The sequence below is a fragment of the Paenibacillus sp. FSL R7-0189 genome (genome assembly GCF_037969925.1).
GTDB classification, from domain to species: domain Bacteria; phylum Bacillota; class Bacilli; order Paenibacillales; family Paenibacillaceae; genus Paenibacillus_AQ; species Paenibacillus_AQ odorifer.
In genome coordinates this window covers 6630929-6746271 of record NZ_CP150223.1, presented here as the reverse complement: position 1 = coordinate 6746271, position 115343 = coordinate 6630929, and the positions used below count along the sequence as shown (strand labels likewise).

The following is a 115343-nucleotide window of genomic DNA, read 5'->3' as shown; positions in this document are numbered from 1 at the left end:
AATTTTCCTTGTTTAGAATTTTTGACTTGCTCTTCATGCAATGATATCCAATCTTTTAAGAGAGTATCATCCCCTTGTACAAAGAGCAAAAGGGGAAGATCCTTTGGAAAAGTTGAATTTAGAGCCCCTTTATAATTAGAAGACATATGTTCCACTTCATTTAAGTGAGTGTAATTATAAGTGTTTCTAAGTGTAAATAATCTCAATTGTTCTTTAGTTTCATCATCAAACGGCAATCCAACATAGGGGTTTCCACTTGTTTTAAATAACAATCTGCCCAAGCCTGAGTTTCTAAGTAGTTTTAATTTTCCTGTTGGTATTTTAACATTTGTTCTGTCTTCTGTTGCAATACTGTTATCAATCCCGACAAATGCACTCACTTCGTTTGGATATTTGTTCACATAATTCAAACTGTACATACCGGAAATAGAGTGTGCCATTAGAATATAACGGTCAATATTAAGCTGCTTTACAGCTTCATGAATTTCACTTACAATATTTTCCGTGGTTCGTTCTTTTTCAGTTCTATCACTTAATCCATAACCGAAAGGCTCAATCGCGACAACTTTGTAAAATGGAGATAGTTCATCTATCAGCAGTTTAAAATCAAGTCCCGGTGCCACCGTTCCATAACCAGGTAAGAGTACGACCGTCTCTTCGCCATTTCCTTGAATCAAAACATTCATATTTTTACCGTCGACGCTTACAGACTGACCATAGGGTTTTATTTTAGCTTGGTCCGATTTATTAAGGAAAATATTAGCGACAAAAACAGTCACTAGAAAAACTACTATTGCAGTAGCTAAAGCCCCTAAGGAAATAAGTATAATTTTCAGCGGTTTATTCATCCTTTTTTTTATAACCTCTTCTTCTGGTTTCACTCGCATCTTCTCCTGTTCTAATCGCTTTATTCTAGCTACCTTAACGAGTCGCTAAAGGAAGCTTACCCGATGAAGATGAACTATACATGACGACAATATGAACTGAATATGAACCAGCTGAAAAAGTTTGACTCATTAAAATGAATGCGAGGTGAGCAATAATGTTGAAATTTATGAAGCAATGGTTGCCGAGTATTATGATCGCAGTGGTTATTTCTTTGTTTGTTAGAACCTATGTTGCTGAAGCCATGCGAGTTCCAACGGGCTCTATGATCCCAACGATTCAAATCAATGATCGCTTAATTGTTGAGAAAATGTTATGGATGACCACACTGGAGCATGGAGATATTGTTGTATTTACGCCACCTGTAGCTGGTGATGAGAATAAAAGATATGTAAAAAGGCTAATGGGGCTGCCTGGAGATACCTTGGAAATTAAAGATGGCGAACTTTACCGAAACGGAGCGATGGTTAACGAACCTTACCTCAATGAACAGATGGATTACACTTTTGGACCGGTTACGGTACCCGCCGATCATTATTTTTTTCTTGGAGATAACCGGAATATAAGCTATGATGCTCATCTGTGGGATACTCCATTTGTGTCGAAGGATAAGCTGATTGGGAAAGTGATCGCTGAATTTAGCAATCCCTTTTAGGTAGTGTGTAAGACGGATAAATGTAAGGCTTAATCTCTAAAAATAGATTTAGGGGTGCTGAAGTCGCGGGGGTCTTTTGAACTAACCGAGTGGTTTAATGAGACTTTAACCATATTGTTACTTTGGAAGAATTTAGCTATCCTTAAGGTAAAATATACCTACATATAGTAAGGGGTGCTGAATTTTGAAAGCTCATGTCACAGATCTCAAACATGGCGATTGTCTAATAGCAGATACATTCAATAGTGTTGGCCTACACGTGCTTCCGAAGGGGACAGTGGTCTACGGAGAAGAAATCACCATCCTGATGAGGCATCAGATTGATTATGTCGATATTGAACCACGCATGATGGCGCTGGATAATGAAGAAATGAATGTGGCACAAGGGATAGATGGTAATTTCGATCAAGCCATCCAAAACTATGAATCTATATTTCTGGAAGCACTCAGCAAGGGTAGCTTTACGCAGTCGGATGTTGATAATACGCTGCAGCCATTGCTGGAGAAATTGGATGAACAAAAGGATGTCGTTTCTTTATTATTGCTGCTTGAACGTGATGATATCAGTACATACAATCATTCATTGCAGGTCGGACTGTTATCTTTTTACATAGCGACTTGGTTAGGTCATACAAAAGCCGAAAGATTTGAGATTAGTAGAGCCGGTTATTTGCACGATATCGGAAAAAGCCAGATTGCTCCACATATCTTAAATAAGACGGATAACTTAACTCCTGAAGAATCAGAAGAACTAAAACGTCATACTACGTATGGATACGACATTATCCTTAAATCGATGAATGACGAAAAGACCGCACTAGTGGCGCTTCAGCATCATGAATTCGAGGATGGTACAGGTTATCCTAACAATCTCCGTAAACAGGACTTGCACCCGTATACGCAGATTGTTGCTGTCGCAAATACTTATGTAGGCATGACCTTAGGAAGAGCGAATCAACCGAAACAAGGCCTGATTAACGTTCTTCGCAAGGTACATGAACTTGGATTTGGCAAGCTGAATGGAAATGCGGTACAAGCTCTGATCGGACATTTATTGCCGAATTTTGTGGGTAAGAGCGTTCAGCTTAGCAATGGTGAGCAAGGTACGATTATTATGAATAATCCGTTGGATATTTTCAAACCTCTGGTAAAAATAAATGAGACTACGTTCAGAGACTTATCTAAAGAGCGTAATTTGACTGTTGAAGAAGTATTTATTTAACGAATATTTTTGTGGCGAAAAATAGTAAGGCTATCTCCTTGATCCGTAAAATCAGGGGATAGCTTTTTTGTGTTATAATCGGAATTGGGTTAAAAACCCTTCAATATGGAATAGGAGAGTGCTTATCGTGATTATCAAATTCATTCGTTTACGTTAATTTGAGGTGCAATTCAATGATGACATCATCCATTTTTTTGAAAATGTATTGAGTCTTATTTAACTGTGCATTCATTGATAAAATTCGAATGAAATGAGGAATGAACAATGAGCGAAAAAATAGTAAAAGTAAACGGAATTGATATATGCTCGGAAAGTTTTGGAGATCCTAGCAATCCTGCGATATTGCTGATTATGGGTGCCACATGTTCTATGGTTTATTGGGATGAAGAGTTCTGTCAGCGATTAGCAGATACCGGACGTTACGTTATTCGTTATGATAACCGGGATGTCGGACGTTCCGTTGTTTATGAGTCTGGGAGTTCCAATTATACCGTGATAGATATGGCTAATGATGCCGCTGGGTTACTAGACGCCTATAATATTGAACAGGCAAATATCGTTGGGATGTCCTTAGGCGGAATGATTGCACAAGTCCTTGCTACACGTCATCCGCAAAAAGTTCTAACCTTAACCTTGATCGCATCAAGTTTTTTCGAATCTGATGATAATGATCGGAACTTGCCTCCTATGGATGAGCGGATCCTCGCATTCCATGCAGATGGAGCAACACTGGATTGGTCTAATGAGGAAGCGGTAGCCAATTATTTGGTTTCAGGTTCCGGCATACTCTGTGGTTCAAAACATAAATTCGATGAGAAAAGAGCGTATAAACAAGTAAGGATGGAAATAAAACGTGCCAACAACTTGCTTAGCATGTTTAATCATTCTCTCCTTACAGGGGATGACGACTACGAGGGCAAGGCAAAAAATATCATGGTTCCTACCTTGGTTATCCACGGCACAGAAGACACGGTGCTTCCTATAGAGCATGGCTTGGCACTTGCTGCGGAAATTCCTAATGCGTCGCTTCTAACCCTGGAAGGAACGGGCCACGAAGTCCACCCGGATGATTGGGAAACCATAATCAAAGCGATTTCGAATCATACATTAGGCGGTAAAGCTTAACAGGGCTTAAAGAGTAAATTAAAGAAGGGCTACAATTCGGTGTTGCCGATTGTAGTCCTATTTTTTTCAGGATTACTTTGTCCCTAGGAATTAAACCGCTTCACTAATTTGTCTTTATGTGCAGTAAAAGCCTCTTCTAAAGTGATGCCATATAAGTCGGCTAACAATGCGATATTTCCGAGAACATCCCCGATTTCCTCAATCAAGTCGTTTTTCAGTTGCTCTGGAGTGCGAGTCGATTCATCCGGTCGATCTCTGCCGATTTCATAGGAGCGTACAGCTCGTGCTACTTCACCTGTCTCTTCCATTAAGAATCCCACTCTTATAAAAGGACCATAAGTAGTCCAGCCTCGTTCTCCATAAAAATGATTAATCCATTTCTGCACATCATTAATTTCCATATTATGTAGCACTCCTTAATCTTTCACATGATTTATACTCCAACATATAGTATATTAGATAGCGGACATTATCAATATATAGTTTGGAGATGGAATTTTGAAATCAATATGTGTTTTCGCAGGATCGAATTTAGGGGGACATGAGGATTATAAAGCTAAAGCTGTTGAACTTGGTAACTACATGGCTATGAATAATTATCGTTTAATTTACGGTGGCTCAAAAATCGGATTAATGGGTGAAGTCGCTAATGCTGTTTTGAATGGTGGAGGCGAGGTAATCGGAGTAATGCCTAGAGGATTATTTAATGGGGAAATGGTACATAGAGAATTAACGGAGTTGATAGAAGTAGAAGATATGCATGGCCGTAAAGCAAAAATGGGAGAATTGGCAGATGGCTTCATTGCTTTACCTGGAGGGTTTGGAACGTATGAGGAGCTTTTTGAGGTTTTGTGCTGGTCACAAATTGGCATACACAAGAAGCCGGTAGGGGTTCTAAATATCAGGAATTATTTTGATCCTCTGCTGAATCTGATTCATAACAGTATCCAAGAAGGCTTCTCTAATTCTTCGCATCTCAGTCTGCTAAACGTATCCAACGAGCCGTTGGAACTCTTAACTCTATTGAAGGAGTATGTTCCGCAAACGCTAGAGCAAAAGTGGAAACAGCTCAACTAGAAGAAGGAGAACTTACATGAATTCAGAATTTGCATTTACTGATTTCCCTGTGTTACAAACTGAACGATGCACACTACGTAAAGCAACAGAAAATGATCGCTATGATATATTTGAACTTTATTCCCAAGAAGCCGTTGTAAAATATATGCCATTTACACCCTTCATTTCGGTCGAGGATGCGATAGATGAAATGAAATGGTATGACAAAATTTTTAAGGAACAATCCGGTTTACGGTGGATGATTGAAGATCGTGAGACTCAAAAAGTGATTGGAACCTGCGGATTTCTGAATTATGAGCAAGATCATCATCGTGTGGAAATTGGGTATGACTTAATGCCTGCTTTTTGGGGAAAGGGGATTATGACAGAGGTAGTGAACCGTGTTATGCAGTTTGGCTTTTTGAACATGAGACTAAATAAAATTGAAGCGAGAGTGGAACCGAAAAATGAGGCGTCACTTATATTGATGAATAAGCTCGGCTTCTACAAAGAAGGGGTCTTAAGGCAACATGAGTTCGAAAAAGGTCGGTATGTGGATCTTGCTGTCTTCTCTAAATTGAAAAGTGAATACCGCTGAATTTGAATTTCACTAGTGGATTGGCTATGATAAATATAGAGAAACGCTACAAGAGGAGAAATGAGATAATGACCCCCGAGAATCAAATTGAACAATTTAAGAAGCTTAAGCACGATATCACTCGTTTCATGTTGATTTATAAATTTGCATTGGATGAGATGGAAACAAAGATTGAGATCCTAAAACAGGAGTTTCAGTCTCTGCATGATTACAGCCCAATTGAACATACCAAATCGCGTATTAAGTCACCAGAGAGTATCATGAACAAAATGCTGCGCAAAAATGGTGAATTATCGCTGAATTCAGTGAAAAATTGTATTAAAGACATCGCTGGTCTGCGGATCACCTGTTCTTTTATCTCTGATATCTATCATGTTAGTGAGATGCTTCAGAAGCAGGATGATCTAACGGTTCTTGAGGTGAAGGATTATATTAAGAATCCTAAACCTAACGGATATCAGAGTCTTCATTTGCTGATTCAAGTCCCTGTTTTTATGTCCGATCGCCAGGAGCTTGTCTGTGTAGAAGTTCAAATTCGTACCATTGCTATGGATTTCTGGGCAAGCCTCGAACATAAAATCTTTTATAAATATAATAAATCAGTACCTGAGAGCATGACTCGTGAGCTGAAAAATGCGGCGGATGCCGCCCATGCTCTTGATCTGCAAATGGAGCGTCTGCACCGAGATATAAAAGAAATTAAAGACGATGATGAAGATGATCTTAGCTCTTTCGAGGAGGAGCTTCGCCGTATAGTGGTTCATAATAAGCAGTTCACACTTCCAGCTAACTTTATTAAACTGCTTGACGATAAATAAGCTGTTTTGTCCGCCTAGAGTTATCCGTTTCGTTTCGGGTGACTCTAGGTTTTTTCTTGTATACATCATTGCCATAGATAATTAGAATAGAGTATTCTCAACTAGAAGAGAAAGGTCACTTCAGCTTCATCATTTTTACATAAAAGGAGAATGAAGATGAGCGAGCGTACACTTCGCGCCATTACTGTGAATCAAATCGGATATCCGCTGGATGGAGAAAAAATCGCAGTATTTACAGGTGCTGAGCATGATTTTCAGGTAGTTGATGTTGATAGCGGGACTATTGTGTTCAAAGGTAGTTCAGATGCTGGAAGATTTGATAAAGCCAGTGGAGTAACTTTGCACACAGGTGATTTCTCGGAGGTCAAGGCTGAGGGAAGATATCGGATTGAGCAGGGCGAGGGTGTAGCTTCGGCATCCTTTACAATCTCAGATCAGCCTTATCATGAGCTTCAACAGGGCTTGCTGAAAGCTTTCTATTATTATCGCTGTGGCGTTGAATTGACTGAAGAATATGCTGAAGATTGGAAGCACAAGGCGTGTCATACCGCAAAAGGGATTGTATATGGGCAACCGGATCTTCAACTAGACTGTTCGGGTGGCTGGCATGATGCAGGTGATTATGGAAAATATAGCGGTCCCGGAGCGAAAGCTATCGCGGAGATGCTGCTTGCATATGAATTATATCCCTCGGCTTTTGTAAGCGCTATCCCATTGCCTGAAAGTGATGGATCTACGCCAGATGTGCTGCTGGAATGCAAGGTGGAGCTCGATTGGTTGTTTAAAATGCAAGACTCCGCAACAGGTGGTGTATACCATAAACTGACTACGCTAAGCTTTCCTGGACTGGATGTTATGCCTGAGGACGATACAGCGGATCTGTACTTCTCACCAATATCTGCTACTGCTACTGGAGATTTTGCTGGGGTTATGGCTATGGCTGCAAGAGTGTACGAGTCTTTTGATGCTGCTTATGCGCGGAAATGTCTGGATGCTGCAGGGGCAGCATGGGAATGGCTTGTTCAGCATCCAGATGTACCCGGTTTTACGAATCCGCCTGAGATTAGCACTGGAGAATACGGGGATGGAGTCGATAAGGACGAGCGGTATTGGGCAGCGGCGGAGCTGTATCGTACGACAGGGAAAGAGGAGTATCATCAAGCTGTTCTCCAGCTAGTGCAGCTGGCTTTTCCAAAATACAGTTTAGGCTGGGGTGATATGGGGGGCTATGGCACTATTGCTTATCTGTTAAATGGTGAGGAGCAAGCAGACCGTGCTTTATATGTCTCGTTAAAAGAAGGGCTTGTTGCTGAAGCGCAACGATTAGTGGAACAGAGTCGTGAGGAGGGCTATAGGATCTCTTTAAAAGAGGAGGACTATATCTGGGGCAGTAATATGCTTGTAATGAACAATGCAATGCTGCTGCTGGCGGCTGAATATTTTAGTGGAGACTCCGGTTTTGCGGACTGTGCCTTAGATCATCTACATTATCTGATGGGGCGTAACGTATTGGATATCAGCTATGTTACCGGATTTGGGGATCATGCCGTGATGAATCCGCATCATCGCCCTTCTGTAGGTGACCAAGTGGCTGATCCGGTGCCAGGATTGGTGTCAGGGGGGCCAGATCGTGGGCTGCATGATGAATATGTAGTTGAGCATTTACAGGGAAAACCAGCTGCGCAGTGCTTTGTCGATCATGAGCTTAGCTATTCTACGAATGAAGTGACGATCTATTGGAATTCACCTGCGGTGTTTGTTGTGGCCCGGTTTAATCAATAAAAAGCAATAGTTCGAATAGGGAAAGGCGTCCTGGTTCTGGATGTCTTTCTCTTTTTTATAGTTGAAATGCGATATTCACGCGGGATCTAAGGCTCAAGCAAATGATTGAGCAAGGTTAAGCCTATTTCTCACAAGCGATTCCGTCTTTGTCACGGTCGCTTTTTTTATTGGCATTATAGAGTTCTTTCGATACATAGGGTTTATTTTTCGTTTTGCCGCCTTTGTTCTTGGTTGAGCTGGAAATAGCAACTCCACCTTTGTAATCTTTGTTTAGCTCCGAGCAGTTTTTGTAGGTTTTGACCTTGGATTCTGCGCTTGCTGTATTTAAGGTACCGACGGATAGAGTGAGTAGCAGGCCTGATGCTAGACAAATGTTTAAGATTTTTTTCATGAGAACATCTCCTATAAAAATCTAATGGAATTGATGATTGCGTAGTATCGTATGTATTTTATATTACCAGTTTAATTCATTGAGGTATACATTATTGGTGGATTTGGAAACAGTGTACATATTTATGAGTGAAGTGGGGGAATAATTAGATTCAATTCACATGTAGTGAACAGGCTACGAATGAGGTGATTCTAATTAGCAAAAAGAAAATGGCGACTGCTCTAATTGCAGGGTTGTTGCTTCTGCCGGGAATGGCCTTGGGTGCATCAGCCCCCGTTACTATGACTCGCGTTAATGGAGAACTGCTATCGGCTATGCCCAAGCCAGCTCCGGAGTCCAAGCGCATTATATTACCTTCTGCAATTCAAGCATCAGAGCTATACGGGTTCGGATTACAGCATCGGAATGCCTCGATTCAATATTCGATCTTCTCCAAAGAATTCAAAAAGATTATGTATCCGCGGTTTGTTGAACTAAACTGGGTAACGGGTGTCTCCAGCCCCTGGATCACGAACTACGAGGTCACTAAAGAAACGATAATTAACAAGAACTCAGAGGTCATAGAAATGCGTTTGGATACTGCGACTTCAAGTGGACCAGCACCTTCTATATTTTTGACAATCTCACTTGTGCAAGAGAAGAATAGCTGGGTGATTACCGGAGTGACATCGGACCCTGAGCTGCCGCGTGGCGGATTGCCTAGGAAGTAGGTATGTTATGGATAAAAAGAGCAAGCGTATTAGGGGATTCCCATACGCTTGCTCTTTTTTTGATTCGAAAGCACAATCGTTCAGTCCACGCGGTCTGTTTCTCCACAAATCATCAGTGACAATGTTCAGCCCAGAGTGGCAATGCCAGCTCGAGTCACAAATCATCAGCCTACGTTGGTGATTAATTAAGAGACCTCGCGTCAGACATCGTTACGGACCGTATTGCAGCTATTTTGGCATTATGATCGTTCTGGCGAGAGTTTCGGACTGTATGGCTCTTATTCCCCTGAAATCACGCATTATAGGAGTACTTTTGGGTGAATAGCTGCATCTGAGTCCGATAGCATGGCTAAATCGCCGAAATTGTGAAAATAAGAGCTCCTCGGTCCGATCACCACCAAGCTCCAGTGGATTTGGAGTCGCAATGTTCAGCCCAGAGTGACAATACCTGCTCAGCGTCACAAATCATCAGCCTACGTTGGTGATTAATTAAGAAACCTCGCTTCACACATCGATACGGACCGTATTGCAGCTATTTTGGCATTATGATCGTTCTGGCGAGAGTTTCGGACTGTATGGCTCTTATTCCCCTGAAATCACGCATTATAGGAGTACTTTTGGGTGAATAGCTGCATCTGAGTCCGATAGCATGGCTAAATCGCCGAAATTGTGAAAATAAGAGCTCCTCGGTCCGATCCCCGCCAAGCTCTAGTGGATTTGGAGTCGCAATGTTCAGCCCAGAGTGGCAATGCCAGCTCGAGTCACAAATCATCAGCCTACGTTGGTGATTAATTAAGAAACCTCGCGTCAGACATCGTTACGGACCGTATTGCAGCTATTTTGGCATTATGATCGTTCTGGCGAGAGTTTCGGACTGTATGGCTCTTATTCCCCTGAAATCACGCATTATAGGAGTACTTTTGGGTGAATAGCTGCATCTGAGTCCGATAGCATGGCTAAATCGCCGAAATTGTGAAAATAAGAGCTCCTCGGTCCGATCCCCGCTAAGCTCTAGTGTATTTAGAGTCGCAATGTTCAGCCCAGAGTGGAAGGCCAACTCAGCATCACAAAGCCCAGCTTGCATTATAGAGTATAGCATACGTCACCAGCCCAGCTCATATCATACAGCGCAACTGACGTCGCATAGCCCAGCTCGCATTACACAGCGCAACTGACGTCGCATATCCCAGCTTGCATTATAGAGTGTAGCATACGTCACCAGCCCAGCTCATATCATACAGCGCAACTGACGTCACATAGCCCAGCTCGCATTACACAGCCCAACTCACATCGCATAGCTCAGCTCACATCACAAAGCGCAGCTCGAGCCACCAGCCCAACTCACATCGCATAGCTCAGCTCATATCAAACAGCCCAGCTCACGTCACCAGCCCAGCTCGCGAACCCCAGCTCAAGCCACAACAGCTACTAGACTATCCAGCTGTTAGGCGACTAATCTCTTCCCGCCTTCACCATCAATTCCGCCAGCATTTTGGGTTCGGTTCGAACGGTGGTCATGTGATCTCCTTTGCCCTCGATGAAGCGGAAGACGCCTAAATGACTGGATTGTGTAGGATGGAATCCGTATGGACCTTGCGGTATCGCGGTGTCCTCCGTTAGATAAAGATAACTTTTGGGGATCTGGAGACTGTAGAATTTCTTGAGATCAAGCTTTTCGAAAAGTGGACTTGCTGGCTCAGGAGGAGCTTGTTTATAAAAAGCTTGCGCTTCCGCAAGACTGGCGGCGTTGACGAATGTATCCCGGAAGAGAGGAAAGGGGAGCGTTATGGTGTTATTGCCGGAAGTATCTCTTAGCTGTTCAAAGTACTTAAGCGAATCAGCTGGAAATTGGTCCGCCACACTTTGCCCATCCAGCGGTACGAAGGCATCGAAGAATACCAGACGTTTGATCCGATCCGGTACTTGCTGAGAGACGGTTTGGATCACCGATCCACCAAAGCTATGTCCGAGCAGAATGATATCCTTTAAGTCTTTTTGCTTGATAAAGTCGACAACAGACTGTGTAATTTGCGCATGCGTTACATTATTGTTTTTGTCCCCGCCATGACCGGCATATTCCGGAGTATAGACGGTGTGTCCTAAGCTGCGAAGTGCGGCGGCCGTTTGATCCCAAAAACAAGCAGTAGCCCAAGACCCATGAACTAGAACAAATGTAAGAGGCGCCTGTTTCGATGATGTTTTGTTATTGGCGGCCTCAACCGTGGAGCTGAGATTCATAGGCTGGAAACCCATAATTGTAAAGAGAGTGATACATAACGCTAACACTATTTTTGTGTGAATGGATTTCATACTATGCCTCCTATGTGGGGTGAGAGTGTAATACTTAGAGGATGCCCCGTTTAGAAAAGAAAGATGAATTTTTATCAGGAGTAGTGAATCTCCGCACCTAGGCATAGGCAAACGCATATCTTGTGTTTAGGGAAAGCAAAAATTTATAGCAACAGAAAGGCAGGAAAAAAAGTGACTTCATACATGGACTATACGTCCCCCAATACAGAGTTTACTTTTGATGTGAACACCAATACACTTTTTAAAAAAGATGCCAACAACTTCATTAACTTGCTGTCGATTAAACAATTGAACACGCTTGAGAACATATCGCTGCTGGATATTTTTCTTAGCAAATCAAATGTTGTGGAACCTCATTATCATCAAAATGCTGCAGAGCTTGTATATTGTATCTGCGGTTCAGCGGTAGTGTCTTTAATCAATCCGTTCACAAATGAACTTCTGCATTTTCCGATTTGTCCGGGTCAAGTGGCAAACGTGCCGCAAGGCTGGTGGCATTATGAGGTAGCTACTGTGGATAATACACATCTGCTCGCGATTTTTGACGCACCTATTCCTGAGGTCATTTTAGGTTCGGATATTCTTAGCAAAACCCCAGCAAATGTATTAGCCCATACTTACTGCTTAAATGAAGCTAAGGTAAAAGAAGCTCTTGCTCCAATCAAGCCGGGAACCTTCATCGGCCCTCCTGCTGACTGCTGCGAAGAAGATAAAGTAATGGGCAGCAGCAATATGGCTCCTAATATGGCCCCTAACATGGCCCCAAATATGCAAGCCAATGTTAAACCAAATATGCATCCTAATATGCAGCCAAATATGAATCCATACGCTCATATGCAGGCACAACCCATCCCGATATCTTCACAAATGCCTCCAGCTACACAAGCCTTTAATTATCAGCCTTACCCGATGCAAGGGTACTATACGCAGGGTTATGATCAGCATTATCGCCAACAACCCTATGTACAGCAGCAGCCGCATTACCAGTATCCAAATAACCAAGAGTAAACTAAAAAAACCTCCCGGAACTCTAGATTCCGGGAGGTTTCGTTGTTAAACCTAGGATAAACGGACAAGTACTCTTCCTCTAAGGTTTCCTTGTAGAATATCTTCCAATGCTTGCGGTAGCTCGTTTAACGTGACTTCACGATCCACGAGGTTCTCCAGCTGACTTGGCTTCAGATCGCTCGCCATCCGTTTCCAAGCCTTCTGGCGAAGGTCTGCAGGACATTCAACGGAATCTATGCCGAGAAGGTTAACACCCCGAAGAATAAACGGAAGTACTGTAGTTGGAACTGAAGTGCCTCCGGTTAAGCCACTTGCAGCTACAGAACCTCTGTAGGTGATTTTACTCAAAACTGCGGCAAGGGTGTCACCACCCACCGAATCTACTGCGCCTTGCCATAATTGTTTGTCCAAGGGTTTGCTGGCGCCGCCAATGACCTCTTCACGTGAGATCACGTCCTCGGCTCCTATACCTCTAAGGTAATCGGTAGCTTTGGCGTTACCTGTGCTTGCCACTACGCTATACCCTTTTGCGCCAAGCATGGCAATAGCAGATCCACCTACACCGCCGGTAGCGCCTGTTACAAGTACTTTGCCTTTGTCCGGGGAAACGTCATGATCTTCCAGGGCTAGTATGGACAAGGCAGCTGTCAGTCCTGCAGTACCGTAGATCATAGCTTCTTTAAGCGTCAGGCCTTCGGGAAGGGGAGTGATCCAACCTGCGGGAATCCGAGCGTATTCGCTAAAGCCGCCAAAGTGTGATACGCCAACACCATATCCTGTCGCAATGACTTGCTGCCCTTTATGAAACCGCTCATCTGTGGAAGATACCACAACACCGGATAAATCTATCCCTGGAATAAAGGGATATGTTCTTAGAATTTTACCGTTTGGAATACTGGCTAAACCGTCTTTATAGTTTACACTGGAGTAAGCAACCTTAATTACAACCTCTCCAGCTGGCAGATCCTCTAGGGTAACCGGCTTAACAGCTACGGAGAAGGATGATTCTGTTTTGTCGACAACTAACGCCTGAAATGATTCTGTCATAAGTGTGAGCTCCTTCAACTACGTTATAGGTAAGACATGTATATAATATTTATTCTGCCCGGTCAATTTGTGATTGTCTATGATATAGCGCAATTGTTTATTAAGGTTCCGTTAAATCTTGTGATAGAGGGTGAAGCTTATGAAATGGAAAAATTTAATGGGTACAGTCTTAGCGGGTATCACATTAGTCTCACTTGGCTTTAATGGATATTCTTTTTATAATAAGCCACCAAAAGAGACTAACCAAACTACCAAGGAGCTTGTTCAAACTATAGGCGAGATTTCAATCCAATCTAACTCTGAGAGTGGAGTGCAGGGTGAAAGCGTGGAGGAACTGAAAAAAATTATTTATAACTTACCTCAAGTGGAGAAAAAATTAGCTTTTATAAAGGGAGTAATCACAGAAGGGAATACGGTTTATCTGGATCTGGATGAGGTGGAATGGTTCGGTGGAGAGGCGGCAGAAATTGCGGCTAAAGAAGATGGTATACAAGAACCCGAATCATTGCCTAATGGATTCTATATCCGAAATGCAAGCGATGAAATCGAACGACTTAAGCTTGAGACTGATGTAACTATAGCTGAACTAAATGGGGCGAGACCTCAGCAAGTTGACTATACGAATTTTATTAGCGAAGAGCTTGTGGATAGATTATTCCATCTGACATTTGTAGAAGGTAAGGCTGTTTTGCTAGAAGAGCAGTACAGACCTTAGTGAGGAGAGCAACTGAAAGTGCCAGCGGAGAAAAGAATCGGCGGGATGCTCTACAGCATGCAGAGAAGGTAATGAAGAGTATAAGAGCTTACGGTTTGTTTATGCTTACATACACTTAAGATTATGATGAAATTTATTTTCACGGGAAAAATGGCTCTGTGTCCGTAGCTGCCATACCTGATGTATTTGGACCGGGTGCGGATGGGAATACTGTATGAAGAAAAATTTTTCGTTGATCTAGTTAATAGGCGGAAGATATGTTTAAATGGGAAAGTATAGTATTTTTTAAATAATAGGATTGAAGAAAGAGAGGCTAATTCATGTCGATTGCGACTACAATGATTATCAGGCTCGAAATTCGGAAATCGGTTGCATCTTTTGGCGATGTTGCTTCAGGAATTGCCGCAGCTGGCGGAGATATTGTTGCTATTGACGTGATACGTGCAGGGAAGGATGTCACTACCCGAGATATAACAGTGAATGTGCAAGACGCAGCTAATGGAGAAATTATCTCAATATTATCGAAGATGCCGGGAATTAAAATAATCAACGTGTCGGATCGGACGTTTCTGGCTCATCTTGGCGGAAAAATCGAAATCACACCTAAAATGCCGATTAAAAATCGGGAGGATTTATCCTTAGTGTATACGCCGGGGGTAGCCCGAGTGTGTACGGCGATTGCCGAAGATCCCAGAAAAGCTTATTCTCTGACGATGAAAAGAAATACAGTTGCAGTCGTTTCGGACGGCACTGCTGTGCTTGGACTAGGGGATATCGGCCCGGAAGCAGCGATGCCTGTCATGGAAGGTAAGGCGATGCTGTTTAAGCAATTGGCGAACATTGATGCTTTTCCGCTATGCTTAAATACCAAAGATCCGGAAGAAATTATCAATATCGTAAAAGCAGTTTCTCCTGGCTTTGGAGGGATAAACTTAGAGGATATAAGTTCACCACGCTGCTTTGAAATCGAACGCCGGCTTGCGGAAGAGCTGGACATTCCGGTATTCCATGATGATCAGCACGGAACTTCCGTGGTGGCTTTTGCAGGACTTTTGAATGCGCTTAAAGTTGTTAATAAATCTATTGAAAATGCGCGGATTGTTGTTGTGGGTATAGGGGCGGCTGGGGTGTCCATATGTAATCTGCTGCTGGCAGCGGGCGCGCGTTATATTTATGCGGTTGATCGTGAAGGCGTTCTCAGAAAAGATCTCCAGTATGATAATCCGGAATGGCAGAAGCTTGCTGCCGCAACCAATCCTGAGGGAATTGAGGGTGGAATAACGGAGGTTATACAAGGGGCAGATGTCTTTATTGGGGTGTCCCGTGGGGGGATTCTGACCGTGGAGCATCTTAAAAGCATGGCCAGTGATAACATCGTTTTTGCGATGGCTAATCCTACACCGGAGATTGAACCGGATTTGGCAGAACCTTTTGTTCGCGTTCTAGCGACAGGCAGAAGTGATTATCCGAACCAGATCAATAATGTGTTATGTTTTCCGGGTATTTTCCGTGGCGCACTTGATTGCCGGGCTAGAACTGTGAATCTGGAAATGAAGCTGGCTGCGGCAAAAGCCATTGCATCGGTCGTTCATCCGGATGAACTCAATGAGCAATATATCATCCCAAGTATTTTTAACGAAAAAGTAGTTGAACAGGTCCGCCTGGCAGTAATCCAAGCGGCTATATCCACGGATGCAGCACGCCGGATTCCTAAAGACGTAGCAGCTATAACGGAATAAGAGCTATACGATAAATGGACTGCTTTGCTTACTTAGAGAGCAGTCTATTTGTTTTTATATTTGGAGGGAAATTGCCCGAATTGCAACTTTAAATCCACTTAAAGGTGAGGGAATGTATGAGAAAAATTCATATTATGGGAGCCTCAGGCGTAGGAACGAGTACATTAGGTTACGAATTAGCTAAAGTGTTGCCACATGTCCAGTTAGACAGTGACGACTATTTTTGGGAGCATAAATTCACTAAGCAACGTGAGGTCAATGAGCGATTAGCAAGACTTACAAGAGATTTGACTCATAAGGAACCTTGGATTCTGAGCGGTGCGGTATGTGGCTGGGGAGACGGCCTTCGACCATTATTCGATTTGGTTATTTTTCTAGGACTTCCACCGGAAATTCGTTTAGATAGATTAAGAGCCAGAGAGTACGAGAGATATGGTGATCATATTTTGCCTGGAGGAAGTAAATATGAAGCGTATCAGACCTTTATGGAGTGGGCGGCATTATATGATGTTGCTGGAGTTGAAGTCAGGAGCAAAGTGCTGCATGAGGAATGGATGTCCGCACTGGAATGTCCTATTTTACGAATAGAGGAAGATTTATCGGTTGGAGAGCGTGTTGAGATCGTGCTCAGATATTTACAAATGGCATAGGAGGAACTTTTGGTCGGCGGAATATATTCAACAGGCTACAGAAGAATTCAGCAATAATGTTGAGGGAGTCAAAGGTGAGTTAAAGTCCGTACATTCTGGGATTGGTGCGTAGAGTGGGATGGACAGAAGGATGAATTCGAGTTGATAGTTCGTAAATAATGGGGCTATGAAGAAGATTAAGCTGCATCCATTTTATGTGGCTAGTGCTGGGGCGGATGGCTTGGTATTATGGGCATTCTTCTTTTATGAAGATGTTGGCACAGCAGTTGGTCCAAAGAGGTTATAATTGAAAGTGTATATCTCATCCACGGAATGGTGGACTGTATGTGTATGAGCAGGGCTGTTAATTTAAAAGAAAGCAGGATGAACAATCATGGTTGATATTAAAGAAATAGAAATGGAATCTCTTCCTGAACTGGGGAATTTATATCAAGAGCTGATGAATAAACCGTCTGACCTTAATAAGCTTGAAAAAGTGTTTAAAGTGGTTAAGGCGGATAACCGCTACATTCTATTGGGTGCTTTTGTAGAGGGGGAGTTACTAGGGTCTTTGATGGGCATCGTGTGTCAGGACTTAGTGGGGGACTGCAAACCGTTTATGGTGATTGAGAATGTGGTCGTTTCAGCGCGGGCACGCCGTCAAGGCGTCGGCAAAAAACTTATGAACGCCATTGAACAAGCGGCCCGGGAAAGAGACTGCTATTATATTATTTTAGTCTCCGGTGAGCAGCGGAAGGAAGCGCATGTGTTCTATGAATCGTTAGGTTATAGAGATGAAAAGGTAGAAGGATACCGAAAACATTTAAGTTCCCATTAAAAAGTACAACAACTTTCTAGGAGGTTTTTATTTGCAGACATTTTTTCAATATAACTGGATGGTCCGCGAACAATGGTATGAGTGGTGTGCAAATATTTCTGAGGAGGAGCTGCTTGCAATACGTATAGGTGGTGTAGGCAGTATACTCAAGACGCTTTTTCACATTGTGGATGTGGAGTGGAGCTGGATTCAAGTATTGCAAGGAAAATCGGATTTCCAAGAGGATTTTGAGCAGTACAAGACTTTGCAGCAAGTACGAGAATTGGATGCAAAATTCCATACAGAGGTGGAACCCTTTGTAACGGCTTGGCATGAGGGGCTGGAGCAGAGGATTTTTGAGGATCACCTTCCGGATGGCAGGATCGTGACCGATGCCTGGGGTGAGGTAATGCGCCATGTGATTGCTCATGAGATTCATCATGTCGGGCAATTATCGGTCTGGGCCAGAGAGATCGGAAAACCGCCGGTTTCAGCTAATCTGATTGGCAAAGGGCTGATAAACAGCCTGCCTGGCAAAGCTTAGACAAGCTATTCAGCGTATATTCAGATTCATATTTTACAATCTCCTTGAACTTCGAAAACATAAATCTGTACTTCAAGGAGGATTACACATGGTGAAGAAGAAAAATTTGCTGAGAAAGTTCATGGCAGTTACACTAAGTCTTGCTATCGTCTCAACGGCGTTTGGAGTTGCTGGAAACACGCCCGTAGTTAGTGCGGCGGATGCAGGTGTAACGAAAGCGTATGAATCCCTGTTCGCGGGTGACAGAATCATTGATGTTAAAGTAACGATTGATGATGCGGATTGGAAAAGTATATTAGCAAGTCCCCTCGAAAAAGAATACAAAAAAGTTAAGGTTGAAGTTGACGGGAATGTTGTTGAAAATGTTGGATTTTCTACTAAAGGGAATCTGACGTTAAAATCGGTAGCCAGTATGACAGACTCGGACAGATACAGCTTCCGGCTGAAATTTGATAAATATGATAAGAAGCAAACGTTACTTGGTCTTGATAAAATGGTACTGAACAACAATTTTTCGGACCCTTCGTATATTCGTGAATATTTACATTACGAAGCGCTCCGTTCTGTTGGTGTGGATGCACCTTTGACTGTGTTCACCAACCTGTATATCAACGGAGAATTATATGGGTTTTATGTAGGTGTGGAAGCGATAGATGACAGCTACCTGGAACGTACCTATGGAGAAACTTATGACGAAGGTGTTCTGTATGATACAGAAGAAAAAAGTTATCTGCAGTACAAAGAAGACAGTGACTACGAAACGATAACTTATGATACAGGTAAAGAAGATGATAAAGCTTCGTTAAAGAACTTCATCAAGGTACTGAATGAGATGCCTGCCGGTGAGAAGGGTTCTATTGAAAGTGTGCTAGATGTGGATTCGGCCCTGAAGTATATCGCCACTAATGCTGTATTGGGTAACTATGACAGCTATAACGGGGATAAAGGTCATAATTATATGTTGTACGGGGATGCATCCGGTAAATTTAGTGTACTTCCATGGGATATGAACATGTCCTTTAACGGGTATTCTGGTGGCGGAGGCGGCAGAGCAGGTACAACAGCTGCTGCGGGCACAACATCTACATCGGCAACAACCATCGCAGCCAATACCAACGCAGTAACTGCATCGATTGATAATCCTACACTTGGGATAAGTTTAGATCAGGTCCCAATGATTGCTAATCTGTTGGAAGTGCCTGAATATAAGACTATATACTTGAAATATGTATCTGAGCTGGTAGATTATTTGGAAGGAATTCAGAGCAGAATCACTGAATTGGCTACCTTGATTAAACCTTACGTTCAAGCAGATCCAACCAAATTTTATACCATGGAACAATTTGAAAGTAATGTTACTTATTCAACAACAGGCGAGACGGGTGGTAGTGGAGGAATGACTCCACCAGCTGGGATGGAAGGCATGACACCTCCTGAAGGGATGGAGGGCATGACACCTCCGGATGGAACGACACCGCCAGCACGTCCTGATAATACAGGGACTGCGACTGATGGTAATCCTACACCTCCAACAGGTAACGCTGGAGGCGGGGGACAAGGTATGGGCACAATGGCTGCAGGTTCGATTATGACCTTTGCGCTGAACAGACTTGCTAATCTGCAAGGCCAGCTAGGACTTAACGTCACACCTCTACCCTCTGTAACTACTACACCATCAACAACGAATCCGAACACGACGGGCACTAAGGGAATATCCGTACTTTTAAACGGAACAGCGGTCAGCTTTGCAGATCAGCTTCCTGTGAATAAGGATGGCCGTGTGCTGGTGCCAGTGAATGCAATCTTTAATGCTCTGGGTGCTACAGTAACCATGGATCAAACGACTAAGAAAATTACCGCAATAAAAGACAATACAACGATCGTAATGGCCATTGGCAGCAAGACTGCTTACATCAATGGCAAAGTACTCACACTCGACGTTCCTCCGCAAATTATCGGAAATCGGACACTGGTTCCGGTAAGATTTATTTCCGAGGGATTGAATATGGATGTGAAGTGGGATGCAGGGACTTCTACAGTTACAGCTACGACTAAAACAGCAGCTTAATAATTAGCTTTATCGCGTATGCGGAAATCCGGGGCAAGCTCTGGATTTCCGCATTTTTTAATTCAAGCAGATCAACTCGTGCTGCTGCTAGAGAGCAGTGGCGGAAACCAGACATGACGAAGATCGACCCAACCCTGGCTATTGAAGCTAACCCCGCGGACAGAGGGGAGATAAGCTGTCTGAGTCGGCTTTTCATACAAAATATGTAGGTGGTGCTCTTTAATCAGACGGTTCTCGATGATACTGAAACTTTCCGCTCGGGCCACCGGATTAGGTTCGCGCGCGATGGTATATAGCCAGCCTTCTATATCCGCCCGGGTATGCGGTTCAATATGCTGGGAGAGCGTGAGGTATAGATCAAATAAACGAAGTTGTTCATCCTCGTCACGGAATAATGAGAAAACAATCAGGTCAGATTCCAGCCGAATCGGACCTTTAAATTCCTCTGGAGACACGGAAATGACATTGCATTTATAACCTTGTTGCTCTAGTCTAGTGGCAATAAAATCAGCATCGCCAGCATATTGTGGAATCGTAGAGATTTGCAACGTGATTTCTTGATCTATTATCGCTTCTTGCTCGATGGACGCTGAATCGTCTTTTAAACAGGAGACTATTTTTGCCCGAAGCAGGGGATCGCTTAGCGGTCCCTTTTTTTGCGTATTGCAGGTGACGAATTTCCGAATGGAAGACTCCGAATGAATTCGGCTCCAGGTCGAAGAACTGGCGGATGAGGGATTCTGAATCACGTGAAAAGCAGAACCCGTATCAGAGGATGACGTTTCGGTATCCCACGGGACATAAAGGATTTCAACCCGATCTAAATGAGCCCGTCCTTGAAAATAATAAGGAAAAACCTCCAGCACACAAGTGTCCTCGGTCATATCCACAACCTTAAAGGGGCCAGTCCCCACGGGTCTACGGCCAAAGCTCTGCTCATCCATTCCTTCTAAATCACGCGGTACAATTGCGGCTCTGCTCGTACACAAAAATGGTAGAAATAGTTCATTAGGCTGCTTAAGCGTAATTTGAACGGTAGATGGATTTAATGCGGTGACCCGCTGGATTTCTTTGAAAATATAGCTATAGAGTGTCCGTTTAGAGGTTTGCATCAACCGTCCCAGGGAATAGACTACATCCTTGGCTGTCAGCACTTTTCCATGATGGAATAACACCTCTTTGCGTAGAAAAAAAGTCCAGAGCGTCCGGCTCTCATCGACTTCCCAGGCGTGAGCCAGACAGGGAACGATTTTGTCCTGTTCACCACTTCGTTTCACTAACCCGTCGAAAACATGGCTGGAAACAAATGACTCTGCCAGCAGATTCATATACAACGGATCGAAGGTATGGAGTTGCTGGGTAATAGGCAGCCGGAGAGTATCAATTTGCTTGTCACTACGAATTTCAGAATGATGCCCAAAATAGGTCAGCAGCCAACCCTGCAGTGTATCCTGCAGTGAGGTGGAGCTGGCATGGGTTTTGATACCTTCTATAGCGTTGTGGACATCTTTGCGGCTAATCGCCTGCATCATGGATTGAAGGGCAATTTCTTCGGAGGGAACAAGAAATTGCAGCAAAGAGCGGCTTCCCCGCCCACGCTTAGGCGTCCATTTGATCCATTCCTGCAACATCATTTTATTCACAATATGCAGGGCATTGCGGTGTGTACAGCCGAAAATCAATGCCAACTCATCCATCGTCACTGAGATTTCTGTGGCTCCCCCAAAATGAGATTGCAGCTTTAAAAATTGGCTATGCAGCTTCATTGTTTTGGTTCCTTTCGGAAAATAGGAAATTATAAATAAATTCTTTCTCTTTTTTTTCTTATTTTATCACGTAAAATAAGGATGAGAAAGTAAGAAAATGGGGGTAATTACCATGACCGAGGAAATGGAAACGGGAACGGGACTTAGGCTTAATCGATCGCTTGCTGCTTTGCTTGCCGCGTTCTTACTGGCAATAGTTCATCAGTATTTATTTTATGGGAAGCTGGCGGGCCTATCGTATCCAATCTTTGTATGTCTGTTCTATGCGTTCATGCTTTATTATGCCAAGGCTAAAATCCGCAAGCTTAACAAATTCAGTTACTTCTGGTTTGGAGCGATTTTTCTACTTTCATTAACCTATTTATTCTTTCATAATTTTTTCTTCTTTGGGCTGAACCTGCTGGTGATCCCGGTGTTGATTTTATTACATATGACTTATTTGCTTAGTGATAAACGGCCGGCTTGGAGCCGGCTTGGATTAGTGGGGAACACGCTGGAGCATGTGCTTCCACAGAATTTCCGCCATTGGAGCACTGTGTTTACGATCATTAAAAGGTCTGGCGGCAGTAAAATGAAGGACGAGCGTAAGCAGGTTATGGGGAAAGTGCTGATAGGACTTGCGATCTCTTTTCCAATATTGCTGGTTGTGGTGACTCTGCTGTCCTCAGCGGACGGAGTGTTTCATCATGTACTGCTGGCGCTGCCGAATGTGCTGGATCAGATTTCATTTGGGGAAGGTTTTGTGCGGGTGCTGTGGATTATCCTGCTGGGCATGGGCTTGTTCGGCTTAGTGTGGGGGTATGTGGATTCGAAAATCTATGACTGGAATATGCAGCCTAAGGAATATGGTCCAGTGCTGGCGCCTGTAAGCTTTAAAATGGATCCGATAATTATGACGACGATTCTTATAGCCATTAACACGGTATATGTATTGTTTGTTTTCGTACAGTTTTCTTACTTGTTTGGAGCATGGGAAGGGATTTTACCAGAGGGCAGCTCATATGCTGATTACGCACGTAGTGGATTTTTTGAGCTGATTATGGTGGCTGCGATTAATTTCGTGATTTTGCTGCTGGCTTTGGTGTCGGAAGGAAAAAGAAGTGGAGGGCTGCAAAAATTTATTAATGTTCTGCTCTACATTCTGGTTGGTTGCTCGACAGTTATGCTATATTCCGCCTATACCCGTCTGACTCTTTATGAAGAGGTGTATGGCTATACCACGACTCGGTTTTTAGTGCATGCATTTATGATATTTATGGGCTTATTGTTGGTGGTTGCAGCCTTACGGATAGCTGTTCAGCGTGTGCCATTGGCGAAATGTTATATTGTGCTGGGCTTGATCTCCTACGTCGTCATGAACTATATCGGGATGGATGTTATTATCGCTAATAAAAATATGGATCGTTATGCAGCGAGTGGTAAATTGGACGCCAATTATTTGGTCCGTTTATCTCCGGAGGTCATCCCTTCTCTGATAAAGTTTAGTGAACAGGAAGATGGGATGCTGGATGATTTTTTGAAGAATGAATGGAGAGAACTCAATAAGCGTGAGTGGGCATGGCAGTCGTTTAATTTCCCGCAATATCTGGCGCAGCGTGAGCTGGCTGAATATTTTGCACAGTAAAGGTAAGAAGAAGGTGTGAGGTCAGTGAGGAAGAAGCCATTTAAAAGAGGCTGGTCATTTATCATTATTTTTATTACGGTAGGTTTAAGTTACGGGATCTATCATATCTATTTATACAATGCGCCCAAACAAAATCATTACTCGCGTGTTTCCAGCACCCATCTTGAACAGGAAAGTCTGGGCGGCATTCAGCTGCTTCAAAGCCTTGATTCAATCGCTAGGGAACCTAAGCCAAATAATGATATAGAGCGGTATCAGTATTATGATCTGGGTCATGAGACAACAATAGCCACAGCACGTGGTGATGATAAGATCATTCTAATCAGCGTCTATTCCGATCATACGATGAGTACGGCAAGAGATATTCATATTGGAGCTTCAGCGGACGAAGTGATCAAGGCTTATGGCACTTCTTATTATAAAAGAGGGGAGCAAGGGGCTGAGATTATCGGATACGTGGATAAAATCAACCATCGGAGTATTGAATTTTGGCTGCAGGATCAGAAGGTAGATATGATTCGTTATTGTGTGGATTCTGTTGTAATGTAAAGTGTCATAGGAAAACCTTATTAAAAAGGACATATGTCCTTTTTTTGTGGGGTATTCTAAATTACACTGGAGCAAACAATAGAGGGGGCACTACATGCAGACGATAAATGACCGTGAGGCTGTCCGTGCCTTGGCAGTGAAGAACGGTCTGGACGGAATATTTAGCCCGCTGGTAACGCATAAAATGGAGTTGAGACGTTACGCGGATGAAGAAAAGCTGTGTTTGGTTGGCGATCAATTGGATGGGATGTTCATATTGGTTGAGGGCAAGCTCAAAATTCAGACCTTGCTGCCAAATGGCAAATCTATGCTGGTGCGGTTTACAAATCCGATATCTGTGATTGGGGATGTAGAGCTCCTTCACCGGTTCCCTGTTAAGAATCAAGTGGAGTCTGTGGGTGAGAGCTTGATTCTTTTTGCAGGGAGAAGACTACTCCTGAGAGAGCTTGAGGAAAATACAGCGTTGTTACGTTTTCTCGTCGGAGAACTTAGTCACAAATTGCATACGCTCGGTCAAGCCTCCGCACTTAACCTGTTGTATCCTGTGGAGAATCGATTTGCCAGTTATTTAATGTCTTTGTTCGCGGATAAAAATGGTGACCGGCGGGTGGAGGAGATTCGGACCTCAAGTCTTATTGAGACAGCAGAATTGCTTGGCACAAGCTATCGGCATCTTAATCGAATTGTACGGCGTTTTATTGATGAAGGAATCATTACACGAAATCGTGGACGCTTAAGTGTACTGGATGAATCGAAGCTGGCAGAGCTGGCTAACGGAAATTTATACGAATAAAAAGATCTCAAGAGACCATTAGTTCCTGCCTCGGCCGGAAATAGGGGTCTTTTTGTTTTTTTAAGCAAACATTCAGTTCAAATTCAGAGAGGCTTAAGGGAGAGCTAGTAGGATAAAAGTACCAAATAGATCTACATACATATAGAGATGAGGAAAACCGATGGTGAAAAGTATCCGTGGGAAAATAGTCTTAGGATTTACTGCTGTGATTATAGTCTTTCTAGTGGCGATAGCCGGAAACACATTGTTTCAGGGGAAGGTTACCCAATTGACAGATCAGGTTAATCGTAACTGGGACAAGCTGTCACTTGTTCAGGGCTTAACGGATAAGATTCGTACCGCAGATGAGCTGGGTGCTCGTTATGTGATGAGTAACACAGATGATGAGCGGAATTCATATCTGGCGCAGTATGAAGAAATGCTCCCATTGATTGAAAATGCTATTACAGAGCTGGAGAATGCCCGATTAAGTGAAGCTGAGTTAAAGGGTGTAGCTGAGCTGAAGAGCAAATGGAATGATTATTTAATCGTTCTGAAGGAAGCTTTTGCCTTAGCTAAGGAAGGCAACTTCCCGGAAGCGCAGAAGAAATTCACGAACCTGTCATTAGACGCTATGATTGAATCTCAGATTGTGTTTCAGAACATGCTCATAGAGGAAATAGAGAATGGACAAAGCCTGGCAAATTCGCATCGTAACAACGCTTTGATTACTAGCTTTGGTGTGACTGGATTGTCGGTAGTGCTCGCGGTGATCCTTGCGCTGCTAATTTCTGGACGGATTATTAAACCGCTTCGTGATGTGAACACTCAGTTGAAGGAAACTGCAGATGGGGATGCCGATCTTACGCGCAAATTAAGTGTTCGTTCTAAAGATGAGATTGGTGAACTGGCGTTTAACTTTAATAAAATGACAGATAATCTGGGCACGATGATTGAACAGGTGAAGTTATCGGCGAATAGTCTCGCGAATTCCTCTACAAAGCTTAGGTCAGATAGTGGAGTGACGGCAGGCGCCACAGAACGAATATCGCATATTATGGGTGAAGTCGCTTCCGGAACAGCCAGACAGATGAATGATTTGCAGACCAATACAATTACAATCTCAGAAATATCTCTAGGAATCGGTCAAATTGCTGCCAGTGTCCAGGACATCTCGGAAGCCTCCCATCGCTCTGCGGCATTTGCCATTACAGGAGATGAATCCCTTCACGCCGCTGGACAGCAAATGGAATCGATTAATCGCTCCATACAATCTTTATCACAGCAAGTCCAAGGTTTTGTGAATCGATCCCAGGAGATTGGCAGTATTGTAGGAGTCATAAAAGGAATCGCTTCGCAGACGAATATGCTGGCCCTAAATGCGACGATTGAGGCAGCTCGTGCTGGTGAACAAGGTAGAGGTTTCGCTGTGGTTGCCGATCAGGTCCGTAAGCTGGCAGAGCAGTCCGCGGAATCCGCCAATCAAATTGCAGAAATGGCGACTGGGATCCAAAGTGAAGCAGATGACGCGATGAAGGTGATGATGAGCAGCATGCGTGAAGTAAAGGGAGGTACGGAGATTATCGAAGAAGCGGGACGTTCCTTCGGTGAGATTCGATTATCTATAGATTCACTCGCCGAACAGGTTCAGGAAGTATCTGGAGCCGTAGAGGAGATTACGGCGGCTGCGGATGAGATTGTAGAGTCAATTCGTAACGTTACGCAAATCTCGGAAACAACCGCTGCGAGTACTCAGCATGTGTCAGCAGCCTCACAAGAGCAAATGGCTTCGGTCGAACAAATTGCATCCTCTGCAAGTGAATTAAGTACAATGGCGCATGGACTGCAAGGGTTGGTAGCTAGATTTAATGTATAACACGAAGCGTCGGAGAGTTAAGGGGCAATATAGTCCCCTTGTCCTCTCCGGGGCTTTTTTTGTTGAACGTAATATCCCACATACAAAGCATAGAAATCGCCATCGACGGCCATCTACCTATAACTTATATTATTAGCGTTATTAGTTAGCTTGTATCCGTAATCCATCATTTCAAATGTAGGAGGCGAATGTCTATAAAACTACTGTTTTGAAAGCGCATCCTTTCTGCTGTATAGCTCCACAAAATTTTGGAAGGTGGTTATTCAATGATAGCAGCTTCTAAAAGATTTACCGGGAAGACGGCAGTACTTTATTGTTTGATTGTTATATTATTTGTAGGTCAGTTAGGATTATATCCCTCGGTGAGTTTAGCTGCGGGGAATTTAGCCCAAGGGAAGACTATTACTTCAAGCTCGTTCGGTGATGTATACGTAGCAGCCAATGCTAATGACGGCAGCCAAGGAACGTATTGGGAGAGCGCAAGCGGTGTTTTTCCACAATGGATTAAAGTGGATTTAGGGGCAGCAAGCAGCGTGAATCAGGTTGTGTTAAAGCTGCCTACGAATTGGGAAACAAGAACTCAAACGTTAGCGGTGCAAGGGAGTACAGATGATGCAGCTTACAATAACTTAGTAGATTCCGCCAATTATACATTTAATCCAACGAGTGATTCCAATACAGTGACCATCAGCTTTACAGCTGCGAATGTCAGATATGTTAAACTGAATTTCACATCCAATACGGTCTGGCCAGCAGCACAGTTAGCGGAATTTGAGGTTCATGGTAATACAACTACAACTCCATCCTCAGGATATGAAGCGGAGAATGCCGCATTATCCGGTGGTGCCAAGGTTAACACGGATCATACAGGTTATACAGGTACAGGATTTGTTGATGGTTACCTAAATCAAGGTGCTGCAACTGCATTTAGTGTTAATGTAGCTTCTGCTGGTAACTATGATGCTACATTAAGATTTTCAAATGCATCAGGCAGTACAAAAACCATTAGTGTTTATGTGAATGGAACTAAAATTAAGCAAACCTCACTTGCGAATCTGGCCAATTGGAATACGTGGTCAACAAAGATTGAGACGCTGGCTCTGAATGCTGGCGCTAACACGATTACTTATAAGTACGATACAGGAGACACTGGAAATGTGAATCTAGATAATTTGAACGTCACTCCAGCTTCTGCGACAACACCAACGCCGACGGCAACTCCAACACCAACGGCAACACCTACCTCAACTCCAACGGTAACACCAACACCGACACCGACGGTAACTCCTACGCCAACACCGACAGTAACACCTACACCAACTCCAACGGTAACACCGACCCCGACACCAACAGTTACACCAACGCCTGGGGCGGGTTCCAATCTGGCTTTGAACAAAAGCATCAACGCTTCCTCTTCCGTCTTTACCTTTGTTCCTGCAAATGCGAATGACGGTGATGTAACTACTTACTGGGAAGGAGCAGGAGGAAGTTATCCCAATACATTATCTGTAAACCTGGGTAGTAATGCCGATATTACATCCATTGTCCTCAAACTGAATCCATCATCGGCCTGGTCCACACGTACTCAGACTATTCAAGTGCTTGGGCATAATCAGAATACAACAGCCTTTACTAGTCTTGTGCCAGCAACCGTGTATACTTTTAATCCGGCAACCGGCAATACGGTCACTATTCCGGTAACGGCCACGGCTAGTGAAGTACAGTTGAAGATTACCACCAATACTGGTTCAACCGCTGGACAAATCGCTGAATTCCAAGTGATGGGTGCACCAGCTGCTAATCCGGATTTGGCGATAACCGGTCTTACATGGTCACCTTCAGCTCCAGTAGAGACCAATGCCATTACTTTAAATGCAACGGTAAAAAATATTGGAACATTAGCTTCCACAGCGACTAATGTAAATTTCTACTTGGGCAGCACACTTGTAGGTACTAGCCCAGTGGGGGCATTAGCGGCTGGCGCATCTACGAACGTCACTTTAAATATGGGCGTAAAGGATGCAGCTACCTATACTTTAACTGCAAAGGTTGACGAGAATAATACGGTTATTGAATTGAACGAAGGCAATAACAGCTTCACTAGTCCAAATTCTCTTATTATTGCTCCCGTATCCAGTTCTGATCTAGTAGCTTCCCCAGTTAGCTGGACACCAAGCAATCCAGCAGGCGGCAATGTGGTCAGCTTCTCGGTGGCAATCAAGAATCAAGGGACGGCAGCATCCGCAGGGGGTGCTCATAACATAACCTTGAAGGTTCTGGATGCTACTACGAATGCTGTACTCCAAACCTTAACTGGAACCTATAACGGCGTGATTGGCAGTGGAGTAACAGCGCCTCCTGTTAGCCTTGGCACTTGGACAGCAGCTAATGGCAAATATACTGTGAAGACCGAAATTGCAGTAGACACTAATGAGCTGCCAGTTAAACAAGCCAACAATATTCAAACACAGTCTCTTTTTGTAGGTCGTGGAGCCAATATGCCTTACGACATTTATGAGGCTGAGGAGGGTGTGATTGGTGGCGGGGCTGTGAAGCTTACTGCTAATCGGACCATTGGAGATCTTGCGGGTGAGGCTTCAGGCAGAAGAGCAGTTACACTGAATACTACAGGTAGTTATGTAGAATTCACTACTAAGGCTGACACTAATACACTGGTCACCCGCTTCTCGATTCCAGATTCGGCGAGTGGAGACGGTACGAATGCTACACTGAACATCTATGTGAACGGAGTTTATACCAAGGCGATTAATCTGACCTCTAAATATGCATGGCTGTACGGTTCAGAGATAAGTCCCGGCAATTCACCAAGCGCGGGCTCTCCGCGGCATATTTATGATGAAGCCAACATTATGTTCGACAGCACGATTCCGAAAGGTAGTACGATTCGACTGCAAAAAGATGTTGCAAATACCTCGCAGTATGCCATTGATTTCATCAGTCTGGAGCAGGTTTCACCGATTGCCAATCCAGATCCGGCTAAATATACGGTCCCAGCCGGTTTTACACATCAGGATGTGCAAAATGCGCTAGATAAAGTACGCATGGATACGACCGGAAATCTTGTAGGTGTGTATTTGCCAGCAGGTAACTATCAGACCTCCAGTAAATTTCAAGTCTATGGAAAAGCAGTGAAGATCATTGGTGCAGGCCCATGGTATACGAGATTCTACGCTCCAACGAATCAGGAGAATACGGATATCGGTTTCCGGGCAAGCGATACCGCTAATGGCTCTACTTTTGCGAATTTTGCTTACTTTGGGAACTACACATCACGTATTGATGGTCCGGGTAAAGTATTTGATTTCTCCAATGTGGCAAATATTACGATCGATAACATTTGGACCGAACATCAGGTGTGTATGTACTGGGGAGCTAATACGGATTACATGGTGATCAAAAACTCCCGTATCCGCAACACCTTCGCTGACGGCATCAATATGACGAATGGCAGCACGAATAATCTCGTATCCAATATTGAGGCACGGGCAACAGGGGATGATAGCTTTGCATTGTTTTCGGCTATTGATTCCGGTGGTGCAGATATGAAGGATAATATTTATGAAAATCTCACTTCAATCTTGACCTGGCGGGCAGCAGGTGTAGCCGTCTATGGCGGATATGCCAATACCTTCCGCAACATTTATATTGCCGACACGCTTTGCTATTCTGGAATTACGATCAGCTCACTTGACTTCGGGTATCCAATGAACGGCTTTGGCGCTTCACCGACAACGAATTTTGAGAATATTTCCATTGTTCGTGCAGGTGGACATTTCTGGGGGGCACAGACCTTCCCGGCAATCTGGGTATTCTCAGCCTCTAAGGTATTCCAAGGCATTCGTGTCAGTGATGTGGATATCATTGATCCAACCTATCATGGTATCATGTTCCAAACCAACTATGTCGGCTCCACGCCACAATTCCCAGTGACAGATACCATCTTCACGAATGTCACAATTTCCGGTGCGCAAAAGAGTGGAGATGCTTTTGACAGCAAATCCGGAGTGGGCATCTGGGTAAATGAAGCGGCTGAGGCTGGGCAAGGTCCTGCCAGAGGGTCAGCCACCTTTAACAATCTGAAGATTACCAACACGGTAACGAATATTAAAAACAATACGTCTACTTTTACGATTAACGTTAATCCTTAAAAATAAATGCTGCAAGTACTGAACAGCCGTCTCCCGCTTTCGTGGGGGGCGGTTGTTTTCAGGTTGCAGAAACCAAGGGTTCTGAATCGACAGGAGGTGCTGCTCACGTTACAATAATGGAAGGTACAGAAATGAAGGAGGCTCTAAAATGACATCCTTAGTGGTTAACAATATAACAGAGCTGATTGGGAATACACCGGTTGTAAGATTAAATCGGCTGACTAGCCCCCAAGATGCAGAACTATATGTGAAGCTGGAGCTTTTTAATCCAAGTGGCAGTGTAAAAGACCGGGCAGCTTATAATCTAATCCTGCAAGCCGAGCTAGCAGGTTTGTTGAAGCCGGGCGGGACGATCATTGAGCCGACTAGTGGAAATACAGGGATAGGATTAGCGATGAATGCCGCGGCAAAAGGGTATAAAGCGATTCTTGTCATGCCTGATAATATGACCAAGGAACGAATCAATATTCTAAAGGCTTATGGTGCGGATGTTGTGCTGACGCCGGCAGCAGAACGGATGCCGGGAGCTATAGCAAAAGCGATTGAGCTGGGAAAAGAAGTGGAGAACAGTTTTATTCCACAGCAATTCGAGAACAAAGCCAACCCTGATATTCACCGGACAACGACCGCTCTGGAAATCCTGGAGCAAATGGAAGGTAAGCTGGACGTGTTTGTTGCTTCATCAGGAACTGGGGGCACGATAACTGGAACCGGTGAGGTTTTGCGTGAGCATCTACCTGATATCCGGGTTCTTGTGGTTGAGCCGCAAGGCTCGCCCGTATTATCTGGAGGAAAGCCAGGACCACATAAGCTGGTAGGAACGAGTCCGGGCTTTGTGCCCGCAATTTTGAATACACAGGTCTACGATGACATCGTTCAGGTCGCGGATGAAGCTGCCTTGGAGACGGTAAGAACGCTGGCTGCAAAAGAAGGAATTCTGCTGGGTCCATCCGGTGGTGCCACTGTATGGGCGGCGTTGCAGGAAGCGCGTCGTCTTGGGGCTGGCAAACGCGTGCTTTGCATTGCACCTGACACAGGGGAACGATATCTTAGTATGGGAATATTTTAGTTTCGTCTGGAGGAATGGGAGTGAATAAGCTCAGTGTGAGTTTCCTTATTGTTCTACTGCTGGCGGGCTGCTCAGGCTCTAACAAGCCAACCCCTTCTCCAAGTGCAGAGCCAACACCAACGGCAAGCATGCAGCAGCCAGCAGCTTATCTGGAAGCTGGAAAGCTGAAGGCGAATTTTGGTTTTGCAGATGAGTCTGGCAAGAGCATCTTAGTCACCGGGCAGAAAAAAGGGCTGGATGCGCAAATGCAACAATTGAATGAGGCGATCGGCGATCATGGGCAAGTGCTAAAAGTGAAATTGAATAAATGGCAGGAGGGTACGGAGAACAGTAATGGCCGGGAGATGGCTCACAATTTTGTGAATCTGCCAGGGTATCTTTATACGGTTGAAGAGGGGAATGCGACTCCTGATGAGACCTATTACCTGACGGATCAGGCAGAGTTTAATACGAATGCGCTAATCTCTGTTAAGCCTACGGAGGTTAAGCAAGCCTCGCTAAATGTTGCAGAAAATGTGCGGCAGAATATTGTTTCTGCAAAAAATCGTGAAGTAGAGCACATTTGGAAACTTGCTGACCTGTCTGGTGAACGGCAGCTGTATCTCGTTCAATTCATTAGGCAGGATCAGGATATGTTATTCAGTCTCGTACTGGAAGACAAGGTCGGGCTTACCTTTATGGATTATCCGGCTGTCATTCAAGGCGATGAATATTCCGTCTGGAGGGTGGATGATGGAGGGGAAGTGATACCTGAGATGTTCTCTATTCTTTTTGCGGCGGAAACCGCTGAAGGTCCATTACTCGGTATGGAGTGGTGGGGAGCGGAAGGCGTAAATACATTTTTCCTGAAAAAAGAGGGAGATGTTTTTAAAGAAATGGACATTCAATACGGACGCTACACATCACCACTATAACTGGGATGTAGATACATCGAAGGATGTATCTTTTTTTTGCTACAATATAAGAAAGTATAAATTTTCACTATATATTGCTTATAATATTACAAAGGATAGCATTATTTTTTTAAAATACTTAAATTTGTAACAATAAGAACTTTAAATAGCCCGATCGAGTCATGTAGCAGAATTGTGACGGTGATATTGTTAATCATAAGATGTACGGGAGGGGACAGCAACGTATAACCGAATCAAGTACATGATCCTGTTACTGCCAACGCTAATGGTAGGGATCTGGGAGGTCGTGCGCCATCAGTTTCTAATGCCTTATATTTCGATGGATCTGGGGAATTATTTGACACCTGTTCTCGTATTTTTGTTCACTCTTGTATTGCTCGTCCCTATGTTTTCGCTTATGGAGCGGAATCAGCGGGAGCTGGAGCAGGAACGTGCGCTCAAAGAGGCAATGAAAGCCCGGGAAGGGCTAGCTAAGGAACTGCATGATGGGATGGCGCAATCTTTATTTCTTTTATCTGTCAAAATAGATCGTTTGGAAGCAAGCCGCAGAAATGGGGAAGTCAGCGAAGAAAATGTGGATCAGATCAAAAAGACCGTCCACGAGGTGAACCGTTATGTTCGGCAGGCGATCGCTAATCTGAAGGTACCAGTGTCTGAGCAGCACTCTTTTTCATTGGAACAGTCGGTTAAAGATCAGCTTGCTCAAATGGCTAACGAGATTATGATTGAAGTTTCCTTGGATTGGAGTCTACAGGATGAAGCCCTCTCTCCTTCGGAAAAAGCAGAGCTGCTATCTTGTATCCGAGAGGCTATTATTAATGTGCGTAAGCATACAAGAGCGGCGAAGGTTTCTATCACGGGTGCAGGCACTGAGAAAAACTGGAGCGTGGCGATTGTCGACAATGGCGAAGGATTTCAGCATGACCCTTTTGAGGTAAACGGAAGTTACGGCCTTCAGATCATGAAGGAACGTGTCGAAGGAATGGGTTGGAAGCTTCAGGTGATCTCCGGCAATACGGGGACAAATGTAGAAATTACGAAAGGAGGGGGAAGTTTATGAGCCGGTACCGGGTTTTGGTTGTGGATGATCATGCGCATGCGCGTGAGGCGATGTGTGAGATTTTGTCCATGGATGATAGTTTTGAGGTCATTGGTGTAGTGCAGAGTGGTCCTGAGGCGATCGCGTTCACGGCCCAGTGGATGCCTGATCTCATTCTTATCGACATTCAGATGCCGGAGATGGACGGGCTGGAGACTACTCGCCGGATCAAGCAGGAATATCCCTATGTCAAAATCGTTATCGTTACGGTATCGGACGAAATTTCCCACCTCCTCGAAGCATTGAAGCAAGGTGCACAAGGGTACTTACTGAAGAATCTGGCACCTTCCACCTGGATTGAATATTTGCAAGCCATTGTGAATGAAGAAGCACCGCTAAGCCGGGAGCTGGCTTTTCAAATCCTGAAAGAATTTACCGTTCCTTCAGTAACGGACGAAGGAGAGTCATTGACGGCAAGGGAGAAGGAGATTTTAAGCTGTGTGTCTTCCGGATCGACGAATAAAGAGATTGCCATAAGCCTGTCGATTTCGGAGCATACCGTAAAAAACCATCTGAAAAACATCCTTCAAAAGCTTCAACTCCAAAATCGTACGCAGCTGACGCGTTATGCTCTGGAGCAGGGGCTTGCTTCACGTAAACGTGATTTTCCGCGGTAAATATGAGGATAGAGATGAAAGAAAAAATGATAAAATTACTTAAGGAAAGAGGCACTCTAACTATGAACAGATTATCTCGCAAAATAATGACACTATTCGCACCAGCCGCTGCAACACTTCTGTTGTTCGCAGCCGTGGCAAGCGCACACGTAACCGTGGCACCAGCACAATCCAGTACCGGAGCATGGGAGACTTACACACTTAAAGTCCCTTCAGAAAAAGATGTAGCGACTGTACAAGTTGATCTACGTATCCCGGCAGGTGCCGAGTTCAAGCAATATGAGGCTACACCGGGCTGGGATGTTACCATTGAGGGGAACAAAGTTAGCTGGATAGCTAATGGAGAAGGAATTAAAGCAGGACAATTCCAACGTTTCTATTTCACAGCGAAGAACCCTGATACTGCAGGTGACATTGCTTGGGATGCTTATCAGCATTATGCCGATGGCAGCTTGGTGCAGTGGTCTGGTGAGGCAGGAACAGAAAGTCCGCATTCTATTACTTCGATTGTGCAAGCCTCCGGTGGGAATGAACATTCTCACGGTTCCAGTGACAATGGCATGAGTATGGAAGAACATAATGCCATCATGGAAAGCGAGAACAACTCAACCAGTGTCAACCCAATGGTCTATATCGCATTAGGGATCTCTTTACTAGCCTTTTTAATAGCAACCATAAGTATATTGCGCGGGCGGAAAGAGTAAGCGGGAACTAGTTGTGATACAAGAATATAGTGTTCATGCAAGAAGCCTCCGTCAATAAACGACGGAGGCTTCTTGCATGAATTATTTGTTGATGAGGATACTTTTTACTGCTCTACAGCCGTTTGCGTTTGTAGTAGGTTACGAAAGCAGCGGTTAGTATTAGGAGAAGGATGGCGACGCCAGTTGTGATGGCTTCACTCGTGCTGCCTTTTTGCTGCATAGTACCAGCACCACCAAAGTCGCCACCGCCCATACCACCAGGCATACCGCCACCAAATCCACCGCCGCCCATGCCGCCACCGCCAGGGCCATTTCCGCCGCCTTCAGGGAAAGCGGGTCCGCCCATAGCACCAGGCTCACCACCCGCGCCGCCGTCAAATCCACCTTGAGCAGCTTGCCCATTAGTGTTGGTTTGTCCACCTTGAGCAGCTTGCCCGTTGGTGTTGGTTTGTCCGTCTTGAGCAGTTTGCCCTGTTTGTGTAGTCTGCCCACCCGCAGCTGCTTGTGAGTTACTGCCAGGACCATCGCCGGCATTAGGGATAGCCGGTCCGCCCATGGCACCAGGCTCACCACCTGCACCACCCTGAGCAGTCTGTCCACCCGTAGCCGCCTGCCCTCCGGTATTTGGTGCAGCTGCGTTTGCGCCAGTATTACCAGTAGCGCCATCCGCACCTGTGGCCTGCCCAGCACCCGCAGCGCCTTGAGCTGCACCATTTTTAGCGCCGCCACCAAAGCCACCGCCGCCCATGCCACCACCCATGCCGCCACCACTTCCTGATCCGTCACCGGATGAAGAAATGGTGCCGTCGAGCTGCTGCTGGATACTTTTGGCCATGTTCGACATGAAGGTCTCAACAGCCTTTATCCCATTTTCATACTGTTCGAAAGTGTAGAAGGCGGATGGATCCGCTTTGACATAGCTGGAAATCATCGTGTTCAGCTCATCAATCCGAGCCTGGAACGTATCGTCCGCTAGATAGCCAGTAATCATCTCACTAACAATTTCGTGATATTTCGTTTTGTATTCCTCATTAGCGAGCAGTTTCGCAATCAGCGGGCGTTCTGCCAACGCACCTTGGGTAGGCTCGTCAATTAACACATCTGCGCTTCCCATGCCGCCAAAAGCCATATTATAATCCCACGGCAGAATCGAGAAGACTCCATCGTCTTCATATAAGTAATAATTCTGCTTATTCCCACCTAAATAACTGTCCATATTACCCGTGACCGCATTTAGAGCGATATACTTCAGCGATTCCTCTACGTCGATGTATTTTTCATAATCGGTGCCGTTATTTAGCTCATTCAGCATGTCGACAAGAATATCATCGTTGGACTTATCGGATTTCATTTCTAGTCCAGTATAGAGGGCTGGATCATCGCCAAGCCAAGTCAAATCACTGCCCTGACCGGTCATTATGCCTTTATAAAGTGCACCATAAGTGTTGCCGAAATTGCGTTCCAGATAAGCATCACCGATCTGTTCTACTGCAAGATAGAAACCCTTCAGTTCATCGTTTACATACACATTGACGAAGGAATATTTCGGCGTCGGGAGACCGACACTTTCAGCGAGCTCATAGGTCAGAAATTCACGCATATAAGAAGCATCGCTGTAATTATTATTAAGATTGATTTTAGTAATGCCGAATAAATTCTGGTTAACATACTCATCAAAAGAAATTTTGAAGCTGTAGCGGTCAGAGTCTGTCATCTGTACTACGCTTCTGAGACTGAGATTTCCTTTGGTCCGTACAGCTACATTATCGTATTTCATACCGTTGTACTCTACGGAAGCCATTTTATATTCTTCTGCACTGGCATTATCCAGCATATCCTGAAAATCGTCCGGGTCCAAAGTGATTTTGACATCCACGACCTTATCTTTTGGAAAGACCTGCTCGTCTAGCTTTTTCTCATCGCTCGAAATGACCTTGTCTTGAGCATCAGACGTTGGATTATTTGTTGCAGACGGACTTGCGTTCTGACACCCGGCTACGGCGATGACCAGCAGCAGGCAGCAAAAACTCAGCAGGATTGACTTACCTCTGGTTTTCATCTGGGGCACCGCCTTTCATCTCGTTATAATTAAGATACATAGTCACCGCTATAGCTGATCAAGAGTGCATTTTTGACACCTTTTAGGTCAGAGACTGTGTTGACAAAGCCGCCTACTTTATCATCCAGACGAAGCTCCAGCGTCAATTCAATATTGTTTGCGGAGACTGTTTTTTGCTTCACATTGTAGCGTTTTACGGATTTGGTGATATGGCTGTGTACTTCACGTTCACTTTCATCACTGTCGCAGTTAATGACCAGTAAGTATGGCGTTTCGATAGAAGAGTGTTTGATGAACAGGAACAAAATGAGGCCGATAATGATCGAACCGATAATAGCTAAGGTGAAAAATCCTGCGCCTGTTACAATCCCTGCTACAGCTGCCCAGAACAAGAAGATCAGATCAGTTGGATCTTTGATTGGTGTTCTGAAACGAACGATGGACAATGCGCCGACCATACCGAGGGACAGCACAAGGTTAGAGTTAATCGCAATAATGACAGTAGCTGTAATCATGGTCATGCCCATAAGTGAGACGTTAAAGCTTTTGGAATATAAAACACCGCTAAAGACACGTTTGTAGAGCAGGTAAATGAAGTATCCGATCAGAAAAGCTACGCCCAAGGTAATCAGCATCTTGGAGATACTAATATCAGATACAAAATTGTCGATCACCGAGTTTTTAATAATGTCCGAAAAATTATTTGTAGTATCTGTAGTCGTTGTTGTAGCTGCTAGCGGTGCTAGTGATGCATTCATAATCAATAATCCTCCCAAGTGTTAGTTTTTAAGAATTTGCGGCAGATCACGTATTTCGAAGCGGACTGCCTATTCAGTCCCTCCAGCTGCAATGCGATTTTAATGTACTCCGGAATATACTCATCAAATTTCACTTCAAAAATTATGAAGTTCTCATCAATCGCCCGAATCGGATGCAAATCCTTATCGAAAATATCCGTAGAATGCAGGCCCGTACGTAATTCTTTATCGAACGTTATTCGCACATTGCCGTTGTGGCAAACATAAGGCTCGCGAACATAATCCACGATGACCTTGGGTCGCAGCAGGTTATGGCGCATCTGATCGTATAACTCCATGAACAGCGGACTGTCCGGGACGTTCAGCACTTCGTAGTTGCCCGCCATAATCTCGTCGTACATTTGCCGTGTTAGCGGTTCTTTGATTTTGGCGATATAATCGTCCATTTTAATTTTTTTCTCAAAGTGAATGATGTTGTCTTGGATGTTGTAAATGCGAATCCGGTATTTGGCCCGCTCTCTGAGACCGCCGAGCTTGTCTGCAAGTGCCGTGTTGTTGATATCGTCAAAATACAAACTCCGAATGTGGTATTCTCCACTCTCATTAGCGTGTTGATCTTTATCAATCAAGCTTTGCAATCGCTGGCGTAATATAAGGTATTGATGATAGTTAATGAAAAATTTAAGTTCATGCCGGAATTGAAGTTTCTTATTCATTTTCACACCTCGTTTCTCTCTCTATCTCTGGCTAACCTTCCTGCTTGACTAATTCTAGGAGACAGACCTTATGCTTAACTTAAAATAGACTGAATGTTTGCTGAATGTTTTACACTGCGTTAACAAAAGTCTGTATAAAGAATCGTGTGCAGATTTGACTTCTGACTTTGTAGGGGGCTATCTTATTTAGAAGGCTAGAGAGAAATTTTCATAAGGAGGTACCGTGATGAGAGACTATAAATTTGCCATAATCCTAGGAGTGCTTGTGATTGTGGTTATTTTAGTGGCTTATGGGTTGGAACGATCGAAAAGCGGAAGTGATGCTACTTCACCAGCACCGTATGATCTCGTGACTACCTTTAAGGGAGCCGCGAGCACAAGCCGCGCGTTTACTTGGTATACAAGTGATTCTAGTGCAGCAGGCATTCTGGAGATTGTAAAGGGACAGGTGTCCTCTTTTGCAAATACGGATGTACAAAGGGTAGAAGCGAAAAGTAGTTCCATCAAAACAGACAATGGCACCAAAGGTGTTCATAAAGTGGTAGCTACGGGTCTTGAACCCGGGACGTTATATACTTATAGAGTGGGTAGTGGCGTTGAAGGGGAATGGAGTCCGGCAGCGGAATTTACAACGGAAGAAGATGGACTGGACAGTGTGTCTTTTATCAACGTAACGGATTCTCAAGGGGAAACGGCAGAGGATTTTAAGCTGTGGGGGAATACACTGAACAAGGCTTTTCAGACATTTCCTGAAGCCAAATTTATTGTGCATAACGGCGATTTGACGGAGGATCCGGAGGATTCGGCAGGCTGGGATGATTTTTTTGGCAATGTGCAGGGCTGGATTTCAGGGATTCCGTTAATGCCGGTAACAGGCAATCATGATGAGGTGGATGAGGATGCAACGTATTATACTTCACACTTCAACCTGCCGGATAATGGGGCAAAAGGTTCAATTGCAGGTACCTCGTATTCCTTCGATTATGGACCTGTGCATGTAACGGTACTGAATACAGAGAGCAATCTAAAAAAGCAAACGGAATGGCTGAAGGAAGATCTGAAGAACACAGACAAGAAATGGAAAATCGTTGCGATGCACCGTCCGGCTTACGGGGGGAACTCCTATAAGAAAGTTGAAGATTGGACGGATATTTTTGATACGTATCAGGTTGACTTAGTGCTGCAGGGTCATAATCATGAATATTCCAGATCCTACCCGTTACGTGGCGGAAAAAAAGTTCCAGAAGGTGAGATTTCCAAAGATGCTAAACGAGGTACAGTCTATGTTGTGACCAACGCTTCTGGAGGGAAATTTAACGAGAAAAAAGAAGATCAGTTCTATCACGCGGTGCATTTTCAGAACAATAAGCAAATGTTTGCCGGCATTAACGTTACCGGGTATACATTAACCTATCAGGCCTATGATGTGGATGGAAAGCTGCTGGATGAGTTTGTGCTGACACATTGAGCTAAGGGAATTGGTAATATTACTAAAATACCTTCTCAGCTGTAAAGGCGGGGGAGGTATTTTTTTGATTTGCATCAAAGCACCAAACCCGGCGCAACTGTACATCTTAAGACGCTTTTTCACATGTCTACCTTTTCCGTCATATAAGCTGTTAGCTTTATAATGATAAAATAGATTTAGTTATATTTGGATTTCATTTGAAGTGAAGGGGAAGTAATATGTTTATCAGAAAAGCGGTTTTTATCGGTATCATTTGTATGTTAGGTTTGACAGGTTGTGCAACGAACACTAAATCGGGTGCTGAAGGAGGGGGAGATAAGCGTGCAGAGGAGCTGCTCAGCATGTCTCGGAGTGAACTGGCTAAGCAGGAGAGCTACACTATAGAAATGGAGAAACAAGAAGAAACATCAAGCAAATCGGAAAAAAGTGAAGATAAACATTGGTCGAGCGCTGTCTCATTTCATGTCGACTATGTTAGAAATCCTTATACCGTATATCTAAAATCGGAGACTGCGGAAGGGAAGGAACGAGAAGAGTACATATCGGATACTGAATATCATACAAAGGTAATGGATGATTTATTTATCAAGCAAGACGATTATATTCCAGTGAAAGAAAAACAAATGGTACAAAGATTTATTGATCCGTACGATTATATAGACACGTACCAGATAGATTCTCAGGAGATCGTTGTTACTGAAGAGGAACAAGAATACATACTTTCGATGGAGATATCGTCTAATGATGCGAGTAAGGAAACACTCAAATTGATGAAACAGAATTTAACAGACAAAATTAAACTAAGATATACGCTGGATAAAACTACACATTTGCCGCAAAAAGTGGAAGCGGAAATATTCACTTCATTGAAATCAGAAAACTTAGATTCAGAATCAGTGCTCACTTTGCAAACAAATATCAGCCATTTTAATGGTATAAAAGAGATTGTTATGCCTGCAGATACTAGTGAAGAATAGTTATATTAGAAAGCCTCTGGGATTTATTCCGGAGGTTTTCTTTATCAACAGAATTATTTTTGATCAAAATTTAGTGAAATTGTATCCTGAAGTGTGAAAATGGTACGATTTTTAGAGACAATCTTCTGCAAAATGTAACCATTTTCTCTCGATAATGAAAAACCTTACCATTATAATGAAAGCGTTATCAGAAAATGGATTCTAAGTTCTAAAGGTATGGATTAAGGGGGAGGGAGGAGCAGGGATATAGAGTAAGAAGAAGGCATAAACAAACCAATTATATCGTAGGAGGCGTAAAACGTGATTCGTAACCGTATCCGGAAAACAGGACTTTTGGTCCTGCTTGGCGCGATGGTAGGCTCTTTATTCTCTGCATTCCCAGCTACTACCCATGCAGCCTCAAGTGAACCTTACACCTGGAAAAGCGTTGTAACGGGAGCTGGCGGGGGCTTTGTACCCGGAATTATTTTTAATCAAACTGAACCGGATCTGATTTATGCCAGAACAGATATTGGCGGTGCCTATCGCTGGAATCAAGCTACATCCAGTTGGGTCTCAATTAGTGACTCGGTAGGCTGGGTAGATTGGAACAAGAATGGCGTAGATGCTCTGGCTACAGACCCAATTGATCCTAATAAAGTCTACATGGCAACGGGTACGTATACTAATCATTGGGATAATAATGGCCAGATTATGCGCTCTAATGACCGGGGGAACACCTGGCAAACTACTCCACTGCCTTTTAAAGTAGGTGGCAATATGCCGGGCCGTTCCGCTGGTGAACGCCTAGTCATCGACCCCAATAAGAACAACATTCTCTACTTTGGAGCTAGAAGTGGTAATGGCCTCTGGAAAAGTATTGACTCAGGTGTAACTTGGTCAAAGGTAACCTCTTTTCCAAACGTTGGAACTTATATTCAGAATCCGACACTTGATTATGGGAATGATCTTGTCGGATTGTCTTGGATCACTTTCGATAAGAGTACAGGTACACTTGGCAATGCAACTCAAACGATCTATGTTGGTGTAGCCGACACGGCTAGCAGCGTATATCGGAGTACAGATGGTGGAGTAACCTGGACAGCTCTGGCTGGACAACCTACGGGTTTCTTGCCACATCACGGCGAGCTGTCATCCACAGGCGATCTCTATATTACTTATAGTAATGGTGTAGGACCGTATGATGGTAGTAAGGGTGAAGTATGGAAATACAACAAAACTAGTGGGGCTTGGACCAATATCAGTCCTACGACTGGTACAGATAATTGGTACGGCTTTGGTGGATTGGCGCTGGATGCTCAGCACCCTAACACATTGATGGTATCCAGCTTAAACGCCTGGTGGCCTGATGAAGTCATTTTCCGCAGTACCAACGGTGGCGCTACTTGGAGTCGCATTTGGGATTGGGGCAATTATCCAGAACGGACTTATAAGTTCAGTATGGATATCACCGCCGCTCCATGGCTCGATCATGGAACCACTTCTACATCCCTGGATCCTTCACCGAAGTTAGGCTGGATGATGGGTGATTTGGAAATTGATCCATTTAACTCGAATCGAATGATGTACGGCACTGGAGCAACAATTTATGGCTCGAACAATTTGACCTCATGGGATACCGGTGGCAAGGTAAATATCTCTGTCATGGCAAAAGGTGTGGAGGAAACTGCAGTGCTGGGGCTAATTAGCCCGCCAACGGGAACTTCCCATTTGATCACTGCACTTGGTGACGTTTCTGGTTTCCGTCATGAGGATTTGTCGGTAGCACCAACCAAATTCCAGACCAGTCCTTCATGGGCAACAACGATGAGTATTGACTACGCTGAATTGAGTCCGTCCTATATGGTGCGGGTAGGCAGTGCAGATAAAGAAAAAACGCCAAGCATGAAGTCCATTGGTATCTCTAACGATGGTGGAGTGAACTGGTATATGCCAAACTCCGAGCCTTCAAATGGAACCAAAACAACGGTGGGCCATGGACAAGTGGCAGTCTCTGCAAGTGGTAATTCCATTCTGTGGAGCACCTCAGATATTGGGGTCTATTACTCCAAAACCTCAGGCAATTCTTGGACAGCAAGTGCAGGATTACCGTCAGGGGCGAAGATAGCGTCTGATCGCGTGAATCCTAACAAATATTATGGATTCTATGCAGGAACTTTCTATGTAAGTGTGGATGGTGGAGCTACATTTACTGCCACCGCAGCTTCGGGCTTCCCGACCAATAATGTGGCTGGATTACAGCCGAATGAAGCCCAAATCAGTATGAAGGCAGTTCCAGGTATTGAAGGCGACATTTGGTTCGCCGGAGGGAATACGGTTGAGAATAAATATGGTCTATGGCACTCCACTAATTCAGGTGCGAGCTTCACGAAGTTAACGAATGTAGAAGAAGCTGATCTTATTGGTTATGGTAAGGCTGCTCCGGGCCAAACTTATATGGCATTGTACACCGTAGCGAAGATTGATGGTGTAAGGGGCGTTTTCCGTTCCGATGATGTTGGCGCAACTTGGGTACGTATTAATGACGATGCTCACCAATACGCTAAGATCAATATGGCGATTACTGGGGATCCAAGAATCTATGGACGTGTATATCTCGGTACGAATGGCCGAGGCACCTTGTATGCTGATCCTGTAAATCCACCAGCTACAGGCTCGACCATTACGCCAATAACTGCAAGCTTTGATAAGAAAACAGCGAATCAAGCAGACGTTGCAGTAACTATGACGTTGAACGGAAATACACTGAGCACGATCAAGAACGGAACGGCAACCCTCGTGGCCGGAACGGATTATACGGTAAGTGGATCAACAGTGACGATTAAAAAAGCGTATTTAGCGACACAAGCGGTAGGAACGACTACGCTGACGTTTAGCTTTAGCGCTGGAGCTACACAATCTTTGGCGGTAGCGGTAACGGATACTACAACACCAGTATCCAACTCGACCATCACCCCAAGCAGCGCAGGTTTTGATAAGAAAACAGCAAATCAAGCAGACGTTGCAGTAACTATGACGTTGAACGGAAATACACTGAGCACGATCAAGAACGGAACGGCAACCCTCGTAGCCGGAACGGATTATACGGTAAGTGGATCAACAGTCACTCTCAAGAAGGAGTATCTGGCAACTCAAGGCGTAGGAACGACAACGCTGACCTTTGAGTTTAGTGCAGGAGCCGCACAATCCTTGGCGGTAGCGGTAACGGATACTACAACACCAGTATCCAACTCCACGATAACGCCAACAAGCGCCGGATTTGATAAGAAGACAGCGAATCAGACAGACGTCGCCGTAACTATGACGTTGAACGGAAATACGCTGAGTGCGATCAAAAATGGAACGGCAACCCTCGTAGCTGGAACGGATTATACGGTAAGTGGATCAACAGTCACTCTCAAGAAGGAGTATCTGGCAACTCAAGCCGTAGGAACGACAACGCTGACCTTTGAGTTTAGTGCCGGAGCCGCACAATCCTTGGTTGTCACTATCTCAGATACGTCAGTAGCTCCTACAGTAGCACTGAAAGTGCAGATGTATAACGGTACAGTGACTGCTTCCGGAAATACGCTAAATCCAAAGTTCAAGCTGGTGAACACAAGTACAAGTGCTGTTGCACTTTCTGATGTGAAATTAAGATATTATTACACAATTGACGGAGAGAAGGCACAAAGCTTCTTCTGCGATTGGTCACAGGCTGGAAGCGCGAATGTAACGGGCACGTTTGTGAAGCTGCCAACGGCTAAAGCTGATGCGGATTATTATCTGGAGCTTGGATTCTCGAGTGCAGCAGGTTCACTTGCTGCGGGTGCGAGCATCGATATCCAAGTGCGAGTAGCTAAAGAGGATTGGTCAAATTACACTCAAACCGGAGATTACTCCTTTAATGCGGTTGATACCAATTTTGTAGATTGGACAAAAGCGCCAGCCTACATCTCGGGTAATCTGATCTGGGGTAGTGAACCTAACTAAGAATCTCCATTAATAGTTATGCTGAAAAGGCTGTCCTAAAAGTAGAAAATTCTACTTTTGGGGCAGCTTCTTACTTTAACCCTCAGGCTATAGGAGGTATGTTATATGTGCTATACGCTATGTGCTATGTACTACGTTCTATGAGGCATGTGGTATATGCTATGTGCTACGTTCTATGAGTCATGCGATATGTGATATATCGGATGGCTTCGTTCTATGAATCATGTGGTATGTGGTACGTGCTATGAGGAGGTGTGTGGTATACGTTATGTGGTATGTCGGATGCATTTATGGTTCCTACAGTGTTGGCTATATAGTATTTAGGGAAAACCTCCCTGAAAATAGCCGATATTTGCTTTAAATGAACGAAATCAGGGAATACCTCCCTAAAAATCAGGCGAATTCGTTATTTGCCAGTAAATTAGCTAATAATTAGGGAGGTTTTCCCTAATTATTGGTTGGATGACCAGAAAACTCAGAATTTTAGGGAGAAATTCCCCAATTATTCTATCAACGCTTCACTTCGTCCTGTACGATACGTAAGAACCAGCTAATGATACTTAAAAGTAGTTCTGACATACCATTAGCTGTTTTGGCTGTTACAATGTTTGTCCGCTATCTATGGTAATGATCTGTCCAGTCATTGCTTCCTGTTCTAGCGCAGCGCAGACGAACTGGGCGATATCTTCGGGGGTTGAAATATGCTGAAGCAGCAGATTAGGGGCTAGTTTATACATCTGTTCTTCTCGTCCAGCCCACCATCTAGTAGCAACGGCGCCCGGTGCTACACAGTTAACTCTAATATTTGGAGCCAGCGCGTGTGCCAGCGATTTCGTAAGACCGTGGACAGCCGCTTTGGAGACGGCATAAGGAAGGGAGGAGCCTAAGCCTGTCTGTCCAGCGATGCTGCCGAGATTGATGATGGCTCCTGAATTTTTATGATTCATATATGGTGCAACCGCTCTGGCGCAGAAAAACATTCCTTTCACATTTACATCATATAGCTCATCCCATACTTCCTCGGTTGCCTTTTCCAGATCTCCGAGAGCAATATGTTTAGTTATACTGGCATTATTCACTAGCAGATCTATTGTCCCGAAATGCTGAATAATCGAATCCACCATACTCTGCACTTCTTGATCTTTAGAAACGTTGGCTTGTATTGCTATAGCCTACCCCCCTTGATTCAGAATTGTCTTTACGGTTTCAATGGCTTCATCCTCAGATCTAGAATAGTTCACTACGACGTGAGCCCCGCGTTTGGATAGTTCCAAGCTTACAGCTTTGCCAATTCCAGTCCCTCCACCAGTTACTAATGCGACTTTATTGTTGAGATCCATCCTCATGCACTCCTTAAGTTGGCGTATGTTGTTGATATAAAGTATTCTATAGAGAAAAGTGGATTTCGTATAATTGAATATAATGAAGGTTTGGTTCAATTTATTTGAATTGAACACTGGAGGACACTAGGATGGATCTAAAAACATTAAAAACCTTTCAAACAATCGTAACTTCCGGAAGCTTTAATCGTGCCGCAGAAGAATTGAACTATGCCCAATCTACAGTTACGATGCAGATGCAAAGGCTTGAATCTGATCTGGGATGTCAATTGCTTGAGCGGGGTAAGCAAATCAGCTTAACAGAAGCAGGCAGATTGTTTTATGAAGAGAGCTTACATATCGTTAAAGATATGGAACGACTAGAGAGCCGTTTGGCTGATTTAAAAATAGGGAAAGCTGGCAACGTGCGATTAGGGGTAACGGACCCGACGGCGAGCTATCGTTTGCCGCAGCTTTTAAGTGAGTTTATGGCACAGTTTCCTAAAGTGAAAGTCTCCGTGGATATTGCGGGAACCGCCGCACTTAGTGAACTACTCCTGAGTGGTGAAATTGATTTGGCAGTGTGTTCGGCACCAGAGCTCGGTAAGGAGCTTTATTTTGAACCGTTATTTGCGGAGGAATTCTTGTTACTTTTGCCAGAAGAGCATCCGCTAGCATCCAAGGAACATATCACCCCAGAGGATCTACAGAGTCATCGCTTACTGATTACGGCAGCGAATTGTCCTTATCGCAAAAAATTAGAAAGTGTGCTGCAGGAATCAGGCGGGCCGCCACTAGATACAATGGAGATTGGGAGTATGACAGCGCTGAAATATTTTGTGGGAAGTGGTTTAGGCGTGGCACTTGTTCCTGAGATTGTGCTGAATCCAGCCCCAGCAGGAACTATAGTACGGAAGCTGGAGGGGAAGGTTATTGATATGACCTGTGGGATCCTATGTAAACTTTCAGATTATCCGCTCAAGCTAGCGAGCTCCAGATTGTATCATTTTTTAAAACAAGAACTAACCGTGACAAGGATATTTTGAATTTTAAACGAATTGTTAAGAAATAGAAAAAATAGAAAGGGCGGTGTTTGATGTTTTTTAGGAGGAAATTCAGTTTCTGGCTTTCGATTATAAGTATCATCATCTGTCTGAGTGACTATCTGGGGGTGGGGATCGCGAATATTATTCTTGTCCGTTTGAACCCTATTATAGATACACTGATCTTTACAGAACCTTTTGAAAGCTTCATGGTTGATGTAAATAATCCGAGATGGGAAACCAATAGTGCGTTAATCAGCGTCAGATTCCCAACTTATATTATTCATTTTGGAACGTTTTTGATTTTGGGTATTCTAATGGATTACCTGATTCGTATAATAAAACAGAAGTAGAAGTGTAGATGAGCATAGAAGAGGAAAGGTGAGCTGAGATGAGCGGAGCAAAGGGAAAACTTGATTTGGAGAGAATTGTTTTTATTGGCAGGACCTATGAGGAATATATACGTATGTTTGATTTGCTGGAATCAGATCTTATCGGCCAGAGAATTCTGGATTGTCCTGCGGGTGCTTGCTCTTTTACAGCAATAGCGAATCAGTTGGGTGGTGAAGTAACGGCTGCTGATATTGCTTACTATTACTCTGAAGATGAGCTGGCAGTCAAAGGGGTTCTAGATATTGCACATGCGATGTCCGGAATGGAAAAAGTACAGGATAATTTCGTTTGGAACTACTTTAAATCAATCGAGGGACTGACCGAAGCGAGAAACGCAGCTTTAACCGCCAGCACTAAGGATCGAAAACAAACCCCGGAGCATTATGTTCCTGTGGTACTTCCGGATCTGCCTTTTGCGGATGAAGCATTTGATCTGACATTATCTGCTCACTTTCTATTTATGTACAGCGATCGGCTGGACTATGAATTCCATCTAGAGACTGTTAAGGAACTCATGCGGGTGACGAGAGGCGAGCTTCGAATCTTTCCACTAGTCGATCTTTCTTGCAAAAGGTATGAGCATTTAGACCGCCTTATTGATGATTTGGTAAGACAAGGATTTACTGCAGAGGAACTAGAGGTTCCTTATGAATTTCAAAAAGGTGCAAAGCAGATGTTGAAGATTAGAAGAGCAGAATTGTTCCTCTGAAATATAAAACGAGGGTGCCTCAAGCCATGATGACTTTGGGAGCGCCCTCGTTTTTTGTATAAATATCTATAAAGCTTACGCTACACTTTCTTTCCGTTCTGCTACAAAACAAGCTATGCCTAATACCAGACCAAGGCCCACTAGAACCGCACCGACCCAAGGAAGCGAAGTGATCGCTAGATGAGAAATAACCCAACCACCAATAAAGGCACCCGCTGCGTTACCGAGATTCCCGGCGGAGTGGCTGGTCGTTGAAGCAAGTGCAGGGGCTGCCTGAGCCAGACTCATAATCCGTATTTGCAGACCTGGCATGACCGCAAAGGACACCATACCCCAGAAAAATATTGTGATTACCGCAGCTATTGGGCTATGCATCGTGAAGGAAAAGATCGTTAGAATCATACTGACTGCAAAATAAAGTCCCACGATAGAAGGCATCAGCTTCCAATCCGCAAGCTTTCCGCCAACGATGTTCCCGATGGTCACCCCACAGCCGAATAAGACTAGAATCCAAGTCACACTATGTTCAGCAAAACCAGTCACTTCTTCAAGCAGTGGAGTAATATATGTGAACACGGTGAACAAGCTGGCGTTCCCTAACGCCCCGATCAATAAGAATAGCAGCAGCTTTGGATTAGCCAGAGCAGCAATCTGCTGGATAACACTCGCTGGTTTCTCTTGTTTAAGCTTTGGAATAAAAATGAGGATGCCGATCAGCGCGGCGACTCCCATGACAGCAATCGCTGCAAATGAGGCCCGCCAGCCCATACTTTGTCCAATAAATGTTCCTAGAGGAACTCCGACAATATTGGCTATCGTTAAACCTGCCATCATAATAGATACGGCTCCGGCCCGCTTATTGGGTTGTACAAGATTGGATGCAATGACTGCGCCAACCCCAAAAAAAGTACCATGAGTTAAAGCTGTAATTATACGAGCTACCATGAGAACGGTATAGTTGGGTGCAAACACAGAGATTCCGTTGCCCAGTATAAAAAGAATCATGAGAAGGCATAACAGTTTCTTTTGCGGAATGCGCTGCGTGAGAATGGTCAGGATGGGTGCGCCAACGGCCACTCCAAGTGCGTACATTGTAATGAGTTGGCCAGCAGTCGAAATACTAACCTGTAAATCGTTGGCGACATTTGGTAAAATACCCATAATAACAAACTCAGTCATACCAATCGCAAAAGCGCCTACCGTAAGAGAAAGTATAGAGATGGGAAAGGGCTCTTTCCCTGCTCGTTCTTTGCGTGTTTGTGCCTTGTTGAGGTTTGGAATTGCATTCATGATGCCGATGTTCAACCTTTCTTCTGCCTGTAATGAAGCTCCACCTTGGTTAAGATGATAGATCCGACATGTAAGTATTGCTTTTCTATTATTTAGTTTTCTGAAAATATTTTCAAGATAAATATTTTTTCAGATAGTTTTCATTTTTATAGATCATTGAAGGGATGGTTATTTATGAATGTTGAAGGCCAAGTCCAAGTACTTGAATTGCCGGAAATGAAGCAAGAATTTAATAACAGTTTGCAGAGTAATGATCTTGGATTGGATATAGAAATCTATCAAATTGCGAACCCTTCCTGGCCCGATGAGGCTGAAGTGTTCCTTCCTTTGCGATGAGAAAAAATTATAAGCAGGCAGCTTTAATGGCGCTTCAGAACTTTGACCTGGATTGGACGCAGATTCGTTTTAACCAGCTATCGGATACCTGTACCTTTGTAATCGAAACTAATAAAGAGGGAACTTTTTTACTGCGCCTTCATTCGGGGAGATCTAAAGAGGAAATCAACTCCGAAATCGCGTGGCTGGAGCTTTTGAAGAGCAAAATTGATGTCCCCCTGCCAAAAGGTGTTCACGATCGCACAGGTGCTGTAACGTTCAGAGTGGAACAGGGAAATGGAGAAGGTGTGTATGCCTCTTTAATGCGTTGGGTTGAAGGGGAACATGCGAATGAAAGACTTACCGAAGAACAAATTTACAAAGAAGGCGTTCTATTAGCCAAGCTACATAAGGCGGCACAGGAGCTGGAGTTACCCTCTGGCTTTAATCGTCCTGTTTGGGATGAGCATAGCTTTCGAAAAGCAATGCTTCGTTTAAAGCTGCATTATCATTGTTTTCTTACGGATGATGAGTTTGTGCTGTATCAGTCGGCAGCTGAAAAATTATACAACTGGTTAAGCAAGCAGCATAAAAATAAGAACAGAAGGTCTTATGGCGTTATCCATGGAGATTTACATCAAGGCAACATCATATTTAAAGAGGGCGAACCTCGGCCGATTGATTTTGGAAGATGTGGTTGGGGTTATTATCTTTATGACGTGGCACATACCCTTCTTGGACTGTATCCATTGCAAAGAGAAGGGGTCATTAAGGGGTACGAAAGTATCGCCAAGCTCGATGGGGAGTGGGTTCAGACTTTAGAGAATTTTACGGTCATGGTTATGATCGAAAAATATTGCCATCACGTATCCGATCCTAGGGAAACTGAGGGTCTAAAAGCAGAACAGCCCTATGCGCTAGCGATCCTGAAAAATTATCTTAAGGGAGAACCCTTTCTTTTTGACAGGATTGAGATTTAACGTATAAAAATAGGGTCTCTTTGGGGAATTTATATAAAGTTCCCTAAGGAGGCTATTGTGATGAAAAAAAGCTGGATTGCTCCCCTTCTTGTCGCAGTGATGCTTGTTCTGACGCCACAACCTTGCTCCGCTAATAGGTTAATTCAACCTCAATCTATAACGCCCTCCAGGTCTGATTCGGGACTTCAACTGCCAGATCAAGATTCTCGCGAACTTAAGTTTCAAGACATTCTGATGTTATTTCTTTTACCCCATATTGAGAAAAAAATTGCAGATATTTATTCACCGCTTCTGCGAGAATCGCCAATGGTTTATCCTTACTTTGTGGATGTGACTGAGGTGAAGCGGCTCAATGGTTTCCGTGGGTTTGATTTCTTGATTACACTTAACGTATATCCTACAGTAGGTCCACATATTTCAGTTGGAGAAGATACCATGACTTTTAGGATCTCTCCTGGTCCTAAGGTGAAGCTTGAATCGTTCAAGCATCTAAAAGACCCCAAAAAGTCAGACTTCCCACCAAATTATCAGAACATCCTGAGATAGTGTAGTTTCGGTAAGGCGGGCGGAAGAGTAGATGTTAATATGTGCCGCGCGTTGAGTTATGAGGCGAGCTATTTTTACATGAGTAGGGAGTTCTGCGGTAAAGGTAATGGGTTGAGTAGGGAAGGGAGTCTTAGGAGATGGTGAGTGAGAGGGGAGGAAGGTTGGGCTAGTGGCGTGATGAGGGTGTGCGTGAGGGGATAGAGGTTGGGTTAGTGGCGTGATGAGGGTGTGTGAGAGGGAATGAAGGTTGGGCTAGTGGCGTGATGAGGGTGAGTGCGTGTGTCCGGGAGTGGGTAAACGGGATAGTTGCAGTTTATACACTTATTTGCAGGAGATAAGAAGCTTAGTCACTTTTAGTTGCATTTGGTGCAGTTAAAAGAAGTCTTTTCACACTAATTTGTTAATATCGATGAATTTAGTTGCAGAGAATACACTTATTTCGCTCGGGCAGCACTATGTATTGTTTATAGTTGTATAAAGTGCAATTAACTCATACATTCACAAACGATTTTAAGCAAAATAAAAAAGACATGGGTCAATGTGGCAATACCAAACTCATACCCAACTCATACCCAACGCATACCAAACTCATGCCTAGCCCACCACACACACTCCGATCTTTGGGGTGTTTTTTTTGTGGTTAGACTTGTGGTGGATTAATGGCGATTATGGTATTATGAAATTAGTGAATGTATTGATTTAAGTTACTAAATTCAAATACGGAGGTGCGAGGGATTGGGTGATCATAAATTCGAAGGCGTACACAAGAGGAGCAATTTTAACGAAATTAAAGATAAAGTCACTAGCGATAGCGCAAGTAACAACGAGGATAAAGTTAAAGTAGGTGTAGCTACTAAAGATGGGCAGTTGGGGTTTCTTTTTACAAGGGGAGGTCTTCGGGAGGGTGCGGGTAGAAAAAGCACTGGTGTAACTAAAAAGGTATCTTTGACGTTATCTGAGGACGTTTGGCAGGAGATAGAGCAGGCTTGTGCGGATCAGAACGCATCTCGCTCTCAAGTATTTCGGAACATTATTGAGGCGCATTTTGTAAAGGAATCTAAGGAGAGTTAGGTGAAGTCTTTGCTAATCCATGTATCAAAAGATTCTCTGAGTACCGCTTTACAGGCAGCATTAAAAGCCATATCCGCGAATAGTTCCTCACGTGTTCTATCTGGAATACTTATTCAAGCGCAAACTCAGGGTCTGATATTAACAGCCAGCAATATAAGAATGACCATTGAATATAAGCTCCCTGTAAAAATGGATTCGGTGGTTGTGCACAACACAGGTGAGGTCGTAGTTCCCGCACGTTATTTTTATGAGATCATTCGTAAGCTTGATCCTGGACTAATTAGGCTGGAAATCGTAGAGTCATTGATATTAAATATTCAATCAGGGAACACTCAATTTCGTTTATGTGGAATGGATGCAGCAGAGTTTCCGAGAATCCAATACATAGATCATCCAAATATTCAAAGGATAAGCATGAAGAACATTCTCTTGAAGCAAATATTTAAAAGAGTGGTTTTTGCGGTCTCTTCATCGGAAACCAGACCTGTGCTCACAGGAGTTTTGCTTCAAATAGATAAGCGAAATATTCGTGTAGTCGCCACTGATGGCATCCGCTTCGCCCAGCATATTGTTGAAAGCATAGAAGATTACGGTGCAATTCCTTTAGATGTTGTAATCCCGGGCAGCAGCCTGGAGGATCTTTTAAAAATATTAAGCGATGATGCAGACAGCAGCACCGATTTAGAAATAGGCCCCAAGCAGATCAGATTTATTTCTAATGGATTGAGGGTTCAGTCTGCCCTTCTAGAAGGAACTTATCCCTCTGTCAATAATTTAATCCCAAAAGCGTATCTCTCCGAAGTGATTGTTAAGACAGACCGTTTGTTACATGTGGTTGAACGTATTTCTATATTGGCTGGTGAGAGTGTTATGCTCAGCGTACTTCCTTCTAACACGCTAAGTTTAGTGTCCAAGACTGCAGAAATTGGGGATGTAAAAGAAGAGATTCCTTTGGAACATCTAGAGGGTGATCATTTTCGAGTAGCCTTTAACGGAAAATATTTCAGGGACATCCTTCGGGCGATTGATAGTGAGACGCTTAGAATCAGGTTCGCGGGAAAAGAAAGACCGCTGGTGATCCTGCCTGTAGACGCATCTTCGTCCACACTTTTTTTAATTACTCCTGTGAGGACGCATGATTGAGGATATGTTAATTGCAGTATTTGAGTAGATTTGGGTGAATAGCTGCAACTGAGTCCGAGCAATTGCTGAAAAGAACGCCACCTGCCAAATCTGCTCCTAAACGTGCTAACCAGTGCTTAAACTAACTGTCTATGGCTCAACTTATCTACTCCGTGCGCGGAATTAGCTGCCTATTGCTCAACCTATCTACACCGTGCGGAATTAGCTACCTATAGCTCAACCTATCTACTCCGTGCACGAAATTAGTTACCTATAGCACAATCTATCCGCCTACGTCTCGAAACCAGTTACCTTTTGCTCGATCTAGATCGTAGCGGACCGTACTGCAGCTATTTCAGCATATGGGTTTATTTTGCGAAGGTTTCGGACTGTATAGCACCTATTGCCCTTGATTTACTCAGAAAAGGAGTACATTTGAGCGAATAGCTGCAACTGAGTCCGATAGTGTGGCAAAACGAGCGAAATTATGGAAATAAGAGCAACTGAGTCCGAAATAGCCCAAACCCACTTCAGCATCACAGCTTTCCCAGACGGGAATGAGGTATATTTGATCTGGGAGGGGATGGAATGCATAATGCAAAGACGGCCATATTTTATTTCTCAGGTACTGGCAATACGGAGATTATTGCTAAGCAATTTGCTGAAAGGCTAAGAAGTAAAGGGCAAGACGTAGATTTGTTTAGAGTGGAAGATATTATTAAAGGCACTCGTTCTGTAGAATATGAAGCCTATGATCTTATAGGTATTGGTCATCCGGTTCTAGGCTTTGGCGCTTCCGGTTTTGTTGAACATTTTGCAGATCAGCTGCCTGAATGTAATGGAACCCCGGCATTTGTATTCAAAACGGCATCCTCTCCACACTATATCAATAACGGTGCTTCGAATACGGTTCTTCGTTCTTTGCGTGGGAAGGGATATATCCCTTTTCACAATTCCATTTTGGCGATGCCATGTAATTTTTATATCAAATATGATGACAGGTTGAATAAGCAGTTGTACCAAGCCGCACAGCGTAAGGTGGAATTGTTTGCAGAGGAAATCGTAAACCGAACACCACGAAATCTGCCGATTCACCCTGTGTTGGAGCGGGTTCTGAGAACAGTATATTATTGTGAGGAACACCAAGGGGGAAAATACTTCGCAAAAGGATTGCGTACAACGGACGCTTGCACACTATGTTTAAAATGTGTCAGCAACTGTCCAACATCCAATATTAGTAGCGGCGTAGAAGGAATTGTTTTCAGTCAAAATTGTTTATTATGTATGCGTTGTGTTTATTCTTGTCCTCAGAAGGCAATCCAAGCGACAAGACTGAAGGCTAGCGTAGTAGATCCCTATACTGGAGGTCCGAATCTTCATAAACTAATGAAGGATTCTGCGAATGATGGACGGTTTGTTACTCCCAAATCCAAGGGCTACTATAAGCATTTTATTAAGTATTTGGAGGAATGACATATGAATCTGTTTCGGATGGGATCTAAGCCACTGGGGATTGAGCGGATCAGCACATTTTTGGAGGATAATTATGTGAGTATCGGCTACCCCGGAATAGGGGATCTGGAGAATCTAAGCATAGAGGAACTTCGTGATCGATTAATCGGTACTTACCAATATAGTGAGCCGGAGCTTATGCAACATCTGCAAGCCCTTCAGCTATTTGTACATACGATGCAAGATGGAGATTATGTGCTGGTGGCCGATGGAGATTGGGTACATCTCGGAGACCTCGGAGATTATTTTTACAACGAGTTAAATGATAATGTTGACGAGGGTACTTGCCATCGGCGTGGTGTGACGTGGTTGAAAAGTCTGCCGATTTCTGAACTAAACGCAGGCGTGCGGGAGTTATTTAACCAAAGTGCACCGGTTGTACAATTTAAGGGTCCAAAACCAAGTGCTCGCTTGGATCTGTGGATTACAGGTGTTTCTACTAATGAACAAGAAGTGAATAGTCCGCTGGAATTGGATGAGGAGACGCTCTCTAAGGCGCTTAATATTTTGAAAGAAGCTTTGATTTGTGATGACTCCGAACGACGGGAACGAGCAGCGATTGCGATTTTACAATATGCGAAGTAGAGCACCTCTTCTATATCGGGCACACGGTTCATTATCTTCATGATGAGTTCCAATTAAAAAAAATGTTCCACCCGCTACTTGCCTCGGATGGAACGTTTTGCTGTATCTATAATCAGATGAACTCAACGAATTCGTTGACTGGCTTACGGTAGCCGCGGGGTCTGATTTTATGTTTTTTGTCTTTGCCGATCGTGATCAGCATAACAGGTACCATATGATCCGGCAGATTCAAGGTGGATTGGATAACATCAGCATCGAAGCCGATCATCGGGCAGGTATCCCAGCCTTTATCTTTGGCGATCAGCATAAAGTGCATGGCCGAGAGAGAGGCATTACGTATTGCTTCATCTCTTTGAAAAGCATCCTTATCAATGTAAGCATTGTTAATCATCTCTATTTGCTCATCATATTCCTCTTGTGACATCGCTCCTAAAGCTTTAAGCCCGCCATAGATTTCTGGAGCCTGCTGATAAGCATGCTTATCTCCTAGCACTACAATAACTGCTGAAGCAGTATGGATTTTATATTGGCCGTAAGCCGCTTCGCGAATTTCTTCTTTTAAGCTCTCGTTAGATATCACTTTGTAATTTGTATGCTGTAGATTATAGGCCGATGGTGCCAATCTGGCGTAAGAGAACATTTCCTCTAATTCATTCTGAGGGATGGTGACCCCTTCCACAAAATTCATAGCGGATCTGCGGGACTGAATCAAGTCTGTAAAAGCGCTCATAAGTATTCCTCCGTTGTGTATGTGTTCGGTTGTAAAATATAAACACCTGATATTTGTAAATGTACTAACTAAATGTTACTAACTCAAAATAACACAGCCTATAAAATTCGTCAATGATAAAATTTATTGAAGTTAATCTTGAATACCCTGTTGTCAAAAAATAGGACATAAATTAGGATATTAGGATATGTAAAAACACGGTGAATGAAAGGGTGGATAAATTGATTAATAGTAGAGAACGATTGATGATAGATTTACAAAGAATCGAAGAGAATGACTACGAGCTTAGAAGTGGACAGGACATAAAGGATTATGTGAAGTTGATGCTTGAGCATTTAGGAGATCCCGAGCCTGTGCTGCGTGATGAATTGATTTATTCCACATTCTACAAATGGATTAATGAGAAACATTGGTTTAATGATGCGGAGCTTCGTGAACTGCTGTGGATACTCCTTGACGAGCAGCATCTATTTTATCACATTGGGAACAAAGAAGATCAGACGGTGTATACAAGAACATTTTCTGTATTGGTTGTTGCTCTTATTCTCCAGCGGCATAGGGAAAAGGCTATATTGGATAGCTCTGAATTTACAAAGGTGAAGCAGGGTTTAATTCGTTATTATAAGGAAGAACGGGATTTAAGAGGTTATATGGAAAAAGAAGGCTGGGCACACGCAGCAGCACATGGCGCAGACGCCTTGGATGAGCTGGTTTTTATGCTCGGAGAGTGATGCCGAGGTGCGGGAAGAGGTTCTGACAGTTGTTCAAAAGATGCTTTATAACGATCAATACATATTCAGGGAGGAAGAAGATGAACGGATTGCTACTATTATAGTTACAATCATCGATCATCATTTACTTCCACAGCAGTCTATAACCGATTGGATTCTCAACTTGGCGCAATGTGGCAGTTGGCCTAGAAGCCACAGCCAGTACGTTACTCGAATAAATACAAAGAACTTCCTGCGTTCTCTTTATTTCAGGTTACTTCTAACAGAGAAGAATATGGACATTGTGGATGTTTTATTGAAAACTGAGAAGAATTTGAATGAATTTGTACATTAATTCACTCAAACGGTTTTAATTAACACTGGTAATTTAAATAATTTATTATAATGTAATAAAAATCACAAAATTTTATGGAAATTCAAAAACTTTGTGACATTTATAACTTGATAAGTGCTATAATAGAAATATGGCGTTAAAAGTTCTTATGTTTTTCATTACTATTAAGCAGCAAAGCTTATTGCAGAGGAGATTTGGATATGTCAGAATCAATCACTCAAACACAACCTGAACAAGAATCACCAAAAGTAGCTGTTAGCAAGGAACAAATGGATGTTCTAGAGCAGCTCTTGAAACCAGAAGTTCAGGAATCATTAACAGTCTTGGTGGAACAGCTGCCAAAATTAACTGAGCTTGTTGGCGTGCTTACAAAGTCCTATGACTTTGTGCAAACTGTCGCAGCGGATGATGTCTTGAAAAGTGATACGGTAAGTGCAATTAAAGAACTTGCTGAACCTGTAGTGCATTCCGCGAAGAATATGGCAGCTACAGTGATCGAAGCAAAAGATCGTGCGAATGAAAGTAACGAAGTTATTGGTCTTTTTGGTCTTATGAAGTTGTTGAAAGATCCGCAAGCGCAAAAGCTTTTCCGTTTCGTAAATGCATACCTTCAAGTTGCTGGAGAACGCAGTAAGCAGAAATAATCATTTTCATATCTTATTCGTAAGGGACGGAGGAAACATCATGTCTAAACATATTGTCATTCTAGGAGCAGGTTATGGTGGTCTACTAAGCGCCTTAACCGTACGCAAGTATCTCAAAAAAGATGAAGCTAAAATTACTGTAGTTAATCAGTATCCTACCCACCAAATCATCACAGAATTGCATCGTCTTGCAGCAGGTAGTGTTGCAGAGGGTGCTGTTGCTATGCCTCTAACTAAGCTTTTCGCAGGTAAAGATATTGACCTGAAAATCGCGAAGGTTAATTCATTTTCTGTGGAGAACAAACAAATTGTTCTTTCTGATGGTGTGACACTAACTTATGACGCGCTTGTTGTAGGTCTTGGCAGCACTACAGCTTATTTTGGCATTCCAGGGCTTGAACAATACAGTATGGTATTGAAATCAGCTGCAGATGCTAACAAAATTCATCAACATATTGAGGATCGTATTCGTGAATATGCGAAATCGAAAAATGAAGCAGATGCAAACATCCTGATCGGTGGCGGCGGCTTAACCGGCGTTGAGCTTGTTGGTGAAATCGCGGATGTATTGCCTACACTTACTAAAAAATATGGCGTTGATCCTAAAGAAATTAAGCTTATGCTCGTTGAAGCAGGTCCTAAAATCCTTCCAGTATTGCCAGATGCATTGATCGAACGTGCTGTAGCAAGCTTGGAAAAACGTGGTGTTCAATTCTTGACAGGTCTTCCTGTTACGAATGTAGAAGGCAATGCGATTGACTTGAAAGACGGTCAAAAAATTATTGCTAACACGTTTGTATGGACTGGTGGCGTACAAGGAAATCCACTCATCGGCGAATCCGGTCTTGAAGTTAACCGCGGTCGTGCAACGGTGAATGAGTTCTTGCAATCCACTTCCCACAAAGATGTATTCGTTGCTGGTGACAGCGCTGTGGTCTTTGCAGAAGATGGACGTCCATACCCTCCAACTGCTCAAATCGCTTGGCAAATGGGTGAATTGATCGGATACAATCTGTATGCCTTCTTGAAAAATAAATCGTTTGAAAGCTTTAGCCCAATCAACTCTGGTACGCTTGCTAGCTTAGGCCGTAAAGACGGTGTAGCCATCGTTGGTGCAAGTTCTACTCCGTTAAAAGGCTTGCCTGCAACTCTGATGAAGGAAGCAAGTAATATTCGTTACTTGTCCCACATTAAAGGATTGTTCAGCCTAGCTTACTAATATAGTTTAACCCTAAACCCTGCTCGAATCTGAGCGGGGTTTTTGTTATTGTTTTTTTAGTGAAATGTTTGCATTATTGATGTTTCGTAGTAGGCTGTATTCATTGTATTTGATATAATAGATTGGGTTATATTAACAGAGGTAGTTAGAGGAGGATTTCATTTATGATATTCCAACAAAACGATGTCATTCTGTTTCAAGGTGACAGCATAACAGACTGGGGACGTAATCATGAAGACGCTTCATCGCTTGGAGTGGGTTATGCAATGATGGTCGCCGCTCGTCTGGGGTATTTATATCCAGAGAAGAATCTTACTTTTATTAACCGTGGCATTGGTGGCAACCGTATTGTTGATTTACAGGGGCGTTGGGATAAGGATTGCCTGGATTTGAAGCCGACTTGGGTGTCCATTTATATTGGAATTAACGACACTTGGCGCCGTTTTGATTCTGGTGAAGAAACCACTCCCGAGCAGTTTGAAGCTTCATATCGGGACCTGATTAAACGCACTCAGAAATCTTTGGATGCTAAATTAGTTCTTATAGAGCCTTTTGTTTTGCCTGTACCGGAAGATCGTAGAACTTGGCGTCAGGATCTTGATCCTAAAATTCATATTGTCCGCGAGCTGGCACGTGAATATGGGGCGCCGCTGGTTCCGCTAGATGGACTTTTTGCAGCGGCCTCCGTAAAAGCAGAACCGGCTTACTGGGCATATGATGGAGTACATCCTACTCCTGCAGGTCATGCACTTATTGCGGATGCTTGGCTCAAAACGATGGGAGCAATCTAATCAATTGTCATTTTAAGACTAGAACCACGCTTTAATAAGCAGGTTGTAGTCTTTTTTTAATCGCGTGTTAGTAAAGTCGTTTTTATATATTTATAGACACTGTTATAATTGGAATATGCTTATGTATTGGAGGCGATTCGCATTAGGCGGTTAATATGGATAGCACCTTTGTTATTGGTCGTAGTGTTAAGCGGATGTAAAAGTGATTTGGGCTTCATCAATGCCAGATGGATCGAAGGCGTGTCGTTGACACCCGTGGCAACTAGTGATCAGAAACAAGCGGATCGTCCTTTGCACTCAGAGAGCTTAACGCTAAAGGATTCTGTTTTGATCAAGACGCTTGCGGAGGCTATGAACAAGAGTAAAAAATTTTCTGATGATCTGGATTGGGGTCCGGAATTTGAAATGAAGCTTGTTTATGGGGACGGCTATTCGGAAGACTATTACATAGCGCTTGGAGATCAACTTGGACATGAAGGGATGTTTACTACAGCGGAGAACAGCAGTCAGGGCTACACGATTCCTGTGAAAAACTCTGACCAGTTAAGAAAGCTCATTTATGGAACAATCGATACGGAGAACATTGAACAGGCAGACCCTGTGGAGACTTCTGTCGAGGTAACAGGTCCAGTAACCCTATCACATAATGAACTGTCTCCGGTCACAGGCAGAGCGGGATTTTTAAATCTGCAACTGCTAGAGGGGACATATAGCGAAGATTGGACTACACCCAGTCCGTTAACGGGAAGAAACTGGAGTGGCCGATTTAGACTAGTTGTGACTGATGAACAAGGGAAAACGCTGAGTAGCTATCCGTTAAATGATCAATTTGCCCAGACCTTTAATGATTTTTTCCAGCTTCAGTTTGAGGATTATAATGGAGATGGTGATCCCGATTTTACGATCGGACAATATGGAACGAGTAACGGTTATTTCTATAAGCTTTTTACACTCAGAAGAAATAACGTGATAGAAGAACTGCCTATTAAACCTGAAAATCAGCTGTTTATCAGCAGTCCTGAGCGGTATTCCATAAAGCTGGATAAAGTTGATGAGCATAGCTTCAAGAGAAGTTACTACGATAACGCAGCAGGCAAACAAGTGGAAGATACTTTTCAGTGGGTAGGGAGTGCATTTCAGAGGCTGGACAATTGATTAATTCATGAAGTGAGAGGAATGTGTGTTGGATGACAAGTGATACGGTACAAGATTTAGAAGGGTTAAAAGCTATTGGAAAAGTGGTGGGCCACACCATCGCCGAGATGAAAAAGAAAGTAACCCCTGGGATGACGACTGCGGAGTTGGATCTTATTGGAGCTGAGATTCTGGAAAGCTTCGGAGCATCCTCAGCCCCGAAGATAACTTATAATTTCCCGGGCAGCACCTGCATCAGTGTGAACGAAGAGGTTGCTCATGGTATTCCGGGTCCGAGAGTGATTAATGCCGGCGATTTGATCAACATTGATGTCTCTGCTGAGCTGAATGAGTATTATGGGGATGCTGGCGTTTCTTTTCAACTGCCGCCCTATAACGATGATATTCTGCGTTTATGCCGGAGTACTGAGGAAACCATGATGAGTGTGATCAATCATCTGCGGGCAGGGATGAAGGTTAACGAGATCGGCAGAATGATGGAACTTGAAGCTCGCAAACGCGGTTATAGAGTGGTGCGTAATCTGTGCAGCCATGGAATTGGCAAATCACTGCATGAGAAGCCTTTTGAAATTCTACCCTTCTATAATCCAAGAGTGACCACAGTACTGAAGGAAGGACAAGTAATTACAGTAGAGCCTTTCCTCTCGACTGGAGCGGACTATGTTGAGCAGCAATCGGATGGCTGGACGCTAAGTGTTGTAGATAACGGTCGGGTAGCGCAGTTTGAACATACGATTATCGTGACTAAAGGTGAGCCTATTATTCTGACTAGTGTGTAAGCCCGAATAGCGACTTAAAGGGGTGGAGGATGGAGGGGGATATGAGCAAAAGCCCTTACCCGGACCCTCCGTTCCTTCCATGTCGTTAACGAAGTTGTTATTAGCCGTGATAAGTGGCAATGCGGTAAATACTTTAAAGAGACCTGTCTATTTGACAAGTCTCCTTTTTTCTAGGATGAGGCGTTACGCTTATATCCTATATTTGGCATAAATTATCGATGTTTTTTTCAATGGAATGATAAAACAGGTCTTCCGCATGAAGGACATAGGCCATGTATTCTTCCATCTGGTCAGTAAGTGTAAATTCATTCATGATATACTGCCTGGTCATAACATTCCTTAAAAGTTCCCATTGTTCGATGCTTTGCCGAGCACAATGAATGACATCGCTGAGAGCATTAGGATTTGCTAAGGAATTCAGCAGCAACAGCAATACTTTTTTCCTATCTGAATGACGGGTGAGCGTCGTCCGGGTTAAAGAGTAAAGGTCATGGGGGCGGTTTGAAATCTTTGTATTGAGGATGAAACGTCCACTTGCAAACAGATTGTTCAGTTCCTGGATGGCTGATCGTCCGATATATTCCAGGCGGCCTTCGGTACAAGAGGGCGGCTTATAATAATTCGATAGTGCGGTTCTTAAAATGAGCGTGGCTCGGGCTGGCAATTCAGCAAGCTCATCTTGATTAGGATGCACTGTGAAACAGGAAAACTGCCGATTGTAGGCATCCATAAACGAAGTTTTGGCATCTTGACCGATATTTTTGTTATGCGGATAAGGCTTGAAATACTCTTTGTTGTAATTTATATAATTGTCCAAGAAATAAAAATCAGTTGCCGTCTGCCCTAGGATCAAAAATATATGCCCATCCACAATATGATCTGTTTCCAGAGCCGGGTTTAATTCAAATGTTCTATAAAAGGGGACTCGTTTCATTAACGTATTGACAAATACGACTTCGTTATTTGCTAACAGTGTCTCTATCGTCTGGATGGCTGCCTCTGCATTGTTGCTAAAAGTATGTTTATTAGCGACTGTTATATAATCCTCGGGATCTTTGATCTCGTTCAAGCTTAATTCAAACTGGTCACTGTCAGTATGGGTAACTAATTTCAGATTAAAATCATCTAAAAACATCTTGTACAATACGCTAGAGTCATTGACATACCTCTTTAGCATGAAAAAAATATTACGGGTATAGCAGTTTCCCAGTGACTGTACCTCTGCAATAGGCTCCCCTGCAGAATTATAGTAATATTCCATTTCTAACGTCTGCAACGTCTGCATAATTGTCCCTCCAACTGCTGCTAATTCTCCAATTCATCCCTTGGAGCCGAGCGCGCTTATTATTTCGCCCAATAATTTGGTTTCGTCTGTTTGTATGGTCAACAGAGAATGTTTGAGTGCGTCTAGCACCTTGGGGTCCATGGACAGATTATACCGAAGCACCATATTTCTGTTCAGAAGAGAGCGTTCTTCAAGCTCAGTACAACGCTCAATCCATCGGTCGCTTTGCAGCAGGAGTTTTATTTGTTGGAGATATTTAAGTCTTAAAACCATAAGCTTCTTATGCTCCCACAGCAAATGATAGGCTCTAATGTCAAGCTCAGGGTCATCTTCTTTAGGATGCTCCATTTGATAAATGAGGTGTTGGTACACACTTTGTCCATAGATGCTGGTAATGGTATGGTTAATAAAATCGAATGAGCGCTTGGAGGATAGATATCGCTGCAAGCTGTCGACAATCTGTTCGACGTTTAAATCAAATTCTGCATCGATTTTGCTAAGCAAAGTTACACGCGTAATAAAATTTTCTTCCCCGGACAGATAGTCAAAGGCGGATTCCAGTTCGGAAAAGGTGCATTGAGCGGTCATAAATTTACCGCCCGTAATATTGTCCCGAATGCAGACTGTTTGGCGATCAAGATCGTAGCCGTAAATTAATGTCTCGTGAAAACGGTGTTCTTTGCCGAACTCCTGATATGCAGATATAAAGTACCGGTCGAGATGGCACCATACATAGCAATCGCCGTTGATAGAGTCTACTACAAAATCCGTAAAGGAAGACCACTTGGAAATGATGGTTCTAGGCAATATGAACTTATTGAGAAATGGGCAATAATCAACAAGAAGCTCATGATTGTCAAAAAAGTAAGTTTCCCAATCCGTTACATATCTCAGCTGAATGAAGTTGGAATAAACCCAGGGCCATATGCGGTTATCCGAAGAAATAATAGAAAACAAAGTCCCATAGGCGTTGGAAGTATTTATTAGTGGATCGGAAACGGGTAAAGTAATTTTACTCAATTTACACCTCCATATTCCCCTTATATGTAAATGAAAATGAAATAAATGACATTATTATACTATAATAATTGTTCATTCCAATTATGTGATGATAATCATATTATGATAATAAAGGGAAATGGTAATCTGGCGAAGAATAGTACTTTTGGAAACATTTTGACATACGTTTCTCTGATAAAAAAGCAGCAGAATGTGATGGGGGGAGCGATATATTGCGAATAGTGGTTTGTTTAAAGTTTATTGCACACGTGAACAAAAACAATGTGCGTGGCATTGATGATGGCCGTAAGATCTCGGCCTCACCGCCACCGAAGGCAACCTTTGAGCTAAACTATCCGGACCGGCAAGCCATCCATGTGGCATTGGAGCTGAAGAATAGCTGTAATGCTAATGTAACTCTTATTTCCATGGCCCCTCCCGGTTGTAAAACGGCTCTGCAGGAGTTTATGGGTTATGGAATCGATGAGGCAGTCCTGCTCAGCGACGCTTCTTTTGCCGGTTCGGATACATTGGTGACATCGCTGGTACTGGCTCGTGCTGTTGAGAAGCTTGGTGGATGTGATCTGGTTCTGACCGGCAGCCATTCAACCGACAGTGATACCGGTCAGGTAGGTCCGGGAATCGGCGAGTATCTAGATATCCCCCACGCGATAAATGTAACACGGTTTGAGGATATTTCGACCGATGAGGTATTGTTCCACCGCCAGCATGACGAAGGGGTAACAACCAGACAGTCTTGCCGGCTTCCGGCAGTATTGAGTATTGGTGGAATGACAGCCGTCTCTGAGTTGAAACCGCTAACAATTGCTGCCAAATTGCATGCCAGAACCAAGGATATTCTGGTATGGTCCTGTCATGACCTTGGCCTTGACCCACAGACGGTTGGTTTGGCAGGCTCGGCTACTGAAGTAGTTTCAGTGTACGAACAGCACTCCGAAAGAAAGGGGATTTTGCTGGAAAGCGATGAATATCTACGGGTATTGGAGCCGATAATCAGCAAAATCAGCGAGGTTAGAAATGGATGATTAGGATTGATCAGGAACAATGCACATATTGCCTCCTGTGTTTAAAACGCTGTCCCGCCGCTGCAATCAAGGATGAGGATGAGGGCTTGCGTATCGACGTTGCGGCATGTACTTATTGCTCAGTCTGCACGTCTTGCTGTCCTAACCAAGCCATTATAATGAAAGACAGGGCACAGGAGACCAGACAACCGTACCCTGAGCATGAGGGTATTTGCCTTGTTGTTGAACATGCTGAGGGCGCTCTCTCTTCATATTTTCCGGAACTGGTTACCGCAGCAAAACAGCTGCAGGCTATGAGAGCCCAGCGCATTTACGCTTTGGTGGTCGGAGAGCGTATAGAAGACCTAGCCCAGCGTCTGCTTCAGTGGGGAGTAGATGAGGTGTGGATGGTGAACAAACCGGGAATACAGCGTTACGCCGAAGATATTCATTATAATTTGATTTCTGCGGTGCTCCGGGATCAAAGACCGTCTGTCGTGCTAGGTATGGCCAGCGCATGGGGAAGGTCTATTTTCCCCAGAGTCGCAGTCCGCCTGCGGACGGGGCTATGCGCCGATTGCATCGATTTGAAGATGGGACCGGATCACGGGGATTTTATTATTACCAGACCGACGCAAATGGGCGAGCAATTCGCTGAGATAAAAATACCGGCAAGACGGCCGCAAATGGCAACTGTAAAAACCAATTTTTATTCCGCTGCTGAGACCGCACACGTCGCGCAGGGCAAGATTGTTGATCTAAGCTCCCTGTATTCTTGCTCTTCCTCAGTCCTGCAGTTTATGGGAGTAATTGAAGAAGCCGCGGGCAAGGAGAACATCGAGACTACAGAAATTATTGTTGCTGCCGGGAGAGGCATTCAAAACGCAGACAATCTTCGTTTAATCTATGCGCTCGCCGATGCGCTTGGGGGGAAAGTAGCGGTTACCAGACCGCTTGTAGAATGTGGATGGATGGATAGTATGCATCAAGTCGGACTGACAGGTAAAATGGTCAAGCCCAAACTGTACATCGCCTGCGGAGTGTCTGGGGCAGTGCAGCATAAGGTTGGGATGCATCATTCGGAGACGATAATTGCAATAAATACGGATCGCAATGCACCTATCTTTGATTACTCCACATATGGGATCGTAGGCGATCTTTTTACAGTCATACCTGAAATATTGTCGGCATTGAACACAGTACAGGAGGTTGGGCGATGATTGAGAAGGAGCTATTAAGACAACAAACGCTGCATACGATTGGCGTCATGCTCGATGAGCACTTGCTTCAGAAGGAGGATATGTTCAGGTTTCAAAGCGATGTCCACGACACATATTCTCCGGAATACATCCGGAGCGAGATGGAGAATTGGTACAGAACATTAGGAATCGAATATATCATCCAGCGAAAATTTTCACTTCGGATGCCGCAGTTTACGAGAGAAGAATTAGAAGAAGCGGACCGAAGAAACGAGATCATTTTATGTGTTCCCCAAGGCGTCAGTCGCAAGCAATTAGGCTGCTTGTTTAATATCCGCAATTGGGCGCTGGAGAGTGAACTGGTCGCAGCAACTCCGGAAATTGAGGATTTCTGGTTCACCGTTCCGCGGACAACCGAACCGGATATGCTGGATCGGACGGCTGTGGAAATACAGCGTACATACAAGAAAACCGGAAAATTGGGAATGAGTCTGGAGCGGTATCTGGTATTTGTCGCCCGTATGAGGCATCTGACAGGACAAACACCGGATATAAGGACAAAGATGTGGATTACCAACGGCAAATATGAAGGAAAGGCGATGCTTGTGGTTGGTTTCGACTCGGCTGGCGAGTTTACAGCACATGGCTGGATGCCGAATTTCCACTCGCCTATGGTGGGCGGACGTTATACCTGGATACCTGACCATATATAAACAGTAAGGAGACGGTTATTTCGGCTATGTACAATAAGTTCACTGAATCAGGGCCTCAGCCTAGTGTACACTTCACCGCTGCTCGCAAGGCGGAACCGGGTCCTAATGAATTGTTCATTACCAACCGTTTTACTTTAACGGGAACGGTAAAGGACCCATCGTGCTTGCAGCTTTTTCATGGGGCATGCCATTTACCAGGGCATTATCCTTACTCCAGTGTCGGAGTAGTGACTAAAGCGGGGCTTGGAGCAGAGCATCGCGTAGGCCAAGCTCTTGTGTTTTCTCCTCATTATACAAAGGATGTATGTGTCCCTCTGCACAGTGGGGTGGATGGTCAGATCTTTATTTCCAACGACTTAGACCCTGTGACAGCTGCGTTTGTTCCTATGTTTTGTGTGGCACTAAATGTGTGTGAAGAGCTGGCAGATGAAGGCATTAAAACGGTGGAACTGTGGGGAATGGGACTGCTAGGAAAGCTTTTATTAAGGTTGCTTAAGCAGGATGAAGATTTGAGCTTCAGTGTTGAAAAGAAGGAGGCCAAGGATGAGATTTGGGCCGGGTTAAACAGCGGTGTGTGGGACTGCGAGGAGAGAGCCATTGTTGCACTTGATTCGGACCTGCTCTCGCAGGTTCAACGGCATTCGGCTTTAAAAAACCATCCACCAGACCAGCACATACAATTTATTGATCTGACAAGACCTGGAATACTTAAGGAATCCATAACGCATGACCGTATTCAGGAAATCTCTCGCAGAATTGGGAAGCAAGAGCTTGAAGTAACCAGCCTAATTGCCCAACATATTCATGCGGAACATATGGAGCAATTTATCAGGCAAGCGGCGGAAGGCTTTTTTGAAGGGAAAACTGTAGTCTATGACTGGTAGAGGAGGTTCGTTATGCAGTTGACACAAGGTGTTATGGATGTACCCGCACTCGATATTGCATTTTCTGAGCAGGAGCGGCGTATCATTATGGAGCGAATTGATGATTGTCTGTCGAGAGGAGCGTTGAGTCAGGGTAGGTATGTACAGGAGCTGGAGGAACGTTTTGCCCGGTATGTAGGAGTTACTCATGCCATTGCGGTTAATTCGGGTACAAGTGCGATTGAAGCGGTAATGAGAGTGCTCGAAGTAAAGGGGCAGGAAGTGCTGGTTCCGGCAAATACGTTTATTGCCACGGCTTCCAGTGTCCTGTTTGCCGGAGGGCATGTTCGCCTTGTTGATATTGATCCCCGTACATTTTCGGTGTCGCTGGCTGAAATAAAGAAGCAGGCCACGAGTCGTACCCGAGGGGTTATTATCGTACATATTGGCGGAATTGTTACACCGGAGATTGAAGAAATCAGGCAATGGTGCGATGAGCAGGGGCTCTGGTTATTTGAAGATGCCGCTCATGCACATGGCAGCAGGATGGCCGGAAAAGGTGCGGGAGCTTTCGGAATTGCCGGAACTTATTCCTTTTTTGCCACGAAAATCATTACCTCGGGGGAAGGAGGGATCATTGTCACAAACGATCATTCAATGGCTGAGAAGCTAAGAATGTTCCGCAATCATGGCAAGCCCCAGCCTTGGGAGACTTACCACACCTCGCTTGGCAACAATTATCGAATGAGTGATATCACAGCAACGATAGCGCTTACCCAGTTTGAGCGGCTCGACGCGATCATTGAACAACGGGAAGCGATCGCCAACCGTTATACTTCCTTCTTTACGAAAAATCTTCCTGATTTCGAGATTGTGATGCCGCAGGACAGATGCAGTTGGTATAAGTACATTGTTATAGTGCCTTTAGACGTTGACAGTTCCGATTTGAAGGACAGACTCAAGGAGAAAGGCGTTTCGCTCCAAGGGGAGGTATATGCAACGCCGCTTCATAGGCAGCCGATCGCTGCTTCCCTACAGTTCAGTGGGGAATATCCGCTAGCGGATGATTATTGTCGGCGTCATATCTGCTTGCCGATTTATCCCAATTTGACTGATCAGCAGATCGATTATGTTTTGGCTGTATTCTTAAGTGTGGTCGCAGAGTTAAGGGGGCAGCAATGAACGAGGGCATTATTATTGATAATCTGAGAAAGGTCTATCGCGTCCCTGTAAGAGAACATGGGTTAAAGCATGCGTTCAAAAGTCTGATCAAAATGGAATACAACGAAGTTGAGGCGGTAAAAGGTATCGACCTCAGGGTTGAGCCGGGAGAAATTGTCGGGTTCATCGGACCTAACGGCGCGGGAAAGACAACCACGCTGAAGATGCTCTCCGGTATCCTGTATCCGACATCAGGCAACATTTCCGTCTATGGCTTCAAACCGTGGGAACGCCAACATAAGTTTCTGCGCAACATCAGTATGGTAATGGGGAACAAATCGACGTTAACCTGGGATATTACTGTCGAGGACTCTTTCTTTGTGATGAAGGAAATATACGGAGTCTCTGATGCTGATTTTAAACAAAGACTCAACGAGCTAAAAGAACTACTGGATATAGGGCATCTGCTTAAGAATCAGGCACGGAATCTCTCTTTGGGAGAACGCTCCAAGTGTGAATTAACAGCAGCGTTGTTACATCAGCCACGTGTATTGTTTTTGGATGAGCCTACTTTGGGGCTGGATGTTAGCATGCAGCTGCGGCTTCGCAGTTTTATCAAGGAGTATAACCAAAAACATGAGACAACCATCCTGCTTACCAGTCACTATATGGAGGATATTTCTTCCCTTTGTAAACGGGTTGTGCTGATCAATCAAGGCAAGCTGTTATACGACGGATCTCTGGAGCAGCTGAGCGGTAAAATAGCCCCCTACCGCATTCTCAAAGTCAGTTTTATGGATGAAGACGTAACGGGCACAATTGAAGAGCTAAAGGAGAAGTTTACTGACAGCTTGCAGGTCATGGAGCTTGCGGAAAGCTACGTATTGTTTAAGATTCAGAAGGAAGCTGTACCTGAGATTGTTTCAGAAATCTTTAATAGCTATTGCATTGGAAATGTAACAATCAATGATGCTCCAATCGATTCGGTAATTGATGAAGTGTATCGAGAGGGGAGGCTCCTTTGAATTTTCGCGGAGGCTTTGCGCTGATACGTAGGACTATGTTCGGGTTTATGGCTGAGAAAGGTTTCTTCTGGACATTGACGCTTGGTTGGATGATGGGACCTATCATCTATATGTTTGTTTGGACCGTTGCTGCGGGAGATGGAAGCATAACCGGGTTCACTCAGCAGGATTTTGTGAGGTATTATATTCTGTTAATTCTTGTGAACCAGCTGACCTACCCTACATCACACTGGACGGTCGGCGATCAAATCTATGGCGGCAAGATGTCGATTGTATTATTGAGGCCGATATCGCCTTTTTACGATGTAGTTGCATCAGATTTGGCTGTCAAAATCGTCTGTATGCCTTTTGTTATATTTGTTGCCGGTGTGGCTGCCATTTTTTTGAACTTCAGACTGGCTATATCCGGTCTGGACTTGCTGGTGGCCGTTTATCTTCTTCTCATGGCTCAAATAATCAGATTTATGCTGGCCTATACACTTTCCCTGTTTGCATTTTTCACCAATAAAATCAAGTCCTTGCTTTCTATTAATGACACCCTGGTATTTTTGCTGGCCGGACAGGTAGCGCCTTCGTCGTTGCTTCCGGGATTTATGCAGGATATCTCGGATTATTTGCCTTTTCAATATATGATCAGCTTTCCGATAGAGTTTTCCCTTGGAAAGTTGGATCATTCACAGCTTGTTTTTGGCATAATTGTTCAATTCGTTTGGGCGGTCGTTATCATATTATGTAACCGTTTAGTGTGGAAAAAAGGGATTCGTGCATACATGGCCGTGGGAGGGTAGGGAACATGCTGAGATATATGCGTTTGCTGAGATTGTTTTTCTCTACAGCGCTTCTAAAGGAAGCGTCATTCCGCGGTGACTTTCTAATCAAAATTTTGTATACCGCAATTAATTTAACCGGGACGATTGGCGGGATCGCGATCCTCTTTTCCAACACAAATTCGCTTAACAGTTGGACTTTTGCGGATACGCTGGCATTATCGGGCGTGTACTATTTTATTTTGGCAATGAAAAATCTATTTGTTGGTCCAAGCCTTGGCTCATTAGCCGGGATGGAAGGGGAGCTATGGACTGGAGGATTTGATTTAACGCTGCTCAAACCGATTGAGACCCAGTTTTATGTGAGCACGAGATACTGGTCTCCGCTTAATCTGTTTGATGTTATGGTGGGAGTAGCGGTGATGGTGCTGGGCGTTTCTCAAATGCAAGAAGCGATAGGAATATCCACTTGTCTGATGTTTGTATGGGCCATTTGCAATGCTTTACTGCTGTTGTACTCAATACTGCTGTTATTAAGCTCTTTGGCGTTTTGGTATGCCGGAAGTCCGATGTTGAGTATATTCGACAGTATCATGCAGATGGGTAGATTTCCGGTCAATGTATATCAGAAACCAATCCAATTGGCGCTTACCTGGATCGTTCCTGTCGCCTTTATCGTTTCCATTCCTGCAGAAGCATTAGTGGGCAGGGTAAGCCTGTCCTATTTATTCGGAGGCAGCTTGCTAGCTGCGGTTTTGCTAATGTTAGCCAGTGCGTTTTTTAAACGAGCAGTGAAAAAATATGCAAGTGCTTCTAGTTGAGGAGGATTCTAAGTGAACACTTCTTCCATATTGGATTTGATTTATTTCAATTGCTCGAATAATCCAGGGCTTACGGCCATTGATTATGAAGGATCAACGATCACTTATGAAGAGCTACGGCAGGAACTGGAGCACAGTAGTGAGAAGCTGGATCTCGCGGGGATCCGGCCCGGGCACAGAGTTGCCTTAGCCGTTGCAGACAAATCTGCTTTTATCATGCTGTGGCTTGCATGCTGGCATACGGGAGCCGTTCCGATCCCATTTGAACCTGTGAAGAACTTACCGGAACTGGAGAGAATGCACTCGTCAAGCCATTGTCAGTATTTAATTTGCGATCCAATTGATTCGGAGGGCAGCAGTCAGCTTGAGCTCGTACTCAGAGTACCGATGTTTATTTTTAGGACTGCAACGCTTTTTTTACAGGCAGATAAGCAGTCTGATGAAGATATTGCTTTGAATTTTTATACCTCAGGAACGACTGGACCGCCTAAATGCGTACAGTTTAGCGATCGGGCCATCTACAATAATGTAATGGCCATCTGTAGAGGGCTTGAAATTACTGCAAACGACAAGCTGTTCACACCGATTTCGCCGTGGCTGCCCGCGACGCTAACCACTGTAGTCCTACCGGCCCTCTGTGCCGGTGCTACATTAATCATGTCGAAGGGAACAATGCCTGCTAGAATTTGCGAGCAGATCAATCGCAAAGAGGTAACGATTCTTTTTGCGGTTCCCTATATGTATGCCTTGCTTAATGAGTCAGTCGTGTCATCGTCAAGTGTAGCTTGGGATAAAGTGAGACTGTGCATCAGCTGCTCTGCTCATCTGGACGCAGCGACTTTTAAGGACTTTTATAAGCTGTCGGGCAAGTCTATCCGTTCATTGTTCTGTTCATCCGAAGGTGGGGCAATTGCCTATAATCCTTCAAATGAGCAAGAACTGATCAGAGATTCGGTGGGACAGCCACATCTGGGAGTTTCTATTCGGCTGCTTGACCCGGAGGGGCACGAGGTTGCTCATGGAGAGGAAGGAGAGATATGGGTCAGCGGCGCTCATATATCGTGCGGGTATTACGGGCAACCCGAGTTGCAGGCAGAGGTCTTTCAACAGGGTTGGGTACGTACGGGTGATCTGGGAAGGTTGGATGAGGCTGGGTATCTGTATTTGTCGGGGCGGCTTTCTGATAACATCAATGTCGGCGGACATTTGGTAAATCCGGCAGAGATTGAACAAGTCCTGCTGCTCCATAACGGCATTAAAGAAGCACTTGTATATGGTGTTTCCGATAAATACTATGGCAGCAAGCTGATTGCGGAGATCGTGCCGCTGGATGCCCAGGTATCAGCCGATGATATTATCAGATTCTGTTCAGCGAGACTTGCGGCATATAAGGTGCCGAGAGTAATCAAGTGGACGGATAACATTCCCAAGGGTCGCTATGGGAAGAAGCTGAGAAATCAGAATCAAGCAGCCAGTCACATCCTGACGCCATGAGGTTTCTTGTGACAGGTTGCAGCGGTTTTATCGGGAGCAGGTTAACAAGCAGTTTACTGGAACAGGGACATGCTGTCAGAGGGCTTGTATTGCCGAAGGAAAAAGGCGTTGGCGAAACACTTGCAGAATTGGGTATGGAACTGTGGGTAGGCGACGTTCTGAACCCTGAAACGATGGATGGCATAGGGGAGGATATTGATGTCGTCTATCATCTTGCCGGCAAACATTCTGGTTCTGTGTCCCGGATGAGGCAGCTGTATGTAGAGGGGACGCGGAATCTGCTGGACCAACTTTTGCGCAGCGGAACGTATGGCAAGTTCATTGTGGCAAGCAATGGGGCTGTATATGGAAGCGACAACGTTTGTGTGGCCGATGAATCTGCACTGTGCCATCCCGTTCATCCATTTGGAAGAATTACACTCGAAATGGAGCGGCTGGTCCAGCAATACTGCACCCATGCGAAATTTTCTTATATCATTCTCAGGATCGCTGAAGTGTACGGCCCGCTTGAGCATAATTATATCCGGCAATTAATGCGCTGCACTCAGATGCTGGGGAACGGGCGCAGTTATTCATCTAAAGTGCATATTGATGATGTTATTTCAATGATGCAGTTGGCCTGGAGTAATCTTGCTGTTCAAGAGATTTATAACGTGAGTGATGATCTTCCTCTAACACAGGAGGAATTGATAAAAGAGGTTCGGAAATATGCTCAACTGTCTGAAATACAATGGATTTCTCCTGAGGCTGTCACTGATCGTATCAGACTAAGTATACATGGTTTACGCGCCCTTTCCGTACGTATGGGAAACGAAAAGATAAAAAAGAATGCCGATGTACGGCTGGCATACCCTACTTACACCCATGCGATTCCTTATTTAATCGAAGAAATGTCCAATAGAAGCGAGGTGAATAGTTTGTGAGTCCGCCAAGAATTATGCTTCTTCCAAGCCCTCCTAGCTCCGGTTCTGTAGGATCAGTGAGCAAAACGCTGGGCATTGCCAAGGTTCTGCAAAGCCAAGGTTGCACGGTCAGCTTTGTGATTGGCGGCAAGCTTGCTGACTTTGTCCGAGCCAACGGCTTTCAGGTTTATGACTATCCGATTCCGCTTCCTTCAGGGAATTCCGGAGATGTTCGCAGTGCTGCCGATTATGTAGAGTGGACAGGGATGGCAGAATCGGGCTTTATTCGTCAAGCGGTTGAGGCTGAACTGAAGGCGATACAGGCTTTTAAACCCAACGCCATATTTGCCGAGTCTCGTCCGAGTGCTTCCATTTCAGCTGCCGTGGCCCAGATTCCCGCTTTAATGATTGCGAGCTGGCCAAGCCATCCAGCCTTCCCGGCCAACCTACAGTATCCGGGATCTGCCAAAGCTATCGCCGCTTTTAATGAGGTGTTGGCGGATTATTCACTGGATTCTGTTTCCAATCTGGCTGAATTATTATTTTCAAGAGCAACAATTAAAATGGCACCGACACTACCGGAACTGGAGCCGGAGCTGGCTGCGTTGAAGGAGTGCGATTTCGCCGGTTACATTCTGGATTTGGAGGCAAGACAATCTTCAAATCTGCAGTGGCATCCGGACTGGCAGGGCAAGCCGCTAATTTTTATTTATTTAAGCGTTAGTGCCATTCCCCCTTTAATTTATATTGAGCTGGTCAAAGAGATCTTTGACAAGCAACCCTACCGTGTTGCCTGTTTATGCGGATTTCATTATGAGCTTAAGGTGCTTCCTGACCATACCGACAATATTCAATTCCATTGGTTTATCCCGGCTGCTGAAATTATGCCGGAAGCAGCTCTGGTAATCTTTCATGGCGGACAAGATACTATGCTTACGACAATGTTGCATGGACTTCCGAGCATAACCGTTCCCGGTCAACATTTTGAACGGGACTATAATTGTACGCAGCTCCAAAATCTTGGTCTCACTTATAAGCTACCCGTTCAAGCATTCAGACCAAGCCGTATCCGTAAGATTGTTGAGACAGCGTTGAACGATAATTTGGCTGAGCTTCGCGGGCATTATAAGTCCAAGCTGAGGACTTTAAGCGGAACTGAGAATTGCTGTGCTGCATTGATCGCACTGGCACAAAAAAATAGCTGGCAGGTGTAATTTATGAAGATATCTGTTCCATATAACGGCGATATCCAGCTTATTGACGAGCTGGGCGGATACGAATATATCAGCTGCTTCTTCGGTGGTTCTTCTCAGGAGGGCTGTGGAAGCGGAAGATCGGCTGCGGCAATGCCGATAAGTACGCGGAGCGATATTGAACAAGCGGTTAAGCGGGCCCATATGTACAACAAAGAGTTTAACTATTTGATGAACAGTTCCTGTCTCGGCAACAGGGAATATGAGGATGAAGGCTACCGACAAATTGTAGATCAAATGGATTGGGCCGCTGAAATAGGTGTGGACTGGATCACCTTAGCCAATCAGCTGCTTGTGGACATTTGCAGGAGAAGACATCCTGAGATCAAAGTGAGCTTGTCTTCCTTTGCGGTGGTCGAAAGTGTGGAACGGGCAAAATACTTTGATTCAATGGGCGTCAAAGAGATCACAGTAAGAGAAAACATAGCCAGAGATTTCAGGCTGCTTGAACGTATACAGAACAGCGTTGAATGTGAAATCCAGGTCATTGTCAATCAGACCTGTCTCTATGAATGTCCAATGCAGGTCTATCATGACAATGTAATGAGCCATGGCTCATCCAACCGTGGAACGGATAACCAAAGCTTTATGGATTATTGCTCCGTCAAATGCACTTACGAGAAATTTAATGATCCAGGGAATATCATGAAGGCGCGCTGGATCAGGCCGGAGGATTTGGCGGAATATGAGAAGATAGGCATACACCGTTTTAAGCTGACGGACCGGTCAAAATCTACTGCCTGGCTGTTGCAGGCGGCAAAAGCCTATCATGATAGGCAGTATCCGGGGAACTTGGCTGATATTTTGAACATCGTTCACACCAACCATCGCAGAACGGCCGGTGCGGTTACACGAGAAAAGGCGGTTTTTTCCCGGCAAACGCAGCAGAGCCGCCAGAGCATCCGTGCCCTGACCTTATTGGATGTTTATATTGACAATTCTAAGCTGCAAGGTTTTATTGATTTTTTCAAAGAAGTCGATTGCCGGTCACTGGATTGTGCGGTATGCGGGTATTGTGATCAATTTGCCGTTGAAGCCCTTTCGTTTCCTGATCCTTCCGCCCGGACCAAGAGCTTAAACATGCTGCAGCAGCTGGTACAAGATACGGCAGAGCGGCAACCAAAGGTTTTCTGAGAGGAGATATAAGCATGCAGAACAAGGAGATTTTGGGTAAGCTGGCCGCTATTTTTTCAGAGGTCTTGAGCAAGGAGGTTACAATGGAGGAACTGGATGCGCAAGCGGATTTACTTGAAGCGTTCCATATGGATTCACTGATTGCTTTGCAGATTATCGTTAAGATTGAACAACAGCTTGGAATCGTCATTGAAGATGATGACCTGGCACTGGAACTATTAAATGATACCGGAAAATTGACGGCATATATTGAGGGACAGTCGGAAAGGGTGAGCAGCTGACGATGAATCTTTTGTTTCTTTCTGAAGGTGCTTATTTTGCCTATTATCAAGGGGCCGTCAAGGCTAACCGTGCAGTATTCGAGTCCCTGGCTGCCAGGGGACATCAATGTAGAGTAGTCCATCTGGTAGACCAGGAAGATTCTATGTTACAGGTGGAGGAACAGCTGCAGGAGCATGGGGTAAACAATATTATTCGTTCCGCGCATAGTCTTCAGGGGACAGTAAATGGTGTAGAATGCCATTTCACCACGAGTGTTATGCTGTTATACAGAACAGCAGGGGATTTGATGAAAAAAGGCAATCCGGACGTGGTTCTTGTGAATATGGCTTACCACACCATGGTTGCTGCGGGAATAAAGCTCGTGGCTGGAAGCGCAACAAAATTGGTTGTGATTTGTCATGATGTGATCACTCTCCCTTTTGGGCCGCATAGCTGGATCGAAAATCCGCTGCTCCGACAGGAGCTTGCCCAGGTCTCCGGCTTTATTGGTGACAGTGATTTCGTAGCTCATAATATCACCGAATGGGGTGGTTATACCAATGCTGTTTCGCTACGTTTCCCAATTTATGGGGATGGTATTTTTCCAACCTTTCATAATTTCAACAGAGGATACATCGCGATATGCAACCCTACAGAGATAAAGGGTTTATCCATTTTTCTGAAGCTGGCTCAAGCTTTTCCGGACTATCCTTTTGCTGCGGTAATTACATGGGGCGATTTGAAGCAGGAGGAACAATCCGCTTTACGTGCTCTGCCTAATGTGACACTGCTTGAACCGGAGCGCGAGATGAATTTGATTTTTGAACAGGTACGAGTGTGGCTTCATCCTTCCATCTGCGCTGAAGCTTTTGGGCAGACAGTAATTGAAGCGATGCTAAGAGGTATTCCTGTTATTGCAAGCGACCAAGGCGGCCTCATGCAATCGAAATGCAAGGTTGACTATAATCTTCCGGTGACGCCGATTACGGAAACTTACAAGGATGAAGCAACAGGACATACAATGCCGGTTATTCCCGAACAGGATACTGCCATATGGGTGGAGACTTTGCAACGGCTGCTGACGGACAGGACACTCTACGAATCCATTTCTGCAGCCTCTAAAGCTGCCGCGCAGGAATTTATAACGGAGGCCCAGCCTGAAAAATTCGAACTGTATCTGGAGAATATGCTGCAATCCGAAATGTCAGCAAGGTGAGGTGAAGAGTGTGGAAAAGACATTGGATACATCCGCCATTTCCGTTACATTGCTCGACTGTCTTCATCGTGCTTTAACAACAGGAGATATTGAACTTTGGCTGGAGACCCAGTATTTCGAAGATGAAATGGAAGCTGAATCACAGCGGGCATGGTTCCATGGGTATTTACAAAAAACAGTTCCGACTTGCATAGAATTTAACGTACGAAATGTCAGAATAAGTCTTGCTGAAATTGTTGCTGCTTGTACTTTGACCTTTACTTATGAACAGTTTGACCAGCTAAAGGATGAGCATATTTATACTATGCGCTATGTTGAAGACAAAAAAGAATGGAAGGTTGTAACGATCGAGAAAAGCTGGCTACCGTTTGGTTCGGCCGAAGCCGATCTAATTCATTACGATACTTATTCCATGACTGATCTCTTCTGGTGGACCAATGAAGCGGAATTGGAGATTGTTAGAAACAGCAACGATCCTCTGCCGGCGAATTTATACGCTCGGGCAATTCCACGAAATATACGTTCCCGGGAAGTGCACTCTGAATTGGAATGTGCGGCCATTCTATCCAATATGCTGTCTTTGCGCGTAGCTGATCTGGCAGCATTGCTGTTTCAGCCAACCGCTCTAGGGACGCTGGAGTCCTTATATCATTTTGCAAGTGAAAATATCAATTTCCAGATTGAGCGGCCTGATCGTAACAGCAGCTGGTCAAGCAAATTTACTGCTCCAACGTTTAGTTATGATGAACTGTTGACCTTGGCTGAAGATCACTTTCCATTAACCGCTAATTGTACGCCGCTTATGTCATTTTATTTTGCGGTGCTCCGATTATGCGGCTTGGCGGCTTCGGATATCGTCCAGCTCCGTTTAGTTAATTACGATTGTTTGCTCGTCTCCATCACTGGAGAGGCATACCTGTTTTTCACAGACCGGATTGTTAAATTAAATGCAGGTACTTACTATTATCAGACCGAAATCAGCAAGCTGTTCAATGAGAGGGAGTATTGGTCTGCTGCCGGAAGTTCGAATTTATCAGGCCGGACGGTGGAGCGATTAAATAACTGGTTCAAGGATGGCATTGTGTTTAAATTCACACGTCCGCTAACAACGGGAATTAGCTATATGGATGAATGCCCAATGCCCAGTTTAAAAGAATGCGCTGACCCGCTGCAACTTCATCGGTTGCTGCGTCAAACGATGCTGAGATACAGCTGCAATCTGCCGGATTCTGTATATACGTACGCCAAATATGCTTATCAGACACTATTAGTAACAAAACCGCAGGCTTATGTTCTGGCATCTATGAATAGTCCGCTTATTCGTCAGTTTCTGAGCGATTATAATACGAAACAGCATTTTTTTGAGTATGTGGATTTATTGAAGAAGAAATCCATATTTCGGGAACACGACCGACTGATGACTGCAGACCAAGTAATACGTCACGGTACCGCCGATCCGGCTTCCCTTACAGTGTTGGTGTATGTCTGGTTAAATCAAAGCCACCAGTCTCAAGGCGGGGTTTGTATAACTGATGAAGATAGCTATTGTTTTTTTGAAGGAGAAATATGGAGCGGCAAAAAACGAAAACCAGCATCAAAGATGCAAGGAAATCTGTTAGTAGCTTTTAACCATGAATCATGCTTCAGTGAGCTGATGAACATTTCTGAAGCGAAGACCGAATGGATAACATTCATACGGCAGCATATGACGATGTCTCATGAAGGAGCCGATCACATTGAATGACTGGATTAAAATTCAAGGTGCGAGAGAAAACAATCTGAAAAATATATCTCTGTCTATCCCCCGAAACAAACTAGTGGTGTTAACTGGATTGTCTGGTTCCGGCAAATCAACGCTTGCCATGAATACCTTGCAGCAGGAATGTCAGAGGCAATACATGGATTCGCTCGGTATGATAAGTGATTTTATCCACAAACCTAAGGTTGATTCTATTGAAGGGTTGTCGCCTTCCATCTGTATTGACCAGCGCCACACTAACCGAAATCCCCGGTCAACCGTTGGAACTACAACGGATTTGTACACCTTGCTTCGTATATTGTTTACCAAAAGCGGAGAAAGAGCTTGTCCTAATTGCGGAAGCCAAGTCAAGGGTTCAAGTAGTGCTGACATCTGGCAGGAAAACTATGAGTCGATCGAAACAGAGATTCAAGATCTTCCTATGTCCTATTCCGATGAGGGCAAAGCCGTGTGCCCAGAGTGCAGCCATGAGCTTAGAGCATTGACCATGTCCCATTTCTCTTTCAATAAACCTGAAGGCGCATGTCCGGTTTGTATGGGCTTGGGGGTTGAACGAAAACCGAATTTACAAGAAATTTTCAATGACAGCCTCAGCTTGAAGCAGTGTGCACTTAAGGGGAGCAATCCTCATGGAGCACAGTTAATGGCCGATAATTTGGTTGCAGCCGGTAACTATTACGGATTTGTGTTTGATCCTGATAAACCCTTGAGAGATTTGGGCACGGTCGAACGGGATCTGCTGTATTTCGGTGTATACAGCCAGCGATTTATCAGGCATTTTCCTGGGAAGACCCCTCCAACTTATGCTGCAGAGGGAAGATTCGAGGGGATTCTGACCAACCTGGAACGCAGATACAAGGAACGTGGACACGAATCGGACTATCGAGAGAAGATTGAAAAATTCTTTCATCTGCAAGAGTGTTCGGATTGTCACGGTACGAAGCTGAACGCAGACAGTCGAGCGGTTACGCTAGCCGGGAAAAGTATCACCGAAGCATCTGCAATGCCGCTCTTCCATTTGCTTGGCTGGTTGCGTAAAGTGTCCGCTCAACAGCTAGGGGGAAGTCAGGATCCGCTTATGAACATCGTTTCCGAAATGGAAAAAAAGCTGGCTCGCTTGATTGAAGTGGGTGTCGGCTACTTAAGCTTGGACCGCTCCACCGTTTCTTTATCTCTGGGAGAAATGCAGAGGCTTAAGCTCGTCTCATTAATCGGAGCTAGCTTAACAGGAGTTTTGTATATTCTCGATGAACCGACAATTGGCCTTCACCCGATAGATACCGAAGGTCTGCTCCGGGTGCTCCGGCAGTTGCGTGATCTTGGAAATACGGTTCTAGTTATCGAGCATGACCCGGATGTTATGCGGGCGGCCGATTACCTTATTGATATCGGACCGGGTGCGGGCAAGCAAGGGGGAGAAGTGGTTGCGGCTGGCTCCGTGCAGCAGCTGATTCAGTGCAGCAGATCATGGACCGGGCAGTATTTCGCTGGTAAAGATACGGTGGTTCTTCCTGAACAGCGCCGCAGAGGGAACGGGAAATGCATTGAGATTACAAATGCCAATCGCCATAACCTTAAGGATGTAAGTGTGAATATCCCGTTGAGCAAGCTCGTTGTGCTGACCGGGGTATCAGGGTCGGGGAAATCGACTCTTATGTTCGACGTCCTGGCTCGATCCGCACAGCTTCATTTTACCCAAAGCACCGAGACTGATGCCTATGCAGATGTTAAGGGCTGGGAGAATGTGCATAAGGTCATTAGCTTCGATCAATCCCCTATCGGTCAGACTGCAAGATCAAACGCGGCAACTTACACAGATGTATACACGGCGATAAGGAATATTTTTGCTGCGCTGCCTGAAGCGAAAATGCGTAATCTCCAGGCCAAACACTTTTCTTGCAACGTCCCCGGCGGCCGATGCGAACGCTGTCAGGGAGCAGGGCTTGTGCAAGTGAATTTGCAATTCCTACCGTCGGTTGAGACCCCATGTCCTGTATGCCGGACCAAACGATTTAAGCCGGAGATTCTGGATGTAAAGTATAAAAACCATAGCATTTCAGATGTATTGGCTTGCTCTGTAAAAGAAGGGATGGAACTGTTCGCGGATGAACCATCCGTATATAACAAGCTGGATGTGATGTGCCGTATTGGACTGGATTATTTAATTCTGGGCCAGCCGGCAACCACTTTGTCCGGCGGGGAGGCACAACGGGTAAAGTTGGCCAGAGAGCTCTCCAAAAGCAGTAGACACCACACCTTGTACTTGCTTGATGAACCAACAACAGGCCTGCATCCGCATGATGTGATTAAGCTGATTGATATGCTTGGGCAGTTGGTCGACTCGGGTAATTCTGTCGTTGTGATAGAACATAATACCGATGTCTTAGTCATGGCGGACTGGATTATTGACATGGGGCCGGAGGGAGGCCTGGAGGGGGGACAAGTCTTGGGTGAAAGCACACCAGAGAACATCGCGGAAATCAAGAATTCCAAAACAGGTCGAATTGTAAATCAGCTTCTCAATCAATATCAACAAAACTTAGAGGGGGAGTATACGTGTTAATTCTTGGTTTAAGCGGTGGGCTAGGACATGATTCAGCGGCATGTTTGGTTCATGATGGCGTTTTGGTGGCCTATGCTGAGGAGGAGCGTTTTTGCCGAAAAAAACATGCTTACGGAGAGGCCCCGGTTTTGTCGCTCCTCAATTGTCTGTCACAAGCGGGCGTTGCTTTTGAAGATATCGATCTGATTGCTTTATCATGGGACCCGCAAAAAGCGGAAGAATTGGGGATATTGGAGAAATTCAAGAAGCACCCGGTATTATCAGGCAAAAAAATGCCCACTATCATTTCGGTCAGCCACCATTTATGCCATGCGGCAAGTGCCTACTATTTATCCGGGTTCGATGATGCGGTGATTTTGGTTATGGACGGACAAGGTGACGATATTTCAACCACAGTAGCCTATGGGAAGAATGAGCATATTGAGGTTAAGCAAGAATACGGGATTTCACAATCGCTTGGATTTTTTTATTCCATCGTCAGTGATTATTTACAGCTTGGAGCATCGGGAGAAGGAAAGCTGATGGGATTAGCCTCTTATGGAGAGTCAGTCTATGACTTTTCTGTACGGTTGACGGAAGACGGGTACGAGATTCCTATCGGAGAACCTGATAGTTCGCTTGGTTTGGAGGATAAGTATAACAAGCTGACCCGAATATGGATGAAGGAAATGTACCGTAAATTCGGTGATCCTCCAAAGCGTATCTATAGCAATAATACACTGTATGGCGGGCTCAATTATACGGTCGAATACAGCAAGAAGCACAAAGATATTGCCGCATCGGCGCAGCAGGCGCTGGAAGACACTATTGTGCATCTTTGCCAGCAGACCATCCGGCAAGGCAACAGTAAAAATTTGGTGATAGGCGGAGGTGTTGCTCTCAATTGTACGACGAATGGAAGGCTGGAACGCCTCGGAATTTTCGATGAAATCTTCGTATTACCGGCAACCAATGATGCTGGGGGCTGTATCGGAGCTGCCATGATTGCCTCTAAAGAACGTTCCGTTCTCCCTGTAAAGGGCAGACTGAAGACTCCTTACTGGGGAATTTCCTATGATGACAACCATATATCGGAGGTATTAAACAAGCTTGGTTTGAAGTATAACTATTCATCCGATATTTGCCGGCAGACGGCAGAACTGATTGATAGAGGTAAAGTCATTGGCTGGTTCCAAGGCGCAGCCGAGATGGGGCCAAGGGCATTGGGCAATCGTTCCATAACAGCCAGTCCTGCAAGTTATGATTCATATGTAAAAGTCAATCAAAAAATCAAATTCAGAGAATCCTGGAGACCGCTGGCGCCAAGTATTATGGATGAACATGCGGATTGGTTGGTGGAGGAGGCGCAGTATTCGCCGTATATGCTGAAAGCCTACACAGTCAAAGAAGAGAGAAGGCAGGCTGTTCCTGCCATCGTGCATGTAGATGGATCTACCAGACCGCAAACGGTTCGAAGCGAGGTGAATCCGGTCTGGCATCAGCTTATTGCCGAGCATTATAAGTTGTCTGGAATTCCGCTGATAATGAACACATCGCTTAACACACGAGGAGAACCGGTGTGTGAGACTCCATACGACGCCATCAAAACCTTCTATACCTCCGCTATGGATGCGCTGGCGGTCGGCAATTTCTTAATCGAAAAATAATACGGGAAACGAGGGGATTTGACCGTTATGAACAGAGATGAGGAATATATCCAAGCGACAGTGATGGAACTAATCCGCAAAAATGGAGCCTTACCCTTAGTAGAGCAGAAAGAGACGCTGCAGGCTGCTGATTTGAACAGAACTTTAACCGAATGGGGAGTTAATTCGTTCCGGGCTTTATATCTTCTGTACGATTTGGAGGAGGTCTTCCGGGTTCAGATTCCAGACAACTGTCTCACTCCAGAGACCTTTGAGTCTCCCTTGACGATTATTAACTGTCTTAAAGTGTTGCTCAATGATAAGGCAATTTCCTGATGCATGATTTTTAATTCCAAGAATCGGGAGGATGAAGTATGACTCGAGGTTTATCAAATTGGGAAGCGCTGCTGCAGGCCGAGCGAATGCATAGAAGTCTCCCTCCTATCCGTGCTGATTCCGATTTAACCGATATTCCGCTGAGCGGCGCTCAGCGCAGATTATGGTTTTTGCATCAATTGAACCCTGCCAGCTCCGCTTACAATATGACGATACAATACCGCTTGAAGGGTTGTCTGAATTATAAACACTTGACTGAATGTCTGGGTATATTGAAGGAAAGGCATCGAATTTTAGACACTGTATTTTACGAAAAAGACGGGGAGCCTTACCAAAAGACGGTTCCACAGCCCGCAGCGGTCAGGATTGAGCGGTTGGATTGTCTTGAGTCAGAGATGGAGAAACAGGCGTTGGATTGGTTGGCAATGGAGATTAATAAACCGTTCGAATTAAATGGAGGCTCTTTATTTGAGACGGTACTGGTGCAGATGAGCCCAACCGAGCATTTACTGATATTTCGTTTCCATCACAGCATTTCAGATGCGTTGTCTCTGGATATTTTTACAAATGAATTCAGGGAGATCTACAACGCTTTGGAAGAAGGCAGGGTGGCACGCTTGCCTGAATTGCCGGTACAGTATTCTGCTTATGCGGTCTGGGAACAAAAATATATTGCAAATGCCGGCAATCCAACACTAATGGATTATTGGAGCAACAAGTTAGCTTCGGCAGATACACGGCTTGATTTAAACCTTGCGGCAATGCCTGAAGCTGCTGGGCCAACCGATTCGGAGTGCAATTATGGGGGAGAGTTGCCGCAGGATGCCTATAATGAAATGCTGGATTTTATAAAACGTCACCCCGAATTCACGGTCTATAACGTTATGCTCGCAGCCTACCGGGTCCTGATGTTTAGATATACCGGCCAGTCTAACCTGATTATCGGCTCAACCATGGCTAACCGTAACCGCATTGAAGTAAGGAATCTTATTGGTTTTTTTGCCAATACTTTGCCACTCACCACCAATGTGCAGACTGAAGACAGCTTCTTTGAAGTATTGAATAAAGAGAAAGAAACAATTAATGAGGGCATTGCCTATCAACAAGTCTCTTTCGACAAGCTGGTCAGTATTATGCATCCAGATCGCAGGCCAGGGGAAAATCCGCTGTTTCAAACGATGTTTACTTATGTGCAGAGCGGCAAAACGGATTTGGAGTTATCCAACCTAACTGTTGAAGCGTTAAAGGCAGATAAAAGCTCTTCGGCCTTTGACCTGACGATTGGGCTGAATGATACCGGAAGCGGAGTGCAATTATTTTACGAATACAACAATGATAAATGGTACGCGGCCTCATTGAGGCAATTCCATTACCACTACATTAACATTCTCCAGCAGCTGCTGCAGCGACCGGAGGCTACGGTTAGCAGCCACATGTTTTTGACCGCGGAAGAAATCAATAAAGTGATCTACGAATGGAATGATACTTGTACGGATTTCGGCTGTCTGGACAGCCGAAGGTTCATAAGCCAGATCAAAAAACAAGCTGCGAAGCATAGTCATCTGCGGGCTGTATTTTTGAGCGAAGAAGACAACATGAGTTATGAGGAGCTTGATCTGGCCTCAGATATGCTTGCTTCGAGGCTGATACAATTGGGGATCGGGCGTGGCAGCCTTGTTGGGTTGGGCTTGGAGAGATCTGTTGAGCTAGTCACCTCAATTCTGGCGGTAATTAAATGCGGCGGGGCATTTATGCCGCTTGATCCACAGCTACCCTCCAAACGTCTGGCCCATATGATTTGTGAGTCGTCGTGTGCACTGATCATCACCCAGGAACAATATGCGGCTCTGTTTAAACCGATGCATAAGGTGGTCCTCGTCGGGATTAGCTCTTATTCAGCTGACTTAAGGTGTGAAATTGTGCACAATGAGCCGGTCGAACCCAGCGATTTAGCCTATGTTATCTATACTTCCGGTTCAACCGGAACCCCGAAGGGCGCGATGAACAGCTATGAGGGATTATACAACCGGCTTCTTTGGATGCAGCAGCAGTTTGGTTTGGATGAGACCGATAAAGTGCTGCAGAAGACACCGCTCACTTTTGATGTGGCAGTATGGGAGCTGCTGTGGCCATTACTGCATGGAGCGGAATTGGTATTAGCCCGACCGGATAAACCGCATGATCCTGAATATATTGGGAATGTGATTGTCGAGAGGCATATTACGACGATTCATTTTGTTCCGGCGTTACTGCAGCAGTTTATGGACTCCTTTCCAATAGAAAGCTGCATTTCACTTAAAAATGTCATTTGCAGTGGAGAAGAGCTGAGTACCACATTACGTGATTCTTTTTTCTCAAAATCCGCTGCGCATTTGTTCAACTTGTACGGGCCCGCTGAGGCGGCCATTGATGTAACCTGCTGGGACTGTGCGGAGAGCCGAGGCCATTCAAGTGTTCCGATCGGCAAACCGATTTCCAATCTCCGAATCTACATTCTGGATAAATATCTTCTGCCGGTTCCCGTTGGGGTTTACGGAGAAATATGCATTGGTGGAATAGGAGTGGGCCTAGGATACATCGGAAATGAAGAGCTGACCAACCGCAGTTTTGTACCCGATCCTTACTCCAGACATCCTGCTGCTGAACGTCTGTACCGCACAGGAGACATGGGCAAATTCCTCGAAGAAGGCACGATTATTTATGGGGGAAGAACAGATCAACAAATCAAGCTCAACGGTGCGCGGATAGAGCTGGGTGAAATCGAGGCCGTATTTCGCCGTTACAACCGGATCAAAGAGATTCTTGTCCATCCGCTCAAGCAGAATAACGGGGGGCAGCTTATGATTGCCTATTATGTAAGCGATGAAGAGATTGCCGCTTCGGAGCTGCGAAATTATGCGAGAGCTTATTTGCCGGCCTATATGATTCCTGGCATCTTTATGAGACTTGAGAGATTTCCGTTAAATCGAAATGGTAAGGTTGATCGCCAGGCGCTTCCGCTGCCTGATGTGAGATTTAAAGAAGCGAGCAGCGCTCTACTTCCTAAAAATGAGTTTCAGGCAGAGATAGAATCTATCTGGCAAGAGTTGTTGAGTTTGGAGGGTCGTGCGATCGGCATTGCCGAGAATTTTTTTGATCTGGGCGGCCATTCGTTATTAGCTCTAAAGCTAGTTAGTATTGTCAACAAAAGATTCAATACAAATATAACCATTATGGAGTTGTACCTAGGCGAATTTACGATTGCAAGAATGGCGGACATGCTTGCTGAACCGTCCTCTGCTGCAGCCCAGGGGCAGCTGACGAAATCAGTGTTATCTCAATTAGGAATGTCGTTGGAAGAAATTTTGCAAGTAGGCGAAGGAACATTAGGCCAGAGATAAATGATGGACAGGGAGGATATGATGGACCAAATACAACAGCGGGTGGAGGTATTGCTGCGCCTATTTGTAAAGTGTGATATTTCCTTGGAGCCCGAAAGTGTGTTCACAGATCTGGAAATGGATTCGCTTACTTACATCAAATTTATTGTTGAAGTTGAGCGGGCGTTGCAATTGGACTTTGATCCTTACCTTTTGGTAGCAGGACATTTTCCTACGGTTGGAGATTTAACGGCATATCTCTGGAGTAAAAATGGTGAAGGATGTGCCACAGATGCCTAACCTGCCGATCAAGTACCCTATGGTGAACAGCAGCATGAACAGCTCTCATCTGCTCAGTGTAGTAGAAGTCTGCTCTAGAAAGATGGATTGGCTGCATAACCATTATATTCATTTGTATCTTGGAGCGAATATGGATGTGATGGATCTTGAATTTCTGTCACCCGAGCAATCTTTGGGGCATTTCCCCTATCTGAATTTGAAAGAGATCAGGCTTGGTCCTGAACGTGTTGCTGTAAAACAGATCTTGGATTGTCTGGCCGAGAAGGAGTATGTCGAAGTAAGCTTGGATGAATTTTATATAGAAGGTAAGCACTATTTTAATAAGGTTCATTTCGAAAGGAATTTTATGATTTACGGCTATGATGATCTTAGTCATACATTTAGTATTGCTGGCTCGGATTACGATAAAATCTTCGAGTTTCATGAGCTTCCCGCCGATCAGATCATATCATCGCTGCGCGCTCATGCATTCGAGCGGCGTTCGATTCGCTCTGTCCGGCTAAATGAAGCTGATAAGATGCATTTTGAGCCAACTACACTGATCGCAAGCCTAGCGGATTATTACTATTCACGCCAGCCAGAAACCATGGTAACCTGCCCGGGAACAGATGGAGGTTCGTGTTGGGGAATGAAGGTGTATGGAGCGCTGCTAGACTATTTAGATAGGTTGGCGCGTAACGAAATTTTCTATTGTGTTCGTCCGTTTCATTTACTCTGGGAGCACAAAAAATGCATGGTTAACAGGCTTGGATATTTATCTCAATGTGGATATAACCTTTCTGATTTCATTATGAAAGGCTATGAGGATATATACGAAACCACTCTTATTCTCAGAAACATTTTGGTGAAATATCATCTTGAGCCTGACCTTAACCTGTTGCGGATCGCTGCACGCACAGTGGAGAGTATCGATGTGCAAGAGCGCGCGCTTCTGTCAGCGCTTTTGAAAGAGTTTAGTACTGTAATCAGCAAAATAGAAGAAAAGGAGAATTCTCGGTGATACCCGATAAATGTGAAGTTGTTATTATTGGATCTGGGGCAGTCGGGGCGTGTACAGCCTACTATTTAGCCAAAAAAGGAATAACCGATGTGGTAGTGCTTGAGAAAAGCGAAAGTTTAGGCGGAGCAACCACATCTATCTGCGCAGGCGGGATGCGAAGTCAGTTTACAACGGAGATAAATATTGAATTGTCCAAGTTAAGTTTTCGATTGCTGGAGCAGCTTGATTCGTATAACCTTGTTCAGGATGAAATGGACCAGTGCGGATATATGTTTATTTTCACGGCACAAGATAATCTTTCTGAGTTTTATGATGCGATGCTTTTGCAGCAAAGGTTGGGTGTGCAAACGGAATGGATGGAGCCTAAGCAGATTCAAAAGAAGCTGCCGATGCTGGTTCTAGAGGATGTAACCGGTGCAACTTACAATAAGCAGGATGGATTGATCGATCCCAATAAGATTACAAGCACGTATATTCGGCTCTCCAGAGAGCTGGGTGTCAAATATTATCCTGGAGTCGCTGTAACGGACTTTATTACTGACGGTTCCGCGATACAGCAAGTGGTAACGTCAGAAGGAGCGATAACTTCGCGAGTTGTTGTAAATGCTACGGGCCCCTGGTCCAAATTTGTGGCTGCTAAAGCCGGAATTGAGTTGCCGGTAATCCCCTGCCATCAGCAGTTGTTGGTTACAGATGTGCTCCCATGGCTGCCCGCCGATTTTCCCGTTATTGTGTTCCCCGGGGAAGGTCTGGGCTTACATAAGGAGACAGGCGGTCTGTTAACGGGCTTAAATAAGCCCTTTGTTGCAGGGGGATGCGAAGATCCGGATTATAGCTACTCAGACCCGGAATGGGAATATAAACATCTGGAAGCTGCTCTTCGTCGGCTACCTCGTCTCCAGGAAGCAACCATCAAATCCTGCTGGGGAGGGTATTATGATGACACGCCGGACTCCCATCCGGTGCTGGGCGCTGATAACAAAATCCAAGGGTTTTACCATGCGTCAGGATTCAGCGGACATGGTTTTATGCACAGCCCGGCCGCCGGACTCCTAATCAGTGAAGAAATAGCCGGGAATTCGGCACAAACATTAGACATATCATCATTGCGGTCCAATCGCTGGCTAACTGCAGCAGGCAGAAAAATTAATGAATACTACAAGATTTAGAAGTATAGGAGGTTTATTGAAATGGAGAACTCTAAGAACCAAATGTTAAAGCTTATAGATAATATGCTAAACGCAAATGTGCTTCAGCGGACGGATCTCAAACGGTTTACCGCAAAACTTGAGCATTCACCGGATGATCCCGAAATGCTGCGTCTGGAGCTTGAATCCTGGTATCGTGGGATGGGGGTAGATCAGATCATTGGCAGAAAATTCGAACTATCGCCTTGTCCTTTTACAAGCGAAGAGATTCGTTCATCGAGAGAAAATGGAGAAATTATTTTGTGCTTTCCCAAGGGAATTACACGGGAACAGATTGGTGAGCTTACAAGAATTTCAAGCTGGGCCTTAAAAGATCCACTTGTGACAGCCGCAACGGAGCAGGAAGATTGCTGGATTCGAACATCGGCTGCGCTGTCGCCTTCATTAATGAAACACACAGGGCTAGAGGTTGCACACTTAGTGGAAGACAGCGGGGATCTTAACTTTAGTTTGGAAAGGTATCTTCTTTTCGTGGCTAGAGTGAGATTCTTGACAGGTAATACCCCGGATTCGGAATACTGGATTTGGCTTCCAAGAGGGAGATACGACCGTTCGGGAATGTTAATTGCCGGTTTTGACCGAAATGGCTGCTTTAATGTGCATGGCTGGATGCCCCAATTCTCTGCCAGTTTTTTGGGTGCCAGATTTGGAACACTTCCCGGTTCCGCTGCCAAAGTCGGTTCTTCCATCGTCTCAGATTCAGACCTCAGTTTCACTAAAATTTAACAATGGAGGCCGAAATCAATGGCAGATCGTCAGAGTAAAAGAGTAGCCTGTGTTATTCCCCCGTTTTACCGGCTTATTGAGTCGAAAAACAATAGGATCAGTCCTGCTATGCATTACATAGCGGAGATATTGCATCGTAGGGGTCATGCAGTCACGTTAATTAATGGCGATAATGCTCCAGATGATCATGATTATACAGAGCGGTACAGTATGACTATGAACAGCTGGCTTATGCAGGAACGTTGTACTCGGGGGCATGAAAGCTTTGATATGGTCATAAATGAGCTAGAGCGCTTTCAGCCTGATTATGTGTTTATTGGTGTTGGCGATGTTCTGATGCCTACTGTCGAACTTGGAAGTACTCAGTCCTGTGCATACCTTGCAAAAGAGATAAAGAAGAGATGGGGAGATAAGGTTACCTGTATTGGTTATGGACATTTGCTTAAACATGCCAAGCTGAAGGACACGGCTGATTTGGATACGATCATTGTTGGAGAAGGCGAGGATCTTGCGGTTTCTGTAGTAGAGGGGAATGCAAGGGGAATGCTGCCTGTTAAATGGGCCCAGCAATTAAACGATCTTCCGATACTGACAGATTCATATTTAGCGCAGAAAAATAAGCCGGAAGACTGGGACTACATTATGTCTATGCGCGGGTGCCCCAAACGCTGTACATTCTGTTATCAGCCCTCGCTGCGCGGCTGCAATGTCTCCTTTATGTCTCCCGAACGTTTTGTTAGCGAAATCCGCTACCGCATTGAACGTATGCATGTATTTGGATTTTATTTCTCAGATATGATCTTTCTGCCGGGCTTAGGCAAACGCACTTCAGAAATGCTTAGATTGCTGATTGAACTAAAAGAGGAGTACCCTGAGTTTCACTGGTGGGCAGAGGCGCGCGTGGACATTTGTGTGAGACAGAATATCCTTGATAAGATGAAGCAGTCGGGGTGCGTGCATTTGAAATTTGGTGTGGAAATGGCCAACCAAAGGATGCTGCAAGTGGTGAATAAAGGAATTAGATTGACGGAAGTCGAGGAAGCTTTCCGCATGGCAGCGGAGGCGGGAATCAAACGGACAGCCTATATTTTGCTGGGATGCCCTGGATTCAATGACCAAGATTATATAGAGATGTTACCTTTTTTTAAAGCCTTAAAGGCTGATAATTATGTGATAAATATCAATGTTCCTTATGTTGGCACACAGCTATATGAACAGGTGAAGGAACAGCTTTTTGATTTTGGAATTTATAAAGATGGTGAAGAAAGCTACATGCATACTTCCTTGGTGATGCAAAAATTCTGGGGAATTTCTGATGAAACACGGGATAGTTTTTTTGCACTTCAAGGAGAGAAAGATGATGCAAAAGTAAGGAATTATAAGCGGAAAATTGTAGAGAAAGCTGCTTTTATAGAGAATGACGTGTTGTCCTTTCATGAATAGGATTCGCAAGTACTTATGAGCTGAAGGAGTAGCGATGAGCGATGGAGATTTTCGGGGTGAAGGTGGCTGAGCTAATATCTGAACCTGCGTTAGAAACATTAATGTGGCGCATCCCCCAACAAAAGAGAGAGCGGCTTAAACGCTTTAAAAGAGTGGAAGCGTTGCAGCATTCTCTTATTGCTGAATTGCTGGTTCGTGTAAGCTTAAATAAACGGTTAAAAGTGAACAACCGCGATATCGAGTTTGTTACAAATGTCTACGGAAAACCCTCCCTAAAAAAAAGGGGGGGTACTGTAGAGTTTAATATTTCGCATTCAGGAGAATGGGTGGTTTGCGCATTAGATGAATTGCCGATCGGTATTGACATTGAGCAGATTCAGCAAGCCGATCTTAATATTGCTAAGCGTTTTTTTTCGCAAGATGAATATGTCCAATTGACGGAATGTGAAGAGATGGGTCGGATGAGTCTTTTCTTTGACCTTTGGACACTTAAAGAAAGCTATATCAAAGCGATAGGGAAGGGATTATCTCTTCCATTGAACTCGTTTTCGTTTCGTTTAAACAACGGAATTCAATTGGAGAACCATGACGCAATCGGATTGTATCACTTTAAGCAGTATCATATTGATGAGAAATATAAATTAGCCGTATGTGCGCAAAACCCCTTATTTCCCGGGGAGGTTTCAGTGGTAAACCAATGCCAATTTCACCAGGATTGCATGCAACTATTGGATGCTTTTTAACGATCTAAGCCTAGGTGATATTGAACTTGTTACAGAGAAGCGGCTTATCTACAGATAAGTTGCTTTTTGTCTTGCACGTTTTCGCTTTATCTAGATTTGAAGTTTTCTGCCAAGGTGTTAATATTCCCTCATCGGTTATATGCATAAGCCATTGATTTGATGTAAAATGTCCATGAGTGATTAATGCTGGAGATTTGATCAAATATTGATGGAACAGGAAACTCGCATACGCGATGCAAGGAATCGTTCGAATCTGAAGATAACTATCGGAGGGACCAGAGATGGCTGAGCAAAAGATGATTGAAGTGCCGTTTCAGCAATGGGTAAACGATAAGGAGCTGTGGGTACAGCTTAATGATTTGATGATGCAGGAGAGTAAACTCCCAGGACCACGAGTGAATTTGGAGCTCTCAGACCATTTCGCCAAACAATTCGCGCATCCTAATCTAACAGATACAGGCTGGGAGCTGCTCGTCTCTTGGACTAATATTACTGAAGCTGAAGCTGGGGTGAATGATCCCCGTGAGTTTCTGCCGTTTTGTGCGATTAGGGCGTTCGGTGCTTATTACAGTTACGGTGGAGAAGAGCAGCAAGTAGTGATTCAAAACATCATTAAGACAGCTATGAATGACTCGCGATGGAGGGTACGTGAAGCATCTGCTATGGCGCTGCAAAGTATAGGGGAGGATGATTTCACCCTACTTAGACAGCTGATCGACATGTGGGAGAAAGGTGCGAACAGGCTTGAACAACGGGCTTTTGTAGCGGCATTAGCGCATCCTCCTCTTTTAAAAAAGAAAGAAAATACGCTATATTGTCTTCAGTTGGCTGCCCGAATCATGGAGAGTATAGATGGTGGGGGAGCGCAACATGAGGACGCTGAGCATTTTCGTGTATTATCTAAGGGACTTGAATACAGCTTGAGTGTATTTGTGGCGAATGAGCCTGAAGAAGGCTTTGTTATGCTGGAGAGATTTGCAAAGAGCCGAGATGCCCGAATCATTAAGATTGTGAAGAGTAATCTTGGCAAATCGCGTCTGAGTAAAAAATATGCTGCCCAGGTGGCTGAGATTCTAAAGGAATTCGATAACATAGGAAAAGATACTTAGGATACGAGTGCCATTTGGCAGTTGTATTTAATCATTTTTTTGTTTTTACTTATATTAGAATTAACAATTAAAGAAACAAAGAGAATTAAGATAATCAAAGAAAACCATTCTATGGATTGTTCGAATATTAAACTGTAAGTTATATTAATAAATTCAAAGACAACTGTTATTATTAAAAATATTGCCCAGCGATCTTTTTTCATGAAAATATACCATCCTAATCTATATGGAGAATATTGATAGATTTTAAGTTGTTCATATCCTCAAAAGTTTGACAAACGCATGAAATGTAACTATTATAGTTGCATCTGAATGATGTTTTGCAGCAAGGCAGAAGGAGAGATTTCTATGAATATTAGCACCCGATTTGCGGTAGCCATTCATATATTAACGTTGATTGACAGCAATAAAGAAGGCAAAAGCACTTCGGAGTGGATAGCTGGTAGCGTAAACACAAACCCTGTAGTTATCCGTCGGCTTACGAGTATGCTGCAAAAAGCAGGATTAGTAAATGCCCGCCCCGGAGTCGCAGGTGCTTCGCTTACACGTAGCGCATCCGAGATTACGCTGCTGCAGATTTATAAAGCAGTTAATGCGGTGGAAGAGGACTCGTTGTTTTCTGTCCATGAGCATCCTAATCCCGATTGTCCTGTTGGCAAGAATATAGCCAGTGCAATTGTACCTGTGTTCTCGCTCGCCCAAAAAGCAATGGAGAATGTTCTCCAGGAGGTTACATTGGAGCAGATTGTGAATGAAATGCCTGAATTATGATTACTCCATATCATAGCTTAGAAGGAAGGCCAGAACATGTGAAAACGTGATTCTGGTCTTTTTTTGCTTAATTAGGTTTATGGACAAAGAAGGGAAGTAAGAGGGAATATAGAATCTGTATTTAGAAGCCGGATTAAAGATAATATACATACATTGAGGGAGAGCTAAAGAATGTTAAAGAAATTACTGCCTATACTACTAATTATAGTAATGATTACCGGATGTAATGAATCAAGGGATACCACTAAATACGAGGATGCGAATTTTGGAATCACCTTTAACTATCCGGATCATTGGGTTGTAACTGAGAAGTATGGAGCGCCATTATGGTTGATAGTCTCTACGACTGATTATAAACCTGCTGAGGGACTTAAAGGTCCAGGAGTAATGCTCTTTGGATTTAAGCCTAAGGATATGGAGCTTGTCAACAAATGGCTCGGGGATGCCCAAACGAATTACAACAACGGGGCGGAGCTGACAAAAAGTAAAGCTAGTTTAGGCGGGTTAGAGTCCATAAAGTACGAAACTGAAGTATTCGAAGAGGAAGGGAGTAAAGGGAAAGCTATCTATTACGTTATTGAGGAACCGGAAATGTCATTTATGGTGCAGTTCCCTTACAGTGTGGATGAAGTACATAAAGAAGACATGAAGAGGATAGAGGATATTTTACAATCCATAAAGTTTACAAAAGATTAAGTGGGACTAGAACAAGATAGCTGGAATGGTGAAATGTACGGTATAAATGCCTTTGTAATGGGCTGTAGTAGCTGAAATGGTGAAATGTACGGTATAAATGCCGTTGAAATGTGCAGAAGTGGCTGGAATGGTGGAATGTACGGTATAAATGCCGTTGAAATGTGCTGAAGTGGCTGGAATGGTGGAATGTACGGTATAAATGCCGTTGAAATGGGCTGAAGTGGCTGGAATGGTGAAATGTACGGTATAAATGCCGTTGAAATGGGCTGAAGTAGCTGAAATGGTGAAATGTACGGTATAAATGCCGTTGAAATGTGCGGAAGTGGCTGGAATGGTGGAATGTACGGTATAAATGCCGTTGAAATGGGCTGAAGTGGCTGGAATGATTAAATGTACGGTATAAATGCCGTTGAAATGTGCTGAAGTGGCTGGAATGGTGGAATGTACGGTATAAATGCCGTTGAAATGGGCTGAAGTGGATGAAATGGTGAAATGTACGGTATAAATGCCGTAGAAATGGGCTGAAGTGGCTGGAATGATTAAATGTACGGTATAAATGCCGTAGAAATGGGCTGAAGTGGCTGAAATGATGAAATGTACGGTATAAATGCCGTTGAAATGGGCTGAAGTGGCTGGAATGGTGGAATGTACGGTATAAATGCCTCAGATTTGGCTGAAATCATCCAAAGTAGCAAAATGAGAAGCAAAAAAGCCCTATAAATGAGCCACAGTCGCTGATGCAGTACAATTAGAATTAGGATAAGTAACTTTTTTAAAGATCAATATATACGGAGGTTCTACAGTGGAGCAAATTGCAATAATCTCAGACATTCATGGAAATATACCGGCCCTTACGGCCGTTTTAGATGACATCCAGCAACGGGGAATCAGCAGAGTCTTTTGTTTAGGCGATATTGTTGGAAAAGGACCGAACTCAGATCTAGCCGTTGATATCATAAAAAAGAATTGTGAAATCAGTGTTATGGGGAACTGGGATGATTTAATGAATCAGGATGTTGATTTTGAGATGGCTCGGTGGTGCCGCGGGTTATTAGGTCAAGAACGTCTTGATTATTTAAGCACGTTGACGTTTTCGATTGAGTTTATGATAAGTGGTAAATTTGTGCGATTATTTCATGCTTCGCCACGAAGCCTGTATGAACGTGTTCAACCTTGGGATGATTATGAAAAGCGATTATCTTTGTTTGATTATTCTGATCTCTGCCAGGAGAAACGACAAGCGGATATCGTAGGTTACGGGGATATTCATAATGCTTTTATTCAACATCTAGAAGGCAAGACTTTATTTAATGTAGGCAGTGTGGGGAATCCGCTTGATTTAACCCAGGCATCTTATGTGATTATGGAGGGAGAATACATGGGAGGGTCAGCAGCTCCTTTAAATATGCAATTTGTAAGAGTGCCTTATGACATCGAGTTAGCCGTTCAACAGGCCGTTGAGGCAGATATGCCAGCTGCTGAGCCTTATATTCGTGAGCTTAGAACCGCGCAGTACAGGGGAAGTGTCCGGGGATAATAAAGGAAAGGATAATAAAGGAAACAAAAAATCAAACTGCAACCTTAATCCAAGCCATCAAAAAGTAATGGAGGGAACAAATTGAAGCTTAGTCACGTATTTGAGCAATTCCCTACTTTGGAATCCGAGCAATTATTACTGAAAAAGATTGAAGTCAGCAACCTTAATGAGGTATTTGGGATATATAGCAATGATCAAGTGTTTGAGTACTGTGGGATTATTCCGAAACATAATAAAGATACAGTCAAGAATATGATCGGCCATTTCGAACGTGATTTTACCAAAGGGGTGAGAGTGAAATGGGGGATTTTCCTCAAAAATAACCCTTACATACTGCTAGGTATCATCGAAGTTATGGATTTTAATCAAAAGGTGGATATGGTGACGATCGGTTACTTTTTGGCGGAACCTTATTGGGGCAAAGGGATTGCAGCTCAGGCCATTCAGTTAGTGGTGAAATATTTATTTGAGACTGCAGAAGTCAATCGAATTCAAGCTGAGGTTATGCCCTTTAATGAACGATCGAAGCGGGTGCTTTTGAAAAATGGCTTTACGAAAGAAGGCACGTTAAGGCAGGCGCATGTATGGTCAGGTAAAGGGCTGGTGGATCTGGAGATTTACAGCATTTTGGCAGAGGAATATTTTGCAAGCATCGGTAAGCCAAGAGTAAGCAATAGGATGTAATCCTGGTGAAAGAAGGGGAAAACATGGGCACTATCGTAGTTATTGGCGGGGGAGAGTTAATCGAGCTTGAAACGCTGGAAATTGATCGTGAAGTTGTGCAGCTAACTCAAAAGGCTAAGCCGAAGGCGTTATTTATTCCAACAGCCAGTAGTGATGCGCCGGGGTATTGTGATACTTTTAGCAAAGTATATGGCGATATTCTCGGATGTGAAACAAGTCACTTATTGCTTGTGAGCCAAACCTACACTCAGGATGAGATTACAGATTTAATTACAGCTGCTGATTTGATTTATGTTGGTGGAGGCAATACCCGAAAGATGCTGGAGATTTGGAAAAATACAGGGGTAGATACGCTTTTGAAAGAAGCTTATTCCTCTGGAACCGTATTGGCCGGGCTTAGCGCAGGTTCCATCTGTTGGTTTGAATATGGGCATAGTGACTCTGAAGCGTTCGACGACCAGGGGGAATGGCAGTATATCAAGCTTGCAGCCATGGGGATTCTGCCGGGCATTCATTGTCCGCATTATAATGAGGATATTCGGGTTGAAGATTTTACACGCATGGTTAAAGGTGGAGGTCTGCCGGGAATCGCGGTGGATAACAATTGTGCAATCATCTATAAAGATAATGAATATAAAGTGATGTCGACCAGAGAAGTAGCTAAAGCCTACCGTGTGATTGACTCCGAGCAAGGTGTTGTCGTAACGGAAATAGAAGAACATCCAAACTACAGACCTCTTTATGAACTGTATGGCGCGTTATGATTATTTTTGAAAAGCAAGAGATCAGACTGAGAACACTTGAGTTAAACGATGCCGCATTACTTGTGAAATGGCTCTCAGATCCCGTTGTACTGGAGTTCTATGAAGGCCGTGATCGCCCGCATGATTTGGAGCTGGTGAGGGAGCATTTTTACGACGAGCAAGCAGAAGTCACGCGGTGTATAGTGCAATACAAGGAGCGGGATATAGGTTATCTCCAGTTCTATCTTATAGATGATGAAGAATTAGAAGTGTACGGCTACGTGGGATTCAAAGGTCAAATCTTTGGGATGGACCAGTTCATTGGCGAGCCTGTTTTATGGAATCAAGGAATTGGTTCACGGCTCATTAAAGAAACGGTTAAGTATCTTATCGAAATAAAACAAGCGGACAAAATTGTCATGGACCCGCAAGCCTGGAATAAGAGAGCCCTTAGAGTATATGAGAAGATTGGCTTTGTGAAGAAGAAATACCTTGAACAGCACGAGCAACATGAAGGAGAGCTAAGAGATTGTTGGTTGATTGAATACACGAAGCAGGCGAGACAATAAATATCTTTTTAACAATCGGATAAGGAAGGTGCACTTATTAAACTACTGTTTGTCTGCAGCCAGAATCGCTGGCGGAGTCTAACTGCGGAGAAGATCTTTCAAGGAATTGATGGTCATGAAGTGAGATCTGCAGGGACTGAAGATCATGCCAGAATCAAAATTTCTGAAGGGCATTTGGGTTGGGCGGATGTGATTTTTGTGATGGAGAAGAAACATGTTCGAAGAATTCAAGATAAATTTAGAGGTTGTGTAATTGGCAAAAAAATAATTTGCCTGAACATAGCTGATGACTATAAGTATATGGATGAAGATTTGATCGGCCTTCTGGAATCCAGTGTATCCGAATATTTTCTGGAATGGAGCAACAAAAATGAGAATTAGAACAGAAACTGTGGCAGACTATAATGGAGTATTTCAAGTGAATGTTAAGGCTTTTGGTGATCGGGAAGATGAAGCGCGGTTGGTCGAAAACATTAGAAATTCGCAGGGGTTTATCCCGGAGCTCTCGATTGTAGCGGAAAAGGATAATGAGATTGTAGGACATCTACTGTTAAGTAAGGCTGTAGTTCAAGATGGGGAGAAGTTATCTGATGTGATTGCGTTAGCCCCATTAGCTGTTCTGCCGAACGTTCAGAAGCAAGGAATCGGCAAGGCGCTGATCCAAGAAGGGTTAGAAAGATGTAGAACGCTTGGATATGAGCTTGTTTTTTTGATCGGGCATCCCGAATATTACCCAAGATTCGGATTTCAACCCGCAGGGCCACATGGGCTCGAGTTGAAGCAGTTTGAGGTACCGGAGAGAGTCTTTATGGTCTGTGAGCTGAAGGAAGGCGTATTGCAGAGGATTAAGGGAGAGTTGAAATACCCGGAAACCTTTTTTTGAATTACTTCTTATATGTTCTTGTGAATCATGTTTGGCTGTGAACCAGTCGACATGATTTTTTTATAGGTAATTGACAAACATATAGAAGGTAACTATACTAAAGATAGTTAATTTGTAACTATAACAGTTACAGCGCGATTAGGAGGAATTTATAATGAAGACTAAAACAATACTTCAACCAGACACTCAGATCGGTCTGGTGCAGATTAGAGTAAGCAATTTGGAGCGTTCGCTCACCTTTTATCAGAATGTTGTGGGATTAAGCGTTTTACGGCAGACTGGCCGCGAAGTTGAAATGACCGCTGACGGTCAGAATGTGTTATTGATTTTGCGGGAGATTGAAAATGCGCGGGTGATCCGTCCTAATTCTGTGGCTGGGTTGTATCATTTTGCTATCCTTGTTCCAGATCGTCCCAGCCTTGGATTGGTTGTGCGTAATTTGATCTCTTCGGGGATTGAGGTGGGGCAGGGCGATCATCTGGTCAGTGAAGCACTGTATATTCAGGACCCAGACAATAATGGGATTGAAATTTATCGAGATCGACCTAAGAGTGAATGGAAATATGATGCGGAAGGGCATGTAATGATGTCCACTGATCCAGTGGATGTAGATGGACTACTGGCAGCTTCTGAAGGTTTATCATGGAACGGGCTGCCAGCAGGAACAGTGATAGGGCATGTACACTTTCATGTGGGGAATTTAAATAAGGCGAAAGCCTTCTACGTCGATTTGCTTGGTTTTGAACTAACAGCCAATTATGGAAGTGCTGCTATGTTTATCTCTGCTGGTGGCTATCATCACCATATCGGGCTGAATGTTTGGGCCGGACAGGGCGCACCTGCGGCTCCAGCTGATACTGTAGGGATTGATTATTTTACCTTAATTCTTGCGAATGAAGAGGAACGTAACGCTGTGGTGGAGCGAGTTCGGCAGGCTGGTTACGCAGTTACAGAAGTGAATGGAAATCCTACATTCCAAGATCCATGGAACATTGGAATCAGACTTGTTTTAGAAAGATAAATCTATATCCATTTTCGTCCATTTATTTTATAATATTGGAAATAGGTGGGCGGAAGGGTGAAGTTTGTTGGAAGCATTCAAAATGGCGTATATAATTCTCTGTCATAAAAATCCGGAGCAGATCAATATGCTAATCGATAGTTTAACTAACGAGTCCGTAGAGTTTTTCCTGCATGTCGATCAGAAAAGTAATATTGAGGCTGATATTATTCATCGTAACGATATTCATTTTGTGGAAAAGCCTATTGATGTGCAGTGGGGGCATTACAGCCAGATTGAATGCATTTTGAAGTGCTTTTCGCTGATCAAAGAACATGGGGATTTCAATTATATTCACATCTTAAGCGGTCAGGATCTGCCTCTAGCTTCAAATGAAGTGATTCTAGATTTCTTTAAGATGAATGAGGGTAAGGAATTTGTGAAGTATTTGCAGCTGCCTAATGCAGCGGAAACTTGGGGATGTTACGAGCGGGTCTCAGTTTATTATCCTAGGTTCCTCATCTCAAGGACCCGGCGTATGACAGCGATCAGAATGAGGTACATTAAACTAATTATGAGCGTTCCGTTTCTGCAAAGAAAATTAGGTGCTTTGCCGAAAGGTTTATATAAAGGCTCGAACTGGATGTCAATTACAGGTGAATGTATGGAATACATCTTGGATTTTACAAAAAGCTCTCCGGAATACGTCAGATTTTTTAGGAACACTTTATGTGGAGATGAAATCTTTTTCCATACGATAATTTTGAATAGCGTTTATAAGATGCATGTACTGAATGAAATTAAGCGGTATACAGATTGGGAAACAGGACCGGATTATCCTAGAACACTAACGATAGAAGACTATGATCGGATCACTCAACGGGGCACGGAATGCTTTTGGGGGAGAAAATTTGATCTCGATATCGATAGAACCATCGTTCAGGAGCTTCTTGATATAAATACTAAAGCGAAAACATCGTAAACTCAGGAGGACAATCATATGAAAATCGCAGTTGTTGGAGCAAGTGGAAAAGCTGGAAGTCGAATTACGCAGGAAGCGTTGGATAGAGGTCATGAAGTTACAGCGATTGTACGGGATGCATCTAAAGTAACAAATAGGAAAGCGAATGTCATCGAAAAGGATGTATTTGCGCTTACCACTGAAGATTTGCAGGGGTTCGACGTGGTTGTGAATGCTTTTGGTGCGCCGTTTGGACAAGAACATCTGCATGTGGATGCCGGGAATGTGCTTATTGAAGCTTTGAAGGCTTCACCCGATACAAGATTGATTGTAGTTGGCGGTGCAGGAAGTCTTTATGTAGATGAAGCCAAAACGCTTAAAGTAGCGGATACGAATGACTTTCCTGACTTTATTAAGCCAACAGCGACGAATCAAGCTAAGAATTTGGAGATACTACAAGGAACAGATTCACTCTCTTGGACCTTTGTTAGTCCATCTGCTAATTTTGCCATTGGCACAAGAACGGGCTCTTATGTAAAAGGTAAGGATAATCTTCTGGTGAACTCCAAAGGTGAGAGTTATGTCAGCTACGAAGACTATGCCGTTGCTATTGTTGATGAAATCGAACAGCCGCAGCATATTCGTGAACGGTTTACGGTGGGTTCAGAGTCTTAAGTGATAATTAAGAATAGCGATCATATATGAAAAAAGAAGACAGAGCCGGATTTCAGGCTCTGTCTTCTTTTGTACAATTACAGCTTTCCTTTTCCTTCTGCTAGTTCAGCAATACGTCTGTTTGCATCTCCGCGGTAGCGTCCGCCGTGATAACAAATGACCGTATCGATCTCATACTCAGAGAACTTGGTCAGAGAGGACAAAGCCAGCTCCATGTCAGGTGTGGCGGAAGGAGTGGGACCCTGTAGCTCGCCATTCTGAACGGTCAAGGCATCGGCAGCAATAAGTGTACGGCTATCATGATGGTAAAGACTGAGATGCCCAGGGCTATGGCCTGGGGTATGGATCACCGTAATTCCACCGGCAAAAGGTAACTTTTCTCCATCCACAAGTGTTTGATCCACTTTTCCTTTAGGAGGATGGGCTAATACAGAGAGGAAGGCACGCCGCCACTCCTCAGGTACATGAGCTGGGATCATAGCCGCTGCCACCGCTAATGCTTCGGGAGTGTGCTTAAGGAGCATTCGCTCTCCTTGAATATAGGGCTGCTCAATTTCATGAGCCAGAACAGTAAGCTCTAGATCTTCTTCAGCCAATAGGGCAGGGAGGCAACCAATATGGTCTAAATCCTGATGCGTGATAATAAGGGTGCGGAGCTTCTGCCAAGGCACATCCGCTTCTTTTAGAGCCTCTTTGAAATTAGAGAGTAGACCCGGGAATCCGGTATCGACGAGTACGGCGGCATGTCCATCCCAGAGTAGCGTGGGGTAAATCGTGTCTTTTCCACCCATAACCTGCGCTGTAATCTCGAGCATTTCTATTCCTTGAGCAATGTACATAATATCCCTCCGTGATTGATAATAAGAGCGACGCCGTGAGGCTAATGCATATATTACTCAAAACTAGAAACGAACACAATAGGTAAATATTTTATTATAACACAAATAAATATTTATGTCAATATATATCTGATGGAATTTTTGTGGAATTTGTAGGGGATTTTATTATTGAGAATCTTTTGCTAGATTTTGCCCTTGCCTAAAGCTTTGCGATATAATAATCAAATAAAAAAAGGGAGTTGATGTGGTTTGGAGACATTTCTTGTTGTACTCGTCCTACTTGGGCTTATCGCAATATCCAACATCATAAACCGATTCATTCCCTTCGTGCCGATACCCTTAATACAAATTGGCTTGGGTGTAGTGGTCGTACTACTGCCTTTGGGAATACATATGTCACTGGAGCCAGAGTTGTTTTTCGTGTTATTTATTGCGCCGCTTTTGTTCAATGACGGAAAGCGAACACCAAGAAATGAGTTATGGAACCTGCGGGCTCCAATCTTAATGCTGGCACTAGGCTTGGTATTTGCTACAGTGCTTATCGCTGGATATTCCATTAACTGGATGATCCCCACCATTCCACTCGCAGCTGCTTTTGCGCTGGCAGCGATCTTATCGCCGACAGATGCTGTGGCGGTAAGCGCAATCGCTGGGAGAGTACATCTTCCCAAGAGTATTCATCGTATTCTAGAGGGTGAATCATTGATGAATGATGCCTCTGGTCTTGTTGCGTTTAACTTCGCTATTGCAGCAGCTGTTACAGGCATATTTTCTTTGCCGAAAGCCTCCATTAGCTTTGTGATTATTGCTCTAGGTGGACTAATTGTCGGAGCAATACTCGCGTTCCTCCTGATTCGGTTCAGCGTATTTATTCGCAGACTGGGGATGGAGGACATCACAGTGCATGTGCTGCTGCAAATCCTGACTCCTTTCATTGTGTATCTGATTAGTGAAGAAATAGGGGTATCCGGTATTTTAGCTGTGGTTGCAGCAGGCATAATTCATGCTGTCGAGAAGGACCGTGCAGTTTCGCCACAGTATAAGCTACAGCTGGTGTCCGCCAGCACATGGTCTGTGCTGCTCTACATCTTGAATGGCTTGGTCTTCCTTATTCTCGGGTTGTCGATTCCAGATGTTATTGAAGTGATCTACCGGGATACAGCTGTGGACAATCTTATGGTGATTGGTTATGTATTAGCGATAACGTTGCTGCTTTTTGTGCTGCGTTTTATATGGGTGTATGTGTTCTCCCTGGCTGGCGCCGGCCTGCAAAAAATGGAAAAGTCGTCTATTAAGTCTATGCTAATCCTGACAATTTCAGGAGTGCGAGGCGCGGTTACTTTAGCCGGTGCCTTCTCGATTCCTTTTGTGTTAGGGGATGGCTCACCTTTTCCTGAACGTGATCTAATTATCTTTATCGCTGCGGGTGTGATTCTGATGTCACTGCTGATCGCTAGTATCTTTTTACCAATTCTCGCAGGTAAAGAAGAGCCGGTTGCTGAACCGGATGATACTGAGGTTGAGCAGGCGGCCAAATCTAAGGTTGTTGCCGCCGGGATAACCTTGCTTCAAAGTATGATGACAGAAGAGAGCAAGGAATCTGCATTGCCAGCTTTGAGTGAGTTTAAAGAAAAAGTTTATAGTCTTAACCGCGAAGATCAGGCGAATGACCCCGCATTGGAGAACTTCCGCCGACTTGGGGTTGAAGCAAGGATTGTGGGTCTGCATGCCGAACGCAAAGAGCTGAGCCAATTGCTGGCCAACAATGAGATTCCTGCCTCAGTGGCGCTGAAGATGGAAGAATTCTTGGATCATAGTGAAGTCTTTCTAGCCAGAAGTCTAAACTCTCAGATCAGAATCTCCATTACAGAGATTAGACGGCTGTTTGCGGGGATGTTCTCTGGCCAGAATGAAGGGGAAGCTAGTCAACTGATGCTGCAACAGGCTGAGTGTGCCAGAAAAGCTAAGATCTCTATGTCCCATGCAGCGATTGCTGCTATTAATGCAAGTAAGAATGAGAACAACCGTAAAGCAGCTGAGAAGGTCGCAGACAGTTACGAGAAGCTGATCTCACGCCTCCAGCAGGGACAAGGCTGGACTAAAGATGGTCTTGTTGATGATCAAAAGCTGGAATTGAAACTGAAAGCTATTCAGGAGCAACGGGATAAGGTCCAGCAAATGTACCAGGATGGAACCATTAACCGCAAGCTAGCCGGTAAATTACGCAAGTTCGTCGATCATTTGGAAACATCCATTTGGGAGGATTAGCTGTGTTGAACAAAGTAATGGGAGAAAGTTTGTTATTCACTGAAATTCGCGAAGAGCATCTGTCGGATGTACTCGATATTTATAACTATTACGTGCTGAACACTACGGTTTCTTTTCATACCGAGCCTTTAAGTTTGGACGAAATGCGGCAATCAGTGATGAATGATGATCCGCGGTTCAAATCATACGTTATATTATCCTGGGACAATGTTATTCAGGGCTATGTTCTGATTGCTAGACATAAAAATAAGCCGGCTTATGATAGCTCTGGGGAGATTAGTGTGTATTTGAAACCGGCTTGTGTGGGTAAAAGAATAGGACAGCATGCCTTACGCTTTATTGAAGAGAGAGCTGCCGAACTGGATTTCCATGTGTTAGTAGCTACCGTTTGCGCAGAGAATGAACGCAGTCGCCAGCTTTTCTCAAAGAATGGATATGAACAATGCGCCTACTTCAAGGAGATTGGCTGTAAATTTGGTCGAAGACTGGATATCGCCAGCTATCAGAAAATCTTAGGGGGAACTCAAATATGAAACTTGCGGAAGCATTAGTGAACCGAAGTGATCTTACTCGTAAAATCGCGCAGCTAAAGCAGCGGCTCGATCGGGTCGTTAAGGTGCAGGAAGGGGAAGAACCGGCAGAACAGCCGGAGGCTCTTTTGCGTGAGCTGGAAATAGCTGTTAACGAGCAGACGATTTTGATTCGAGCAATTAATCGAACGAATTCATCTGTGGCCTTCAATGAGAAGTGGAGTATTGCTGATGCCCTAGCCGAACGGGATAAAATGCTTCAGCTGCGGAAGCTTTTTAGCGATTTGCTTGAGCAAGCATCGATCACTCAGGATCGGTACAGCCGCTCTGAGGTTCGTTTCCAGAGAACGGTGGATGTCGCCCAGATTCAGAAGCAGATTGATGAGCTGTCTAAGTCTTATCGGGAGTTGGATTTTAAAATTCAGGAGAAAAACTGGACGGTAGACTTACTTACACCGTAATAAGCTAAGCTTTATCACAGCAGAAGGTAACTGATCTTCATAAAGGCGAGCGCAACCCGCCAACAGGGAAAGTTGGACAAATTGACAGATGCCGGGCCAAATCTGACCAAATCATAACTTAGCCCCGTACTGTAACAACTGTAAAGAGTACCTATTAATGTAACTACCAAGCGCTGATTTATGCAAGAACGGTGAGGGCGGGGACGGGGATATTTTTGCTGTGGTTAGGCTTTTACATAACATGAAGTGGCTCTATTAGGATAGGTATATTCGTCATACATAATGTGAAATAATGTCGAATAAAGTTGAAAAAAGATGAATAAAATTTGCATTATCGTCCTGTTTTGCCTATCTTATCGCTCGTTATCTTGTATAATTTACGAATACGCACGAGGACTTCCTAAACCGCTGGTCTATTCGTATGTTGATTGTACAGGATGAGAGAGTGATTCATTGGCCGAGAAGGTTTAGTGGCCCTTGTCTCTTCAAACATTCTACTATTCCTTTCATGAAAGAGAGAAGTGACAAGTGACCATGAAATCAATTGCCTGGGTAACCGACAGTACATGTACAATCGATCCTGAGTTCGCCAAGAACAACCATGTGTATATTGTTCCTTTACGTCTGATTATTAACAACGAGTGTTATAAAGAAAATATAGATATTACGATCGATGAGTTCTATGAGAAAATGCGTCAGCATGATCAAGTAGGCAGCTCACAGCCGCCAATCGGTGAGTTTATCGAGTTATACGAACGGTTGAAGGAAGAATATGATGAGATTATTGCTGTGCATCTTTCGACAGGGCTTAGCGGAACATACAATGCTTCCATGCAAGGTGCTGAAATAGCGGAAGCTAATGTCATTGGAATTGATTCTAAGGTTGGCGCTTATCCGATTCGGGAAATGATCACGCGAGGTATTCATTGGCACAAGATGGGCTTTACTGGCCTAGAGATTAAAGAAAAGATAGAGAATATCATTCAAAATATGTCCTTCTACTTAATTCCTGCAAGCTTGTCCCAGCTTCACCGTAGTGGGCGTGTTTCTGGTACACAAGTAGTGCTTAGTCAATTATTGCGGATAAATTTGCTGCTGCGTTTTGACGAGGGTAAGGTCATTGTTGTGGAAAAAATCCGTACGATGAAGAAGACGAAGCAGGCGCTGTTAGATATCTTTAAACAGGATGCTGGACTTGTTAGCGATGTGTGCATCATGCATTCCAATAATTTAGAAATGGCGCTGAAGTTAGAAGAAGACATCAAAGAAATGGCGCCTGATTTACGTACGGAGATTATGACATACATTCCTGCCGTGGCTGTTCATGCGGGTGAAGGTACCGTAGGACTTTCTTGGATTAAAAATAACAGGATCAATAGTATTTATTCGGAGGTTGAACCTGTAGCAGTACTTGTGTAGATAGGACAGTAAACAAAGAAATCGCTTCTTGGAAGAGGGTTGGATGATCCTCATTATACCAAGAGACGATTTCTTTTTTTTTGAATCTATGAGATGACGTTGTAAGAAGGTTAGGCTTTGCTTGCACGACGGCGGAACATTTGTCCGATAACTTCACTCAGTACCAGTCCAGCCGCAATTGCGCCAGAGAGCATTAATGCCCGAACAGCGATTTCTACAGCCAGATTATAGTTCTCTTCCACAAATCTGCGCATAGCATCGTAAGCAAGGCCACCCGGAACAAGTGGGATAATACCGCCTACACTAAAAATAATAACCGGCATTTTGAAGGATCGGGCAAACAACTGGCTGACGATGCCCACAACTACAGTAGCTGCAAACGTAGCAACAACAGGCCCACACTCTACATCAAGGATCACATACACCATCCAGCCTACCATTCCAGCAAAACCACACTGCAGTAGAGCGCGCTTAGGCGCATTAAATAAAATACAGAAGGTTGCCGCGGCGATAAAACTGGTTATAAGTTGCAAAATCATGAAGGGCTAACCTCTTTCACATGGAGAATTAAAATAGTGATAGTACAAGCCCAATGCCTGTACCGATTGCAAAAGCAGTTAGAAAGGCATCGGCTCCTTTGGATATGCCTGAGACCAGATGACCGGCCATCAGATCACGAACGGCATTTGTAATGAGTAGACCGGGTACTAGAGGCATCACGGAGCCGATGATGATTTTGTCCATTTCTTGACCTATACCCAGCTTTACAGAATAGAAGGCTAGAAGTCCGATCAGGAAGGAAGCAGAGAACTCTGCAAAAAATCTAGTCTGCACAAGACGATGCAGGTAGATAACCGCAGCATAACCTAACCCGGAAATCGGCAATGCGGGGAGAGCATCCCACAAGCTGCCTTTAAACATAACGGTGAAGCAAGCGCCGGTAAGTGCCGCAGCTATGATTTGCAGCCATACCGGATACGCATGTGCGGCATCATCGACCTCTCCTAATCGTGTCCGAGCTTCCTCGGCTGTAATCTGACGCTCGTTCAGACGCCGCGAGATATCATTAACCTCCGAGACTTTCTGCAGATCTGTGGTTCGCTCGGCAATCCGATATAACTTAACGGGTTCCGTTCTATTTGTGGTGAACATAATAACGGTTGGCGTCACATAACTGTGTGCCCCTGGAAAACCGAGAGAAGCAGCCATACGTGTCATTGTATCTTCTACTCTGTAGGTTTCTGCACCGTTTTGCAGCATGATCTTGCCAGCAAGAAGACAGAGATCAACGATTTCATAATAGGTAGTGTTAGTGTTGCTCGTGCTTTCCAACTTCTCCGGTCCTCCCCTGGAATGTTACATATCTATGTGTATATACTTATGATTGTCGCTTCATTGTGTGAAAATAACAACCTCAATATAGCATTATAAACGATATGGGATATATTTTAATATAGTTTAAGAAATAAAATGTATAAAGATGCACTGTTTATTTATAGTGCCCGCCAATTTTTCCGGATCTGTCCTTAAGTTGTCCGGCATCTGTGAACGATGCGGCGCGTCCAATGATCGATTCTCCGTATTTATTCTTCAGCGCATCAGTGGCCCGTTCGAGCTCGCGGTAGCGGGGGCGCGACTCAAATAAGGTTAGCTGATATTGGCTTTCGTCAGACAGATTGGACAGGCTTAGATGAATTCGGCGCACAGGCTGACCTTCCCAATGCTGTTTGAAAAGAGCGAGGGCGGCCTCGTATACCAGCTGGGTTGCATTCGTAGGATCGCTCATCGTAGTCTGCCTCGAGAAGCCGCTGGGGTCATCAAAGCTGGCGCCTTGGCAGCCAACAGACACGACTGCACCATGCACCTTTAGTTTGCGGCTGCGCCTGCACACCAGCTCTGAGAGCTCCAGAATGATGGTCTTGATCTCTTGCAGTGTATAGTAATCCCGTGGCAGTGTCATTTGGTGCCCGACGCTCTTGGGTGCTACTTCATAGGTAGCGGGACTTACAGGGCTATCGTCGATGCCATTGGCAATTCGCCAATACAGCTCGGCATCGATATCGCATTTTTTATGGAATTTCTCCCGCATGCGCCATTTCAGCTCGCTTAGCGGCATCTGTGCCAAATGGCCTATCGTTGTGAGGCCCATGCTTTGGAAGTGCGCGGACATGCGGCGGCCTACCATAAACAACTCACTAATGGGCAGCGGCCAAAGTACATCTGGAAGCTCTTCCTGAGTGAGAGTAAATAGACCTTCCGGGTTCTTCTTGGCCCACAGGTCGCAAGCCATTTTGGCGGTAACCTTGGAATAACCTATACCGATACGTGCGCGCACACCTGTATTTCTGCGGATTAAGTCCTGAATGGTCGCAGCGATCTGTCTTGGGCTTCCGAATAAGCTGAGGCTGCCGGTGATATCAATAAACTGCTCATCGATGGAATAAGGTTCTACGAGGTCACTGAATTTGCGTAGAATGTCCGTGATTTGGGAGGAAACATCGATATATTGCTGCATATGCGGTCTGACGACGATTACTTCGGGGCATTTCGCGAGTGCTTCCTTCAAGGTCTCGGCGGTAGTAATGCCAAAAGATTTGGCTAACGGACAAGCGGCAAGCACAATCCCGCTTCGTCTAGCCGGATCTCCGGCGACAATAAGCGGTTTGTTGCTATATTGCGGATTAGAGGCCTTCTCCACGGAGGCGTAAAAGCTCTGACAATCGGATAACAAAATAACACGCTCTTTATTCATAGATTCACACTCTCCAGGTGAGGTAGAGATACGGTAGATGATTTTCTTATTATTATAATACGAACATATGATCGTGTATATTCATATTTTTTTCCATTTCTCTTCAGTCTCCAAGGTGCAGAGACCTGTGGCCACACCCCCAGCGATAATCGTGAGGATGGAGTGGAAGAAGGTTTCTTTGGAAATCAGGAGTCCCCCCGCGCCGATAATTATGAAATCTGTCAAAAAAATGATGAGTCCAAGATTAAGCGGGAGATACCTTTTGATATATTGAGCAAGCAGATCCGTTCCGCCTGTACTGGCTTTGAACCGCAGCATAAGCCCAAGACCCGTTCCCATTAAAAAACCGCCAATAATGGCGCTGGAAATGGAGCCGAACTCAAAATAATACAGAAAGTGGTACTGCAAAGGACCGAGAAGCTCAATCAGAAACGATGAGGTCAATAAACCTAATACACTATTGAAAAAGATATCGCGTTCCTTCAGCCAGGCTAACAGGAAAATCGGAAAGCTGCAGAGAAGGACAGCTATACCGATTTTGGCATCGGATAAATAATTGATGATGAGGGCTATTCCTATTATTCCCCCATCTAGGATTTTATATGGGACAAGAAAAAAATTAGTTGCTGCTGCAATGAGCAAGCTTCCGATCAGGATGATCGCGTATCTTAATAATGACTGCATATTTAACATCTCCACATTAAAGGCATGTCTTATAAATATGCTTGTCACTTCCAAAAAATTGCAGTGAAGCAAAAAAACTGATTTCGGGCCTAATCATGCGGACCCAGGAGACCCTATTAGGTAGATTCAAGGCATTTTTTCGAGCTAACGGACCCAGTTGCAGCTATTCTCTCAAATATGGTTCAATTGCGGGCAAATTATGGGCAATAAGAGTTATGCAGTCCGAAACTTCCGCATAATAGGTGGAAAATCACAAATAGGTGCAGTGTGTTCCGTTAAGCTCAACAGACGTTAAGTTACTCTCACCAATACATTATGCGAGATCCCACCCACAAATAGGTGCAGTGCGGTCCGTTAGCTAAACAGACATTAGAGTAACTCACCGCCCAGCCTCCATGCGGACCCAGGAGCCTCTATTAGGCAGATACAAGGCATTTTTTCGAGCTAACGGACCCAGTTGCAGCTATTCCCGCAAATGTGGTCCGATTGCGAGCAAATTATGAGCAATAAGAGCTATACAGTCCGAAACTGCCGCAAAATGGACGGAAAATCACAAATAGGTGCAATAGGGTCCGATACGATCAAGATCGAGCAAAAGGTAGCTGATTTCGAGACGTAGACAGCTAGGTTATGCAACAGGTAACAAATTCTGCGCACGGAGTAGATAGGTTAAGCCATAGGTATCTAATTCCGCACGGAGTAGATAGGTTGAGTAACCGGTAGCTATTTCCGCACAGTGTAGATAGGTTAAGCCATAGGTAACTAATTCCGCACGGTGTAGATAGGTTGAGCCATAGGTAGCTAATTCCGCACGGAGTAGATAGGTTGAGCTATAGGTAGCTAATTCCGCACGGTGTAGATAGGTTGAGCCCTAGACAGCTAGTTTAAGCACTGGGCAGCACGTTTAGGAGCAAATTTGGCAGGCGGCGTTCTTTTCAGCAACTGTTCGGACTCAGTTGCTCTTATTTCCATGATTCCGCTCATTTTGTCACACTATCGGACTCGGTTGCAGCTATTCGCTCAAATGCGCTCCTTCTCTGCGCAAATCAAGGGCAATAAGAACTATACAGTCCGAAACTGCCGCAAAATGGGCCGAAAATCACAAATAGGTGCAATAGGGTCCGATAGGATCAAGATCGAGCAAAAGGTAGCTGATTTCGAGATGTAGACAGCTAGGTTGTGCAACAGGTAACAAATTCTGCGCACGGAGTAGCTAGATTAAGCCATAGGTAGCTAATTCCGCACACGGTATAGATAGGTCGAGCTATAGGTAGCTAATTCCGCACAGTGTAGATAGGTTGAGCCCTAGACAGCTAGTTTAAACAATGGGTAGCACGTTTAGGATCAAATGAGGCAGGCAGTGTTCTTTTTAGCAACTGTTCGGACTCAGTTGCCCTTATTTCCATGATTCCGCTCGTTTTGTCACACTATCGGACTCAGTTGCAGCTATTCCTACAAATGTGGTCCAATTGCGGGCAAATTATGGGCAATAAGAGCTATACAGTCCGAAACTTCCGCAAAATGGACGGAAAATCACAAATAGGTGCAATCCGGTCCGCAACGGGGAGTGCTATGAATGGATGATTAAGCAGACGCGTCTCCGGGGGATACAGAGAGTAGTGTGATGGCTATACGGTGAGTTACTTGCTGATAAGCTTTGGAGGGTCGAGCCGCATAATCAGCGTTGACCTATGGTAAGTATGAGTGCGCCACGCCTAGGAAGGTAAACTGGTAAAATTATTGCAAGAAGCAAGAAGCAAGAAGCAAGAAGCAAGAAGCAAGAAGTAAGAAGTAAGAGCAGCAGAAGGATTTAGGACGGATCACGGGTACACAATAAATGTGCCAATCGGAGTACTGCTCCATCACAATAGTTACCTAAGTTTCTCCGAGCTAGAGGAGCATCTCGCGTCCAATTAATCCAAAGCTGATCACGTAAGCCAGCAGCACAGAAGAAAGCCAGCCTCCCACAAGAAAGCTACAGCATCGCATTAACAACGAAAACAGCACGCCTCCATTATGAGACGTGCTGTTTTTGCTGTTATCGGGAATACCGCTTGCGGAAGCGAAGCGGAGAGATTCCGATCTGCTGAGTAAAGCGACGAGAGAAGTAGGCGGTGCTCTCGAAACCGATACGTTCTGCGATCGCAGCTATAGGCATCTCTGTCTTAAGCAGAAGCAGCTTGGCCTGTTCCAAACGGTAATCCGTTAAATACTCCATCGGAGTCAGTCCATATACGCGTTTCATGCAGCGGGCAAGGTAGTTATAATGAAAATGCAGCGCATCCGCCAGAGAGGCATTGGAGAGAGGCTCCGCATAATGATTGCGGATATAAGTCTCTGTCTTCTCGGCAATCTCTACCGCATGACTTTCTGAAGTATCATGCTGCGCTAGATCCATCATCCGCAGCATTTCTTCAAAAATCCTTTGCTGCTCCCAAACTGCACTGGAACGTCTTCCAGTGGACAGCTGTAAAAGCTTCTCAGCTTGTCCACTCCGTTTAAAGGGATCAGGAAGGGGACCAAACTGCGGGATGCGAATGGTATATGGATGAGTAAGAAACTGCCGGAAATGTGTCTCTCGGTTGATATACACAGGCTCGCCTTCAGAGCTTGACCAATCTGCGAGGGTATGAAAATGAATCCAAATAAACGAAGTCAGCTCCTCGCAAGACTTAACGGAATAATGATAGCGGTCAGGCAGCAGAAGCAGCGTATGCCCAGCCGCAACCTCCCATTGATTATGCTCTTCACCGATAAATAGGCAACCTTGCTCTACAATAATCAGATCAAATAAGCCGATATGGCTTCTATTTGGATGCTGCTCTCCGGGTTGATAAACAGTGTGATTGCATTCCAGAAAATATGGAAAAGGCGGCGCTGCGAAATGTACATAGGAAGGACTCACTGTGTTCTACCTCTCTTTTTATCGTAGTCCGAGCTCAAATTGTCCTTGGAAATAGGAGTGTGAAATAGTACAAAAAAGGGGTTGCTTCTGATTATAGTTTTTATCTATTGTACGCTCTATAATTGTAATTAGCGAGTATAAAATAAGGCTAAGGGGAAGATGATGATGAATAAAACGATCC

Annotated in this window: 105 protein-coding genes and 2 pseudogenes (2 of these 107 running past the window's edge); 86 read left to right on the top strand and 21 right to left on the bottom strand. The window is 44.3% G+C overall.

What is annotated here, in order from left to right:
* Positions 1-887, bottom strand: partial view of an alpha/beta hydrolase gene (locus MKY63_RS29840; RefSeq protein ID WP_339810850.1) — the 5' portion only. 91 nt of this gene lie to the left of the window's left edge; the window shows 887 of its 978 coding nt (coding positions 1-887); the start codon lies at positions 885-887; its stop codon lies off the left edge, out of view.
* A 155-nt stretch (positions 888-1042) separates the two neighbouring features.
* Here MKY63_RS29840 and lepB point away from each other — a divergent pair, with 155 nt between their 5' ends.
* The 3 genes from lepB (at position 1043) to MKY63_RS29825 (ending at position 3887) form a co-directional block, all read left to right on the top strand.
* The gene (lepB, locus tag MKY63_RS29835; RefSeq protein ID WP_076142005.1) at positions 1043-1540 is read left to right on the top strand and encodes a signal peptidase I; all 498 of its coding nucleotides are present in this window, start codon (positions 1043-1045) and stop codon (positions 1538-1540) included.
* A 184-nt stretch (positions 1541-1724) separates the two neighbouring features.
* Positions 1725-2762, top strand: a complete 1038-nt coding sequence (locus tag MKY63_RS29830) for an HD domain-containing phosphohydrolase (protein WP_036689800.1) — start codon at positions 1725-1727, stop codon at positions 2760-2762.
* Between the two features lie 264 nt (positions 2763-3026).
* Complete coding sequence (locus MKY63_RS29825) at positions 3027-3887, top strand: alpha/beta hydrolase (RefSeq protein WP_038570037.1); 861 nt, start codon at positions 3027-3029, stop codon at positions 3885-3887.
* 83 nt (positions 3888-3970) lie between these two features.
* Here the strand turns inward: MKY63_RS29825 and MKY63_RS29820 are convergent, their stop codons facing one another.
* The gene (locus MKY63_RS29820; RefSeq protein ID WP_036689803.1) at positions 3971-4288 is read right to left on the bottom strand and encodes a MazG-like family protein; all 318 of its coding nucleotides are present in this window, start codon (positions 4286-4288) and stop codon (positions 3971-3973) included.
* 97 nt (positions 4289-4385) lie between these two features.
* Here MKY63_RS29820 and MKY63_RS29815 point away from each other — a divergent pair, with 97 nt between their 5' ends.
* From MKY63_RS29815 to MKY63_RS29800, 4 genes are all read left to right on the top strand, one after another.
* Complete coding sequence (locus tag MKY63_RS29815) at positions 4386-4964, top strand: TIGR00730 family Rossman fold protein (RefSeq protein WP_036689805.1); 579 nt, start codon at positions 4386-4388, stop codon at positions 4962-4964.
* Between the two features lie 16 nt (positions 4965-4980).
* Entirely contained in the window at positions 4981-5541 is a 561-nt protein-coding gene (locus MKY63_RS29810) for a GNAT family protein (protein WP_339810845.1), read from the top strand.
* A 68-nt stretch (positions 5542-5609) separates the two neighbouring features.
* On the top strand, positions 5610-6359 hold the full coding sequence (locus MKY63_RS29805; RefSeq protein WP_036689808.1) for a GTP pyrophosphokinase family protein: 750 nt from the start codon (positions 5610-5612) through the stop codon (positions 6357-6359).
* 156 nt (positions 6360-6515) lie between these two features.
* On the top strand, positions 6516-8141 hold the full coding sequence (locus MKY63_RS29800; protein ID WP_076214434.1) for a glycoside hydrolase family 9 protein: 1626 nt from the start codon (positions 6516-6518) through the stop codon (positions 8139-8141).
* Between the two features lie 121 nt (positions 8142-8262).
* On the opposite strand, the gene MKY63_RS29795 is transcribed toward MKY63_RS29800, so the two are convergent.
* Positions 8263-8532: an excalibur calcium-binding domain-containing protein gene (locus tag MKY63_RS29795; RefSeq protein ID WP_038570042.1), complete on the bottom strand. Its 270-nt coding sequence runs from the start codon at positions 8530-8532 to the stop codon at positions 8263-8265.
* Between the two features lie 185 nt (positions 8533-8717).
* Between MKY63_RS29795 and MKY63_RS29790 the strand changes: the two genes are divergently transcribed.
* A complete protein-coding gene (locus MKY63_RS29790; protein ID WP_143763155.1) occupies positions 8718-9242 on the top strand; it encodes a hypothetical protein in 525 nt (174 codons plus the stop codon).
* Positions 9243-10694: 1452 nt separating this feature from the next.
* Here MKY63_RS29790 and MKY63_RS29785 read toward each other — a convergent pair.
* A complete protein-coding gene (locus tag MKY63_RS29785; protein ID WP_081388122.1) occupies positions 10695-11552 on the bottom strand; it encodes an alpha/beta hydrolase in 858 nt (285 codons plus the stop codon).
* 171 nt (positions 11553-11723) lie between these two features.
* Here MKY63_RS29785 and MKY63_RS29780 point away from each other — a divergent pair, with 171 nt between their 5' ends.
* A complete protein-coding gene (locus tag MKY63_RS29780) occupies positions 11724-12560 on the top strand; it encodes a cupin domain-containing protein (protein WP_256715527.1) in 837 nt (278 codons plus the stop codon).
* A gap of 51 nt (positions 12561-12611) precedes the next feature.
* Here the strand turns inward: MKY63_RS29780 and MKY63_RS29775 are convergent, their stop codons facing one another.
* Entirely contained in the window at positions 12612-13607 is a 996-nt protein-coding gene (locus tag MKY63_RS29775) for an acryloyl-CoA reductase (RefSeq protein WP_036683447.1), read from the bottom strand.
* A 139-nt stretch (positions 13608-13746) separates the two neighbouring features.
* Between MKY63_RS29775 and MKY63_RS29770 the strand changes: the two genes are divergently transcribed.
* From MKY63_RS29770 to MKY63_RS29745, 6 genes are all read left to right on the top strand, one after another.
* Positions 13747-14322, top strand: coding sequence for a hypothetical protein (locus MKY63_RS29770; protein WP_076100739.1), 576 nt, complete (start codon positions 13747-13749; stop codon positions 14320-14322).
* A gap of 320 nt (positions 14323-14642) precedes the next feature.
* Positions 14643-16061, top strand: a complete 1419-nt coding sequence (locus MKY63_RS29765) for an NAD-dependent malic enzyme (RefSeq protein ID WP_076214431.1) — start codon at positions 14643-14645, stop codon at positions 16059-16061.
* Between the two features lie 116 nt (positions 16062-16177).
* Positions 16178-16711 carry an AAA family ATPase gene (locus tag MKY63_RS29760; protein ID WP_076214427.1) on the top strand — a complete coding sequence of 178 codons (534 nt, stop codon included), beginning with the start codon at positions 16178-16180 and terminating at the stop codon, positions 16709-16711.
* Positions 16712-17084: 373 nt separating this feature from the next.
* The gene (locus tag MKY63_RS29755) at positions 17085-17528 is read left to right on the top strand and encodes a GNAT family N-acetyltransferase (RefSeq protein WP_076214422.1); all 444 of its coding nucleotides are present in this window, start codon (positions 17085-17087) and stop codon (positions 17526-17528) included.
* A gap of 31 nt (positions 17529-17559) precedes the next feature.
* Positions 17560-18051 carry a DinB family protein gene (locus tag MKY63_RS29750; RefSeq protein ID WP_076214419.1) on the top strand — a complete coding sequence of 164 codons (492 nt, stop codon included), beginning with the start codon at positions 17560-17562 and terminating at the stop codon, positions 18049-18051.
* Positions 18052-18139: 88 nt separating this feature from the next.
* Positions 18140-20119 carry a CotH kinase family protein gene (locus tag MKY63_RS29745; RefSeq protein ID WP_339810836.1) on the top strand — a complete coding sequence of 660 codons (1980 nt, stop codon included), beginning with the start codon at positions 18140-18142 and terminating at the stop codon, positions 20117-20119.
* Positions 20120-20190: 71 nt separating this feature from the next.
* On the opposite strand, the gene MKY63_RS29740 is transcribed toward MKY63_RS29745, so the two are convergent.
* On the bottom strand, positions 20191-21885 hold the full coding sequence (locus tag MKY63_RS29740; RefSeq protein ID WP_076130646.1) for an ABC transporter substrate-binding protein: 1695 nt from the start codon (positions 21883-21885) through the stop codon (positions 20191-20193).
* A 112-nt stretch (positions 21886-21997) separates the two neighbouring features.
* On the opposite strand from MKY63_RS29740, the gene MKY63_RS29735 reads away from it, so the two are divergent.
* The 10 genes from MKY63_RS29735 (at position 21998) to MKY63_RS29690 (ending at position 35278) form a co-directional block, all read left to right on the top strand.
* Positions 21998-23509, top strand: coding sequence for a DUF4173 domain-containing protein (locus MKY63_RS29735; protein WP_248548029.1), 1512 nt, complete (start codon positions 21998-22000; stop codon positions 23507-23509).
* A 24-nt stretch (positions 23510-23533) separates the two neighbouring features.
* Positions 23534-24058, top strand: coding sequence for a hypothetical protein (locus MKY63_RS29730; protein ID WP_076130648.1), 525 nt, complete (start codon positions 23534-23536; stop codon positions 24056-24058).
* 94 nt (positions 24059-24152) lie between these two features.
* Positions 24153-24851 (top strand): cyclic nucleotide-binding domain-containing protein, encoded by a 699-nt coding sequence (locus MKY63_RS29725; protein ID WP_036683474.1) that lies wholly within the window; start codon positions 24153-24155, stop codon positions 24849-24851.
* A gap of 160 nt (positions 24852-25011) precedes the next feature.
* The gene (locus MKY63_RS29720; protein ID WP_339810835.1) at positions 25012-26706 is read left to right on the top strand and encodes a methyl-accepting chemotaxis protein; all 1695 of its coding nucleotides are present in this window, start codon (positions 25012-25014) and stop codon (positions 26704-26706) included.
* Positions 26707-26972: 266 nt separating this feature from the next.
* Positions 26973-30875 (top strand): discoidin domain-containing protein, encoded by a 3903-nt coding sequence (locus MKY63_RS29715; RefSeq protein ID WP_339810832.1) that lies wholly within the window; start codon positions 26973-26975, stop codon positions 30873-30875.
* A 148-nt stretch (positions 30876-31023) separates the two neighbouring features.
* Positions 31024-31944, top strand: coding sequence for a cysteine synthase A (gene cysK / locus MKY63_RS29710; protein WP_036683481.1), 921 nt, complete (start codon positions 31024-31026; stop codon positions 31942-31944).
* A gap of 20 nt (positions 31945-31964) precedes the next feature.
* Positions 31965-32858 carry a hypothetical protein gene (locus tag MKY63_RS29705; RefSeq protein ID WP_076272842.1) on the top strand — a complete coding sequence of 298 codons (894 nt, stop codon included), beginning with the start codon at positions 31965-31967 and terminating at the stop codon, positions 32856-32858.
* Between the two features lie 241 nt (positions 32859-33099).
* Positions 33100-33918, top strand: a complete 819-nt coding sequence (locus MKY63_RS29700) for a histidine kinase (protein ID WP_036683484.1) — start codon at positions 33100-33102, stop codon at positions 33916-33918.
* Complete coding sequence (locus MKY63_RS29695) at positions 33915-34574, top strand: response regulator transcription factor (protein WP_036683486.1); 660 nt, start codon at positions 33915-33917, stop codon at positions 34572-34574. The genes MKY63_RS29700 and MKY63_RS29695 overlap by 4 nt, the downstream gene beginning before the upstream one ends.
* A gap of 62 nt (positions 34575-34636) precedes the next feature.
* Positions 34637-35278 (top strand): DUF1775 domain-containing protein, encoded by a 642-nt coding sequence (locus MKY63_RS29690; protein ID WP_051491292.1) that lies wholly within the window; start codon positions 34637-34639, stop codon positions 35276-35278.
* A gap of 112 nt (positions 35279-35390) precedes the next feature.
* Here the strand turns inward: MKY63_RS29690 and MKY63_RS29685 are convergent, their stop codons facing one another.
* From MKY63_RS29685 to MKY63_RS29675, 3 genes are read right to left on the bottom strand one after another with little or no spacing between them, the layout of a single operon-like run.
* Positions 35391-37337 (bottom strand): CotH kinase family protein, encoded by a 1947-nt coding sequence (locus tag MKY63_RS29685; protein ID WP_076148121.1) that lies wholly within the window; start codon positions 37335-37337, stop codon positions 35391-35393.
* A gap of 29 nt (positions 37338-37366) precedes the next feature.
* Positions 37367-38095 (bottom strand): DUF4956 domain-containing protein, encoded by a 729-nt coding sequence (locus tag MKY63_RS29680; protein ID WP_036683492.1) that lies wholly within the window; start codon positions 38093-38095, stop codon positions 37367-37369.
* Positions 38096-38097: 2 nt separating this feature from the next.
* The gene (locus tag MKY63_RS29675; protein WP_036683495.1) at positions 38098-38811 is read right to left on the bottom strand and encodes a polyphosphate polymerase domain-containing protein; all 714 of its coding nucleotides are present in this window, start codon (positions 38809-38811) and stop codon (positions 38098-38100) included.
* Between the two features lie 226 nt (positions 38812-39037).
* Between MKY63_RS29675 and MKY63_RS29670 the strand changes: the two genes are divergently transcribed.
* From MKY63_RS29670 to MKY63_RS29660, 3 genes are all read left to right on the top strand, one after another.
* The gene (locus tag MKY63_RS29670; protein ID WP_076274265.1) at positions 39038-40279 is read left to right on the top strand and encodes a metallophosphoesterase family protein; all 1242 of its coding nucleotides are present in this window, start codon (positions 39038-39040) and stop codon (positions 40277-40279) included.
* A 218-nt stretch (positions 40280-40497) separates the two neighbouring features.
* Complete coding sequence (locus tag MKY63_RS29665) at positions 40498-41256, top strand: DUF6612 family protein (protein ID WP_038570065.1); 759 nt, start codon at positions 40498-40500, stop codon at positions 41254-41256.
* Positions 41257-41607: 351 nt separating this feature from the next.
* Positions 41608-45228: a X2-like carbohydrate binding domain-containing protein gene (locus tag MKY63_RS29660; RefSeq protein ID WP_339193140.1), complete on the top strand. Its 3621-nt coding sequence runs from the start codon at positions 41608-41610 to the stop codon at positions 45226-45228.
* Positions 45229-45827: 599 nt separating this feature from the next.
* Here MKY63_RS29660 and MKY63_RS29655 read toward each other — a convergent pair.
* Positions 45828-46568: pseudogene (locus MKY63_RS29655) on the bottom strand (SDR family NAD(P)-dependent oxidoreductase).
* Between the two features lie 131 nt (positions 46569-46699).
* Here MKY63_RS29655 and MKY63_RS29650 point away from each other — a divergent pair.
* Both MKY63_RS29650 and MKY63_RS29645 read left to right on the top strand, forming a co-directional pair.
* Positions 46700-47593 (top strand): LysR family transcriptional regulator, encoded by an 894-nt coding sequence (locus MKY63_RS29650; protein WP_076274919.1) that lies wholly within the window; start codon positions 46700-46702, stop codon positions 47591-47593.
* A 388-nt stretch (positions 47594-47981) separates the two neighbouring features.
* Positions 47982-48692 (top strand): SAM-dependent methyltransferase, encoded by a 711-nt coding sequence (locus MKY63_RS29645; protein ID WP_036685878.1) that lies wholly within the window; start codon positions 47982-47984, stop codon positions 48690-48692.
* Positions 48693-48767: 75 nt separating this feature from the next.
* Here MKY63_RS29645 and MKY63_RS29640 read toward each other — a convergent pair whose 3' ends face one another.
* On the bottom strand, positions 48768-49982 hold the full coding sequence (locus tag MKY63_RS29640; protein WP_036686510.1) for an MFS transporter: 1215 nt from the start codon (positions 49980-49982) through the stop codon (positions 48768-48770).
* A gap of 174 nt (positions 49983-50156) precedes the next feature.
* Between MKY63_RS29640 and MKY63_RS29635 the strand changes: the two genes are divergently transcribed.
* From MKY63_RS29635 to MKY63_RS29605, 7 genes are all read left to right on the top strand, one after another.
* Positions 50157-50318: a hypothetical protein gene (locus MKY63_RS29635; RefSeq protein ID WP_155288118.1), complete on the top strand. Its 162-nt coding sequence runs from the start codon at positions 50157-50159 to the stop codon at positions 50316-50318.
* 26 nt (positions 50319-50344) lie between these two features.
* Positions 50345-51277, top strand: coding sequence for a phosphotransferase (locus MKY63_RS29630; protein WP_339810827.1), 933 nt, complete (start codon positions 50345-50347; stop codon positions 51275-51277).
* A 60-nt stretch (positions 51278-51337) separates the two neighbouring features.
* The gene (locus MKY63_RS29625) at positions 51338-51823 is read left to right on the top strand and encodes a DUF3888 domain-containing protein (RefSeq protein ID WP_339810826.1); all 486 of its coding nucleotides are present in this window, start codon (positions 51338-51340) and stop codon (positions 51821-51823) included.
* 735 nt (positions 51824-52558) lie between these two features.
* Positions 52559-52894, top strand: a complete 336-nt coding sequence (locus MKY63_RS29620) for a hypothetical protein (RefSeq protein ID WP_249267736.1) — start codon at positions 52559-52561, stop codon at positions 52892-52894.
* The gene (gene dnaN / locus MKY63_RS29615) at positions 52895-54037 is read left to right on the top strand and encodes a DNA polymerase III subunit beta (RefSeq protein ID WP_339810824.1); all 1143 of its coding nucleotides are present in this window, start codon (positions 52895-52897) and stop codon (positions 54035-54037) included.
* A 567-nt stretch (positions 54038-54604) separates the two neighbouring features.
* The gene (locus tag MKY63_RS29610) at positions 54605-55489 is read left to right on the top strand and encodes an EFR1 family ferrodoxin (protein ID WP_038570079.1); all 885 of its coding nucleotides are present in this window, start codon (positions 54605-54607) and stop codon (positions 55487-55489) included.
* A 3-nt stretch (positions 55490-55492) separates the two neighbouring features.
* On the top strand, positions 55493-56113 hold the full coding sequence (locus tag MKY63_RS29605) for a hypothetical protein (RefSeq protein ID WP_076317100.1): 621 nt from the start codon (positions 55493-55495) through the stop codon (positions 56111-56113).
* Between the two features lie 112 nt (positions 56114-56225).
* Here MKY63_RS29605 and MKY63_RS29600 read toward each other — a convergent pair whose 3' ends face one another.
* A complete protein-coding gene (locus tag MKY63_RS29600; RefSeq protein WP_036685885.1) occupies positions 56226-56843 on the bottom strand; it encodes a nitroreductase family protein in 618 nt (205 codons plus the stop codon).
* 212 nt (positions 56844-57055) lie between these two features.
* Between MKY63_RS29600 and MKY63_RS29595 the strand changes: the two genes are divergently transcribed.
* The 7 genes from MKY63_RS29595 (at position 57056) to map (ending at position 62496) form a co-directional block, all read left to right on the top strand.
* Positions 57056-57574: a DUF2785 domain-containing protein gene (locus MKY63_RS29595; protein WP_256717399.1), complete on the top strand. Its 519-nt coding sequence runs from the start codon at positions 57056-57058 to the stop codon at positions 57572-57574.
* Positions 57546-57908, top strand: coding sequence for a DUF2785 domain-containing protein (locus tag MKY63_RS29590; RefSeq protein WP_256717398.1), 363 nt, complete (start codon positions 57546-57548; stop codon positions 57906-57908). Before MKY63_RS29595 ends, MKY63_RS29590 begins: the two co-directional genes overlap by 29 nt.
* A 200-nt stretch (positions 57909-58108) precedes the next feature.
* Positions 58109-58552: a DUF1641 domain-containing protein gene (locus MKY63_RS29585; RefSeq protein ID WP_036685888.1), complete on the top strand. Its 444-nt coding sequence runs from the start codon at positions 58109-58111 to the stop codon at positions 58550-58552.
* Between the two features lie 40 nt (positions 58553-58592).
* The gene (locus MKY63_RS29580) at positions 58593-59771 is read left to right on the top strand and encodes an NAD(P)/FAD-dependent oxidoreductase (RefSeq protein WP_036685891.1); all 1179 of its coding nucleotides are present in this window, start codon (positions 58593-58595) and stop codon (positions 59769-59771) included.
* 164 nt (positions 59772-59935) lie between these two features.
* Complete coding sequence (locus MKY63_RS29575; protein ID WP_076100709.1) at positions 59936-60562, top strand: SGNH/GDSL hydrolase family protein; 627 nt, start codon at positions 59936-59938, stop codon at positions 60560-60562.
* Between the two features lie 168 nt (positions 60563-60730).
* Positions 60731-61717, top strand: coding sequence for a hypothetical protein (locus MKY63_RS29570; protein WP_141118534.1), 987 nt, complete (start codon positions 60731-60733; stop codon positions 61715-61717).
* Positions 61718-61749: 32 nt separating this feature from the next.
* Positions 61750-62496: a type I methionyl aminopeptidase gene (gene map / locus MKY63_RS29565; protein ID WP_076274924.1), complete on the top strand. Its 747-nt coding sequence runs from the start codon at positions 61750-61752 to the stop codon at positions 62494-62496.
* Between the two features lie 196 nt (positions 62497-62692).
* Here the strand turns inward: map and MKY63_RS29560 are convergent, their stop codons facing one another.
* Together MKY63_RS29560 and MKY63_RS29555 are read right to left on the bottom strand one after the other, a co-directional pair.
* Positions 62693-63781, bottom strand: a complete 1089-nt coding sequence (locus tag MKY63_RS29560) for a hypothetical protein (protein ID WP_076147175.1) — start codon at positions 63779-63781, stop codon at positions 62693-62695.
* Between the two features lie 33 nt (positions 63782-63814).
* A complete protein-coding gene (locus MKY63_RS29555) occupies positions 63815-64801 on the bottom strand; it encodes a hypothetical protein (RefSeq protein WP_076274925.1) in 987 nt (328 codons plus the stop codon).
* A gap of 221 nt (positions 64802-65022) precedes the next feature.
* On the opposite strand from MKY63_RS29555, the gene MKY63_RS29550 reads away from it, so the two are divergent.
* The 26 genes and pseudogenes from MKY63_RS29550 to MKY63_RS29425 all read left to right on the top strand — a co-directional run bounded on the left by MKY63_RS29550 (position 65023) and on the right by MKY63_RS29425 (position 94785).
* Entirely contained in the window at positions 65023-65826 is an 804-nt protein-coding gene (locus tag MKY63_RS29550; protein WP_339813655.1) for an electron transfer flavoprotein subunit beta/FixA family protein, read from the top strand.
* An 86-nt stretch (positions 65827-65912) separates the two neighbouring features.
* On the top strand, positions 65913-67025 hold the full coding sequence (locus tag MKY63_RS29545; protein ID WP_339810817.1) for an electron transfer flavoprotein subunit alpha/FixB family protein: 1113 nt from the start codon (positions 65913-65915) through the stop codon (positions 67023-67025).
* Entirely contained in the window at positions 67022-67717 is a 696-nt protein-coding gene (locus MKY63_RS29540) for a hypothetical protein (protein ID WP_036685905.1), read from the top strand. The genes MKY63_RS29545 and MKY63_RS29540 overlap by 4 nt, the downstream gene beginning before the upstream one ends.
* A 26-nt stretch (positions 67718-67743) precedes the next feature.
* Positions 67744-68601, top strand: a complete 858-nt coding sequence (locus MKY63_RS29535; RefSeq protein WP_038570095.1) for a hypothetical protein — start codon at positions 67744-67746, stop codon at positions 68599-68601.
* Between the two features lie 12 nt (positions 68602-68613).
* Positions 68614-69762 (top strand): DegT/DnrJ/EryC1/StrS family aminotransferase, encoded by a 1149-nt coding sequence (locus MKY63_RS29530; RefSeq protein ID WP_051491421.1) that lies wholly within the window; start codon positions 68614-68616, stop codon positions 69760-69762.
* Positions 69759-70766: an ATP-binding cassette domain-containing protein gene (locus MKY63_RS29525; protein ID WP_036685909.1), complete on the top strand. Its 1008-nt coding sequence runs from the start codon at positions 69759-69761 to the stop codon at positions 70764-70766. Before MKY63_RS29530 ends, MKY63_RS29525 begins: the two co-directional genes overlap by 4 nt.
* Positions 70763-71554 (top strand): ABC-2 family transporter protein, encoded by a 792-nt coding sequence (locus MKY63_RS29520; RefSeq protein WP_036685911.1) that lies wholly within the window; start codon positions 70763-70765, stop codon positions 71552-71554. Before MKY63_RS29525 ends, MKY63_RS29520 begins: the two co-directional genes overlap by 4 nt.
* A 5-nt stretch (positions 71555-71559) precedes the next feature.
* Positions 71560-72354, top strand: a complete 795-nt coding sequence (locus MKY63_RS29515; RefSeq protein WP_036685913.1) for an ABC-2 family transporter protein — start codon at positions 71560-71562, stop codon at positions 72352-72354.
* Between the two features lie 12 nt (positions 72355-72366).
* On the top strand, positions 72367-73848 hold the full coding sequence (locus MKY63_RS29510; RefSeq protein ID WP_036685915.1) for a class I adenylate-forming enzyme family protein: 1482 nt from the start codon (positions 72367-72369) through the stop codon (positions 73846-73848).
* An 8-nt stretch (positions 73849-73856) separates the two neighbouring features.
* Positions 73857-74771 carry an NAD(P)-dependent oxidoreductase gene (locus tag MKY63_RS29505; protein WP_036685918.1) on the top strand — a complete coding sequence of 305 codons (915 nt, stop codon included), beginning with the start codon at positions 73857-73859 and terminating at the stop codon, positions 74769-74771.
* Positions 74768-75964, top strand: coding sequence for a nucleotide disphospho-sugar-binding domain-containing protein (locus tag MKY63_RS29500; protein ID WP_036685920.1), 1197 nt, complete (start codon positions 74768-74770; stop codon positions 75962-75964). The genes MKY63_RS29505 and MKY63_RS29500 overlap by 4 nt, the downstream gene beginning before the upstream one ends.
* Positions 75965-75967: 3 nt before the next feature.
* Positions 75968-77137 carry a peptidase U32 family protein gene (locus MKY63_RS29495; RefSeq protein ID WP_036685921.1) on the top strand — a complete coding sequence of 390 codons (1170 nt, stop codon included), beginning with the start codon at positions 75968-75970 and terminating at the stop codon, positions 77135-77137.
* Positions 77138-77151: 14 nt separating this feature from the next.
* The gene (locus tag MKY63_RS29490; protein WP_036685924.1) at positions 77152-77418 is read left to right on the top strand and encodes an acyl carrier protein; all 267 of its coding nucleotides are present in this window, start codon (positions 77152-77154) and stop codon (positions 77416-77418) included.
* Between the two features lie 2 nt (positions 77419-77420).
* A complete protein-coding gene (locus MKY63_RS29485) occupies positions 77421-78614 on the top strand; it encodes a glycosyltransferase (RefSeq protein WP_036685925.1) in 1194 nt (397 codons plus the stop codon).
* Between the two features lie 10 nt (positions 78615-78624).
* A complete protein-coding gene (locus MKY63_RS29480) occupies positions 78625-80358 on the top strand; it encodes a hypothetical protein (RefSeq protein ID WP_036685928.1) in 1734 nt (577 codons plus the stop codon).
* A complete protein-coding gene (uvrA, locus tag MKY63_RS29475; RefSeq protein WP_051491422.1) occupies positions 80351-82936 on the top strand; it encodes an excinuclease ABC subunit UvrA in 2586 nt (861 codons plus the stop codon). The genes MKY63_RS29480 and uvrA overlap by 8 nt, the downstream gene beginning before the upstream one ends.
* Positions 82930-84582 (top strand): carbamoyltransferase C-terminal domain-containing protein, encoded by a 1653-nt coding sequence (locus MKY63_RS29470; RefSeq protein WP_339810811.1) that lies wholly within the window; start codon positions 82930-82932, stop codon positions 84580-84582. Before uvrA ends, MKY63_RS29470 begins: the two co-directional genes overlap by 7 nt.
* A gap of 27 nt (positions 84583-84609) precedes the next feature.
* On the top strand, positions 84610-84897 hold the full coding sequence (locus tag MKY63_RS29465; RefSeq protein WP_076141736.1) for a hypothetical protein: 288 nt from the start codon (positions 84610-84612) through the stop codon (positions 84895-84897).
* Positions 84898-84935: 38 nt separating this feature from the next.
* A complete protein-coding gene (locus MKY63_RS29460; protein ID WP_076274929.1) occupies positions 84936-88277 on the top strand; it encodes a non-ribosomal peptide synthetase in 3342 nt (1113 codons plus the stop codon).
* Positions 88278-88295: 18 nt separating this feature from the next.
* Positions 88296-88556: an acyl carrier protein gene (locus MKY63_RS29455; RefSeq protein ID WP_162164283.1), complete on the top strand. Its 261-nt coding sequence runs from the start codon at positions 88296-88298 to the stop codon at positions 88554-88556.
* Positions 88549-89556 carry a hypothetical protein gene (locus MKY63_RS29450; protein WP_076105500.1) on the top strand — a complete coding sequence of 336 codons (1008 nt, stop codon included), beginning with the start codon at positions 88549-88551 and terminating at the stop codon, positions 89554-89556. Before MKY63_RS29455 ends, MKY63_RS29450 begins: the two co-directional genes overlap by 8 nt.
* Positions 89553-90725: an FAD-binding oxidoreductase gene (locus MKY63_RS29445; RefSeq protein WP_036685941.1), complete on the top strand. Its 1173-nt coding sequence runs from the start codon at positions 89553-89555 to the stop codon at positions 90723-90725. The genes MKY63_RS29450 and MKY63_RS29445 overlap by 4 nt, the downstream gene beginning before the upstream one ends.
* Before the next feature lie 21 nt (positions 90726-90746).
* Positions 90747-91490 (top strand): hypothetical protein, encoded by a 744-nt coding sequence (locus tag MKY63_RS29440; RefSeq protein WP_339810804.1) that lies wholly within the window; start codon positions 90747-90749, stop codon positions 91488-91490.
* Positions 91491-91508: 18 nt separating this feature from the next.
* The gene (locus MKY63_RS29435; protein ID WP_076105502.1) at positions 91509-92933 is read left to right on the top strand and encodes a radical SAM protein; all 1425 of its coding nucleotides are present in this window, start codon (positions 91509-91511) and stop codon (positions 92931-92933) included.
* Between the two features lie 41 nt (positions 92934-92974).
* Positions 92975-93532, top strand: a pseudogene (locus tag MKY63_RS29430) (4'-phosphopantetheinyl transferase superfamily protein); the annotation flags it as partial.
* A gap of 425 nt (positions 93533-93957) precedes the next feature.
* Positions 93958-94785 (top strand): hypothetical protein, encoded by an 828-nt coding sequence (locus MKY63_RS29425; protein ID WP_339810802.1) that lies wholly within the window; start codon positions 93958-93960, stop codon positions 94783-94785.
* On the opposite strand, the gene MKY63_RS29420 is transcribed toward MKY63_RS29425, so the two are convergent.
* Positions 94782-94988 carry a hypothetical protein gene (locus MKY63_RS29420; protein ID WP_076147195.1) on the bottom strand — a complete coding sequence of 69 codons (207 nt, stop codon included), beginning with the start codon at positions 94986-94988 and terminating at the stop codon, positions 94782-94784. The two genes, MKY63_RS29425 and MKY63_RS29420, sit on opposite strands and share 4 nt — an antisense overlap.
* 145 nt (positions 94989-95133) lie before the next feature.
* Between MKY63_RS29420 and MKY63_RS29415 the strand changes: the two genes are divergently transcribed.
* The 11 genes from MKY63_RS29415 to MKY63_RS29365 all read left to right on the top strand — a co-directional run bounded on the left by MKY63_RS29415 (position 95134) and on the right by MKY63_RS29365 (position 103304).
* Positions 95134-95556: an Rrf2 family transcriptional regulator gene (locus tag MKY63_RS29415; RefSeq protein ID WP_076100677.1), complete on the top strand. Its 423-nt coding sequence runs from the start codon at positions 95134-95136 to the stop codon at positions 95554-95556.
* A 171-nt stretch (positions 95557-95727) separates the two neighbouring features.
* Positions 95728-96252 carry a hypothetical protein gene (locus tag MKY63_RS29410; RefSeq protein WP_076272864.1) on the top strand — a complete coding sequence of 175 codons (525 nt, stop codon included), beginning with the start codon at positions 95728-95730 and terminating at the stop codon, positions 96250-96252.
* 802 nt (positions 96253-97054) lie between these two features.
* Positions 97055-97789 (top strand): metallophosphoesterase family protein, encoded by a 735-nt coding sequence (locus MKY63_RS29405; RefSeq protein WP_076105504.1) that lies wholly within the window; start codon positions 97055-97057, stop codon positions 97787-97789.
* Positions 97790-97870: 81 nt separating this feature from the next.
* Positions 97871-98473, top strand: coding sequence for a GNAT family protein (locus MKY63_RS29400; protein ID WP_051491425.1), 603 nt, complete (start codon positions 97871-97873; stop codon positions 98471-98473).
* A 23-nt stretch (positions 98474-98496) separates the two neighbouring features.
* A complete protein-coding gene (locus MKY63_RS29395; RefSeq protein WP_076141733.1) occupies positions 98497-99237 on the top strand; it encodes a peptidase E in 741 nt (246 codons plus the stop codon).
* Positions 99234-99785, top strand: a complete 552-nt coding sequence (locus MKY63_RS29390; protein WP_036685956.1) for a GNAT family N-acetyltransferase — start codon at positions 99234-99236, stop codon at positions 99783-99785. The genes MKY63_RS29395 and MKY63_RS29390 overlap by 4 nt, the downstream gene beginning before the upstream one ends.
* 36 nt (positions 99786-99821) lie before the next feature.
* Positions 99822-100166 (top strand): protein tyrosine phosphatase, encoded by a 345-nt coding sequence (locus MKY63_RS29385; protein WP_076100670.1) that lies wholly within the window; start codon positions 99822-99824, stop codon positions 100164-100166.
* On the top strand, positions 100156-100668 hold the full coding sequence (locus MKY63_RS29380) for an N-acetyltransferase (RefSeq protein ID WP_036685959.1): 513 nt from the start codon (positions 100156-100158) through the stop codon (positions 100666-100668). Before MKY63_RS29385 ends, MKY63_RS29380 begins: the two co-directional genes overlap by 11 nt.
* Before the next feature lie 154 nt (positions 100669-100822).
* Entirely contained in the window at positions 100823-101689 is an 867-nt protein-coding gene (locus tag MKY63_RS29375) for a VOC family protein (protein ID WP_036685961.1), read from the top strand.
* Between the two features lie 82 nt (positions 101690-101771).
* Positions 101772-102650, top strand: coding sequence for a beta-1,6-N-acetylglucosaminyltransferase (locus MKY63_RS29370; protein WP_036686534.1), 879 nt, complete (start codon positions 101772-101774; stop codon positions 102648-102650).
* 18 nt (positions 102651-102668) lie between these two features.
* Entirely contained in the window at positions 102669-103304 is a 636-nt protein-coding gene (locus MKY63_RS29365; protein WP_036685963.1) for an NAD(P)-dependent oxidoreductase, read from the top strand.
* Between the two features lie 77 nt (positions 103305-103381).
* Here MKY63_RS29365 and MKY63_RS29360 read toward each other — a convergent pair whose 3' ends face one another.
* A complete protein-coding gene (locus MKY63_RS29360; RefSeq protein ID WP_036685965.1) occupies positions 103382-104143 on the bottom strand; it encodes an MBL fold metallo-hydrolase in 762 nt (253 codons plus the stop codon).
* 249 nt (positions 104144-104392) lie between these two features.
* On the opposite strand from MKY63_RS29360, the gene MKY63_RS29355 reads away from it, so the two are divergent.
* The 4 genes from MKY63_RS29355 to MKY63_RS29340 all read left to right on the top strand — a co-directional run bounded on the left by MKY63_RS29355 (position 104393) and on the right by MKY63_RS29340 (position 108821).
* On the top strand, positions 104393-106411 hold the full coding sequence (locus tag MKY63_RS29355) for a Na+/H+ antiporter (RefSeq protein WP_339810794.1): 2019 nt from the start codon (positions 104393-104395) through the stop codon (positions 106409-106411).
* Between the two features lie 2 nt (positions 106412-106413).
* On the top strand, positions 106414-106944 hold the full coding sequence (locus MKY63_RS29350; protein ID WP_249267734.1) for a GNAT family N-acetyltransferase: 531 nt from the start codon (positions 106414-106416) through the stop codon (positions 106942-106944).
* Complete coding sequence (locus MKY63_RS29345) at positions 106941-107402, top strand: DIP1984 family protein (RefSeq protein WP_038570144.1); 462 nt, start codon at positions 106941-106943, stop codon at positions 107400-107402. The genes MKY63_RS29350 and MKY63_RS29345 overlap by 4 nt, the downstream gene beginning before the upstream one ends.
* 534 nt (positions 107403-107936) lie before the next feature.
* A complete protein-coding gene (locus MKY63_RS29340) occupies positions 107937-108821 on the top strand; it encodes a DegV family protein (RefSeq protein WP_076274934.1) in 885 nt (294 codons plus the stop codon).
* Between the two features lie 110 nt (positions 108822-108931).
* Here MKY63_RS29340 and MKY63_RS29335 read toward each other — a convergent pair whose 3' ends face one another.
* From MKY63_RS29335 to MKY63_RS29315, 5 genes are all read right to left on the bottom strand, one after another.
* Complete coding sequence (locus MKY63_RS29335) at positions 108932-109360, bottom strand: threonine/serine exporter family protein (RefSeq protein ID WP_036685970.1); 429 nt, start codon at positions 109358-109360, stop codon at positions 108932-108934.
* Between the two features lie 28 nt (positions 109361-109388).
* Positions 109389-110153, bottom strand: coding sequence for a threonine/serine exporter family protein (locus MKY63_RS29330; RefSeq protein WP_051491428.1), 765 nt, complete (start codon positions 110151-110153; stop codon positions 109389-109391).
* Between the two features lie 157 nt (positions 110154-110310).
* Positions 110311-111573, bottom strand: a complete 1263-nt coding sequence (locus MKY63_RS29325) for a DNA polymerase IV (RefSeq protein WP_036685972.1) — start codon at positions 111571-111573, stop codon at positions 110311-110313.
* Between the two features lie 81 nt (positions 111574-111654).
* Positions 111655-112257 (bottom strand): YitT family protein, encoded by a 603-nt coding sequence (locus MKY63_RS29320; protein ID WP_038570150.1) that lies wholly within the window; start codon positions 112255-112257, stop codon positions 111655-111657.
* A 2038-nt stretch (positions 112258-114295) separates the two neighbouring features.
* The gene (locus MKY63_RS29315; RefSeq protein ID WP_036685980.1) at positions 114296-115162 is read right to left on the bottom strand and encodes an AraC family transcriptional regulator; all 867 of its coding nucleotides are present in this window, start codon (positions 115160-115162) and stop codon (positions 114296-114298) included.
* A gap of 162 nt (positions 115163-115324) precedes the next feature.
* Between MKY63_RS29315 and MKY63_RS29310 the strand changes: the two genes are divergently transcribed.
* Positions 115325-115343, top strand: partial view of a beta-L-arabinofuranosidase domain-containing protein gene (locus MKY63_RS29310; protein ID WP_235219537.1) — the 5' end (the start) only. The gene runs 1949 nt beyond the window's last position; the window shows 19 of its 1968 coding nt (coding positions 1-19); it begins with the start codon at positions 115325-115327; the stop codon falls past the right edge of the window.

Bases quoted from the DNA above. Each gene is read 5' to 3' on its own strand.
- lepB (WP_076142005.1), top strand. From the start codon at position 1,043: ATGTTGAAATTTATGAAGCAATGGTTGCCGAGTATTATGATCGCAGTG.
- MKY63_RS29825 (WP_038570037.1), top strand. From the start codon at position 3,027: ATGAGCGAAAAAATAGTAAAAGTAAACGGAATTGATATATGCTCGGAA.
- MKY63_RS29820 (WP_036689803.1), bottom strand. From the start codon at position 4,288: ATGGAAATTAATGATGTGCAGAAATGGATTAATCATTTTTATGGAGAA.
- MKY63_RS29810 (WP_339810845.1), top strand. From the start codon at position 4,981: ATGAATTCAGAATTTGCATTTACTGATTTCCCTGTGTTACAAACTGAA.
- MKY63_RS29805 (WP_036689808.1), top strand. From the start codon at position 5,610: ATGACCCCCGAGAATCAAATTGAACAATTTAAGAAGCTTAAGCACGAT.
- MKY63_RS29800 (WP_076214434.1), top strand. From the start codon at position 6,516: ATGAGCGAGCGTACACTTCGCGCCATTACTGTGAATCAAATCGGATAT.
- MKY63_RS29795 (WP_038570042.1), bottom strand. From the start codon at position 8,532: ATGAAAAAAATCTTAAACATTTGTCTAGCATCAGGCCTGCTACTCACT.
- MKY63_RS29785 (WP_081388122.1), bottom strand. From the start codon at position 11,552: ATGAAATCCATTCACACAAAAATAGTGTTAGCGTTATGTATCACTCTC.
- MKY63_RS29775 (WP_036683447.1), bottom strand. From the start codon at position 13,607: ATGACAGAATCATTTCAGGCGTTAGTTGTCGACAAAACAGAATCATCC.
- MKY63_RS29770 (WP_076100739.1), top strand. From the start codon at position 13,747: ATGAAATGGAAAAATTTAATGGGTACAGTCTTAGCGGGTATCACATTA.
- MKY63_RS29765 (WP_076214431.1), top strand. From the start codon at position 14,643: ATGTCGATTGCGACTACAATGATTATCAGGCTCGAAATTCGGAAATCG.
- MKY63_RS29760 (WP_076214427.1), top strand. From the start codon at position 16,178: ATGAGAAAAATTCATATTATGGGAGCCTCAGGCGTAGGAACGAGTACA.
- MKY63_RS29755 (WP_076214422.1), top strand. From the start codon at position 17,085: ATGGTTGATATTAAAGAAATAGAAATGGAATCTCTTCCTGAACTGGGG.
- MKY63_RS29745 (WP_339810836.1), top strand. From the start codon at position 18,140: ATGGTGAAGAAGAAAAATTTGCTGAGAAAGTTCATGGCAGTTACACTA.
- MKY63_RS29740 (WP_076130646.1), bottom strand. From the start codon at position 21,885: ATGAAGCTGCATAGCCAATTTTTAAAGCTGCAATCTCATTTTGGGGGA.
- MKY63_RS29735 (WP_248548029.1), top strand. From the start codon at position 21,998: ATGACCGAGGAAATGGAAACGGGAACGGGACTTAGGCTTAATCGATCG.
- MKY63_RS29725 (WP_036683474.1), top strand. From the start codon at position 24,153: ATGCAGACGATAAATGACCGTGAGGCTGTCCGTGCCTTGGCAGTGAAG.
- MKY63_RS29720 (WP_339810835.1), top strand. From the start codon at position 25,012: ATGGTGAAAAGTATCCGTGGGAAAATAGTCTTAGGATTTACTGCTGTG.
- MKY63_RS29715 (WP_339810832.1), top strand. From the start codon at position 26,973: ATGATAGCAGCTTCTAAAAGATTTACCGGGAAGACGGCAGTACTTTAT.
- cysK (WP_036683481.1), top strand. From the start codon at position 31,024: ATGACATCCTTAGTGGTTAACAATATAACAGAGCTGATTGGGAATACA.
- MKY63_RS29700 (WP_036683484.1), top strand. From the start codon at position 33,100: ATGATCCTGTTACTGCCAACGCTAATGGTAGGGATCTGGGAGGTCGTG.
- MKY63_RS29695 (WP_036683486.1), top strand. From the start codon at position 33,915: ATGAGCCGGTACCGGGTTTTGGTTGTGGATGATCATGCGCATGCGCGT.
- MKY63_RS29690 (WP_051491292.1), top strand. From the start codon at position 34,637: ATGAACAGATTATCTCGCAAAATAATGACACTATTCGCACCAGCCGCT.
- MKY63_RS29685 (WP_076148121.1), bottom strand. From the start codon at position 37,337: ATGAAAACCAGAGGTAAGTCAATCCTGCTGAGTTTTTGCTGCCTGCTG.
- MKY63_RS29680 (WP_036683492.1), bottom strand. From the start codon at position 38,095: ATGAATGCATCACTAGCACCGCTAGCAGCTACAACAACGACTACAGAT.
- MKY63_RS29675 (WP_036683495.1), bottom strand. From the start codon at position 38,811: ATGAATAAGAAACTTCAATTCCGGCATGAACTTAAATTTTTCATTAAC.
- MKY63_RS29670 (WP_076274265.1), top strand. From the start codon at position 39,038: ATGAGAGACTATAAATTTGCCATAATCCTAGGAGTGCTTGTGATTGTG.
- MKY63_RS29665 (WP_038570065.1), top strand. From the start codon at position 40,498: ATGTTTATCAGAAAAGCGGTTTTTATCGGTATCATTTGTATGTTAGGT.
- MKY63_RS29660 (WP_339193140.1), top strand. From the start codon at position 41,608: ATGGTAGGCTCTTTATTCTCTGCATTCCCAGCTACTACCCATGCAGCC.
- MKY63_RS29650 (WP_076274919.1), top strand. From the start codon at position 46,700: ATGGATCTAAAAACATTAAAAACCTTTCAAACAATCGTAACTTCCGGA.
- MKY63_RS29645 (WP_036685878.1), top strand. From the start codon at position 47,982: ATGAGCGGAGCAAAGGGAAAACTTGATTTGGAGAGAATTGTTTTTATT.
- MKY63_RS29640 (WP_036686510.1), bottom strand. From the start codon at position 49,982: ATGAATGCAATTCCAAACCTCAACAAGGCACAAACACGCAAAGAACGA.
- MKY63_RS29635 (WP_155288118.1), top strand. From the start codon at position 50,157: ATGAATGTTGAAGGCCAAGTCCAAGTACTTGAATTGCCGGAAATGAAG.
- MKY63_RS29630 (WP_339810827.1), top strand. From the start codon at position 50,345: ATGGCGCTTCAGAACTTTGACCTGGATTGGACGCAGATTCGTTTTAAC.
- MKY63_RS29625 (WP_339810826.1), top strand. From the start codon at position 51,338: ATGAAAAAAAGCTGGATTGCTCCCCTTCTTGTCGCAGTGATGCTTGTT.
- MKY63_RS29610 (WP_038570079.1), top strand. From the start codon at position 54,605: ATGCATAATGCAAAGACGGCCATATTTTATTTCTCAGGTACTGGCAAT.
- MKY63_RS29605 (WP_076317100.1), top strand. From the start codon at position 55,493: ATGAATCTGTTTCGGATGGGATCTAAGCCACTGGGGATTGAGCGGATC.
- MKY63_RS29600 (WP_036685885.1), bottom strand. From the start codon at position 56,843: ATGAGCGCTTTTACAGACTTGATTCAGTCCCGCAGATCCGCTATGAAT.
- MKY63_RS29590 (WP_256717398.1), top strand. From the start codon at position 57,546: ATGAGCTGGTTTTTATGCTCGGAGAGTGATGCCGAGGTGCGGGAAGAG.
- MKY63_RS29585 (WP_036685888.1), top strand. From the start codon at position 58,109: ATGTCAGAATCAATCACTCAAACACAACCTGAACAAGAATCACCAAAA.
- MKY63_RS29580 (WP_036685891.1), top strand. From the start codon at position 58,593: ATGTCTAAACATATTGTCATTCTAGGAGCAGGTTATGGTGGTCTACTA.
- MKY63_RS29575 (WP_076100709.1), top strand. From the start codon at position 59,936: ATGATATTCCAACAAAACGATGTCATTCTGTTTCAAGGTGACAGCATA.
- map (WP_076274924.1), top strand. From the start codon at position 61,750: ATGACAAGTGATACGGTACAAGATTTAGAAGGGTTAAAAGCTATTGGA.
- MKY63_RS29560 (WP_076147175.1), bottom strand. From the start codon at position 63,781: ATGCAGACGTTGCAGACGTTAGAAATGGAATATTACTATAATTCTGCA.
- MKY63_RS29540 (WP_036685905.1), top strand. From the start codon at position 67,022: ATGATTGAGAAGGAGCTATTAAGACAACAAACGCTGCATACGATTGGC.
- MKY63_RS29535 (WP_038570095.1), top strand. From the start codon at position 67,744: ATGTACAATAAGTTCACTGAATCAGGGCCTCAGCCTAGTGTACACTTC.
- MKY63_RS29530 (WP_051491421.1), top strand. From the start codon at position 68,614: ATGCAGTTGACACAAGGTGTTATGGATGTACCCGCACTCGATATTGCA.
- MKY63_RS29525 (WP_036685909.1), top strand. From the start codon at position 69,759: ATGAACGAGGGCATTATTATTGATAATCTGAGAAAGGTCTATCGCGTC.
- MKY63_RS29515 (WP_036685913.1), top strand. From the start codon at position 71,560: ATGCTGAGATATATGCGTTTGCTGAGATTGTTTTTCTCTACAGCGCTT.
- MKY63_RS29495 (WP_036685921.1), top strand. From the start codon at position 75,968: ATGAAGATATCTGTTCCATATAACGGCGATATCCAGCTTATTGACGAG.
- MKY63_RS29490 (WP_036685924.1), top strand. From the start codon at position 77,152: ATGCAGAACAAGGAGATTTTGGGTAAGCTGGCCGCTATTTTTTCAGAG.
- MKY63_RS29485 (WP_036685925.1), top strand. From the start codon at position 77,421: ATGAATCTTTTGTTTCTTTCTGAAGGTGCTTATTTTGCCTATTATCAA.
- MKY63_RS29465 (WP_076141736.1), top strand. From the start codon at position 84,610: ATGAACAGAGATGAGGAATATATCCAAGCGACAGTGATGGAACTAATC.
- MKY63_RS29460 (WP_076274929.1), top strand. From the start codon at position 84,936: ATGACTCGAGGTTTATCAAATTGGGAAGCGCTGCTGCAGGCCGAGCGA.
- MKY63_RS29455 (WP_162164283.1), top strand. From the start codon at position 88,296: ATGATGGACCAAATACAACAGCGGGTGGAGGTATTGCTGCGCCTATTT.
- MKY63_RS29450 (WP_076105500.1), top strand. From the start codon at position 88,549: ATGCCTAACCTGCCGATCAAGTACCCTATGGTGAACAGCAGCATGAAC.
- MKY63_RS29440 (WP_339810804.1), top strand. From the start codon at position 90,747: ATGGAGAACTCTAAGAACCAAATGTTAAAGCTTATAGATAATATGCTA.
- MKY63_RS29435 (WP_076105502.1), top strand. From the start codon at position 91,509: ATGGCAGATCGTCAGAGTAAAAGAGTAGCCTGTGTTATTCCCCCGTTT.
- MKY63_RS29425 (WP_339810802.1), top strand. From the start codon at position 93,958: ATGGCTGAGCAAAAGATGATTGAAGTGCCGTTTCAGCAATGGGTAAAC.
- MKY63_RS29420 (WP_076147195.1), bottom strand. From the start codon at position 94,988: ATGAAAAAAGATCGCTGGGCAATATTTTTAATAATAACAGTTGTCTTT.
- MKY63_RS29415 (WP_076100677.1), top strand. From the start codon at position 95,134: ATGAATATTAGCACCCGATTTGCGGTAGCCATTCATATATTAACGTTG.
- MKY63_RS29410 (WP_076272864.1), top strand. From the start codon at position 95,728: ATGTTAAAGAAATTACTGCCTATACTACTAATTATAGTAATGATTACC.
- MKY63_RS29395 (WP_076141733.1), top strand. From the start codon at position 98,497: ATGGGCACTATCGTAGTTATTGGCGGGGGAGAGTTAATCGAGCTTGAA.
- MKY63_RS29390 (WP_036685956.1), top strand. From the start codon at position 99,234: ATGATTATTTTTGAAAAGCAAGAGATCAGACTGAGAACACTTGAGTTA.
- MKY63_RS29380 (WP_036685959.1), top strand. From the start codon at position 100,156: ATGAGAATTAGAACAGAAACTGTGGCAGACTATAATGGAGTATTTCAA.
- MKY63_RS29375 (WP_036685961.1), top strand. From the start codon at position 100,823: ATGAAGACTAAAACAATACTTCAACCAGACACTCAGATCGGTCTGGTG.
- MKY63_RS29370 (WP_036686534.1), top strand. From the start codon at position 101,772: ATGGCGTATATAATTCTCTGTCATAAAAATCCGGAGCAGATCAATATG.
- MKY63_RS29365 (WP_036685963.1), top strand. From the start codon at position 102,669: ATGAAAATCGCAGTTGTTGGAGCAAGTGGAAAAGCTGGAAGTCGAATT.
- MKY63_RS29360 (WP_036685965.1), bottom strand. From the start codon at position 104,143: ATGTACATTGCTCAAGGAATAGAAATGCTCGAGATTACAGCGCAGGTT.
- MKY63_RS29345 (WP_038570144.1), top strand. From the start codon at position 106,941: ATGAAACTTGCGGAAGCATTAGTGAACCGAAGTGATCTTACTCGTAAA.
- MKY63_RS29340 (WP_076274934.1), top strand. From the start codon at position 107,937: ATGAAATCAATTGCCTGGGTAACCGACAGTACATGTACAATCGATCCT.
- MKY63_RS29335 (WP_036685970.1), bottom strand. From the start codon at position 109,360: ATGATTTTGCAACTTATAACCAGTTTTATCGCCGCGGCAACCTTCTGT.
- MKY63_RS29325 (WP_036685972.1), bottom strand. From the start codon at position 111,573: ATGAATAAAGAGCGTGTTATTTTGTTATCCGATTGTCAGAGCTTTTAC.
- MKY63_RS29320 (WP_038570150.1), bottom strand. From the start codon at position 112,257: ATGCAGTCATTATTAAGATACGCGATCATCCTGATCGGAAGCTTGCTC.